Below are 113,309 nucleotides of genomic sequence, written 5' to 3'. Positions count from 1 at the left end.
GAGGACCAGTTCGTCGTGCGGTATCGCGTCGGCTGCGGCTTGCTCATCTCACCTAGCTACCAGAATGGATTCACCCCGTGAATCCCTCGCTACTATTTGCGCAACAAAGCCCATTGCCACCATGCTTTGCGAAAACAGCGAAGCCGCCAGACACGAACTTATTTTTGACCAGACCTATTACGCCCTACGCCAGATTGTTGGCAAAGAAGGGTGGAAATCGCTCAGGCAGGAGGTCATGGCCGATGATGCGGTTTTGGGCGACTGCCTTGATTCCACCCGACTGGTTGGCCCCCAGAACATCCCTCAGGCAGATCCGGCCTGCTACATCGCACATATGGACGCCCTGACCGACAAGTATAAGGCAAGGCTGACCGGGGTTCCTCTGGAGGAAGCCAGCAGGCCCATAGACGACCACATAGCCCTCCAGCAGAATCTGATTGATCTGGGCTTTCTCACACAAGCCCAACGTGCTGATGGCGTTTATGGCGAAGGAACCCGCACCGCCATTGTCAAATGGCAGCAGGCCAACACAAGCTCCCCGGCAGATGGCTTTATCTCTGATACAGATGCCGCGCACATTGCATCCATGGCAGCAGGACTGCCACCGCCTGCGGGCCAACAGCAGGCAGAACCCACCACCCAATCCACCGGCCCCACCTCCCGACCCAACAACCAGAGCAGCAGTTCAATGTGGCTTCTACTTCTTGTTATTTTAGTTTCCTGCGGCATTTTTTATTATAAAAAAACAAAGAACAACAAACGGCTCAGCGAGACACGTTCCCTTGTTTGTGATGAAATATTCAGGCAAAAACTGAATTTACAAATATCGAGAAACCAGAAAATAACACAAGATATCTATGGTACCGTTAAAACAGATTTATGGGTCAGGGAGATCGGGTATTTTATCCAGACCAGAATAGATGGACTTATAAACGCCAGAATTTCGAACGTAAAAGACCGTCAGCAACTGCGGGCATATGCCATAAACCTTGTTGAGCAGGTTTCCTCCGACCCTCTTCCGGTCCATGTTCCCATCAATTCTTATGTGAGCGACCCTACGGTTTTTGATATCCGTATGAACCCGTTTGATTATGAACTGCACTGCGCTTTACTTCTCAAGCAGTCTGGGTGGGATGCACACGCAACACAAAAAAGTGGAGATCAGGGGGCTGACGTTATAGCCCGAAAAGGAAATGTGCGGATTGTTGTCCAATGTAAGCTGTATTCAGGAACAGTTGGGAATGATGCCGTCCAGCAAGCCTTTTCCGCCCAAAAATTTCAGGGTGCCCAAGGTGCAATTGTTGCAACAAACTCCACATTTTCGCAGTCCGCGCGGCAGGCTGCATCCGCAACGGGTGTTCTGTTGGTCCATCACACGCAACTCTGCGGCGCAGCAGAAGAACTCTACCGCCACGCGGTCCAGAGCCACCCTGCCACTCATGACGCAATAGATAGCTCCTCGTGATCATAACACGGGGAGACCCCTGCCCGAACGCCCGCCACAAGCGCGGCGTGGGGGGGGGGACAGAATACTGCCTGAGCAGACTCTGCTGATGGTCTTAGACATCTATTTTTAAAGGAAAGAATGGTGAGCCGGGAGGGACTCGAACCCTCGACCATTCGATTAAAAGTCGAATGCTCTACCAGCTGAGCTACCGGCTCACACATGGGACCACACAGGGTCAGGGACCGTGCGTGATGGGGCTGTTCCTAACTGGATTAGGGGCGTGCGTCAAGCACACAAAGGCATTTTTCAGCACCTTTGTGCGCCATCCCGACCACCAGAGCCCATAAGCCAGCGCCGGGGCGGGCCGTGCATACAAAAACGGCCCGCCGGGTTAGGGCGGGCCGTTTGCGTGGGATCAGGCTTCCGCCTTGTCCGCAGGGACCATCTTGGCAATACGGTCTGGTTCGTTCACCACACCGGAGGAGCCGGAGCCGCGTTTGATCTTGTCCACGTTCTCCATGCCTTCAATCACCTCACCCACAATGGTGTACTGGCCATCCAGATGGGGGGAGGGTTCGAACATGATAAAGAACTGGCTGTTCGCGCTGTTGGGGTCGGACGTGCGGGCCATGCCAATGGTGCCGCGTTCAAACTTGGCTTCGCGCGTGAATTCGGCAGGCAGATCCGGCAGGTCGGAACCGTGCATGCCCGTGCCCGTGGGGTCCCCACCCTGTGCCATAAAGCCGGGAATAACGCGGTGGAAGGCCACGTTGTCATAAAAACCCTGCTCGGCCAGCGTGCGCAGGCGCTCGGCAGCCTTGGGGGCAATATCGGGGCGCAGGCGAATAACAACGCGGCCTGCGGGCACATCCATGTAAATCAGGTCTTTTTTATCTTCTGTGGACATCAGAAACTCTCCTGTTAAGGCAACACCCGAGCAAACACGCGGTTCAGCCCGTGCGTTCGGCCAGACGGGCCAGCAGGCGCGCCTGGGTATAGGGTGTTACAAACTCCGAAATATCGCCATTATAACTGGCAATTTCCTTCACCATACGGGAGGAAATAAACTGCGTGCGCTCCGAGGCCATAAGGAACACGGTCTCTATTCCGCTATCCAGCCTGCGGTTTACGCCCGACATCTGCACTTCGTAATCAAAGTCGGACAGAACGCGCAGGCCACGGAAAATGAGCGTGGCCCCATTGGCCCGCACCGCCTCCACCAACAGCGAATGGAAGGAGACGACCGTCATGTCCCCCCCCGTACGCGCCTTGATGGCGGGCAAGGCTTCGCACACACATTCGATCCGCTCTTCCAGCGGCATGAGCGGGCTTTTGCCGGGGTTGCGGGCAACCCCGATAATCAACCGGTCCACAAGCCTGCTGGCCCGCTCGATCACATCCAGATGGCCGACTGTTACCGGGTCAAACGTGCCAGCATACAGCCCGACACGTTTGGGTGCGGCAGCAGCGCTGCTCATGTGGCAGGACCAGCACCATTGTCGGGGGTCTGCGGGGGAGCGGCATCTTCCGCCTCGCCTGCTTCGTCCTCGCCATCATCCATGACCGGGAACACGCTGGTAATGCGTTCGGCCTCGTTCAGGCGCAGCAATGTTACCCCACTGGCCTGACGGGCCATGATCCGCACCTGATCAACCGGCACACGGATCAGGCGGCCTGCGTCTGTCACCAGCATCACATCCGTGCCCGGCAGCACCGGCAGGGTTGCCGAGACTTCCGTGCCCCGTTTGTTGGCAGAGAAGGTCATGTTGGTAATACCAAGCCCGCCACGCCCGCTTACGCGGTAATCATAGGCGGAGGAGCGGCGGCCAAACCCACCATCGCTCACAATCAGCAGCACTTCTTCCGCTGCTTCAAGCTGGGCAAAGCGTTCGGGGGTCAGGGCCTCGGTGCCGGTTGCACCTTCGTCCTCATCCCCATCAACCACCGTGATTTCGGTATCATCCTCGGTGTCGGCCGCGTTTTCGGCCCTGCGTTTGGCGTTGGCCATACGCAGGTAGGTGGAGCGCTCTTCCACCGTGGCTTCAACATGGTTGAGCACGGCAAGGCTGATCACCCGATCGCCCTCGGCCAGACGAATACCCCGCACACCAGACGACCCGCGCCCGGCAAACACGCGCACCGTGTCATCCGTTATCTGGAAGCGGATGCAGCGCGCCTTGCGGGTAGCAAGGAACACGTCCTGACCATCGCGGCAGGTGGCAACGCCGATCAGGCTGTCGCCGTCATCGAGCTTCATGGCGATCATGCCGGATACGCGAATGTTGCGGAAGTCGCTCAGCCTGTTCCGGCGCACGCCCCCACTGGCGGTGGCGAACACAAGATGCAGGCTTTCCCACAGTTCCTCGTCCTGCGGCAGGGGGAGGACTGCGGTAATGCTGTCTGTTCCAAGGTCGGGCAGCAGGTTGATCAGTGCGCGGCCCTTGGCGGCGGGCCCCGCCTCTGGCAGACGCCACACCTTCTGGCGGTACACCTTGCCACCGGAGGAGAAGAACATGACCCACTGGTGGGTGTGCGCGTTAAAGGAGCGCACCACAATATCGTCCCCACGTGTGCCAGCCCCGGTGCGGCCACGGCCACCACGGTTCTGGGCGCGGAACACATCGAGCGGGGTGCGTTTGATAAAGCCATCACGCGTGATGGTAACAACCATCTGGCCGGGTTCGATCAGGCTTTCATCATCCTGATCCCCATCGTAATCGGCAATGTCGGTTACGCGGGGGGTCACCAGTTCGGCACGGGCAAGGGTCAGTTCCGCGCACAGCACTTCCATACGGCGGGGGCGGCTGCGGATAATTTCGAGCAGTTCGTTAATCCGCACCGCTACTTCGGACAGTTCGTTCTGGATCTTGTCGCGCTCAAGCCCGGTCAGGCGTTGCAGGCGCAGTTCCAGAATACCGCGTGCCTGTGCCTCGGTCAGGCGGACCGTGCCGTCCACTACCACGTTGCCTTCATCGTGGATCAGGGCCAGCAGCGGTTCCACATCCGCGGCGTTCCACTGTGCCGCCATAAGCGATTCACGCGCGGTGGCGGCATCGGGGGCGGCGCGGATCAAGGCGATGACCGCATCAATATTGGCAACCGCAATAACCAGCCCGACCAGAATATGGGCACGGTCGCGCGCCTTGTTCAGGTCATGGCGCGAGCGGCGCATAATGACTTCCTCACGGAAGGCAATAAACGCCTCAAGCACGTCCTTCAGGCCCATAAGGCGGGGTTTGCCTGCATCAAGCGCAAGCATGTTCACGCCAAAGGAGGTCTGGAGCTGGGTAAAGCGGTAAAGCTGGTTCAGCACCACCTCAGGCGTTGCATCACGCTTGATTTCGATAACCACGCGCATGCCCGAACGATCGGATTCGTCGCGGATGTCGGCAATGCCTTCCACCTGCTTGGAGCGCACCAGATCGGCAATACGTTCCTGCAAGGTGGCCTTGTTGACCTGATAGGGGATTTCGGTCACCACAATGGCTTTGCGGTCCTTGCGAATTTCCTCAATATCGGCCTTGGCGCGAATGATCACGGAGCCACGGCCCGTGGCATAGGCGCTGCGAATACCAGAACGGCCCAGAATTGTGCCACCTGTGGGGAAGTCCGGCCCCGGCACAATTTCCATCAACTCTTCAAGCGTAAGCTCGGGGTTGGCGATCAGGGCCAGCGTTGCATCCACCACCTCGCCGGGGTTGTGGGTGGGAATGTTGGTGGCCATACCCACGGCAATGCCGGTAGCGCCATTGATCAGCAGGTTGGGGAAAGCAGCAGGCAGAACCGTGGGTTCGCTCTCGCTCTCATCATAGTTCGGCTGAAAATCAACCGTATCGCGGTCAATGTCACCGAGCAAAAAGGTGGAGGAGCGGGCCAGACGCGCTTCGGTGTAACGCATGGCGGCGGGGCTGTCCCCATCCACCGAGCCAAAGTTGCCCTGCCCGTCAATCAGCTTGACGCGCATGGACCACGACTGGGCCATACGCACCATGGCCTCGTAAATGGAGCTATCGCCATGGGGGTGATATTTACCCATGACCTCACCCACTGCACGGGCAGATTTGCGGTAGGCCTTGTCGTGCGTAAAGCCGCTTTCGTGCATGGCGTAAAGAATACGCCTGTGTACGGGCTTGAGACCATCACGCACATCGGGCAACGCACGGCTGACAATGACCGACATCGCATAGGCAAGGTAGGAGGAGCGCATCTCCTCCTCAATGGTCACGGGCACTAGGTCTGAAGGCTGCGGTGATCCGGTCTGGTCAGAAATCTCGGTCAAGGTTCATCCGTTCTGTCATGCTGCGCGGGGCTGGGCAGTTGCCTGCACTCCGCGCCAAATCCACCTGAACACCGGTTGCCACGGTGCCGCGTATTTTCTAGCACCAAACCCCGCAAACTCCTAGCGCTGGCCGGGGTTGTGGCAGGGATAAAAAGCCCGCAGGGGGTGCTGATTGTCTTGCCCCCAAGGGCCAGCTATGGCCATCATGGCCAATAACATGGGAGTTTACGACTAATGCGCCTTATCCTTGCCCTGCTTGTGCCGTGGTTGCAGTTTTTTACCATCGGTCGCCCCTTTGCGGGGATTATCTGCCTTGTGTTGCAGATCACGCTTATTGGCTGGATTCCGGCCACCATCTGGTCGGTTTACGCGCTGAGCCAATACACAACGGACCAGAAAATTGCCCGCATGAGCCGCGCCTCGCGCAGCTAGGCCAGCAAAGGCCAGCCCGCCATACGTTGCGCTGCCCCACCAGCGCGCAACGCATGCCCCCAACACCACCGGGCGGCACATGGGGCGGGTTGCAACAATGCCCAACAAAAAAGGCGGCCCCCTGTGCGGGAGGCCGCCTTTTTTGTGCTCTCACCCAGACCCAACACCCACCACATGGGCGGGCATTGAGTAAGAGCGGCTTATTTACCGGTCATGATCTGCTCGACCAGTTGTTTGGTCGTGGGCACAAAGCCGTTGGCATAGAACGGGTCCGTGCCAAAGCGCCATGCGTTGGTGCCCCCAAACATCAGATTCTCATCCATCACCTTATCCGCATCCGGGCCGGAGGCATGGGCCGCGGCCTGAAGGGTTTTCTGGATACAGAAGGAGCGTGGGTCCGCCCGATGGCCGTTGCTGTAGCTGGGGCCGCGCTGGCTCCAGTTGGAGAACTTGCACTCGGAAAGGCAGCCCATGCAGTCCGTCTGGTCAGCCACAATCAGGCGTGCCCGGTCGGGGGTGACAAAGACAAGCGTGGAATCGGGGGTGCGCAGGGCTTCAACAAACCCTTCGCTTTCCCACTGCTGCACGCGTGCTACGTCTTGGGGCTTAAGGAACACCTCGCGCTTGCGCGGGCCAACACCGTAGGACGCACTCAGCTCTTCCGTGGCTTCGGTGGCGTAGGGCACCTGATGCTCGGTGCGCTGGCGCAACTCATGCAAAAAGCCGTTATTGACGGCGGAGGAGTAAAACCCGGTGGGGGAGAAGCGGTTAAGGTACACATCGTCCTTTTTCAGGGTGAGCAACCGGCGCTTCCACGCATCGGGGATCGGGCTTTCGGTGGTCAGCAGCGGACGGGTGCCAAACTGGAAGGCGATCGGCCCCAGTTCCTCACTGTCAATCCAGTCCTGCCATTCTTCCAGCCACCATACGCCACCGGCCATGATGATGGGCGTATTGTCCAGCCCAAAGCCACGCATGGCCTGGCGCAGGGCCAGCACACGTGGGTAGGGGTCTTCTGGCGCAAAGGGATTTTCCGTATTGGACAGGCCGTTATGCCCGCCTGCCCGCCACGGGTCCTCGTACACCACGCCGCCCAGCAGGTCGGACGCCTTGCTGTACGAGCGCTTCCACAACGCATTGAAGGCACGGGCGGAAGAAACGATCGGATAGTAATGCACGCCAAACTGGGCGGCAATGTCGGCCAGCCGGTAGGGCATGCCAGCACCACAGGTCAGGCCGTGGATCAGGCCCTTGGCCCCTTCCAGCACCCCGGTAATGACCCGCTCGGAAGCGGCCATTTCCCACAGGATGTTGGCATGGATGCGACCTTTGCCACCAGAAACCTCGTGCGCAATACGCGCCTGCGCAATGCCGCCACGAATGGCGTAGTCCACAAGCTCCTCATGCCGTTCCCGGCGGGTTCGGCCGTGGTACACCTGCGGGACCGGGCGCCCCTGATCGTCATAGCTATCCGCATTAACGATGGAGATCGTACCCGCACCCCCCGCAGCAGCCCATGCTCCGGCCGATGCACCCGTGGAAACAGAAACGCCCTTGCCGCCCTCTACCAGCGGCAGGACATCCGTCCCCCCCATGCGAAGCGTGTTAATCGCCTTCATGACTATCCTGTCGTTTCTCTAAGATACCCGTGTCTGGTCCGCCACGCGGGGGGAGCAAGCCCCCCGCGATTGGATGCCTTATTCGGCATCCCGGCGCGGTGCGCGGGCAGGTTTTTCACCCACGGTTTCCGTAATGTCGGCACCCGTAGCCTGATCAACAACGCGCATGGACAGCTTGACCTTGCCGCGATCGTCAAAGCCGATGACCTTGACCTTAACGGCGTCTCCGTCCTTGACCACATCACTGGTACGGCCAACGCGGCCCTGCGCCAGTTCGGAAATGTGGACCAGACCGTCACGCGCGCCAAGGAAGTTGACGAACGCGCCAAAGTCGGCGGTTTTGACAACCTTACCGTCGTAAATGCGGCCCAGTTCGGGTTCGGCCACAATGCCGTTAATGCGTTCGAGCGCCTTTTTGGTCTGCTCTTCGGCGGTGGCGGCAATGGTAATGGTGCCATCGTCGCCGATGTCCACTTTCGCACCCGAATATTCCACGATTTCGCGGATGACCTTGCCACCCGAACCAATGACATCACGGATTTTTTCGCGCGGCACCTTAATGGTGGTGATACGCGGCGCCGTGGTGGCAACGGTCGTGCGGTTTTCGGTCAGCGCCTTGCTCATTTCGCCCAGAATGTGCAGGCGACCATCACGTGCCTGACCCAGAGCGATCTTCATGATTTCGGGCGTGATGGACGTGATCTTGATGTCCATCTGCAACGCGGTCACGCCTTCTTCGGTTCCCGCAACCTTGAAGTCCATGTCCCCAAGATGATCTTCATCGCCCAGAATGTCGGACAGGACGGCAAACTTGTCGCCTTCCTTGATCAGACCCATGGCAATACCGGCCACAGGGCGCTTGAGGGGCACACCGGCATCCATAAGGGCCAGCGAGCTACCGCAAACGGTCGCCATGGAGGAGGAGCCGTTGCTTTCCGTAATTTCGGACACAACGCGCACCGTGTAGGGGAATTCCTTGCGGTTGGGCATCAGCGGGTGCAGGGCGCGCCATGCCAGCTTGCCATGCCCGATTTCACGACGGCCGGGGGAGCCTACGCGACCGCACTCACCCACGGAGTAGGGAGGGAAGTTGTAGTGCAGCAGGAAGTTGGTGCGGTATTCGCCTTCGAGCGCATCGATCACCTGTTCGTCCTGCCCGGTGCCCAGCGTGGTCACGACCAGCGCCTGTGTTTCACCACGGGTGAACAGGGCGGAGCCATGCACGCGCGGCAGCACGCCAACTTCAGGCACAATCGGACGCACGGTCACAAGGTCACGCCCGTCAATACGCTTGCTGGTCTTGAGCACCGAGGTGCGGACCACATCGGCTTCGAGGTCCTTGATCATGGGCTTGGCTGCGGCCACGTCCAGCTCGGCGGCTGTCAGCTTTTCCACAATGGCGCCACGTGCGGCCTTGAGCTTTTCGTAGCGGACCTGCTTCTGCTTTTCCTTGTAGGCATCGGCAATCAGCTTGCGGCCCAGCTTGTCCACCTGCTTGCGCAGAGCAGCTTCTTCCTTGCTTTCGCTCGGCAGGTCCCAAGGTTCCTTGGCTGCGTGTTCAGCCAGCGAAATAATGGCGTCCAGCACGGGCTGGAAGGCAGCGTGGCCAAAGGTCACGGCATCCAGCATCACATCTTCGGACAGTTCGGACGCTTCGGATTCCACCATCAGCACGCCTTCGGCGGTACCGGCGACCACCAGATCAAGGCTGGTTTCCTTGAGCTGTTCCTGCGTGGGGTTGAGGATGAACGCGCCGTCAATAAAGCCAACGCGGGCTGCACCCACGGGGCCAAAGAACGGAATGCCCGACAGGGTGAGTGCTGCCGAGCAGCCGATCAGGGCGGGAATGCTCGGATCGTTTTCCATGTCGTGGGTCAGCACCGTGGCGATGACCTGCACCTCATTACGGAACCCTTCGGGGAAGAGGGGACGAATGGGGCGGTCGATCAGGCGGGAGACCAGTGTTTCGTTTTCGGAAGGACGACCTTCACGCTTGAAGAACCCACCGGGGATCTTGCCAGCCGCGTAGGCTTTTTCCTGATAGTTGACGGTCAGGGGGAAGAAGTCCTGACCAGCCTTGACGTCACGCGCGCCAACGGCGGTACACAGGACCACGGTTTCGCCATACGTGACCAGCACGGCGCCGTCGGCCTGACGGGCGACCTTGCCGGTTTCGAGCACCAGCGGACGACCTGCCCACTCAATTTCTTTACGGAAGTAGTTAAACATTCTGTCTTCTCATCTTCTGTTGACACAGTCTTTGTTCAAAACCACGGCAAACAGCGGGACAGAACCGAATGGCGGACAGCGCCTCGGACGGCATGGAGACTGGCGGCAGCACCGCCCAGGCGCCATGTGGTCGGAAACGCCGTGGCCTTACCCGGATCGTCAATGCCCGCGTGCCAAAGCCTGTGGCGTACAACGGTATATGGGGGTTTGGCGGGCATATGGCCAGCACAAAAACCCCCACAAACCTTTCCGGCCTGCCCACAGGCCCGGCATACCGCCAGACCTGAGGACAAAAAACCGGATTAGCGGCGCAGACCCAGACGCGCGATCAGCGCTTCGTAGCGGCTCTGGCTTTTACCACGCAGGTAGTCCAGCAGGCGGCGACGACGACCAACCATGATCAGCAGACCACGGCGGGAATGGAAATCCTTCGCGTGGGTCTTGAGGTGGTCGGTCAGGTTGTTAATGCGCACGGTCAGAATTGCGACCTGCACTTCGGGCGAACCCGTATCGCCCGGGGCGGTCTGGTATTCAGCAATAACCTCAGTGCGGCGTTCAGCGGTAATCGACATCACATGTCTCCATCAGAAAAATGTCATAGAATGCGTACTGGCTTAAGCTGCCCTTCCTCCAGGCGGCCAAGGCCAAGCACACGCCCTGCGTCCATGACACGCACGGTCCCTGATGCGTCGGTCTGGGGGATACGTCCCATCAGATCAACAAGGCTCAGAGCCCGCCCGTGGCGTAGAAGAACAGATTCCTCCTCAGTCAGGGCCAGCGCCGGGATGTCGGCCAGCGCGGTCTCGACCGGAAGAAGCAGTTCCGCAGAAGCATGGGCGTTGTCGTCGTTTGGCGTCAGTTTGTCCAGCATAATTGCATCGGCCTCGGTAAAAGGCCCCACGCGCAGGCGGCGCAGCACCGCAATATGGCCAACCGTGCCACAGGCCAGCGCCACATCACGCGCAAGAGCGCGCATGTACACGCCCTTGCCGGATTCGACCTCGAACACCGCCGTGTCCGCATCGGGCCGGGCAATCAGTTCAAAACGGTCCACGCGGGCGGGGCGAGGGGGCAGTTCGGGCGGGCGGCCATCTCGCGCCATGTCATACGCCCGTTCCCCCGCCACCTTGAGGGCGGAATACACAGGGGGCACCTGCATAATGTCGCCCGTCAGGGCGGGCAGGGCCGCGCGTAGCTCATCGTCAGTGGGGCGCACGTCCGATGTGGCGGTGACCGCGCCATCGGCGTCATCACTATCGCGCGCTTCCCCCAGACGCAGGGTAAACTGGTAGACCTTGGTGCCGTCCATAACATAAGGCACGGTTTTGGTGGCCGTGCCAAAGGCCAGCGGCAACAACCCGGTAGCCAGCGGGTCCAGCGTGCCGCCATGCCCTACCTTTTGCGCATCGAGCAGCCGTTTGGCCCGCCCCACTACCTGCGTGGAGGTCATGCCCGAGGGCTTGTCCACTATCAGCCAGCCGTTAAGTGGCCGCCCGCGTTTGCGTCGCATGTCAACTCCCGTATGCGGGGGAGCGCGCGCCATGCCTGCGCCACTCCCGGTTACCGCCCCGGACCTGCCCGGCGCACACCAAGCGCTGCATCTAGCCGAGCACGCGCCCCCCTGCAATGCGCGCCTGCAATGCTGGGCTGACGAAAATGCCTGACCATGGAAATTATTAGCAAACTCAAGACCAACACGCCCCACCCCGCCCCCAACCGGGGCTATGCGGGTCTTTACTCACCATGTCGGGACTAGCCAGCGTGGCATGGCCTGTCTTAATGTTGTCACAAACAATGACCCAGCAAACTGACCCTTCCCCCCCCACCGCCACGGCAGAGCCTGCCGCGCGACCCGCATGGTCCTTACAGGACGGGCCGCACGGCCCCTGCCTGAGCGTGCGCGGCGCGTGGACGGTACCCAACGGCGGGGTCATGCCGTTTACGGGGGCCGATATTGCCGCCCCACCACCGGGGGCTGCCAGCCTGAGCGTGAATACGGCGGGCATTACGGGGTGGGATACGTCCTTCATCTCCTTTTTGTGGGAGGTCAAACAGGCCGCCGCCACAGCCGGGCTGGAATTTGACCAGAGCGGCCTGCCCGCCCCCGCCCAGCGCCTGCTGGCCCTGCTGCCCCCCAACCCGGCCCCACCCGCCCAGCACGACAACCACAGGCAGAACCTGCTGGAAAAAACCGGCGACCTGACCCTGAGTGCCCTGAACGAGACAGGGGTCGTGGCCTCCCTTGCGCTGGACACCACGCGCGGGGCCATGCACGCCCTGCACGGCAAAAGCCGCATGCGCACCAAGGACCTGATAACGGACCTGTGGAACGCGGGACCAAACGCGCTGCTGATCGTGGGTGTGGTCAACTTCCTTATCGGGGCCATTCTGGCCTTTGTGGGGCTGGTGGAACTACGCCGCTTTGCCGCGGAAATTTACGTGACCAACCTTGTAGGCATTGCCTGCGCGCGTGAGATTTCGGCCATTATGACCGCAATCATCATGGCCGGGCGCACGGGTGGGGCGTATGCGGCGCGCATTTCCACCATGCTGGGGAATGAGGAAATAGACGCCCTTCAGGTCTTTGGCATTCCCATTTCCGGCTACATCCTGCTCCCCGCCATTCTCTCCCTCTCGCTCATGATGCCCCTGCTCTACCTGTATGGCACGCTCATTGGCATTCTGGGCGGGTTTGTGGTGAGCATGAGCATGATGGATGTCTCCCCCATTGGGTACTGGATTTCCACCATCAACGGGGTCGAACTCAAGGAGTTCGTGTTCGGGTTCATCAAGGCATTTTTCTTTGGCACCTTCATTGCCCTTGCCGCCTGCCGCGTGGGGCTTAAGGCGGGGCGCAGTGCAGCCGATGTGGGTATTGCCGCCACCCGTGCCGTGGTGATTGGCATTGTCGGCATTATCGCCATGGACGCCGTGTTCGCCGTTATGGCCAACGCGCTGGGGATATAAGCAATGGCCGAGACCGATACCCTTATTTCCGTGCGGGACGTGGAACTGTCCTTTGGCCCCAAGATCATCCAGCAGAATGTGTCGTTCGACCTCAAACGTGGGTCCATTTTTGCTGTCATGGGTGGCTCTGGCTGTGGCAAGAGCACGCTGCTCAAAAGTCTGATCGGCCTGCTCCCCCCCACCACGGGGCAGATTCTGGTGGGGGGGGGAGGATTACTGGGCGCAGAACGAACACCGCCGGACCCAGATCAACCACCGCTTTGGCGTCTTGTTCCAGTCCGGCGCGTTGTGGAGTTCCATGACCGTGGGCGAGAACGTGGCCCTGCCCATGGAAATGTTTACCACCCAGCCGCCCGATGTGGTGCGCAAGCTGGTGGAACTCAAGCTCGGGCTTGTGGGTATGGAACAGGCGATCGACCTGTTCCCGTCCGAAATTTCGGGCGGGATGCGCAAGCGCGCGGGCCTTGCCCGCGCCATAGCCCTGGACCCCGACATTCTGTTTTTTGACGAACCCTCCGCAGGGCTGGACCCCATTACCTCCGCCCGGCTGGATGACCTGATCCTGACCCTACGGGACGGGCTGGGGGCGACCATTGTTATTGTCAGCCACGAACTACCAAGCCTGTTCGCCATTGCTGATGACGGCATTTTTCTGGACGCCAAAACCCACCTGCCCATTGCCCACGGCTCCCCGCGCGACCTGCGCGACCACAGTACCATTCCCGAAGTCATGGCGTTCATGAACCGCTCCTCCACCATCCCCCCGACAGATGAGACAAAGGCAGACCGGCATGTCTGAGAGCACAAACCGCAAAACCGTTATCGGGGCCTTCGTGCTGTTAGGCGGCTTTCTGGCCCTGTTTATTGTCATGGCCTTTGGGCACATGAGCTTTCTGGCTCCCTCGCGCGAGGCGGTGGTGGTGTTCCAGAACTCCATTACCGGCCTGTCCGTTGGCGCCCCCGTCAACTTCCGTGGGGTCAAGGTGGGCACGGTCAAAAGCATTACCCTGCGCTTTGACCCCGCCGACCACAAAGCCTACATTCCCGTAGTCCTCACGCTTGAGCCGGACCAGATCCATGTGGTCAAGGACGTGCCCGGTGGGGACAAGGTGAGCATTCAGGAACTGATCGGCATTGGCCTGCGCGCGGAGCTGAACCTGCTCAGCTTTGTGACCGGGCAGTCCAACATTGAACTGGACTTTGACCGCTCGGTCGAACCCGTGCTGCACCCGCGCATTACCAACCTGCCCGAAATTCCCGTCCGCATGTCGGCGGTGGAAAAGCTGAAGGATTCGCTGGGCCAGATCCCCATAAAGGAGATCAGCCACCATGCGGATGCGGCCCTGCTCTCCGTCACCCAGCTCAGCGACAGCCTGAACAGGGACCTCCCTCCCCTGCTGCTGAGTGCAAAACAGACAGCCGACATGTCGCACGAGACACTGGCCACCGCGACCGACGCCATAAAGAACCTGCAAGCCAAGCTGGACGTAACCCTGAGCAAAATGGACCAGTTGATGGAAACCGGGACCACGCAGTTGAACGCGCGCGGCACGGACCTGCATGCAACACTGGCTTCGGCCACCAAAACGCTGGATTCGTTGCAGGGCATTCTCTCCCCCCGCTCGCTCGACCGCGCCAACCTTGACGCCGCATTGCGCGACATTGCCGCCTCGGCCGCATCGCTGCGCGGCTTTTCGTCCGATATTGAACGCAACCCGCAACTTCTGCTGATGGGACGCCGCCCATGACCTTTACGCCACGCCGCACATTGCTGGCCGTTATGGCCTGCTCCTCGCTCCTCACGCTTGCTGGCTGCGCGTCCCCCCCGCTGCGGGTGTACACGCTGGGCGTGCCATCGGACGCCGATGTGACCGAACCGCACCTTTCCGCCCGTGCGACCACCATTGCCATCAGCCGCATTATCCTGCCCGACTATCTGGACTCGCAGGACATCATTACCCGCAATGGTGAAGAAATCCTGCGCAGTTCACGCTCCCGCTGGGCCTCGCGCCTGTCCCTTGGGGTGACGGACCTGCTGACCAACGTGCTGTCCAACAAGCGGCCATCGGAGCTGATTACCGACCAGCCTCTGGCCGATGTTGCCACCATGCGCGTGCAGATCGACATTTCGCGCTTTGATGTGGATGCAAACGGGCAGGCAACGCTGGACGCCACATGGGCCGTGCTCCCCCATGACCCCAACCTGCCACTCACGCGCGAACGCACGCACCTTGTGGCCACAGGCCCGGTCAGCACGGATGCGGATGTTGCCTCGCTCATGCGCGGACTGGTCATTCGGCTGGCGGACAGGGTGAACGCCACCATACCTGCGGCACGGTAAAAAACCGACACACCCGCTACGGACCGGGCACATACCGCCCGGTCCAGCATGCGGCGGACTTGCGTTACAAAGCTGCGGCCCTACCAGCGCGAGGCAAAAATATCCTCCCCGTAGTTTGTCCACCCAGCCAGGTATCTGCCTGACGGGCCTTCAAACTGCAGGTAGTAGATCTGGGGCACATTATCCCACACAATAACAAGCTGGCCAGCACTGCTCGCAAAAACACGCCCTAAATGCCCCGCGCGTGAAATAACGGTGCCATTGGGCAGGATCTGTATAATAATCTTATGAAACAGACCCCAGTGACCAATAAACGCCCTAAGCGCGGACAGGTCACTTTTTTCAAAATCATAAAACGCCTGAATCCTGTCTCCACCAAACCCTACAAACCGGGCTTCAGCCGCATCACTCCAGTATCGCGCCCGCAATGCGGAATATGCCGCTCCCTCAACCGGGCCTGCCGCTGCTGGCAGAGCATCCCCACCAGAGCCTACTGCGGGCAGGTTAAGGTGGTCCCTGATTTTTAATAGAGCGTCCTGCCATGCCGTTGCGTAGTCCGGCTCATCCCTGTCTGGCACACGGAGTGTGAGAACACCGGGCAGAAAAATAAAGCGGGCCATTGGACCAAACAAGGTCTGCTTTAAAAACTGTTCGCCAACTTCAGCCAAAAACCGCAGCATTCTCTCCTCATCATTCGCGCAGCTTAGGAGTATGCGTGCAATGGGCGGGGTGGCCTGCCCATAATTATGCGAAAGCAGGGTGTTGAGAATACCACACAGACAATCACGGATTGAGCGAATAAAAAACAATGATGAAGACTGCGGAAAACTAAAATCCGTACAGTTCGATCCATTGGATAGTCTGTACGTGCCACCGGGCAGAACAGCCCAAGGCACACTTTCCAGACTGGCCTGCCTTGTCGGGACCAGCCCCGCCGTGTCCAGCAGATGGGTAAGGGTCGGCTCCATCTGACCCGGAAGCATAACAAAGGCAGAAGGAAACGCATATTGCATGCCTGCCGTATTTTCCACCCTACCTTGCAAAACAGGGCCAGCCGGAGCCACACCTACGCCAAGGTCATGGTCAACAATCCGCTCCGTGCCCCACAGACGGATAACATACAGGCGTGATGAGGAATGCCCCAGATAAAACCCGGCAAAGTTGAGCACGGATGGCTCACCTTCAAACGGCTTGTCGCCATAGCTGGTCAGGCGCAGTTGGGCAAAGGTCGTAACCTCGGGGGTAGTCTGATAATTATGAACAATATCCAGCCAGAAATACATGTCCGCTGGGTGTGGTTTAATAATGACCCGCTCATACGTCATTAACAACACACGGATTATTTCCTTGTGTGTTTTAATAACATCGTCCAGAGGCGCTCCATGCTCCGTAAGGGACTGGTGGTGCGGACCAAGCATATATAGGACCGCTCTTTCCAACGGCACTTTGAACATTGGCTCTAGCGGACGTACAATGATATGCAGATTGTCCCTGTAGGACAGAGAGGCCAGTGCCTCTTCATGTGTAATCAGCAGCCCCACAACACGCTGGCAGATATCATGAAACATGTGAAAGCATTCGGTCAGTGACCGAAATACCAGAACGTGCTCATCCGTCGTGCGGCCCAGAATGACCGCAAGATCAATAATATCCTGCTCGTTCAGGTCAAATGTTGTTATATAATCAGGCCATGTCAGGGCGTAATTGTCGGGCTGCTCCACATAGTAAGCGCTGCCCTCTTCCATAAAATACACGCTGTCCACACGTTTGTGGCATAGCAGCATCCGTGTGGGCAAAGCCGCCGCATGGGGCACAAACACCCGTAGGTGGTCCCCCGGGGCGCAAAGCCCGTCCACAAAAGCGGATATGTCGCGCACAAAAGTCAGAAATTCCTGCCGTGTTTCAAACACATCTTTTTGTAGCGTAAACACCGCACGCGACACAGCCGTATTCCGTGCAGCAATAAAAACGTGCCGTTCCGCATCACCCACGGCTTCGGCCTGTTTGAGTGCCAGATGCGCACAGATCGGGCTATGGCAGTAATACAAATTAACGGTGGTCATACTATCCCTTATCAGGTCTGTTGTGAGCAGATTTTCGATCAAGGGAGCACTTTTTACACCCTGCCGACAACCATTGATCCTGACAGGTTAAGCCACAAACCCGCCATCAACCGGCAGCACCACACCCGTAACCCATGATGCCATATCGGACAGTAAAAACACCACGGCATCCGCAACATTATGGGGCTGCCCAAGCCCCATGGGATGAATGGCCTCCAGAGCTTTGCCCTGTTCTTCGGACAGCATAGCAAACTGCTGGTCCGATTTGGAACCTCTGATAAGGGCCGGAGCAATACAGTTCACCCGCATGCGCCGTTTAGCAAACTCCAGCGCCAAGGACTTGGTCAACCCAACCAGTGCCGCCTTGGAAGATGCGTAGAGCGCACGCCCCTTCATGCCGCGCAGTCCGGCGGAAGAACCAATCAGCACCATGGAGGCGTTTTCTGCCGCCACGCCACGCTGGTGCAGGCCCCGGGCCAACGCCATGGGTGCGCCAACATTGAGCAGAAAATAGCCTTCAAAATGCTGCTTCTTGATCGTGTTAACAGGTGAATACCCCTGCACGGAGGCACTGTGCACAACACCGCTCAGTTTCCCATGCGCCACAGCAAGCCGGGCCATCCATGCAGGAATGGCGTCCATATCATACAGATCAAACGGCTCCACACTATGCTTTGCGGGGTTTGCCAGAAGGTCGCGTGTTTTTTCCAGTTCCTCCCGCCGCCGCCCGACCAGAATAAGCCGTGCGCCGCACTGTGCCAGCGCTTGGGCAATACCAAGACCTATGTCACTGTCGCTTGATGCGCCAGTGAGCAGGATGGTTTTACCCTCAAACGCGGTCTGCGTGATCATGCGGTTTCCACCGGGCATAGTGGCAGGGTCGGGCTGTTTGCAGGCAGTTCAACAATGCTGGGCCGGGGGATTGGCCCCACCTCAACAACCATGCCGCCCCACGACCAGCCTACCCCAAACCCGGCCAGCAAAAGCTTTGTTGGTTTGGTAAACTTGTCTGGCAGGGCTTCACAGATCGCAAGAGGAATGGAAGCGGAGCTGGTATTGCCGAAGTTTTCCATGCTGATGATGAACTTGTCTTCGGGAATTTTGATCTTCTTACGCAGGTGCTCCAGAATAAACTTGTTGGCCTGATGGAAGACAACATAGTCCACCTCGTCCAGCGAGGTTTCCGCGTATTCCAAAATATCCTTGATCAGCCGCGGCACACCTCTGAGCGTAAAGGTGAACACCTCTGGCCCATTCATATGCAGGTCGCCCAGTGCGATCTCTTTTTCCGTTACACCTCCCTTTTTCAGGTAAGGTAGCCAGTTGTTGCGCGAGCCACCCATCTCAACGGAAATATGCCGCCCCCCGCTCCCATCCGTGCCCATCACCAAAGGAATGGAAACCGCGTTATCATCTCGCTCAAGGGCGGTCGCACTGCCTGCATCGCCAAAAAGCGGACTTGCTGCGTTGCTGTCATCATGGAACGATTTGGAGCTGACATCCCCGCATAGGAACAGCGCACGTTTGCTATCGCTACCCGCCAGCAATTGCGCTGTCATCCACAACCCATAGACATAACCTGAACAGCCAAGACCAACGTCAAAAGCCGCAGTCGTGGTTGGCAGACCCAGACGGTTCTGGATCAGGCAGGCCGTGGCGGGGAGTGGGTAGTCCACACCCTGCGTCAAAAACACCAGAATATCGACTGTCTCGGGTGCCCAGCCAAGCTGCTTCATAACATTTTCGGCTGCATGGACGGCAAAGTCGGATGTGCAAAAATTGGGGGCTGCAATCCGGCGTTCCTTAACACCAATGGAATCCGTCAGCTTTTCTGCTTCCTGCTTGCTCTCCGCATTGGTGGGCGCATCAAGCACAGAGTGGCGGGTCTCTGGCACGGAAGTAACAATACCTGCGATCCTAACGCCCTTAATGGTTGCTTTCATAACTCAGGTCTCCAACAATATGGCAATGTTATCAGGCGGGATCCGGCCGACCCGGCGGGAAGGCAGAAAGAGTCTGCTCCAGTGAAAACCACCGGGTACGACTTAAAAAATCGTCAACGCTCTGTTCAAAGTAAAAACTTCCATCGGGCTGCTCCTGCATGGGAATGTTACGGCGCCTCATGCTCTCGATCATGCGCTTGTTGCCCGGCAGGATGCATGAGACAATTTTTTCCATTTTCATGACATGAAAGCAGTAATCGGATGCAAACTGTGGAATATACGCGCCCAGATGCCGTTTGTGTTTTTCCAAAACGGTGTAATAGCCCATCTCACATTCGCGCTTCTGCCAGTCTATTTTGTTATACGACAAGTACCCGACAGGCGTTTTTCCCTCTTTGAGCATAATCACAAAATGCACATAATCCTCGCGCGCGTTGCACGCGCTTAGCCAGGCCTTTTGCTTTTCCAGATCATAGGGGACCTGTGTTGTCATTTGGGCGGCAATATCGGGGCTGGTCCTCCAGTCCAGCAACATCTGGGCATCTGCAAGAGTGGGTGTGCGAAAAAGAAACGGCATGCCTTAAATGACCTTACGCCACTCATTATGGAACAGGGCAATCCGCCGCTCATTGGTGCCCAAAACCGCAGGACGGTGCGTCTGATGCTTCCCCTTTTGAACACTTTCAGAAATAATCCTGTCTTCTTCCAAAACAAGATCATTAAATTCCGTCAGCTTCTGCTCTACCGCATGCCCCGCAGCAGAAGCACGCTGGGCAGGTTTGGTCGATGGGGGCAAAAGCATCCAGAACCGCAGATGCGTGGCTTCTGGCCCCATGGGTTCGTAGATCTGTGCGCCAACCACCGTGCCGCCACTGATCAGGACGGTCATGTTCGGAAACAGAAAAAAGTGGTCATACCCTTTATAATGGGTGCTTTTTTGCAAACCAAGCCGACTGACATACCGACCAATAGATGCCCGCCCATCGTCCGATAGTGGCGCAATCCCGTAGGAATGATGGCCAAGCTCTATAAGCCGAGAGTCCTCATCCAGCACCAAATCTGCCTGTTCGGCTGGCTCATCCCCCCCTTCGAGCATGGGAGAAAAGCTGGTCTTGTGCACATAGGGAATGTGGTAGCCCTCCAATGTGCTCTCAACTGCCACTTTCCAGTTTGCGTGCCAGACTGCCTCGTCCCGGTCAAACAGATCAGCAAAAAGCGGGGCCATTTCGTCCAGATGGGGGCCGCACGTACCCAGCCATTCATCCAGCGAGGGACCGCCTTTTTCTACCCTGACAAACACCAGAGGACCGCGCACGGCCACATCCACACTGGTCAATGCCAGACTGGCTTTTTCCTGCCGGTCAAAATTGAAAAAAGGCTTGTTACCCGGAATCCCAACCGGCACACCCTCACTATTGTAAGCCCACCCGTGGTAGGGGCAGCGCAGGGGGTTGTTACCGCAGGACTTTTCATGCAAGCGGGCATGACGATGCGCGCAAACGTTAAGAAAAGCCTTTATTTTTCCATCAAAATTCTGAACAACAATGTCTTTTCCCGCGACCTGCACGGTCAAAAAATCATTGTGCTTCGCCAACTCCGATGCCAACCCCGCCAACTGCCATGTTCTGGCAAAAATAAGCTGAAGTTCCTGATCATAAACAGACTGATCATAATAGGCTTCTGGTTTAAGACCCTGAGTTATCTGCACAGTCATTTTTTTCATCCACCGGCGAGCGTGCCACCATCAAGCAGAAGATTTGTACCTGTTATCCACCGCGCGGTACCTGCCAGCAGGAATGCTATGGCCTGTGCCACATCCTCTGGCTGCCCCACACCAAGGGGGTAGGCGTTCTTGATGGAATCAAACTGCTCTTGCGTAACAACTTCACGGAACCGTTCGCACATTTCGGTTTCGACCAGACCCGGACTAACACAGTTCACACGGATGCCGTCCACCGCCAGTTCAAGCGCAAGCGCCTTGACCGCAGTGACAAGCCCACCTTTGGACGCGCAGTAAACCGCGTTAGTGGCCTGCCCGGCAAGGGATGAAGTAGAGGCAACAAAAACCAGCGCCCCACCTTCCCCATGGCAACCCCGCTGGCGGAAACCGCGTGCCAGCATAATGGCTGCGGAAACATTGACGCGGAGAATGGTGTCAATAAATTTGGCATCAATCACCCTGACCGGGCGCGAGACCTGAAGCCCCGCGCAATGGGCCACGCCGTGCAGCACCCCGCCATCCTGAGCCAGTTGCTTGATCCATTTGGGAATAGCGTCAAGGTCAGCCAGATCAAATGGAGCGGCCTGATGGCCCACTCCATGCAACATACCGATTGTTGCCTGCAACCGCTCCTCATCGCGCCCAGAAACAACAAGTGTTGCTCCAAGCTGCGAGAGAAAAATGGCAGTCCCCCGCCCAATACCTGAAGATGCACCCGTTACCAGAATGCGGCGTCCAGTCAGGTCCAGCGGGTTAATAACTGCCCTGCAGGCCGTGGCTGCAACGCTCATCCGGCAGTGTCAATTTTGGCAAGGCGAACCAGATCATCAATTGTCACAGCCTTTGCAAGGCTGTCGCCGCTCACAACATGATTGAATTTGTCATCCACCAGAGCAATAAAGCTGATAACGGCCAGGCTATCCCACTCGGGCAGTTCCTCCAGCACTTCCGGGCCCTTCAGGCTACCTTCGGGCACATCCAGGACAACCGCCAATTCTTCAAGAAACTCAGCTTTGGTCATTACTTTAAAACCTTTAATTTCCTACAATAATAAACTCGTTCAGGCTAACACACACCGTCAGCCTTTACTAGGGCGCGCCCATGCCCCAAAGGGGGATGACAGGGCGGTTTGCATGGAACGCGCACCTTGGCAGAAGGGTCTAGTCCACCCGCAGTTGCAACACCTTATCGGCCACGCGTAATGCGCCCTGCCCGTCCACCACGGCCTGCCCTGCACGGGCCATGGCATCGCGCGCGGGGGCATCTGCCCACAGGCGGCCTGCTGCGTGCACCAGACACGTAACACTCCCGGGTTGGCGCATGTCTATGGCAGGGTTGTCGCCCTCCGCGCTGGCGGCACCTTCCTGATTGTCCACAACAACAGCCACCACCACGGGCACGCCCAGCGCCACCAGTTCCCCCACCGTGCCACCGCCTGCCGTAATGGCCAGCCCGGCACGGGCCATAATGGGAGCAAGCTGTGGGGGGGCATGGTATGTGCGCAACCGCGCCCCCGCTCCCAACGCCTGCAAATCCGCCATAAGCTGCGCCACACCCGCCACGGCGGGGCCGACCAGCACATCCACCACCACCTGCGGCGGCAAAACAGGCAACAGACCGCGCACCAATGGCAGGGTGAGTGCCAGCGGGTCGCTCCCCCCGAATGTGACCAATACGGATGAACGCTGCGATAAACAGACGCTCCCCCGGGCGATCTGGTCCCTGATCTCCTTACGGATCAGCGAAAAGGCCGGACCAAGCGCCGTATCGGCCCCTTGGGTAAGGGTGGCATACGGCAGGTCAAACGCATGCGGGGCTGAATTAATAATCAAGTCGCACGGTAGGGCGGGCTGGGTCGCCATGTCATCCAGAACAGCCAGTGGCCCGCTTGCCCTCAACTGCACCATGTAGTCCGGCGTAAACTGGTAACCATCCAGCACCAAGGCCCGAACCGCGCGTTCACGCGCAATGGCGCCAACACAGGCCGCGTCTTCCACACTCCCAGCTACAACCCTCGCAGGCAGCACCAGCACATCAAAGCCCGTGCCGTGTAACAGGCGATGCACCACCTCGGCCGGATGCGCCACCACAAACACAGCACCCACTCCACGTTCAACCAGTGCCTCGGCCAGCGCCTTGCAGCGCATGACGTGCCCAACCCCGATAACAGTGGATGCATCCACCCGAAAAAGAACATCTGCCATGCTCTATTCCGCCATGACCAAAATTACGCCCATAATGACCAAACCCCCTGCCAACGCAGGCAAGATTTATATTGCCTGCACACACCCGACACCTATAAAAAATGCCTAACCAACAAAGGCGCCTCCAAAACATGACGTGTCTTTTGGGCCGGACACAGACCCACGCGCAGCCACCACCCGACCCGCACCAGAATTGCGCCTACCCGGCCTGCCCGGTTCGGGCACCAGAGCAAAGGAAAACCGTTGCACAAGACCATGACCATTGCAGAGCGCGTTATTGGCTCTGACCAGCCCCCGTATCTGATTGCAGAACTGTCGGGCAACCATAAAGGCGAGCTGGACCGCGTTTTCAAACTGATTGACATGGCCAAGGCCTCTGGTGCGGATGCGGTAAAAATCCAGACCTACACGGCGGATACCATAACCATTGACCATGATGGTCCGGGGTTTTTTATTGAAGGCGGGCTTTGGAAAGGGCGCACCCTCCACAACCTTTATCAAGAAGCCTATACCCCGTGGGAATGGCATGCTGCCATTTTTGCCCATGCGGCCAAAGTGGGTATTCCCGTCTTTAGCTCCCCGTTTGACCCGACCGCTGTGGACCTGCTGGCGGGTCTGGACGCGCCTGCCTTCAAAATTGCCAGTTTTGAAATTGTGGACCTCCCCCTCATCCGTTACGTGGCGCGGCTGGGCAAGCCCATTATCGTATCCACAGGCATGGCCTCTTTGGGGGAAATAGAGGACGTGGTCACGCTCCTGCGCGACATGAACGCCTCCTTCGCGCTGCTCCACTGCACCAGCGGCTACCCCACCCCCGCCGAGGAGAGCGCACTCCGCACCATTCCGCACATGGCGCAGACCTTCCGCACAGTTGTTGGTCTTTCTGACCATAGCCACGGCATTGCCGTGCCTGTAGCGGCCACGGCGCTGGGGGCGAATATTATTGAAAAACACTTCACCCTCTCCCGCGCGGAAGGGGGCGTGGATGCCGATTTTTCTCTCGAACCCGCCGAATTTGCCGCCATGGCCGATGGATGCCGCACGGCATGGAAGGCACTGGGGCAAATAGACTACGGGCTGAAACCTTCGGAAAAAGGGGCCATTTACGGGCGGCGCTCGCTGTATGTTGTGGCAGACATGCGCGCGGGGGATGTACTAACCCCCCAGACCGTACGCTCCATTCGCCCCGGTTATGGCCTCCCCCCCAAATACCTGCCCGATATTTTAGGCAAGGCGGTCAACCGCGACCTTAAAAAGGGCGAACCGTTCGCGTGGAACATGCTGGCCAACTAGGCGGGGCATTTGCAGGCGGGGCAAGGGTCAGGCTGTTTTTTGCACCACCTGCGCATTCAGTGCCGCCCAGTCGGGGTGGGCGTCCATAAGCCGCACCACGTCCTCCCAGCCAAAATCGGGCTGGTCCGCCAGTTCCGCCAGAACAAGACGGACCAGAGCGAGGTCATCTGGTTCATCCACGCACAGGCGGTACTGCTCGCCTCGGCCGCCACCTAGGGTCATCAGCCTGTAGCGGTCGGGGTGCTGGTATATATAAGGTGTCACGTGCTCGCGCTCGTGCATGGAAACGGCTTTTTCCTGTGCCTCGCGCAGAACACTGGCCGAAAAGACCTCCACATCAAACCCGCGCGGGTACCCACCACCACCGTTACTGGCGTAATCGGCCCCTCCTGCACAAAACAGATCCACCGTGCGATCAACCAGATCGGGGTCTATTAACGGGCAGTCCGATGTAACGCGCACAATAATATCCGCGGGGAACCGCTGTGCCGCCAGTGCAAAGCGACTGAGCACGTCCTCCTCATCCCCCAGCACAACGGGCACACCCATTTTTTGAGCCAGATCGCAGATAGGTCGGGATTCCTCCCCCTGCACGGAGGCCACCACAAGGCGCGAAATCCGGCGGCTGCGCTGCAAACGCCCAAGGTGCCAGCCAAGCACAGTGCTGCCGCCTGCGTGCTCCATAACCTTACCGGGCAACCTGCGGGAGGTCATGCGGGCCTGCGTAATGCACAGCACGGAAGGTTCGGTCATCTGGCGCTCCTTTTTTTCAGGCTTGGGGGCCGGATCAGGCCCACGCCTGATGGTTGGCCCAAGCATATCTTCCACGCAGGTAAAAAGAAATGCACGCCCCCTCCACCCCCACGGACGAATATTGTCCAACAACAAGACTGCCTCTTGCCTTGCGCCAAGGATACAGCCACATTCCTCCCCATTAACGCAGAGGAAGAGCTACCGGAAACACGGTTGTGTCAACGCTTTGCAAGCAAGCAACCTACTCGGAGCCCACAATCAGCGTGGCAAAAAGGACAGTTAGAATATGTTGACCAATTCCGTTATCATGGTCACCGGCGGTACAGGATCTTTTGGCCACGCCTTTGTTCCCATGACACTCAAACATTTCAACCCGCGTAAGATTATCATTTTCTCCCGCGATGAAATGAAACAGTGGGAAATGGCCAAAAAATTTCAGAACGATCCCCGCGTCCGTTTTTTTATAGGCGATGTGCGCGACGCCCAGCGCCTGCACCGCGCTTTGTCCGGGGTTGACTATGTGGTCCATGCCGCCGCTACAAAAATAGTGCCTGTGGCGGAATACAACCCTTTTGAATGTATAAAGACCAACATTAACGGTGCAATTAATGTTATTGAGGCCTGCTTGGATGCAGGGGTCAAACGTATTGTTGCCCTCTCAACCGACAAGGCCTCCAGCCCGATCAACCTTTACGGTGCCAGCAAGCTGGCGTCCGACAAGATGTTCGTAGCCGCCAATGCCTATGCTGGTACGCAGGACACCCGTTTTTCCGTTGTGCGGTATGGCAATGTCATGGGGTCTCGGGGGTCGGTCATTCCGTTCTTTCTTTCCATCCGCGATACGGGCGTCATACCCATAACCGACCCACGCATGACCCGGTTCATGATCACGCTTGAACAGGGGGTCCATCTGGTCTGGCATGCACTGGCCGATATGGTGGGCGGGGAAATTTACGTCAAAAAAATTCCGTCCATGAAGGTGACCGACATTGCCCGCGTTATTGCCCCCAATGCCCGGCAAGAGATCATAGGTATCCGTCCGGGGGAAAAGCTGCACGAGCAGATGGTTGGCACAGAAGATGCACATTATACTTATGAGTATGACCAGCACTTTAAAATTCTGCCCCAGCTCAACCACTGGTTTGAAGACCCGCAGCGCATCAAAAATGGTACCCGCGTGGCAGATAACTTCCTTTATTCCAGCAACACCAATACAGAATGGATGCCAGAGAAAACCCTGCGCGAATGGCTCAATACCCACGCGGATTCCTTACTGAGTGCGGCGCGATGATCCCGTATGGGCGGCAGCATATTACACAGGCCGATATTCAGGCCGTATCCGATGTTCTAAAGTCGGACTTTCTCACTCAGGGTCCAACAATCCCACGCTTTGAACAGGCCATTGCCCAACGGGTTGGAGCCGGGCATGGGGTTGCCCTTAACAGCGCCACCTCCGCCTTGCATGTTGCCTGTCTGGCACTGGGGCTTGGACCGGGCGATGTGCTGTGGACCTCCCCCATTACCTTTGTCGCATCCGCCAACTGCGCCCTGTATTGCGGGGCACAGGTTGATTTTGTGGATATCGAGCCAGACACCTTCACCATGTCCCCACGGCATCTGGAGGAAAAACTACGCCACGCCGCACAGAACAACTGCCTGCCCAAGGTTATTGTGCCCGTGCATATGTGTGGCCAGTCGTGCGATATGGCCGCCATTGGCGCGCTGGCCAAAGCCTACAATATTCGCGTCATAGAGGATGCCTCCCACGCCATAGGCGGGCTTTACCAGAACCAGCCCGTGGGAGCCTGCGCCCATAGCGACATTACAATCTTCAGCTTTCATCCGGTCAAAATCATCACCACGGCGGAAGGGGGCATGGCGCTCACCAACTCCGCCGATCTGGCGCGGCACATGGCGCGGCTGCGCAGCCACGGCATAACACGTGACCCGGCGGAAATGACCCACCAGCCAGATGGCCCGTGGTACTACCAACAGATCGAACTGGGCATGAACTACCGCATGACGGACATGCAGGCAGCTCTTGGCCTGAGCCAGCTTGAACGGCTGGACGAATACGTGACCCGCCGCAACGTACTGGCCGAACGCTATGACCGGCTACTGGCCGACCTGCCGCTGGACTTGCCCGGACGGCTGGCGGATGCGCGCTCGGCTTTTCATCTATATGTCATACGGCTCAGGGACCACACCTTGCACCGCGCGGTGTTTGAAGGGCTGCGGGCGGCTGGCATAGGGGTAAACCTGCATTATATTCCCGTCCACCTTCAACCCTACTACACGCGCATGGGGTTTGCTGCGGGAGACTTTGAAGCCGCTGAACACTATTACCAACGTGCCATCAGCCTGCCCCTGTTTGCGGTCATGACCGAAGCGGAGCAAGATGAAGTGGTGCAGGTACTGCGCCAGCTTTTGCACGGATAGCCCAGAGATGGCCCAAAATCCTGAGGGCCTTGCGCCCTACTCAGGTAAAACTGGCAGTAAACACGCGCGACTGTAACGCCTCATCCACCATTGAGTAGGTGCGCACCAGCGGTTAAACTGGTAACAGAGGTGTTTGATTAACCATTCCGGAGCCCACCAGACATGAGCGAAACTGTAACCGGCGCAAAAGAAGCAGATGCTGCCGCAGCAGTTCCCAGAGCAGACGCCCCCAAGTCCAAGCGGAAACTGATTATGGCGGGTGCTGCCGGTCTCGTTCTCCTTGTCGGCGGTGGGGTGTTCTGGGAAAAAGATAAAATCTTTACCTCCAAGCTCAAGCAGAATGTGGGCAGCAAGGCCGAAGCCGCCATGCATCCACCCATTCTGCTGGGTATTCCGCCCATGGTCTCCAATCTGGACACGTCTGGTGGCCACCCGGTTTACGTCAAGCTGACCGCCAAGGTGGAAGTCAGCGGTGTGCCGAACGAGGCCGCACTACAGGACCGGATTGCGGAAATTCAGGATGTGTTCCAGACCTACCTGCACGAAACCAGACCGCAGGACATCCGGGGGAATGGCATTTACAGGCTGCGCGAATCCATTCTGCGCCGCCTGCGCGCACAGCTTGCTCCCCTACAGGTGACAAACCTGTATCTTGTTGAATTCCTTGTCCAGTAAAGCGCTCCTGCTTCTGACACCCGCGCAAACAGACACCCCTCAGGAACCGTAGCGACAAACCACATGCAGGATGTAGACGACACAGCATCAGGGTCCGGGAACCACGAACCCGGAGCAGACGCGGCACCCGACGCCCCGCATACGGAGCAGGAGCACGCGCCACAGGCCGAGCCCCCCGAGAGCGAACACGCGCCAGCAGAACCGCACCCCGATGCACCGGATGCGGCGTCTGACGCTACGGCAAAGCACGAGGATAACGCGGAGCCAGAGCACCCCGCCACGGCCGACGCAACAGCCCACCCCGATGATGCCGCCGCCCACACCGAGCACGACGCCGCGGGCGCGCAGGCCGAACATGGTGAGCATGGCGAACACGGTGCCACCCCGGAAGAAGACCCGTTTGGCAGCCATCTGCTGGACCAGTCGGAAATCGACAACCTGCTGGGCCATACCTTTGGCGGGTTTGACGAGCCGGAAGAAACCGGCATGGAACGCGTTATCAAGGCCGGATTCGTGGCCTACGAACGCCTGCCCATGCTGGAAATTGTCTTTGACCGGCTTGTGCGCATCCTGTCCGCCACCTTGCGTAACTTCACCAACGATAACGTTGAAATAACGATCGAGGGCATTCGGTCCCTGCGCTTTGGGGACTATATGGGCGCTGTGCCCTCCTCCTCCATGTTCGCGGTGTTCAAGGCCGCGCAGTGGGACAATTACGGGCTGGTCGTTGTGGATTCGGCCATGTCCTATTCCATTATCGACATTCTTATGGGTGGTCCGCGCGGTGTTGGGCATGCGGGGGTGGAAACACGCCCCCACACCGCCATTGAACGCGCGCTGATTGAAAAACTGATCACCCTCACGCTCAACGACCTGTCCATCGCCTTCAACCCGGTCTGCAACGTGGACCTTACGTTTGAGCGGCTGGAAGTCAGTTCCCGCTTTGCCGCCATTGCCCGCGCGTCCAACGCCGTGGTGCTGGCCAAACTCCATATTGATATGGAGGACCGCACCGGCAACATGGACCTGATTATTCCCTATGCAACGCTGGAGCCGGTGCGCGACCAGCTTTCGCAGCAGTTCATGGGCGAAAAATTCGGGCGCGACTCGATCTGGGAAGACCATCTGTTTTCCGAAATTCTGGAAACCGACGCACAGGTCTCCGCCGTGTTTGACGAAAAGGTCGTCCCGCTCTCCGAGGTGCTCAACCTCAAGATCGGCTCCCTCATGACCTTCCCGCACAAAAACGGCGCTCCCTTCCCCATTCGTCTGCAATGTGGGCAGACCCCGCTGTTTGACGGCCGTCTGGGCAAGCTGGGCAACAAAAACGCCGTTAAAATCCAGCGCAGGCTGGTCCCGCCAGAGGAGCACCACCTGCCCCCGCCCCTTGGCGTGCCGCCACAGCCCCCTCACCCGCAGCCACCCGCTGCCAACGCAACCCCGGATCAGACTGGAGGATCACCTGAATGATGTTCACACAGATCCAGATGATCATTGAGATCACGCTCTCCGTCTTTCTGTTCCTCGGCATTATCTACAGCTTTTATCTGGGCCGGGTGCTGGGCAACCTCAAACGCGACCGCACCAGCCTGCTCGACCTGGTGGACAAGCTCGAAAGCAGCGTGAAACAGGCCGAAGAAGGCGTGGACAAGCTGCGCGTGGCCGGGGAAGTCAGCGGTCGCCCGCTCAGCCGCATGATCGAGCAGGCCAAGGTCACCGGCACCGAGCTGGATGATATGGCAACCAAGGCCGATTCGGTAGCGGACAGGCTGGATGCGGCCCTCACACAGGTGCCCTCGCAGGAACGGCGGATGGAAAGCCTGATCGAACAGGCCGAAGCCGCACGACTGGCTATTGAGGAAACACTGGAAAAGCTGCAACAGGCCAGCCAGAGCGCGCAGCAGACGGCCCAGCAGCTTGTGCAGTCCGCGCTGGAGAGTGCAACCGCTGCCAGCAGTGCCGCAGCCCTTGCCGCCGAACACGCGCAGCAGGCACAGGACGCCCCGCCCAAAACCCAGTTTGCCGACACGCTGGACATGCCAATGCCCGCAACACTGACCAAGGAGCGGCCTTACCTGCGCGCTCTGGGCAAAACGCAGGACGCTCCCCCCGACCGCGAAAGTGCTTAACGGTTAACGGCCATATTAACCATATTGGCCAAGGTTCCATTGGATGAAGACCAAAGCCTCCTCCCTTCCGGGTGGAGGCTTTTTTGTGCCCCGCAAAGAGAGGTCACAAAAAACGGCTAAAAACCGCCATTTTTTCTTTTAAAAACACAACGCATAACCCCGCTTTTTTTGCCGCCATGGATTTTTTTATCCGGCAGTCAAAAAAAAATGATCGCGTTAACCTTCTCTTAGCCGTTCGGGGGTTTATTCAGCATTGAACACGGGCATTAGCCCAATCGAAATGGAGATCACAACGTGAGCCTTTCTATTAACACCAACACCTCCGCAATGGTTGCTCTGGAAACCCTGAACGCAACCCAGACTGCACTGAGCGCCACCGAAAACGCCGTTTCCACCGGTAAAAAAGTTGCCAACGCTTCCGACAGCCCGGCTGTTTTCGGCATTGCTTCTCAGATGAATGGCAACATCTCCGGTCAGGGCGCAGTGAACGACGGCCTGTCCTTCGCTTCCTCCGTTGTCAGCTCCACCAACAGTGCAGCCAACCAGATCCTTTCCGTTCTGGCCGAAGTGCAGGCCGCTGTGACCACCATTGGTAACAACACCGGCAGCACCACCTCGCTGAGCCAGATCAACACCGAAATCAACGGCTACCTGAAGCAGATCGACACCATTGCTCAGAACGCCACCACCAACGGCGTGAACCTGCTCGTCGGCGCAACCGCCCGCAGCCTTGCCATTACAGCAACCAGCCTGACCTACGTTACGGGCCTGCAGGGCAGCACGGCAACTGTTGACAACCTGTTCGCCCTGGCAACATCGAGCAGCATGAAAGGCACAGCCAAGCACTCCCTGTCCGAAGTTCTGGGTCTTGCCATTGGCGACAAAAACGGCCTTGCAACGGCTAACGCCTTCCTGTCCGGCGGCGTCAGGATCGGCAGCTACGCTGGCGCAGGCAGCAGCTTCAGCCTGACCACCGCCATTGCATCGGTTCAGGCCGCTATTACGGCTATGACCAACGTCACGTCCTCCCTGGGTCAGAACACCAAGAACATTGCCAACATGAGCACGTTCGGCCTGAGCGTTGCTGACAACCTGACCTCCGGTGTTGGCGCCCTGACCGATGCTGACATGTCCTCAGAAAGCGCAAAGCTGACCTCCCTGCAGACCAAGCAGTCCCTGGCCATCAAGTCCCTCTCGATCGCCAACGGTCAGTCCCAGAACATCCTGTCCCTGTTCCAGTAATCTTACTGATACAGTCGACGAAAAATGCCCTCGGCGAAAGCCGGGGGTATTTTTTTGCGTTGTCGGGACTGGCACAGACCACGGTCTGGCGCACAACAGCAACACATTCCGGCCACTAACCGAGACTACCGAGGCTACCGAGGCTACCGAGGCTACCGAGGCTACCGAGGCTACCGAGGCTACCGAGGCTACCGAGGCTACCGAGGCTACCGAGGCTACCGAGGCTGATGCGCCATATCCGGCGGCCCTCTGCAAGACTGCCACGGCAAACCCCACCCCCAAAATGCGCAGAACCGCCCTCCCCTGCGGGAGGAACGGCACCCTATACGCCAAAATGTTGGTTAATTTTTACCTGCGGCCCCGTCCGGGCTGGGTGGAATACCGGACTGGAACAACCCGCCCCGGCATAAGCGCGTAGCTTACGCCGTCACCTTGCGTTGCAGCATGGTATAAAACGCCGCAAAAATTTTGTGCATCTGGGGAATTTTGTAGGGAAAAACCGCAGCATCATCACAGGCATGGATGATCAGCGCGTTGGACAGTTCAAACACCAGTAGTTTGCCGTCCGTTGTTTCCGCACAGTCAAAGCCAAAGTAATCCAGCTTTACGGCATCATACATCCCGCTCAGGGCGGCGGCGTGCCGCTGGCCAAACTCCTGATCAAAGTGGAGCATGGCGTGGGCCTCTTCCGCCCGGCGGGAGGCAAATTCCTTCATTTCCCGGTAGGGGTAATGCACCATCCAGTGGGAGGAAATGCCCATATGCGCCAGATAGGCCCGGCCCTCCACCAGCACAACGCGGTACTTGCGATAAAGCTGGTCATCGGATGCGTAGTTGATGAAGTTGGCGACAAAAAACAGTTCCGCCCCATTCTGGGCCAGATAGGCCGCAAGGTCTTGGGGCTGGTCTATTTTGCACAGGCCAATGCCGCCATGCAGCCCAAGCGGGCGCACAATAAACGGATAGACCAGATTAAGCCCCAGAGCTTCCAGCGTGCCTTGCCCAGTACTCAGGCGTTCCAGCACGGTACGCTCCACCCGGTAGGTTTGCGCCATTTGCAAGCCCGGCACACCATGCAGCAGGTCAAATGCGGCCAAACGCGACAATTGCGGAATATACTGGGGTTTGTTCAGCACCGGCGTTGTGCTGTGCGCCAGAACCTTTGCCAGTTCCGCCAGCACGGCGTTATGGGTGTCTCCCTCGCCCACGGCCACAAACACAAGATCATGGGGGGGAAGTGTCTGGGGCCATGCAAGGCCGGGGCCAGCATACACCACGTCCATATGTACGGGTGCGTTTTCCAGAATACATTCAATGGGGGTGTTGTCGGTCAGGTCTCCGGGGGTTTTAATCACCAGCAGACGCAGGGCGTCCTTGCCCCCTTGGGCAAGGTTGAAGGTCTGTTGCAGCTTTAACGCTTCAGCCAAAAACCTTTCGGCCTGTTCGGGCTCAAATGTCAGCTGCATGATCAGAGCCAGATCGAGCAGGGTTTGCGCATCCGGGTTTGCGGCCGCCTTTTGCAGCAGTTCCGCCCGGTAATGCGTAATATCACGCCCCTGCAAAGCCTGCCGCAGGAGCGGGGATAAACCAAAAGATGTCATGTTAATACTCGGCTATGGCCGGGGCAGATCAAATACAAAGTGCCACAGACCATAACCGTGCAAAGCACTGGGCTAGACAAAACACTCAAATATTCTGCTGGCCGACTTTATTTCATCAGATTGATGGTGCGCGTCAGCATGGAGCGGGTGATCTGCATGGTGTTCAGATTCGCTTCGTACGAATGCTGGGCGTCATGCGTATCCATAATTTCGACCATGGTGTTCACGTTCGGCACCTTCACATAGCCCTTGGCGTCAGCTGCGGGGTGGGAGGGATCGTAGCGTGTTTCAAACGGCGTGTGGTCCTGTCCAATGGATTTGACCTTAACGCTGGACGCACCCGTAGCCTGATCCAGAGTGGTCTGGAAGGTAATGGTCTTGCGGCGGTAAGGGTCGGCTCCGGGGGTGGAACCGGTTGTATCCTTGTTGGCAAGGTTTTCGGCCGATACGCGCAGGCGTTCGGCCTGCGTGCGCATGCCGTCGGCGGATATGCCAATGGTGTTGGTAAAATCCATCTGCTGCTTCCGTCCTTACGAACTGGTGCCAAGCGCGGTGGAGAACATGCCCATGTAACGGGTGTAAACCGTGGTGGCAAAACGCTGCTGGTCGTTGGTGTCGGCTATTTTGCCCAGTTCATCTTCCAGCCGGACCTCGTTGCCGTCTATGGATGTGGTGCCGCCCGTGGTCTTGCGCGCGCGCGCGGTATTGCCCGGCCCGGCCATGTGCCCCGGTTCGGTCTGCACCATGGCCATGGTCATCTGGTCCTGCAATACGCCCGAAAACGGCGTAACATCCTTGGACACATAACCCGGCGTATTGGCGTTGGCCACGTTGCCCGCCAGAACAGACTGGCGCGACTCCAGCCACTGCATGCGCCGCTCAGCCAATGAAAACAGGTCAGTCCCGCTATGGGTCAGCGCGGTCTGGGATGACAGTGCCTCCAGCATGAAAATGCCAGCTCCCTTGTATTGTATGCGGTGCCGTATGAATGGGTATGGATACCTCTGTTCACGGCAGCTTGACCATGAATAGCGCTCCTTCCCCCCGATTACCACAGATTTGTTAGCCCCACCCCCCCGCCCGCGCGGGATTGCCCATGACACAGCCCCGGCACAGCGCTATGGCAGAACCCGGACATGGCACGGACCATGCCCTTTGCCACAGCGAGCAGAGCATGCGCACACTCAGGATGACGGATACAACCCTCCAGCTCGTAGCAACACTTGCCATGCTGGCGTGGAGCCTGCTGGCCCGCACCACCCCCGCCGCCCTTGCGGGTGTGTGCATTGCCCTGCTGTTCCCTGCCTCTGTCCGGGTCTGTTCGGTGCTGCTGCACTGGCTACCCGTGGCCACCGGGGTGCGCCCCCATAGGGAACACCCACCCACACAACAGCAGCGGCACGAGCTGATGGCTGGCTGCCTGCTGGTTGCGGCCTGTACGCTCACACTGCTGATTTATACCCCGCCCTCAGTCGCACTGGCCGACGGGCTGGCCCTGACCCTTGCCAACGCACTGGTGCAGTTTGACCGGCGCGAAGGCTGGCTCCCCAATGCCCTGCTCATGCCCATGCTGTTTTGCGGCCTGCTGGCGGGTTTTGGGCTGGGCCATGCGGGCAGCGCCATTGCGGGGGCCTGTGGGGGCTGGCTACTGGGTGGGGCGGGCCTGCTTGGCCTGTCCATTACACGGCGGGGCAATTTTATGTCCACGCCCGATGTGCTGCTGCTTTGCGCGTGCGGAGCATGGGTGGGGCTGGGCGGATTATGGGCGTTTATGCTGCTTGCAGGGGGTGGCTTATGGGCTGTGCGCACGGTCCGGCGCACCACCCACACCCCCATGGTGCAGGCCGCCATAGGGGCCAGCACGCGCCCCATCTGGCGCTACCCCACGGCACTGCCCTGTGCTGTTGGGCTGCTGGCGGTGTTTTTGCTCCGCAACAGCCCGGCCCTGCCGCACTGGGTGCAGTTTATACTGGGGGGCTAACAGCCCGCCCGGAGCGGAAGGGGACTAGCCCCGCCGCGCAGGCCAAAACTCAGGGATTGGCGGGGGCTGGTGTTGCGGTCTGGGCCGCTGGCTGGCTGGCTGTGGGTTTTGGCCCCCCCACCTGTGTGAGCAGGCGGAACACACGCCCGCTCTCACCATCCATGCTGCGATCGCCCACAAGCTGGGCCAGCCATGCCAGCGTTTGCGCATCCGACGCCTGAGAGGCATCGGAGGCCAGACGCAGGGCAAGTGTCTGCTGGGCGGCACTCAGCGGGCCTTGGGGGGGAATGTCCGCCTCGGCCATTTTGCGCACATTGGCCACGGCGGCGGGCCATTCGCCCCGGCTTTCATGAATACGGGCGGCCATGTCCAGCGAGTCGGAAAAACTGTCCCCGTTCAGCAGGCCCAGAGCGGCTGTCTGGTCGCCTTTGGCCAGCGTGATCCGGGCTTGCAGGCGGCGGCGGGAGGCCTTCATGTCCTCCGGCAGATCGGGGTCATCGGTGCGCTGGAGGACGTCGGTCGCGCCGGCAAGGTCCTTGAGCGCAATATAGGATTCGGCCAGCCCCTGCCCCGCCAGCGCCTTGAGTTCGGGCGAATCCAGCATGGGCACGGCATCGGAGAACGCCTGCTGCGCCTCATCCGCCAGACCAAGGCCCAACAGCATTTTGCCGTAAGCCATCAGGATTTCGCCCTTTTTGGTGCCCGGTTGCAGGGCAGACAGGTGGGCGCGCAACATGGCCGCGCCATGCAGAATGGCATCGCGGTCCGTATCCTTGACCACTTCTGACGCCACGGCGGCAAGGGTCTGGAACAGCATGGGCGACAGCACAGGCTCGGACACCTGTTCAGGCGTGTCCTTGACCATATCCAGCGTGGCCAGCGCCTCGGGCCATTTGCGGGCGCGCATGTAGGCATCGGCCTGCAACAGCCGCACCGTGGCCTCCCGCCCGGCCAGACGGGCATCGGGCATAAGGCCATTGAACATTTCCGCCGCCGCGACCGGGGTCAGCTTGCCATCGGACATGTCGAGCGAGATTTTCTGCTCCAGCGCCTTTTCCGCCACCACGGGGTCCGGATCGACCGAGAGCGCGTTAAACGCGTCATACGCCTGTGCGCGCTTGCTTGTCCGCAGGTCGCGGAAGGCGGTTGCCAGCTTGTAAGCAGACCCTGCGGGCAGCTTGTCCAGAACGCTCAGGTCTTCTGCCCCGCCGTAACGGCCAATCTGCTCGGCGGCAAACGGCAGCAGCACGCTGCGCACGCTGGTTGGGTAATTGTCCAGCCGGGTGAAGTCACGCGCCAGCAGGTGAGCGGCCTCGGCCTCGTGCCCGCCCTTGGCGGCAAGGTACAGGCCACGCCAGAGCTGGGTAGCCCGCTGCTCGTTATCAGGCCATGGGCCTTCGAGCAGGAACGCGCCATCCATGTTGCCACTCAGCAGTTCGGATGCAGCCAGCAAAAAGCTGACCTCCGGCCGCACGGCCTCCTCGGGGTCATCCTCAAGTGCCACGGTCAGAATACCGCGGGCTTCGAGAAAAGCGCCAACGCCAAAGGCTGCGCGGGCCTCCTCCAGCCGGGCGGCAAAGCGCTGGGCGGGGTCGGAATCGGCTGCGGCCAGCAGGGCCTTGTGCAGCCGGGCCTCCAACTGGTCATCAGGCAGTTTTTGCAGACCCAGCCAGTCCAGATCGACCGTGTTGGCGTACACGGCCACCTTGCTGTCGGGGAGCGGGCTTTCGGCCGAGGTCAGCAACGCGCCCTCGGGGGTTGCGCGTAGCCCCACATCGGGGGAGGTCGCGGCCACCACCACGCCTTCGGTCGTGGGCCAGATGTCATACCCATCACCATGACGGAAGGAGAGAATACCCCCATCATCCGTGGTGGAGGTGCCCACAAACAGCTTTTTGCCCGATGCGGGGTCCGCAATGCTCAGCACACGACCGGGCTTGCGCATGGGGTAGAGAATACCCCCATCCGCCACGATCGGGTTGATCACGCGCCGGTCACCATAAACATTGCCCGGTGGGGGTTTGTCACCCAGCACCCAGCCTTCCGCCTGCTGGGACAGGAAGAATTCGCGCGTGTCGGGCAGTTTGATCTGCAACAAGGTGGCACCGGGCAGCGTTGTGACCGTAAGGGTGGAAAAAATGCCATCCCCGCGCAGGGCGCTGGTGTCCATGGGTTCGGCATTATCCACCACGATCACAAAGCTGTCGCCGCTACGGAACGCGGCCAGCCCCATGCGGGGGGATACGGGAATAAGCACGCGGTTGGGTGATGTCGCGGGCACGTTAATGGGGCCAGAGCCACTCCCGGCTACATTGGCGCCAGAATTGGTGGGCTGTCCCGCCTTCTGCCCCGGTTTGCGCGGTTTGCCTGCCGGTGTTGGGGGGGGAGCTGGCGGGGAGAGCGGCACATCCAGCACGGTAGCTTTCCACGGTGCGGGCAGGCCCTTGAGCAGATCGGCGTCCGCTGCCGTACTGGGGTCAGTTGGCGCGGGAACTGCCGCACTGGCACCGGCGGCGGCAGCACCTGCCGTAGCGGCTGCGGCACCCGCTGCTGCTGCGGTAGCTGCGTTAAGCCCCGTACCCTTGGGGGGGGCGGCCTGGCTGGTGCGGGGCGCATGGGTGCGCCGCGCCGCATCGGCCACGGTTGTCATGGCAGAGCAGGACAGAAGCAGGGCAATGGGAAGAAGGCAGCGTCTCATGCAAACGGATCTGCTGAAATACACGTCTGGTTAATCCTGAACGAACAATGGCCCTGCCCTAAGGCGGGACTCTTCTGCACATACGGTGGCGGGTGCAGAAGAACTGTGGCTGACCGGCCCGCCTGCCAAAGCAGAAAACACGAACCTGTCAGTCATGCAGGACCAGAACGGACACTGCCGCTGCTGCGCACTCATCAATACCCTGAAGCATCATGCGTGAAAAAAGACCCTGTCCCGGCCTGTCCCCCGATCGGACCGGAACAACCCGGCCCGAGGCATGGTCAGGCCAGAAGGTTGATAAAGCTGGCCGAGCCGGAATGCTTGTTGTGCGAATTGCCCGATGGCACGACCTGCCCCGATGCATCAAACTGCATGGAGGAAGAGGAGCCGTCCTGACTGGAGGAGGCGACCCTGAGCGCGCTGGAGGCTACATGCTCGGGCTGGACCGACCGATGCGCTGCCTGAGCCATGTTGGTCGTGGCCGTGCGCATGCTGGAGGCAAGCTGAGCGGCAACCGTGGTATCTGCCATGTGATGGAACCTCTTCAAGGCGTACAGGAAACACTAAAGCCGGTATGCCGCACGGCAGAGCCGCATGCAAACCAGCCGAAAAAAATCTTGCGCTCAGATTATGGGATGGTCATGCCTTAGCCAAGGTGTTTTTTGGAGTCTGGCCTTGCGTGGCCCCCAGCGCACCCCAAATACCCGACCGGCACTATGCATCTGCCTGCCGAATATGGTTGGTGCACCGCAGTTCCTTGCGATATTGACCGTGCAGACACCATGGAACCAATAGACGGAAAAAAATATGCGCCTGTTGTGTATCGGAGACAATTCAACTCATGGCGATATCCGTCCGTGCCATGGTCTGGCTGAAGCCGCGGTCGAGGGTGCGCTCTCCCTGACCATGTCCGGCCCGGAAGGGGTGGTGGAAACCCTGCGCCGCTCGCAGTACGATATTGCGGTCATCCAGCAGGCCCGGGCGGACACACGCCTGCTCCGCCACATCCGCAATTCGCGCATACCCACCCCGGTCATGATGATCGTGCGCACCTCCACCCCGCAGGAAGTAGCCGAGACCCTGTCCATTGGCGCGGATGACTGCGTGAGTGCGGCCATTGAGCCGGTGGAACTGCTTGCCCGCCTGCGTGCCATTGTGCGCCGCACCGGCGGGCATGACAGCCTGAACCTGCATGTCGGCCGCATGGTGGTCAACGTGGACCGCAGGCAGGTCCGCATAGACGACCGCCCCCTGCCCCTGACCCCGCGTGAATACGACGTGGTGGAACTGCTGACCCTGCGCAAAAATCAGGTGCTCAGCAAGGAGGCCCTGCTGGACAACCTGTATGCCGGGCAGGAGGAACCACACGGCAAGATTATTGACGTCATGATCTGCAAAATCCGCAAAAAACTGCGCGATTTTGGTATTGTCGACCCGTTTATCACCCAATGGGGCATTGGCTACAGGCTGAACGAGCAGGCGTTTATCCCCCTTGGCGCACGCACGGCCCACAGCGCAAGCACCACCCCCGCCTCGCGCGAGACCAGTCTGCCGGTCACACGGGGCATTAACGTTATTTCCCCCGCCACCAAAATGGACGTGCTGTAAAACCGCAAAGATTGGCCACGCGGGCACAAAAGCCACTGGCCTTGCACGGACCAAATGGATTAGAGTAACTCCCACGTTCCAGACCACTATCGTGGCGGCAGGGCGGCATTCCGCCCCTCCGCGCCAGACAGGGCCAAAATGACCAGCGATATCACCACACGCAGCCTCGATGCGCTCAACGCCTACGGGCAGACCCAGAAGAGCATGCAGTCCCCAACGGACGAGCAGGGTACGGGTGCCACGGGCGGGGCGGATATTGTCTCGGGCTTTACCTCCGCGCTGGACACCGCGCTCAAAGGCGCAATCCAGACCGGCAAAACAGCGGAAACCCAGACCGCCACGGGCCTGTCGGGCAAAGGCAACATGAGCGACATCGCCACCTCGGTGGAAGAAGCCAAACTGACGTTGCAGACCGTAACCACCGTGCGTGACCGCGTGGTGCAGGCCTATCAGGACGTCATGAAAATGACGATCTAAGACCCGGCCATGCATAACACGGTCGATATCCACGATATTTTGCGCCAGACGCTGTTTGTGGCGGTCAAGCTGGGGGCTCCCTCCCTGCTGGCCTCTCTGGTGGCCGGGGTTATGGTCTCGCTGTTTCAGGCCATGACACAGGTGAGCGAGGCCACGCTGTCCTTCGTGCCAAAATTCGTGGCTGCCATGGCCGCGCTGCTCCTGACCGGCTCCTACATGGCCTCTGTTCTGAACACCTACGCCCGCACCATTTTTGATCAGGTCATCATGGTCGGCGGGTCATGACCCGCCCGCAGCCCAACCGCGCAGCCACGCGGGCATGACCGACTACCTGCTGTTCCCCGGCGGGTCCATTCAGGTCCTGGCCGCCATGTTCCTGCTGGTGCTGTGCCGGGTTAGCGCGCTTGTGCTGTCCTCCCCCGGACTGGGGGAAAGTACCTCCCCCATGGTGGTCCGCGCTGGCATTGCCCTGTGCATTACCGTGGCCATTCTGCCCATTGAGCAAAACGCCCTCAAGGACGTATCGGGGCAGGCGCTGCACATGCCCGCCCGCGCCATTGCCATTATTGTCGGCGAGCTGCTTTACGGTATTTTTATCGGCTGGCTGGCGCGGCTGGTCTCCCTCGCCCTTAGCATTTCCATGCAGTTCGTGGCCATTTTTACCGGCCTTGCCAGTGTGCTCCAGCCCGACCCGGACCTTGGGGCCAGCAGTACGGCCATCAGCCACATGGCGTCTTTTCTGGTCCCGGTTATTTTTCTGTCCACGGGCCTGTACGCCCTGCCTCTGGCGGCGGTGACCGGCTCCTACGCCGTGTTCCCCCCCGGCCACATGCCCCTGACAGGGGATATGGCAAGCAGTGTAACGCAGGTTACGGCCCAGACCTTTACGCTGGCCTTCCAGCTTTCGGCCCCTTTTGTGTTGATCGGCACGCTCTGGCCCGCCATGCTGGGGGTGCTCAACCGGCTTATGCCCTCCATTCAGGTCTATTCCATGGCCATGCCCGCGCAGTTGCTGGGGGGTGTGCTGCTGCTGGCCATTCTGATCCAGGTCATGGCCGGCGTGTGGCAGGAGCGCGCAGGCGACCTGCTGCTCGGCCTGCCCGGCATTGGTGCCGGCACCGCGCACCACTAGGAGCCCGGACGCATGGCGGATGACAGTTCAGGCGAAAAGAGCCAAGCCCCAACCGGCAAACGACTCGAAGACGCGCGTGAGGAAGGCAATATTGCCCAGTCGCGTGAGGTGCAGCTTCTGGTTATCCTAAGCGGCTTCCTGATCGTTTTTACCACGACCACGGGCCTGTCTGCCTACAAGTTTACACAGCACATGCAAGGGCTTATGGCCCATTTTGACAGCATTCCCTTTGACCGCGCCTCCCTCTACCGTGCCTCCGTGCAGGCTATGTTGGAGGGGGCGTGGCTCGCGGCCCCCCTTGTGGGCACGGGTGTGCTGGTCACTCTGACCTTTGGCGTGCTCCAGAGCGGGTTCCTGTTCCGCCCCAACGCTATTATGCCCGACATCATGCGTCTTCCCCCCGCCAAGGGGATGAAGCGCCTGTTCAGCAAGAACAATCTGGTCGAAACCGCCAAAAGTCTGGTCAAACTTGTGGTTTTTGGCTTCGTCCTGCTGGGCGTGGCCAAGGAGACCCTGCGCGTGGCCCCCGTGTCCGAACGGTGGAGCGTGATCCACCTTACGCACGAGCTTATCTCATGGTTTGTGTATGCAACACTGGTGGTGCTGGTGGTGCAGGCCGTGATTGCGGTGCTGGACGATGTGTGGACCCGCTGGAACCGGCTGCAAAAACTGCGCATGAGTTTTCAGGACATTAAAGACGAAACCAAGCAGATGGACGGGGACCCCAAGGTCAAGGCCCGCCAGCGGCAGATTCGCATGCGCCGCCGCCGCCGCATGGTGCAGGCGGTCAAGGAGGCCACGGTGGTTGTTACCAACCCGACCCACTACGCCGTGGCCCTGCAATACGAAAACGGGGTAAACACCGCCCCCAAAATTATTGCCAAAGGCACGGATGAACTGGCTGCACGCATGCGTGAGGCGGCGGAGGAAGCCCGCGTACCCATTGTGCCCAACCCGCCCCTTGCCCGCGCGCTGTACACCTTGCCGATCGATTCTGAAATTCCGGCCGAATACTTCCAGCCCGTAGCCGCCATTATTGCTTATGTGATGAAGCTCAAAACCCCCGGCGCGCGGGCCGTGCCCCCTCCCCCGCAACAACCCCAGTCACGCCCCATAATCCGCAGGCGTTAAGGGCCGGAAACTGGCGGTTTACAGTTCTTTCATGCAGGAAAAACTTGCGTTCCACGCCCTACATGCTACTCAGTTGGGTAACTCAGGCGCAGGTCGCGTAGCAGGGCATTTTCAAGCCTGCGGGGCCTGTTTGCCATAACCCGTGGCTGATGCGCGTGCCCAACCCGGCACAGACAGCCAGCGTAAGATAACTGCGCATCCAAAAGGCAGGGACGATACATGTCTATTTTTAACTCCCTTACCACGGCTGTCAGCGGGATTAACGCTCAGGCCACCGCGTTTACCAACCTCAGCAACAACATCGCCAACAGCCAGACGGTCGGCTACAAGGCCGACACCACCGCGTTTCAGGACTTTGTGGCTGGCGCTGGCTCCACCTCCGGGTCGTTTGCGCAGGGTGTGGCCAACTCGGTCGCCGCTGTTACCGTGCAGCACGTTGACTCGCAGGGCACCGCCGCCTCCAGCACGGACGGGCTGGCCATGTCCATCTCAGGTGACGGGCTGTTCAACGTTTCCAAAAAAACCGGGGCGGTAACGTCCTCCGGCGCGGACTTCTCCTCCGAGCAGTACTACACCCGTAACGGTGAGTTCTATGAGGACAAGGACGGGTATCTGGAAAACACCAGCGGCTATTACCTTGATGGCTACATGGTCAATTCCGATACCGGCCAGTTGGACACGTCGAGCGTAACGCAGATCAACGTTGCCAACGTGACCTTCCGACCGACACAGACCACAACACTGACAACAAGCGGAACCCTGTCATCTGCCGCCGCTGTTAACGACACCGTAACCACCGATGCGACCACCACCTACGATGGCACCTACAGCGTAACCAACCCGGAAAACAATCAGGCTCAGATCAGCCTGACATGGACAAATACCGGCACCAACACATGGACGGTCTCCGCCAGTGCCAGCGCCAACTCTGACGGAACCACGGCAAGCGTTACAAGCAAAACCTATACCGTTACATTCGACAGCGATGGCGCTCTGCAATCTGTGAAAGACGGTACCTCCAATGTCGCCTCCACGCTCAGCGGTGCGGCTGTCTCCCTGCCAATTTCCGTCACATATCCTGATGGGCAGACACAGAGCATCAACCTTGCTCTGGGCACAATTGGTGGCTCAACAGGCATGACCGTTGGCGCAACTGCCGTAACCCCGACCACAACAAGCGACAGCGTGACCTCTGGCACATACCAAGGTGCCAGCATCGAAAGCGATGGCTCCATTATGGCCACGTTCGACAACGGGGATACACAGCTGATCGGCAAGGTCGCACTCAGCAACTTCGCCAACGTCAACGGCCTGCTCTCTCAGGATGGTCAGGCTTACACGGCAACCGCGGCCTCCGGTTCTGCCAAGACCGGTGTTGTGGGTGATAACGGAACCGGCTCGCTGACGGTTGGCTACGTGGAATCTTCCACCACCGATCTGACAAGCGACCTGTCCGCCCTGATCGTGGCGCAGGAAGCCTACACCGCCAACACCAAGATTGTGACCACGGCAGACCAGCTGCTCCAGGCCACCATCGCCATGAAGCAGTAAGCCGCTTTTTAAACCAGCGTGCTTTTGCACCGGCCTGCCGCAAAGCAGGCCGGTTTTTTTGTGCCCGCCTATTCAGCGGCTATGGGGTAGTCATCCTCATAATCCTGTCCGTAATCGGAGAGGACAAAGTTGCTCACCAGATCGACCATTCTGGCCGAACGCTGGCTGAGGTCCTGACAGTCGGCCGAGGCATGTTCACTCATGGCGGATGTTTTTTCCGTCAGGTCTCGCAAGGCGGCGGCCTCGCGGTGGGTGCCTTTAACGCTTTGCTGCTGACCACCCATTTCCTTGTTGATCTTGCAGATGGCGTTGTTCACCACAGTAATGCCTGCCCCTATATCGGACAGGTCGGCCACCATCTGGTTGACCGCATCCGCGCCACTGCGAATAACCGCCTCGTTCTTTTGCGCGCTGGCCGCAATCTGGCGTGCCGCGTGGGATGTTTTGACCGACAGGTCGCGAATAGCCATGGCCACAACCGAAAAACCGCGCCCCATACTGCCCGCCCGCGTGGCCTCCACATTGGCGTTAAGGGCCAGAAAGTTGGTCTGGGCCGCAATGTTCTGAATGGAGCCAACCAGATCGGATATGGTTTTCCATGCGCTCTGAATATCAGCCATGGTGGCGCGCACGTCGTGCATGTTGGTGTTGCCACGTGCGGCTGCCTCCACGCATTTGCGCACCGCATGTTCGGCGGCCACCGTCTGCCCCGAAACATCGTCCAACGAGGCCTCAAGCGTGGCCGTGGCATTGGTCAGGCGATGGATGGAACCGACCTGCGCCTCGTTCTGGCTGAGAATACGGGCATTGCTCTGGCTGATGGAGGATGCCGAGTCCTCCACCTGTGTCGATACCTCGCGGATGTCGGACACCACGGTGTTCAGCCCGGTTTTGAGCTTGGCAAAGGCTGCTGCCAGAACAGGGGAACGCTCGGCGACATCCCGCGCAAGGGTGGCACTCAGGTCGCCCTCGGCCACGCGCTCCAGTGCCTGTGCAATCTGCTCCAGCGCGGAGCGTTCAGAGGCGGCTTTCTGCCGTTCCTCCTCCAGCCGCGCCAGATAGGTGGAGATCACCAGATCCATGTCCAGAAAAGCAGCTTTGAGAATGGCCCCGATCTGGTGGCCCAGCTTTTCGCCCACCTCGGCTTCGGCCGCCGCACGACCGAGGGAAAAACGCCGCCCGCCGCGCACGCCACGGCTGATCAGGCGGCGGCAGATAGCATCAAGCAGGACGGCGTAGCCATCAATGTACCACCGTGGCTCCAGCCCTATGCGGGCATGGGCATGGCCAATCCGGGTAACATCGGCCACATAGTCCGGCCCAAACTTGCCGGACAAAATGGTCTCCCAATGCATCTGCTGGAGCGACCGGGCTTTGGTTGTCGTGGCCTCGGTCGGAAAGAACCGGGCCAGTTCGGGCACATCATGCACACGTTGATAAAATTCGGACAGACTCTCGTCCAAAATGTCGGCCATGTCGGGGCGCATACTGGCAAGCGTATCCCGCTCGCGCCGCTCTATCCCCATAAAAGACAATCTGTCAGCTATTGAGGCAGGCTGCCACTGGCCTGCCCGCGCGTCCGAATTTTCCATAGTCGAGCCACCTTTTATTGGCTCCCCAACCGTTCAGAGCATGGCGTCGGTATCAAAATCCTGTCCGGCACCTGCTGATGTTTCCAAGCCTTCCAGAACGGTTTCTGCAATTCCAATCAAGGGAGCGAGGGACAGATTGTTATCGAGAATGGCACGAATGCCATAACGCTGCGCCTGAGAGGCAAGCCTTACAAACAGTTCCCTGTCTTCATAATTTGTCGCCCCTGCATCCAGCGAATTCGCCTTCATGATCATGGACCACAAACGCTGGTTCTTGGTCAGGGCCTTGAGCCGAACGGAGTGCTCGGAACTGGCAGATGCCGTTTCCAGTTCTTCGATCAGCAGTCTGAAGCAGGTTGCGTCGGCCTGTCGGTCCGTCAGGGAATACCCTGCCACATTCTGGTAGGCGCGCATTGCGGGATGGATCATGATTGCACCATTTTTTATCAGCCATTCCCCGCCCGACGGGCAAAAAACAGCAACGTGTGTGTCATTCATTCTACACCCGGCGTCTGAGCGTGACCAGAGCTACCTAACGGAACCCACGCCAGCAGTGTTGGCAGGAATTTATAAAAATTCTCTATATTTTTGCTGATTATGGGAGCGCAAAATTATATTCCCAACATCCCCGCACCATGTGATCGAACACCACACAATCGGTCATATAAAAATGCCCCTTATGACCTTACTCACCGTATGGTCAATAAACTAGATTTCTAGACACTTTTTGTAAAACGTGGCATGGACACATGTAGAAAAATCCATTAACTTTCTATATGCGCCCAAGACATAGTAGAAAAATCATACAAAATTCAAATTAGGAAACTGACATGCCAGCATTTATTGTAAATGGAAAATTAAAATCAACAAATAAGTTTAGAATAGATGAAAAAAGCAACATTTATATTTATGGCACTGGAAGTATGGCCAAAAGCATACAAGAATCCCTTCTTCATGAAAATATAGAAATATCTGGGTTCATCGATTCATATAAAAACGGAAAGTTAGGTAATATTGATATTATACAAATAGACGAATACATGAAATTCCACATTCCTTCTGATATCATTATAATGGGTTCAAGCTTTGAACGTGAAATAATACAAAATCTTGAGAATAAAAATTATCTTATAAACATTTATAAATTTAACGGGTCTCTGCCACCAGTTGTTTTGTGGAATAAACAAAAATTATATAACCCTGAAACTCAGAGAAAATTTTCTGATTTCTATGCAATAGGATGGAATTTTATAAATAATGGAGAAATGTACGTCTCGGAAAATGATGAAGATTTATATATTTCAAACCTCGTCCGTTACTGTCAGCAGTTAAATCCGGGAGCGTGGATATTTGTTACACACCATGCTGTCGGAGATAATGTTTTTTTACTCACCCTTCTTCGTGCATTCCGCGAGACCTACCGCCCCATATCTGACAAGATCATTATTCTATGCACTCAAAACCAGCAGTCTCTTCTTGAACTTTGGAAAGATGATATTGATACAGTTATAGCCGTTAATCGCTCTCACCTTAACCATATGTCTAATACCTTTAACCATGGCTTGTTTATGCCTGGGGTTCCAATGGTTGGTAGATATTTTAATAACAATATGATCAGTCTATCATACGGACTGACCATGCTGGCCAACCACAAAATCTTTATGCGTCTTCCAAACGCAAGCAAATACTCAGCCCCGACAATACAGTCGCAATGGAGAGAAGAAGCAGAGGCAATACTAGCCGAACATGACTGCCTACCGAACAAAACCGTTTTTTTGTTCCCCGAATCTTTTACCGTTCCATCGCCTCCACGGTCATTTTGGCAGGACATGGCACAAGCCATGCAAGAAAAAGGTTTCAAAATCATATGGAACAGTACTTCAGAATGGAAAAATCTGTGCCCTGGCAGCATTAGCCTGCGGCTACCCTTTACCCAGCTTCTCCCCGCCATTGAAATCGCAGGACACGCCATATTTGCACGTTCTGGTGGGGCAGAACTCTGCTGTGGCACATGGTGCAATGCCAGAAGGTCTCTTGTTGAATACAAATTCCCCCTTTGGGAAAACTCAATAGCCATAATGCAAAACGATGCCGTTCCCAGTATGGAAACATTGGGCTATCCAACAGACGCCGAGCGACATTTAATTGATGATAACTACCAAGACGATATACAAAAGATTGTCTCGTACCATACGGACGGGGCATAAACTCCAAACCGTGGGCAGTCCGTTATTTATTATTGATCATAATATGCACTTGTCTTCATCGCGATAAAAGTAGATCCAACCTTATTTTATAAGGTTGGATCTATAACAACCGAAAGAGTGCGTACCCCTTCATCTCTGGCAATGTTAAAAGCATACGCTGTTTTCAGGCCAGAGGGTTTGGCATCGTTAACAACAATACGCTCCCCCGCTGGCAGTCCAAAAAGTGCATGAGTATACCGCAGTTTGGCATGGTCAAAAAATGCCAGTGTGGAGGGCATATACTCCACGGCCCGCGCACTAAGCAAAATAATGACATCTTCCAGTGGAATAGAGGCCCAGAACTCCCTTACTCCGGGCAGCAGACTATCCCCCCCCATCTTGTAACCGTTGTGTTGCAGAACAGTGCCGTCCACATCAATCAACCATGTGTGTGGTAGAGGGCTTAAAGCAATATCTATCATCTACACCACCTAGAATATCTCCGGGTTCAAATGGACCTGAAAGGCTGCAATTTTCCAAGATTCACAAATTGGTTCTGCATACAGGTCAAAAAGATGTTTGATTTGAAAAACATCTCTCCAAAAATAATCATCTATCAGAAAAATACCATTTTTTATCAACAAATTAATGTACGAACCTACATCTACCAATGGAAACAAAAGCTCATGTCGCCCATCAATATAGATAAGATCAAAACGGTCATCACACCGAATCAAATCTAAAAATGCCGCATTGCTTGTTTTTTCAACAAGCGAAAATTGGACGTTATTTTCTCGCAAAAATGTTAACGTTTGTTCTTTGGTCTTTTTATTGATGGTTCGGGCAACACCCTCAACGTATCCGTCCTCATAATATGGATCGACGCCACGTATCTTACACGCAAGACCTAACTGCTCACACAGAAGATGAACAGCCAGAGAACTCAGTCCCTTGTTAACACCAACTTCCAGGTAATGAATTATTTTAATACCAGATTTTTGAAGCGCCTCAAGCGCCACAGCAAAAACCATAAGGTTTTCTTTTAAATAAGCGTTTGAATAAAAATTGAAATCTTCATCAGCATAAAACTTGCTCGCCAGTACACTGATCTTGAGCGATGTTTTCGTCGCTATTTCTTCAAGATGAGCAAAATTTTTATAGCCATTAAAATAAGCTTTCCTTTTTTTTTGCTCTCTCTCTTCATCAATTTTCAAAAAGAACTCGTGATCTAATTTTTTATCCATGTTTGTTCTCTATTTTTCAAAGGGCTGAAAGCCCATCTTCCAACCAATACAATCCCATATAAAACGATCCCATTACCGAATCGATATCGTCTTTTGCATATCCTGAGAATGACAGCCAAATCAGCCCATGAAGAATTTTAATTCTTGCCAGATCCTTACCAAAATACTCTGCAAAAATTTCTTGCGCAGTTTCATAAAAACTAGATTCTTCCATAAGAACTTCAACTGTCTCATGGTCAATATGTAGCTTAAACTTCCGACGGTTAAAGAAATCATACCCACCGACGGCTGAATAATAAACCTTGGCAAAATCGTACCAAGCATCTCCCATAATGCCTGGCTTATCAAAGTAACCACGCGGGTCAATAAACCACACGCGCAACTTATCATCTATCAATGTATTAGAAAATGTAGCATCTCCATGAATAGGAACAAATTCTTCAACTGCGAGTTCATGCAATATACTTTGCAATATTCCCATATATTTAATAGAAAAAACATTCCTGCATTTCCTACCATTAATTGTCATGGTGTCATTTTCAAATCCGATAATAATATCCGAAACACTCTCAACACGCTGCACTGTTTTATTAAGATAAACTTCTTTTACCGCACCAGCATTTGCTGGAGCACGGTCAAGTTCATGCAGAGCAATAAGGGAATCCAGATAGTCCGCCATAACTGCCCGACGCTCACGTTTTGTAAAATCTTTTATGTCGTAAGCATGCTGTCCACTAATGCGCTCAAGGACTAAAGGATTTTTTGAAAAAATCTTTGGAATGCGCCGAAAACCCAACGCTTGTGCCGCAGAATACCAAGCGATTTCTTTTTCATGCAAAGAGTTGTACTGTGGGTCAACAACAGTTTTTATGACCTGCGTCTCTTTAATTTCCACCTTATTGAAAAAACGACAAAATCCTGCTCTATCATTGCTTTCTTCAATACTGGAAAACTCTCCCAGTTCTTCCATATCCGGACAATTCAGAAGAACACTAAGCTTTACGTTTGCGGCAAACCATTTCATAAACTCGCCCTGAACTGGCGGTTTTGGAAAAGCCGAAGCATGCGAGAAATAAAACATGCCGGGAATGCCGTCTTTGCTACCGACCTGTTCATGAAAAGTCCCATCAGGGGCAACAGTCCATCGGCATGTAAAACTATCTGTTGTGCACACCACTGGCAGATCTGTTTGTGGCCATGGCGGTAAGTTTCCAATAATCAGGTCACTCCATGTTAGCACCAAAGGCGCTTGTGCTGGAATATAGTCCAGTGCCTGACTCACACCCGAAAGGGTGCCTTTTCCACTTGCCTGCACCAGTTTATAGGGCACGTCAGGTGGATTGATCTGGAGATACTTCTTCAACTGCTCATGAAGATAATCCCCGATAATAACAAAATGTGCATCCGGAAATCTATCGAACAAATGATAGAGAATTGGTTTTCCATTTACGGAAACCAAACATTTTGGCTTGTTCCATGTGTGATGACGAAGACGACTACCACGACCACCTGCCTGCACAATAACATGAAGTGGCTGCATACTCTTGGAAACCTTTCCTGACCTTATCTCTCATATTACACCGCCTCCACCAAAATGCCATGTTAAATTGCCACTAGCTTTCTGGCGCATTGATGGCTGACTAAATTGGTCAGAGCCAAGATAAGGACAGAAGAGTAGCATTGCGGCACAAACACAAAGACTATGTGCCCCGCTCCTACGCGCTGTCTGCCTGAGCAATCTGGGATTTTTACATCCTAAAAATCAGCCGTGAATGGCAGTGCATGAACACCACCATAGTCACGGCCAAAATTATTCCTTAGAACTCCGACCAGCCGTCCGCCCCACTGCTTTCCAACTGGCGGGCAGGTGCCGGTTTGCTTGGTGCAATAGCGGCCGGACGGCGCGGCGCGGAGGAACCCGGACCCGCCAGTGCGGCACGCCCCTTGCCACCACTTGGCCCCGCCAGTGCCGGACCTGCGCCGGGCAGCGTAAAGTGGCCAACAACGCTTACCAGATTAGCCGCCTCGGTCTTGAGGTTATGGGCAGCAGCCGCGGTCTGTTCCACCATGGCCGCGTTCTGCTGGGTGGTGGCGTCAATATGGGTGGCGGCGGTGTTGACCTCACCCAGGCTGCCCACCTGCTCACGCGCAACACTGGCTATGTTGGACACATGGCCGGTAATGGCCTCCACCTGCCCGGCCACCAGTCTGAGTTCCTTGTCGGTCTGTTCCACAAGGCGCACGCCCTCGGTCACCTGTTTGGTGGAAATTTCGATCAGGCTGCGAATATCGCGCGAGGATGTGGAGGAACGCTGGGCCAGTGCCCGGATTTCGGTCGCCACCACGGCAAAGCCACGCCCTGCATCGCCCGCGCGGGCAGCTTCCACCCCTGCGTTCAGGGCCAGCAGGTTGGTCTGGAAGGCAATGTCATCAATAATGCCAATAATAGCGGACATTTTGGCCGACGACGTTGCAATTTCCTGAATGGCAGACATGGCAGTCAGCATGACCTTGGTGGAACGCTGCACGGCGGCATGAGCGCTCTGGGCTGCATCGCGCGCTTCCTGCGCGGCTTCGGACTGGTCGTCCACGCCGTTTTTAACACTGGTAATAGAGGCCGCCATCTGGCCCATGGCCGCAGCCTGCCGCTCGGTCCGCTGGGCAAAATCCTGCGAGGCTTCCGCAATTTCCATCGACCCGCCCTGAATAAGGGCGGAGGCCGCAGCCACTTCTTCCATGGCTTCCGCCAAGGAAGATACAGCCTCGTTAAAATCGCGGCGCAGGGCGTCGAACTCCGGCGCAAAAGGAGATGTAAACTGGAATGCCAGATTGCGGTCAGCCAGTGTGCGCAGCCCCTTGCCCAGCTCCGTAATAAGGCCATTCTGCTCCACCGCACGCTCTTGCGTCAGGGTGCTCAGGCGCTGCTGCTCGGCCGCAATGTTCTGTGCGATCTGTTGCAGGTCAAGCTGTTTGACCAGCGCCGTGCGGAACGTGGCCAGCGCCTTGGCAAGACGGCCTGCACAGTCGGACCAGTTGAGATAGGGAATGCTCTCATCCAGCTTGCCATCAGCAATCCGCTCGGTCAGGGTCGTAATGGTCTCAAACGAAACAGCGGCACGGCTGATCAGCAGCCAGCGGGCCAGAAACACCATAAGGGAGCTGACCGCAAAGCCACCCAACCCCAGATAACGCTGCACAGCCAGCGGCAGGTCCAACTCGGAACTGACGAGCTGCATCAGAATCTGTAAAATCATGTAGGCTTGCAGGCAGGCCATAACGATGGAGATTTTCCGCCGTAGCGGTGCTTTTTCGGTAAACCATGCCAACATAATTTTTCCGCCTTACTGCCAGTTATCAGCGTAAGGCATAGCCGGTTTTACCCCGGGTTAGTCAATTTAATGTTAAGACATATGTCAGGTTTATTTTAACGTTGGCAAAAAAAGAGCCATGAATACATGGCCCGCCCCGCCACCATGGGCGCAATTGCTCAACCGTTGAGGAGGGGCATGGCAACGCCACACCCCCCCCATAAATTACGACCCGGTCGAGGAAGACGTATCCGCATCTGTATCCGACGAGGTCGATGTATCCGAGGTTGTGGACGACGTGGAAGACTTGGACACGTTGATAAGGCTGCTCATGGGGATGGTGGCCCCACCCATCTGCACTTCCATATCGTCCGTACCGGTCTGGATGCCGGTAATGGTGCCCGTAACCGTAAAGGAAGCATCGGACGTGTTACCCGACGAATCCATGGTCTTGACCGCAACGCTGTAAGCCCCATCGGACAGCTTGTTGCCACTGTTGTCCGTGCCGTCCCATGTCCAGGTGTTGGTGCCGCTGCTGGCGGTAACCAGATCGTCCTTGACAATGGTGCCAGCGGAATTGGACACGGCAATAGCCACGGTCTGCCCCGATGTGCCCTGATAGTTGAGTGTGGCAGAGCTGTTCTGCAACGGCAGGGTGGTGGTGGTGGCCGTGGCCTGCGAGCCAACAAGCGCACTGTCCGCACTGAGCTGCCCGCTCTCGTTGAGCGAAATAAGCGAGGACAGCTTGGTATTGGTCTGCACCTGCTGTTCCACCCCGGCAAACTCCACCAGTTCGCTGGTGAACGAGTCACTGCTCATGGGGCTGCTGGGGTCCTGATGCTGGAGCTGCGTGGTCAGCAGGGTCAGGAACGTGGTGTAGTTATCAGCAAGCGAGGACAGGGCCGCCGTCGACGAGGTGGACGACGTGGAAGAAGACGTCGAGCTGGACGTAGCCGCGGAGCTTTTGGCCGTCGATTCTGCTGCCGAGAGCAGGGTGTACTCGTTTGTTGTCAGTGATGTCGTGGACATGCGCCCGCTTCCTTCCTGTGTGCCTGTAATACGCCCGGGTCAGGCGGTAATGTTAACCCCACGTCCATCATATGCGCGCGTGGCAGAAGCCGCCGTACTGCTGCCCTGCGCTGCGGCATCCGTCACATCCTGCCCTGCGGATGAGGCACTGGCAGTCCATGCGTTACCGCCTGTCTGCTGGCCACTGCCCTGCCCCGCACTGGTATTTGCCCCCCCAAACGCTCCACCGGAGGCCGCACCACTGCCGGTATCCTGCTGGGAGGTGCTGTTGCCCGTGTCACTCGGGTTCACAACATCAATCTTGATCTGTCCTACGTTTACACCCGCCGCATCCAATGCTGCAACAAGCTCGTGCCGTGTGTTGGCCAAATGGTGCGCGGTTGCGGCGTCCTCGCTTTGCAGAACAACACCTGTGGTCACGCCATCAGCCCCCTGCACGCGCACATGCACGGGTGTGGAATCGGCGGTCATGACGGTCATGGAAACATCCGTATCGCCACTTCCCGTACTGGCGAGGGAGAACAGGCCACCTGTCTGTTCGTCTTCGGTCGTCACAGTATTGGCAGCCGGGGTCTGCGCGGATGCAGTTGTCTGACCACTATTCCCACCCAGCGCCGTACCCAGTGTGGACGCAAAGGAGGAAGCCCCCTGCGCCACGGCATTCTGCGCCAGCGTGCCGGCCTGCGCTGTACCATCGGCCAGCATGGCCTGCCCTTCTTCCCCCCCACCGTTACCGGACTGCCCGGAAAAAGCGGACTGCCCCTGAGCCGTGGATTCCTGCACTGTGCTGCCCAGCGCCACCATGGCGGTTGTGGCATCGGGGGTCAGGCTGGTGGCATTCAGGGGGGTGCCATTCGCTTCGTCCGCGGCCTGCGTTGCCTGCTGCGGGGACTGGGTAACGCTCACATTGCTCATGGACGCGGCAACCTGCTGGAGCGTTAACGCCACCTGCTGCTCCGTGTCCGTAGTGCCGGTGGAAGCCGCCTGCGTGCCCGATACCTGAGCAGCTGCCCCACCTGCGGCGGACACCCCGACCGCACCGCTGGCAGCCTTACTGGTGGCCATACTACCCGCCAGTTGCTCCAAAGGCGTGCTCTGCGCCACGGGCACCGACACAGCCGATGCCACGCCAGCCTGTGCCTGCGTGGTGGCCATATCCTGCAAAACGCTGGCAAGACCTGCCCCTGTGGCACTCGTTGCGGGCTGGGCCAAAGCCGAGGCCAACGCCGTGGCAACCCCGGACAACCCGGCGGTGAGCGAGAGGGAACCACTCTGCCCCGCACCCAGCCCCATGGCCGCAAGCGAATCCACGGTAGTGTTCAACATGTTCTGCAATGTATTGGTCGCGGAGGTTACACCCTGCCCCCCTCCTGCCTGCTCGGCTGCGGCCAACGTGGCGGCAAGTGCTGTTGCAGCCTGCGTGGCGTCCGTTGTGCTGGCCGTGGCGGATGCGCTGTCGCTACTGCCACTGCTCCCGGCTGTATCCCCCGCTGTGCTCTGGGTTTGCACCGGCATGCTGGCGGCACTTTGCAAGAGCATCTGCATCAGGGTTTCGGCCATGCTCAGGGGTGTTGCGTCCTGAACGCTCTGGCTGGCATCGGCCGTGGTGGTGGCATCCGTGGTACTGGCTGTCGTCGGCGTGGTGTCGTCATCACTGGTGTCGGACTGGATTTTCCGGGCTTTGGCGGCACTCTGGGCCTTGTCTGACTGGTCTGTGGCCTTGGCGCCACTAGCGGTTTTACTGGTAGTTTTGTTCGCTGTGGCGTGGGACTTGGTGGACTTTGTATCCGCCGTTGTGCTGGCCCGCGCAGCAGGGGTACTGCCGGACTGGCTGGTCTGGTCGGCGGTATCGGCCGTGTTGTCCGTATCCGTCTGTGTTGCGCTGGAGCTGGATGCGCTGGTGGCGCTCTGCTGCGTGCTGGCGGCACGGGCCTGCGTGGTGGTGGCGGGGGCGGACATGCTTTTGAGCACGGCAGCAAAGCCACTGCTCTGCGTAGTGGGGGAGGAAACCCCCGTGGTGCTGCGTGACGCAATGGCGGCCAACAGGGAGGACAGAGGCGTTTCCTGTGCACTTTCGCTCAGGTTCGAAGCATTTGTAGACTTGATACCCATTACGTCCTCCATCCCGCCAGCGGTGCGGCCGCCAACATTATCCTACGCTCAGGCAGCGGCACCCGCGCCGGGGTTGCTGGCCTCGGACAGGGCAGAATCAAGCTCGGCAAAGGTTGGCATAAACGCATGAGGAATATCCTTACGCCCGATTTCCGCGCAGATCTGCGGCGGGTTGCCTTGCAGATGCGCCACAAACACCGTGCGGATCAGGTCCTGGTACCGTGCGTCCTGCATGACCACATCGCGCATTCTAGACGAAAGTGGGGCCACAACGCCATAAGACAAAAGCACACCAAGGAAGGTCCCTACAAGCGCGCCAGCAATCATCTCACCCAGAATGACCGGCGGCTTGCTGATGGAGGCCATGGTTTTGATAACCCCGAGCACGGCGGCCACAATGCCAAGGGCTGGCAGGGCGTCGGCAATGCTTTGCAGGCTTTCGGATGTATGCAGCTCCTCGCTCAGGTTCTTTTTGAGCTCGCGGCCCATGACCTCATCCAGCTGGTAGGCGTCATCCATGTTCAGGCTGACCAGACGCAGGTAATCGCAGATCAGCGCGCGGGTTGGCACGTCGTCCCGCACATTGGGGGAGAGCGCGAAAATGCTGCTGTCGTTCGGGTTTTCAATGTGCTCTTCAAGCGCCATGTTGCCCTTGGCCTGCGCCAGCCGCATGAAGCGGAACAGCGTGACCAGAAGCTCCGTGTAAGCCGCCTTGTTGTAGCGCGGGCCTTTGATGGTGCGGCGCAGGTAGTGCGGGAACTCCTTGAGCACGTCCTTGGAATTGGACATGACAAAAATACCCACCGCGGCCCCAAGAATGGTCAGCAGCTCGAACGGCATGGACATGATAAGCGGAGCAAGCGCCCCACCCGATGCCACGAACGAACCAAATACGCAGAGCAGCGCAAAAATGAGCCCCCCGATGAACAGCATTTAACGGTCTCCACTTCCATCTACTTGCACCACGCGGTCAGCAACTGCGGGGGGCACAATCATCATCGTGTTACGGGCGGGCTACTGCGGCGCGGGTGTCCACGTATCCTGCGAGGGTTGAAAAGGCTGGTCTGCCGGAGGCTGGGCCTGCTCGGGCTGGGCTGCTCTTGGGCGTGTTGCCGCGCGCACACGCACACCTCTGGTCCGCCGCGCCGCGGGAGCGGGTGCTGCCGGAGCGGGGGCTGGGGGCGTCTGCCCGCCTACGGGGGCAGCGGGCGCGCCATTGGCTGCAGCCGGGGGTGTTGCGGGCTGGCCAGCCGCACCTGTGGGCTGCGTTGCTGGCGCGCCACCGGCGGCAGGGAGTGGCACAATGGCCCCACCCGCCTGATCGGGGTTTACAAAGCGGCGGTGCAGAATAAGCACCACACGTCGGTTGGCAGCCGATCCGGGGTCTGATGGCAAAGCGAGGTCCCGATCCGCACGGCCCGAAACGCTCAGGATATTGCGATCAGGGTAACCGGCCCTGACCAGCACCTCACGCGCGCCGTCGGCCCGCTGGGCGGACAGGGTCCAGTTGGACATGCCATTGCCGCGCTTGGTGGCGCGGTACTGGTCGGCATCCGTATAACCCACAATGGAGAGCTGCTCGGGCATGGGGGCCAGCCACGCGCCAATCTGCTCCAGCATTTTGCGCCCGGCGGCGTTGGGGGTGGCCGAGGCCGTGTCGAACATGGGGGTGTTGTTGGCGTCACGCAGTTCAATACGGATGTCATCCCGCCCGAAGGAGACGGACATGTTCTTGGCCGCCTCCTGCGTATCGGGGTTCTGCGCCACGGACTGCTCAAGCCCCTGCACCATGTTGTCGATCTTGGTCTGTTCGGCAGCAGCGGCCACGGGGTTGTCCACGCCAATGGTGCCAATACTTTTGCCACCACCGCTCTCCGGCCCGCCAACGGGAATAATGGCAGGAGATGCGGGGGTCAGATGCGCCTTGAGCCCACGGGTAATATTATCGGGCGAGCCACCCTCCTCCGAGCGGCGGGCCGCATCCTTGGCACCGGACTGTTCGCCGCCGTCATCATCTGGGGCATCTCCATCCTTGACCTTGCGCAAGGTGGTCCCTGCCGTAAGGGGAGAGGGAGATGTTTCGAGCATGCCGTTGGAGGAACCAAGGCGGGTGTCTTTTTCCGCCATGGGGTTAAAGAACTGCGCAATACCCTTGCGCTGTTCCTCCGTTGTTGCATTGATCAGCCACATGACCAGAAAGAAGGCCATCATGGCCGTCATAAAGTCAGCGTACGCAATTTTCCATGCGCCGCCATGATGACCCGACTCGCCCGAATCACTCACACGTTTGATAATGATGGGGCGTTTTTTGTTATCTGGCATGTGGTGCTATTGCGACCTTAGGCGCCCTTGTGGTGAACCATGCCAACACGGCAGCCCGGCTTGCCGTGGAACGCGGCGCGGCCTGCATGTGTCAGATTGATGGATGTATCCAGCCAGACTTCGCCCCCAATTTCGCGCCAGCGGCGGCAGAAGGTAAAGTCCTCGCTCTGATAGGTTCCGGTTTCGGGGTCAATGCTGCCGTCAAACAGAGCGTGGGCGGTGCTGCCTGTCTCGCCGTTAGCGGCGTCTATGCGGGTATAGGCGGTCTCGGGGTAGGCTTTGACCATACGCTCAAGTGCGGTGCGGCTGATGAGCATGAACCCCGTACCCGCGTAATGGGTTTTGACCATTGGCCCTTTTTCAATCTGCTGGTGCATGGCCTCCGTCTCGCCCACATAACGGAGGGAGGCGGTGTCCTGCGGCTCACCATGCAGCATGTTTTCCTGCGTGGTTTTGTCCCAGAAATATTCGCGGATCGGGTAGGCACCGGCCACCACATCCTTGCCAGCGGCCAGCAGGCGGGCGGGAGCTTCGGCCGGAAAGCCGATATCGGCATCAATGAACAAAAGATGCGTTGCGTCAGACAGCGTGAGGAATTTATGCGTAAGGGTGTTGCGCGCGCGGCTGATCATGGCGTCATCCCCCAACAGGGAGAGGGTCATGGGGACCTGAAGCACTCCGGCGCATGCAATGATGGATTCCATATACTCCTGCGTAACCATCCCACCAAAACAGGGGGTCGCAATAAAAATTTTTGCGGGTTGCTGCGCTGTCTGTTGCATACGTTTTCCTAATCACTCACGAGTGTGGGGAGAAACGGGTCGCATCTCACGATCACTGTCAGCCCCTTATGATCTGTAAGCGATAGCGGGCGCACTCTGCTTTCTCAAGGATCAAACATAAGAAAAGAGCCATTTGCCATCGTTTTTTCACGGCTTTGCCGTTTATTCCGACCAAACGATGGAACTGACCCGGACTTACAAAAAAAACGGGCGGGCGCGCCGGGCCAGATCGTCCAGTTCGGCCTGTTCGCGCCGGGCCTGTAGAACACGCTCCTCCTCCTCGCGCTTGTCAAGCAGGGTCTGCGCGGCCTTGAAGGCGGCGTTGGCCTGTATCAGCTCCTCCCGCACACGCATGGAATCGTTGCGGGTCTTGCGCACCACATCTTCCGCCCGCGCCAGGTTCTCCTGCGCAACAGGCAGCCACAGGCGGAAGGTCTCCCGCCCGGCATCGCCCTCGGCCTCGTCACGCTCCACTTCAATCTGGGTCAGTTGCCGCTCAAGCTCGGTCATGGCCGCGTTTTCGGCCGCCAGCGCGCGGGACATGCCTGCACGGGCCTCGTCCACCTCTTTTTTGCGCACACGGATAAGCGCTTTAAGGGAGCGGATTCGCGCACTGCTCATGGGTGTTCAGCTACGATAGCGCGCCGCGCAGAGCATCAAAACTTTCAGGCAGGGTCGCGCGTTCGCCCTTGCGCTGCTTGAGCATTTCCTCCACCGCGGGAGCCACGCGAATGGCCTCGTCCACGCGCTGGTCGTTGCCGGGGCGGTACGCACCAAGGCGCACCATATCCTGCATCTCATCCCATGTGGACAGGCAGGAGCGCGCTTGCAGCACAAGCTGGTTCTCCTCCTCCGTCAGGCATCCCGGCACGGTGCGCGAGAGCGAGCGCAGGACGTTGACCGCAGGGTAACGCCCGGATTCCGCAATGCGGCGCTCCAGCACCACATGCCCGTCCAGAATACCGCGCACGGCATCGGCCACGGGTTCGTTCTGGTCATCGCCTTCCACAAGTACGGAGAACATGGCCGTCATCTGCCCTGCATGGCCGTGCTCGTCCATCAGGCCCGGGCCTGCGCGTTCGAGCAGGCGGGGGAGTTCAGCAAACACACTGGGCGGATAGCCGCGCGTGGCCGGTGGCTCGCCCGAGGACAGACCGATCTCTCGCAATGCCTGACAGAAGCGGGTCACGCTATCCATCAGCATCAGCACCGATTTGCCCTGATCACGGAAGTGCTCGGCCACGGCCATGGCGGCATAAGCGGCCTCACGCCGCATAAGGGGGGATGTATCGGACGTGGCGACCACCACAACGGACTTGGCCAGCCCCTCCGGCCCCAGATCATCCTCCACAAACTCGCGCACTTCACGCCCACGTTCGCCCACCAGCGCAATGACCGCCACATCGCATGCCGTATCACGCGCAAGCATGCCCATAAGGGTGGATTTACCCACGCCCGAGCCTGCGAACAGGCCAAGGCGCTGGCCCTCGCGGCAGGTGGTAAACAGGTTGAGTGCGCGCACCCCAAGGTCTATGCGCGGGCCAAGGCGGCCACGCATGGCGGCCTCTGGCGGGGAGGCATGGAGCCGCTGGGCCGTGCCTTCGGACGGAAGCGGGCCTTTGCCATCCATCGGGCGGCCCATGGGGTCCACCACCCGGCCCTGCCACCCAGCATTGACAATGAGCGTGCCCCCCGCCCGGCGGCGGCGCTGCTCCTGATCATACAGCCGGAAGGTCGCGCGGCACCCCGAGCCAATGCCCTCCAGCGAGCCAAAGGGCATGGCAATGGCAATATCCTGCGCAAAGGCCACAATTTCGGCCTGCGTCTGCCGCCCATCCAGCCCATAAATGGTCACGCGGTCGCCCACACCCGTAAAATCACGCAGCCCGCTGAGCGAGACCGACAAGCCCGAAAGCCCGGTCACCCGCCCCTCCAGCACACCCACCGGCACGTCATGCCGGGGGCCGGCAATGGCGCCACGCACCGCGTCCAGCACGCCTGATAGGGCGGATACGGAGACCTCAACAGGCGAGGGGGAATGCGGGTCCGAACTCACGTCAACAACAAACCAGATGCGGGGTTATGCTGCCCCACCCCCGTCATGCGGGTGGGGCCACCTTGCCTAGAACAGGCTGGAATAAAGATCGCCCGAGGAATCGTCGCTACTATCCCCAAACAGAGCGAGAATGCCATCGTCACTGTCATCCCCACCAAACAGGTCAAGCAGGCTGGCGGGGGTGTCCGGCGTTTGCGGGTTGATCTGTAACATGGCCAGATACTGCTCCGCGTACTGCTGGATCTGCTTGGGCGTGGACAGCTTGGTCAGGTCCACTTTTTTGGACAACAGACGCACCTGCTGGTCATAGTCCAGCGCGCCAAACTGGTCCGGGTCATAGCCCGACACGGTCTCCGCCACCTTGAGCAGGGTCGGGTCCGACATAAGCTGCGACAGGGACGTAATGCTGCTCATGGTGCGGGTAAAGTACAGCGCGTTACCCACGCCATTATCACTTAGAGCCGAGCTATCCTCGTACTGGCGCAACTGGTAATCTTCCACGATGCTCTGAATTTTTGTGGCCGTGAACGGTGTTGCGCTCACACTCCCGCCGTTTGCTCCCCAGACCTTGAAGTCCGTGGCAAAACTCTGCCAGGACGCATTACTCGAAGCACTCGCCAGCGATGTGGAGGATGCCGGATCCTGCGTCAGCAGGGAACTCAGAAGGGTGAGTTCATTGCTCGATGCATCCATGCCATACGCACCGGTCACAACATTAAGCACGGCTGTATTGGCCAGCAGAGCGGACGCCGTGGTAATGGAACCGGCCGCATTTTCAAAGCTCGTTACGCCCGACTGCACCAGCGCATTGGTGTTGGACTGGAAGGCCGATGTGAGCGACGCCACAAAGGAGGTGGACATAATTGCCCCCTGCCCGTTGTTTTGCCCCCATGCTTTAAATGCCTCGGCAAAAGTCTGCCACGCCGTATTGCCCGATGTCTGAGCGAGTGATGTGGAGGAATCGGGATCCTGCGTCAGCAGGGTCTTGACCACGGCGGGGTCGGACGCAAGCGAGCCAAGACCATAGGCCCCCAGCACAACCTGCAGGGCCGTGCTGTTATTCAGCAGGGCGGACGCGGAGGTAATGCCCGCCGCATCGCTTTTGAACGAGCTAATGGCGCTGGTAGCCCCATCATCAATGGCATCGGAATATTTGCTGGCAATGTCGGCAATGGTTGCAGATGTAAACAGCGTTGAGGTAGCCGTACCGCCATTTTGGCCAAGATTTTTAAACGCCTCGGCAAAGGTCTGCCACGCCGCGTTACCCGACGTCTGGGCCAGCGATGTGGAGGACGTGGGGTCCTGCGTCAGCAGGGAACTCAGAATACTGGCGTTGTCCGTGCTGGAATCCAGCCCATAGGTGGACATAACCATGGACAGGACGGTCTGGTTGTTCAGCAGATCGGAGGCCGAGGTCATGGTGCTCGCCTGCGCCTTGAACGTATTGACGTTCGTATCCACCGCCGAATCAACAGCAATCTGGTACCCCTGCGCTATGGTGGTCATAACGCTGGAGGTAAAGGGCGTGGCTGTGGCCGTACCGCCGTTTTTGCCCATGTCCTGAAAAGCATAGGCGAACATCTGCCACGCGGAGTTACCCGATGTTTGCGCCAGTGATGTGGAGGAGGACGGGTCCTGCGTCAGCAGGGAACTCAGGACCGCGGTGTCTCCCTCCAGCGCATCCATGCCATACGCACTCAGAACAACATTGAGCACAGTTGTATTGGCCAGCAGCGCAGAGGCGGTGGTAATGCCGGGGGCTGCGAGTTTGAACGTCGAAATATCGCTCTGGACCGACGTGTCCGTATCGCTTTCGTATTCGTTGATAATGGAGGAGATGGAAGAGGATGTGAGCGGCGATGTCTGCACGGTGCCCCCGCCTTCCCCCCATGTTTTAAACGCATCGGCAAAGGCCAGCCACGTGGCGTTGCTGGACGACTTGGCCAGCGACGAGGAGGAGGACGGGTCCTGCGTCAACAGCTTTTTGACCAGCGCCGTGGCGGAGGAATACGAATCCATGCCATACGCGCCCAGCACCACGTTCAGAGCCGAATAATTTTTCATCAGCCCATCAACGGTAGTGATGGACGAGGCATCTTCCTCAAACGCGACCGAGGCCTGCTTGGTGGTCACATCCGTTTTAGCAAAGGTGGAGGCTGCGGTATCTTCATTTTTCAGGGCCGTCAGATACTGGCTTACCGGCGAGATACCGCTAATGCTCATCAATCCAATCCTTTACGTGCTTTTGCCAACGTAGCGGTTACTGCCTGCTGGCCCCAAACAAATATGTATTCCACTCCATTATACGATTTTGCACCCAACAAAGCCACAGGAATATACCCCTGCGTGTCTGGTGACAGGTCTAGGCTTTTCATGCGCCCTACTCTGCCGTATCCTTTGCTCAAAATTTGGTTCCGTCATGGTTGTTGTATTCTGCTCATGACCGCGCCTGCCCCCCAATGCGCCCGATCTGTGAGCGCATTTTTTGTACTCGCCACCCGACAGGAACCATAGATGTTCAAGTTTTTCATCAGCAACGATGCAGCACTCAACCAGACAGAGCGGTTCTTGCAACTGAATGCCCATGTGCCAGACCTTGTGCGTTCCATCGGCATGGACGAGCAGGCGCTGGACGTGCAGGCCATGAAGCAGATGAACCTGATCTCGGCCGAATGTCTGTTCTCGCACGCGGCCTTTGCACAGGCCCTGTCGCATGTCTCGCTGTGGGGCAATGTGGCCCAGCACCAGACCGCCGCCCATGTGTTTGAAAGCAACGCCGTGCTGTGCGCCAATTTTGAGGCCGAAAGCACGCGCATTCTGGCCAGCCTGCCGCATGACTGGGACTTTGTGCTGTGGGGCAACACACCCGGCTCCACGTTGCAGTTTGATGTCCTGCCCGAGCTGGCCCTGTTCAACGGCGCGGTGCAGCCCCCCTATTCCGCCCGTGGCGCGGGTGCGCTGAGCGAGATGGAAGTCACCTCCCTTGCCTTCCCGCTGCTGGCCACGCAGAGCGTGAGCGGCTACGCCATCTCCCCCACGGGGGCGGAAAAAATGATCAAGGCCTGCCTGCCGCTGACCAGCACAACCGTACCCGCGGCCAACCCACAGGATGGCGGCACTGCCGCGCAAACGCTCCCGCAGTTGATGAGCCTGCATTATTCAACCATGAAGGCGTTTGTCTGCGTGCCGCCGCTGTGCATGACAGACGCGGCCTGACCCACCCTTAAAAACCACAATACGGAACCCGCCAGATGCACACAGGCAGCCCCTTACAGGCCAAGGCCACACCCCGCCCCGCAAAACGGCTGGCGCAGGCTGCGACCGGCCTGCTGTGCATAGCGCTTGCGGGGTGCTCGTCCCCCGCCGCGCCGTATCTGACGGAAGGCAGAAAGCTGTCCGAAGCCGGGTTTATTGCCCATCAGGCGGACACAACCGCGCGCTACGCCATGATGAACCTTCTCCCCCCCGGGGAGTTGACCTACCGCCCCTCCCCCGATGGCCCGATCTACCTTTACGCAGACCCGATCGGGTGTGGGTGTGTTTATATGGGGTCGGAAACGGCCTTCCACACACTGCACAACATGACATCGACCGAAATACGGAACAAAAAGCAGCAGCCCAAATCGGTTGTGGATGAACTGGCGGGCATGACGGCGGAAAACCGGCGCGACACCTTTTTGTGGGACTGGAGCGCATGGTACGCCGGGGCCGACCCCGCAGGGGACCAGCCACGCAAGGTTATTGGCGGTTACTGGTAAAAGCTGACAGCCCCACCACGGCAAGGGCTTACGCGGGTGCGACTATACGTCGCTCCGCAACGCCAGTGCTCCGGCGTGGGGGTCCAGCGTATAGCCACCCGATGCGCCATAGCCAGTGCGCTGCTCCTGTGCCGCATCATCGAGCACAAGTTTGATCAGCGTACCCTGCGCGGCAATGGCACTTTGCAGCAGTTCCTCGTTGGCGCGCACCAGAGCATTAAACTGCTTGGCGGCTGCTTCCATGTCCGGCTCAACCTTGGCGCTGCGCTGTTCGGCGGTCAGCGGCTTGGTCTGCCCCGGTGGGAGCAGCTTGCGCAACACATCCATAAGCTCACGCTTGCGCGGCAGCAGTTTTTCCACATCCTGCCACTGACCGGTTTTGAGCAGCGTGTTTTCGTGCTCCAGCAGGGCACTTACGGATCCAAATGCCTGCAACAGGCGGCTTTGCAGGTCTTCAGGCTTATCGGTCATGACTCACCTTTTTCCTGCTGGGCTTTTTCCTGCATGGCCAGCATCTGGCGGTAAACGCTGTCGGCCAGACCAATGCCGCCATTATTGGCAATCTGCTTGCCCATTTCCAGCACCTGCAGGGAGCGGAACTGGGACTCGGCGGCACCGCCGCCAAACAGGCCGTGGGCGCTATCCACCGTATCAAACATCGGCTGGAGCATTTCGCCAATGGTCATGCCTTCGAACTCGATGGCAGCCTTGCGGGTTTTTTCCAGCACTTCCTCCTTCAACCCGGACTGGGTGGAGGCGGTGGTCTGCGCGCTGGCAATCTGGGCCGCGCTTACGTTGGCTACCGTGCTCATGCTGTGCCTACCTTACTTCCAGATCGGCCTGAAGGGCGCCATCGGCCTTGATGGCCTGCAAAATACCAATCATGTCACGCGGGCCCATGCCCAGCGCGTTCATGCCCGCCACAAGGCTGGCCAGTGTTGGTCCCTCGCGCAGAATACCCAGCCTGTGCGAGCTATCCGTGCTCACATTGGCTTCTGTCCGTGGCACAACGGCGGTCACGCCGTTAGAGAAGGGCGCTGGCTGGACCACCTGCGGAGTTTCGGTCACCTGAATGGTCAGGTTGCCCTGCGCAATGGCCACAGTGCTGATGCGCACGCTATCACCCATAACAATAGTACCGCTGGCCTCGTCCACCACAACCTTGGCCATGGTATCCGGCTCGATCTGGAGGTCACCAATACGGTACAGGGTGAGCGATGCGTTGCGCCCGGTCAGGTCCACGGCAATGGTGCGCGGGTCATCCACCTGCGCCATATGCGCGCCAATGCTGCGGTTGATCACCTCGGCCACACGGGTCGCGGTGGTAAAATTAGGATTGTGGAGCGAGAGATGGACAACCCCCGTCTCGCCCAGTTTGACCGGCACCTCACGTTCGACCACCCCGCCATTGGCAATATGCCCGCTGGTCGGAATGTTACGCGTGACCGTGGCCGCCTGCCCGCCCGCCGTAAAGGCGTTGGTCACAAGCGATCCCTGCGCCACGGCGTAAACCTCGCCATCGGCTGCCTGTAGGGGGGTGACCAGCAGGGTGCCCCCGGTCAGGTCCTGTGCGTCACCCACGGCGGAAACGGTTACGTCAATCCGCCCGCCCCCATGGGAGAACGGGGGCAGTGTGGCGGTGACCATAACGGCGGCCACGTCATGCGTCTGCAACTGGATTTCGCGGTCACGAATGTTCACGCCCAGACGGTTGAGCATACTGATCAGTGTTTCACGCGTGAATATGATGTTGGTCAGACGGTCGCCCGTGCCATGCAGGCCCACGACCAGCCCGTAACCGACCAGTTGGTTGTCCCGCACGCCTTCGTAATCAACAATATCCTTCACCCGCACCGTAATGGCGTGGGCGGGGGATACCGGCACAAACAGGGAGAGCAGGATAAAGGCGGCCATAACAGCCCGGACCCACCGTGGCGCGCCAAAAACGCGGCCCATTGGGTTCAACAAAGGGGCCGCCCTGCCACCATGCTGGCGGGCCATGCCGGCCTGCCCGTTGCTCGCCTTGAGGCGGTTCCTCATATACCTGTTTACCCCTGATTGATCAGCCCGGCACACAGTGCAGGGTCATCACGTAACCTTGTGCCATAAGAATAGGCGCGCTGGCCATTACATTCAATGCCCATGTAACCTGCCGCAGCCCATGCCCAAAAGCCTTTTTTGCCCAACCTCCACCCCGGTGGCGCACGTGCTTGCACGCGGGTGGAGACATAACCCGCCAAAGATCATGCAAAATCATGACATTAATCAGGCAGCACGCCGGAGGCTGCAAAAAAAACCATGCCCCACCCGCGCCACGCCATACTTTGGCCAGACCAGACATGGCATGATGTTAAGGACATGAATCCTTGCACGATCGGTGCGGCAGGCATACAGCCATGTATAGAACCGACCGGGCAAGCCCGCCATTACTTGCGTGCCGCCCTGTATAGTCGGGCCATGACTGCCATAGAGCCACACCAGCCAAGGAGGTAAGGGACCCGCCGCCCGGAGCCAGCTCCACCCCGGCCCCCCGCCACACCGCGCATGACGCCACACTTCCCCCGTACCCGGCCCGCACGCTGGCTCCTTGGCGTTGCAGCCCTTGCAGGCGCAGCCCATGCGGCCACCAGCGCCACACAGGCCCACGCCCGCTCGGCCGAGGCCGGACTATGCACGGAGGCCACGGCACAGGCCGAACGCAGCCTGCATATTCCCGACGGGTTTTTGTCCGCCATGGGGCGGGTGGAAAGCGGGAAGGTCGAATCCGACGGCACGGTTTCCGCTTGGCCATGGACCATTAACGCGGCAGGCATTGGCTACCATTACAACAGCCGGGCCGAGGCTGTGGCGGCGGTGCAGAACTTCCGCCACCAAGGCATTATGTCCATTGATGTGGGGTGCATGCAGGTCAACCTGCAACAACACCCCGAAGCGTTCCCCTCGCTCGATCAGGCGTTCGACCCGCTGCGCAACGCCATGTATGCGGGCAGCTTTCTGCTCCAGATGTATGAAAAAATGGGAAGCTGGCCACGCGCGGCAGCAGCCTACCACTCGCAGACACCGGGCATAGGCACCCCCTACCAGTGGAAGGTGCTTGAAGCATGGGCCATGCCGCAAGATGGGCGTGAAGGCCCGCAGACTGCGCAAAAATCCCCGTTAATGCCACAGGTATTCCCGCACCCTGTTACCCCGGCCATCCACCATACCCCCATGATGGTGGCGGAAGCCAGCACAGGCATGGGGCCAGACGGCACGCCCCAGATTTCGCACCCCAAGGCGTTCCACCCTTTTCAGGGCATGCGTAATTTTGTGGAACCCGGCCCTGTAGGTAACAGCCGGGGCAGCGCCATGCGTGGGCGCTCGCTTGCCTCCTACCGTTCAGCCCCCGTGGCGCGGGCCAGCACGCAGCGCATCGCTACTCAGGGGAACGAGTAAGCAGGCTGGCCGCGCATGCGCCACACCTGCCAGTCCATGCCAGACCGGAGAACCCGGCCTGCACACCAGCAGCCTTAATCCGCACCCCGGCACGCAACCGTAAGCGCCCAGCAGACAGCCCGACCAATAAATAATCCGACCAACACCCCGCCATGCCACCACAGCAGCAAGGCGGCAGAGCCCGACTGCGGGGCTGACTGAGAGGCTGGTCCCATACGGCAGAAGCGGAGCAAAAAGCCGTTTGGGAGGAGCCGGGTGTTAGTCCAGCTCGCCCTTACCCGGCTGCCATGTGGCAACCCATGTGCGCAGCGCCTGCCCCATCTGCTCCAGCACCGGCGCAAATGAGCGCTCCTGCGCGCGGAATATCCGCATATTGGGGTACCACGGCGATGTCTCGCCACTATCCCCCCACCGCCAGCATCCATCCCACCGGCTGAGCAGCCACGCGGGTTTGCCCAGAGCCCCCGCCAGATGCACGACCGAAGTATCGACCGAAATCACCAGATCCAGATTGTCTATAATCGCGGCGGTATCGGCCATGTCCTGCACATGGTCCATCAGGTCGCACACGGGTTGGCCATTCCATGCGGCAAGGTCCTCCCGGCGGGGGGCAAACTGGAGGTTGACCAGCGCGGCATCCACCGGGGTTATGGCCCCCAGCACCTGCTCCAGAGTTGCGGAACGACGCTGGTCGGTCAGTACATCGGCGGGTTTTGTGCGCCTGCTGCCCGCCCAGACAAGGCCGATCCGGGGGCGCTGGGCACCCAGCAGGGCAGCAAAACGCGCCACATCCGCAGGGGGTGCCAACAGATAGGGAATATTCGCAATAATATCGGCTGGCGTGCGCAGCCCCATAACAAAGGGCAGATCGGGAATGGGCAAGCCCAGATCGTATCCATCCTGCGGAGCAAAATCCTTTTCCGCCACAACCTGCGCCTGAGGAAAAGACAGGGTAAGCAGACGGACAAGCCCGGTCGGCACCACAACCGTAACCAGCGCCCCCCGCGCCTGCACCATGGGCAGATACCGTATGAACTGGAGCGTATCTCCCAACCCCTGATCTTGAAACAGGATAACCTTCCTGCCGTGCAGGGAGGTGTTTTTTTCCATGCGGGGCAAGGCCCGATACCAACTGACCGTGTCCTCCACCAAGCCTTCACGCCCGGCGTAATAGGGCGCGCCCTGTGCATAATGTCCGGCTTTGAACAGGGCCACGGCATACCCCATAATGGTTCCTGCATTGTCCGGCTGGAGTTCCAGAGCCCGCCTGTACCACGGCAAGGCTTCCTCCGAGCGGTTCAGCCGCTGGAGAACACACCCCATGTTGTTGAGCAGCGCGGCGGTAACCGGTTTGTTGTCCCTGAACCATGTGTCCAGCACCGTATGGCCTTCCTGCATGTACCCCACTTCCAGCAGGGCAACGGCAAGGTGCTCGCAGGCAGCAACATGGTGCTCGGGGTGGTTTTGCATAATGTCGGCAAAAACACGCAGGCCCAGAGCAACATCGCCCTTGGCAACCAGTGCTGCGGCCATAAAAACCTTGAGCTCGCTCAGGTGCGGCAACGCAGCCAGCACCTTGGCCAGCACGGCCACCACAACATCATACCGGGTTGTATAATTTGCCAGCAGGTCCGCTCCGGCCAGCAGCAGGGGCAGGTTATCCTGATCTGCGGCCATAACGTCCAGCACCAGACGCTCACCCGCCACGTACTGCTGGACATCAAAAATCTGCCGGGCCAGATGTTTCAGCCCCTCCGGGGTGGGGTTCTGCACAAGGGCCTGCCTTGCCTCCCACAACGCTTCCACGGTCATGCCCTTGGGCAGCCTTATGGCGCGGGCGTCTGCTGGGTCTTCCATCGGTCGGTCCATTGAGTGTTGTGGCGTTGCAAGGCTGTGGATCAGAGGGACGTGGCCTGCGTCCCCTGTGGGTGCGCCGCATGCCACGCGCCCACCCATGCCCGCAGAGCCTGCCCCATCTGCTCCAGCACCGGCTGAAACGAACGTTCCTGCGGCCGAAAAATACGCAAGGAGGGGTACCAAGGCGACGTGTCCCCCGCCTCCCCCCACCGCCAGCATGCATCCCACCGGCTGAGCAGCCACACCGGCTTGCCCAGAGCACCCGCCAGATGCAGGACGGAGGTGTCGACCGAAATGACAAGATCCAGATTTTCTATGATCGCGGCGGTGTCGGCCATATCCTTGACCTCCCCCATGGGGTCGCAAAGCGGCTGACCGTGCCAGTTCTCCATATCTTCCCGCGGTTTGCCGAACTGTAGGCAAACAAGTGCTGCATCCACCGGGGTCAGTGCCGCCCCCATGACCGCCAGCGTGGTGGAACGGAGTTGGTCGGCCATAACGTCCACCGCATTGGTCCGCCTATCTCCCGACCAGACAAGGCCAATACGCGGACCACGCGCAGGCAACCGGCCCGCAAACCGCGCCACATCCTTCGGGTCCGCCCGCAGGTAGGGCACCGTGCCGGGAATATCCGCAATGGTCTGCATGTTGGTAACACACGGCAGGCTGGGAATGGGCAGAACGTAATCAAACGTCTCATCAAGAACCAACTGCGCCACGTCCCGCACGATCAGGTCCGGGCAGGACATACTCAGCAGGCGCACCATTTCCGCCCCGACCGCAACCGTAACCCGCGCGCCCCGCTCCACCAAAATCGCGGCGAAGCGGATGAACTGAAGCGTGTCCCCCAGCCCCTGCTCCTGATACAGGGCAATGGTTTTGTCCGCGACCACATCACCACACTGGAGTTGGGGGAACTGGCCGAACCATTTGGTCACAGCCGTTAACTTGTTGCGCCGTTGGGCAAACAGTTCCCAGCCCTTGCCATAATGCCCGCTTTTGAGCAGGACCATAGTATGGCCGAGCAGAACGCCCTCGTCCTCGGGGGCCATGCGTTGGGCCTGTTCGTACCACGGACGGGCCTCATCCGAACGGTTCAGGCACCCCAGCGCACAGCCAATGGTATTATAGAGCATGGGGTTGGAAGGTTCGAGCTGAACAGCAAACAGAAGAATATCCAGCGCCTCCCTTGGGTAGCCCATGCGTATGAATATCTGGGAGATCTGAAGGGCCGAAAACACACGCTGCTCGGGATAACGCTTGATCACCTCGGCAAAAATCCCCGACCCTCCGGCCAGATCACCATTAACGATCAGAGCCTGCGCCAGCAGGATTTTGACCCCATAATTATCTGGCTCCAGCAGTGCAAGCTTGCGCAGCAGGGCGGCGGCAATATCGTACCGAAAAACATGGTTGGTCAGAACCAGCGCCGCAATTAACAGATAATGCGGGTTATCAGGCTCACGCTGCACCATTTCGAGCGAAAGGGTCACAGCCTCATGCGGCAGGCTACCCGCGCAGAATGCCTCGCACAGCGCCCCAACGCTGGCTGGAGTGGGGGCCAGCATAACGGCTTTTTTGCGCGCCATCAGCTTGTGCATATTGGCCTTTGCTGGTTCCCAGATCTCTTCCATACTGCCTTAAACCCTCAATATCCCGCCAGTGATCTGCCCTGACCTTACCATACCGGCCGGACTTAACCATACCCACCCACGCCCGCACCAGACACGCCAAAGAGCAAAACCCGCCAGAACCATTTTCTGGCCTTGGATTGCACTTGGTGATAACTGTACTTGTGTCGCACGGACATGGGCCTTAAAGGCGCACTCTGTCATGGTTCATAGCAGGATGAACCGTTACGGAATCCGCCATAAACCGTGCCGCCAAAAACACAAAAGGGAACGTAGTTCTTGGATACTGCCGATGGCAACTCGGTCAAAAAAGCCGCTGCTGGCAAACTGGCGGACAGGACCGCGGCCGCACGCACAAGGCTGGCCTCGGGTTCACGCCTGCTGACCCATGCTATGGGCACGCTGCGCAATGGTGGGTGGAAAGCCCTGCCATGGCGCGCCGCCGTGCCGGGCACCGATATCGGGCTGGCTCTGGGCGTGGTGCTTTTGCTGTCCATCCTTATCCTGCCGCTGCCCACCTTTATTCTGGATATGGGGCTGTCCATCTCCATCACCTCCTCGGTGCTGGTGCTGATGGTGGCCCTGTTCCTTGAGCGGCCGCTGGACTTTACCTCTTTCCCCACCCTTTTGCTGCTCACCACCCTGTTGCGCCTGTCGCTCGAAATCGCCACAACCCGGCTGATCCTGAGCCACGGGAGCGAAGGCCCCTATGCCGCTGGCCACGTTGTGGCAGCCTTTGGCGGGTTCCTTATGGGTGGGGATGTGGTCATCGGGGGGATCATCTTCTGTATCCTGCTGGTCGTGAACTTTATGGTCATCACCAAGGGGTCTGGGCGTATTGCCGAGGTCGCGGCCCGCTTCTTCCTGGACTCCATTCCGGGTAAGCAGATGGCCATTGACGCGGATCTGGCCTCCGGCGCGATTAACGAACGCACCGCCCGCACCAAGCGCAAGGAACTGGAAGAGGAAAGTGCCTTTTACGGCTCCATGGATGGTGCGGCCAAGTTTGTGCGTGGCGATGCCATTGCCAGCATCATCATCACCGCCATCAACATCGTGGGGGGGCTGACCATTGGCGTGCTCCGCCACGGCATGCCGCTCAGCGAGGCCGCCAGCACCTTTACCATGCTGACCGTGGGCGATGGTCTTGTCTCGCAAATACCAGCACTGCTGGTCTCCACTGCTGCCGGTATTGTGGTGACCAAGGGCGGAACAGATGGCACGGCCGACGTTATTCTGGCCCGCCAGCTCAGTGGCAACGCCAAGCCGCTGGGGGTGGCTGCTGCCCTGTCCGCTCTGTTCGCACTTATGCCCGGCCTGCCTGCTTTCCCCTTTCTGGCTATTGCCGCAGCCGCGGGCACAGGTGCATGGCTGCGGAGCCGCGCCCCCGCCGCCGACAGCGATGGCGACGTAACCGAAATTACCCCGCAACCCACAGCCTCCCCCATTTCCGAAATTCTCAAACTGGACCTGCTCCGTCTTGAGCTGGGCTTTGGCCTGCTGCCCTTAACAGGTGGAGACACCCCCCAGCTTGCCGAACAGATCAAGGCGCTACGCCGCTCGGTTGCAACAGAAATGGGCTTTGTCACCCCGCCTGTGCGTATTCAGGACAACATCCATCTGCCTTCGGAAAAATACGTCATCAGGCTGAAGGAGATCGAGATTGCATCGGGCGAGGTCAAACCCCACAAGCTGCTGGCCATGACCCCCTCGGGCGGCGTGCCTCCCATACCGGGTGAAAAAACGACCGAGCCCGCCTTTGGCCTGCCTGCGGTGTGGATAGACCCCGCCCAGAAAACCAAAGCCATGGCCCTGAACTGCACCGTGGTGGACCCGGCCAGTGTGATTGTGACCCATCTGAGCGAGATGGTGCGCCAGAACCTGCCCGACCTGCTGACCTACGTGGCAACACAGGCCCTGCTGGACGATATGCCGCGTGAGCAGCAGAAGCTGATCAACGACCTTATTCCCTCGCAGGTGCCGCTCAGCACCGTGCAGCGCGTGTTGCAGGCCCTGTTGGCCGAGCGGGTTTCCATCCGTGACCTGCCCACAATTTTGGAAAGTATTCAGGAAGCCTGCGGCATGGGCCTGCGCGGCATTCAGCCGCTGACCAACCATGTGCGCGTGCGTCTGTCGCGCCAGATCTGCAACACACTGGTGGGGCCGGGTGGGTATATTCCCATTGTCACCCTCTCCTCCAAATGGGAATCGGATTTTATGGCGCATATTACCGGCCCGGCAGAAGACCGTAAGCTGGCCATGCCACCTTCCATGCTCAATGTTTTTGTGGGAAAACTGCGCGATACATTTAACGCCCTTTCCACTAACGGCGAAATTCCGGTTATTGTTGTCGCCTCCCCTGTAAGAGATTCCATGCACGCCATTGTCGAACGGGTCCGTCCTTCCATTTCCGTTCTGTCACAAGCTGAGATATACCCTCGTGCCCGGATCAAGACGGTTGCGACCATATCGTGACAGTCCGCCAGAAGACCGCACCATGGGAGTAGAATATGCAGGATAGTCCCTCCGACACCGCAAGCCAGAAGGCTGCGGAGCGCCGTCAGGGAAACACGCGGGAGGAGTTATCCGTGCCCGAACAGGTGGCGGAGAACTCCACAAACGCGACCAGTGGCGTGGCCCTGCCGGTCAGCCACCTGACGGTAGAGGACATTCTGCGCTGGCACTCCGTGCCCCAGCCGCTTATCCATGCCCTTGCGGGTAAAACTCTGGCGGATGGGCTGAACAATGTTCTGTCCTTTGGCACCCTGCCTGACGCAACGGAGGCTCCCCTTGCCTTTGGTGGGGCGTCTGGCTCTGGCAAAACGCTGGTGCTGGCCAAACTGGCCGCGCGCTACATTCTTGCCGAGGAACACAAAAACAGCCCCCCACCGCTGATTATTGCGTGCGACCATACGGCAGGCAGCTTTGCCAAGCTTTCCGCCCTGCTCCAGCCCTATAACATTCCCATTATTCAGGGCAGCACGTCCGAAATTCTGGCCGACGCCGTGCGCCACAAGGAGCCGGGGCAGCCCATTCTGGTCGATCTGCCCGGTATTTGCGTCTACTCCCCCGTAAGCATGGGCAAAATGATGCAGATGGTCGAACGCGTTGGCGCAACGCTCAGCCTTGTCCTGCCCGCCGGGCTGGATGCCGAGGAATCGGCCGATATTGGCTATGCCTTTGCTCAACGCGGAGCGACCACCATGGTTGCCAGCAAAATGGATCAGGCGGGCCGGGTTGGGGGCATTATTGCCGCCGCCGCCTGTGGTCTGACCCTGACCTATGGCAGTTGCTCGTCCTCCATTGTGGGCGGGCTAGTGCCGCTCAACGCCCCCATTCTGGCAAACCGGCTGCTGACCCTCCCCTCCTGATTGGCGCTGCCCCTGCGCCGCACGCCAGACAAAAGCACCCGACCAGCCTACACCAACGGCAGGTCGGGTGTGCTTCCGCCCAAATACTGCCCCGCCCCCTCCACAGACCGAAGGGCTGCAAGGGCTTGACCATGCACCTGCTGTGGAAAACAACCGGCTGCATCAGACTGTTTTACCTTCTGACACCCGCACCATCTCTGGCATTCCTATAGCCTGAACACCCACAGCGGCGCGCTCAACCCTACATATGCCCAACCAAAATAGCGAGCCATATACACAACAAAATTCAGAAAATACTTACAAAATACTCTTAAAAAATAAGGATATTTCCAAACAGCATACAAAGCTCCACCACAACAGAGCCGGTCTTTGTCCTGAGCATACCCTTAACGCATACCCAGAATGACGCATTATTTAAGAATAGCTTTCCCGCACAGAGTCTTTTAATCTTTGTGTAATTGGAGAGCCTTGGCATGACCGTGAAAAACATTTTTATGTTCTGTGATGCAAATTTAAAAAAACTTGCTTTCGTACTCTGCGTCTTTCTGCCCTTTTTTCAGTTACGGGGCCGTGCCATAGCCGATCTGATTATTCTGTTCATTGGAATAAGTTTTTTACTGCACTCATTTTTTAACAAACGTTATTACTGCCTGCTGCACGGATGGTTCCCATATGCCATGGGTTTGTGGGGGCTTATTGTTGTATCTTCCACACTCAACGGGTCCGCACATACCCTTATGGAATCTATTGCACTCGTGCGGTACTTTGTTTTTGCCAAAGCACTGGAGGAATGGCTGCTTGATAGCAGACAAAAACAGCAGTGGCTTGGCCTGAGTGTAACGCTGGCCGGGGTCTGGCTGATCAGCCAGTGCTGGGAGCAGTATCTGTTCGGGGTCAATATCTGGGGATATGCCCGCTGGAAAGATGGCGCTCTGACCGGCCCTTTTTTTGAACCACGCGCCGGGCCACCGCTTATGGTCATTATGTTCCCCGGATTAATGATCTACCCCATGCGCATGGTGCAGGCTAAGGAACCCGGCAAAAAACTGCTCGCATTGGGCGTTATGTCCTTTTTGCTGCTGACCATGGTCATTATCGGGCAAAGAATGCCCGCACTCCTTGTGCTTTTTGGGTTTTTCCTGTGTGCCTTGCTGGTCAAAACAACCAGAGTGCCGGTTATTCTGGCCACCTTGTCCGGGTTTGTCGGTCTGGCCCTTCTGCCCTTCCTCTCCCCCCCGGCCTATGACAAGCTGGTACTGCATTTTGTGCAGCAGATCGGGCATTTTTCGCAATCTGCCTATGGCCAGATTTATATGCGCGCGCTCAACATGGTCCACGCCCACCCCCTGCTCGGTGTGGGGTATAACGGTTTTCGCGCGCACTGCGCCGAGACAACCTATGTCTATGGCATACCGCAATTTGCCCACCTAGTCGCAGGGCAGGAAATTGCGACAGGGTGCAACATTCACCCACACAACATTTATCTGGAAATCGCCACCACGGCGGGGTTGGCCGGTCTGCTGCTGTTTGTCTGCACCGTTCTGATCTGGTGGAAAACGCTGTTTCTGGCAGCCCTTGCCAGCAAGGAGCTTATGCCGTCCATGCTCTTTATTACGCTGTGCATGCTGTTCTGGCCGCTTGCCTCAACCAGTTCCCTCTTTACCGAGCGCACTGCGGGATGGGTGTTCCTTATGGTCGGGTGGGGGCTGGCGCAGGCCAGAGCAACCAGCGGCACACAGAGCACTGGCACTGGCACTGGCACTGGCACTGGCACTGGCACGCACTAAACAGAAAGGCCCGCCATAACAGCGGGCCAGACATATATTTTATCGGACATTAATAAGGGAGTTAGAACAGGTCCACTTCGCCCGAGTGGCAGGTGCTTTCGGCCTGAGCACCATTACGGAGCACCTGAATAACATGGCAGAGTTTTACGCCATGGCTCAACACGCCAACATCAAGCGGTTGTTCATCGCGTTGCCCATAACAGGCCACCAGATTTTTCAGCACGGTGGACACGGCTTCCACCGTCTGTGTGGCCGAATCCAGCCTTTGCAGAGCCTGCACGTCCGCATCGCTCAAGGGAGCTACGGACATATTCTCGCCCACCACGCGCTGCACCCCCATAAAATCCTGGCAGGTCTCATCCAGCAAACTCACCAGATGCTCCATTACATCGCACACACTGCGTTCGGTCCCGGCCGCACCATGGGGCAAAGGGGGCACCACATCCATGTCTTTAATCCTCTCCGGCCCGGCTTTTTTAAAACAGCTCGACCTCGGAACTGGCTTCCTTAGCCCATTTCCGCTCTGCTTCAGCCTCACGCCGGCTGTAGGCGACTTCCTGCTTGCCAATACCCTGCACGTCCTGCACCAGATTCTGCTGCGCGCGGCCCGTGGTCGGCCAGAACCGAATACGCCGGGCCAACGTGCCGCCCAGACTCTGGGATACACAACGAATGCCTTCATCCACCAGATAGTGGGTTACAAACTTAATATTTTCCTGCCCGATGCGGCCCAGACTGGGCACAACGGCAGCACCACCAAATACCTTGCACGCCAGACGGCTGCGCTGCCCCCCGGCCTTGAGCAGACCATTGACCAGCATTTCCATGGAGTTAACGCCAAACCGCATGGCTGTACCGGAATGACCCTCCCCCCCATCTGGCAGCAAAAAGTGGTTAATGCCACCAACACGCGCAAGCGGGTCAAACATACAGACCGAAACACAGGAGCCAAGCAGTGTTGCAAAAACTACTGACGAATCGCCAGAGATTGCCACTTCCCCCTGAATAACCGTTTTGACCGCAGGGTGATCGTTCACTTTATGGGTCCGAACACCTTTTCCAGAACCTCACGCAGCTTGGCTACGGTGTAAGGTTTGGCAAGGAAGTTATTAACGCCAGCCTTGACCGCTTCCTGCACCAGATCCTTGCTGGCCTCGCCGGTCAGGATAATAAACGCCACTTTCTGAATTTTGGGGTTGCTACGCACCGCGCGCAACAGGGCCAGACCATCCATAACCGGCATGTTAAAATCGGAAATCACCAGATGCGTGGGGTTCTGGTCCAGATATTCCAAAGCCTCCTTGCCATCCTTGCGCTGGGCAATGTTGGTAAAACCGATTTCCGCCATGCTGTTGGCCAGAACCTGACGGATAGAGGCCTGGTCATCAACGATCAGGGCCTTGATTTGTGAAGCGGCAGGCATTTGTCTCCCCCTTATTCCTAGTCTCAATTCCAGCCATCAAAGACCGGCGTCCGATAATCCAAGGCGGTTAAGACCCGCCCTTTTTTTGCAGTCAGCGCGTATGGATGGCCATGGCCGCAGAGCTGATCTGGCGCAACGTAACAACCTGGCAGGCCGCACCAATTTCCGCCGCGACCCGTGGCATTCCATAAACAACTGAAGACGTTTTGTCCTGCGCGATTGTAAAGGCCCCGGCCTGCCGCATGCTCAGCAGTCCTTCCGCCCCATCACGGCCCATGCCGGTCAGGATAATGCCCAGCGCATTGCGCCCCGCATGCTTGGCCACAGACTTGAACAGCACATCCACAGAAGGGCAATGCCCGCTAACTGGCGCGCCACTTATCAGCCGCGTCATGTATTTGCCGCCGCTGTTGTCTATCACAAGGTGCCTGTCTCCACCCGGTGCAATTCTGACCATACCGGGTTGCAGCACTTCGCCGTCGCGCGCTTCGGCAATGGAGAGAGCGGACATGGACTGGTTAAGGCGATTCGCAAAGCTTGCCGTAAATAGCGGTGGCATATGCTGGCAAATAACAACCGGCGGGCTTTTTTGCGGAAAACCGGAGAGCACTTCCTCCAGCGCTTCCACCCCACCGGTGGACGAGCCAATGGCCACCAGATCCACCGAGTTGCCCCATGTTGTCTGCGTCCGGGCAACCGGTGCTGTGGGTGTGCGGCGCTGAATGCGTGAGACAGGCTGCGAGCGCGCCGCCAGCACAACCAGCCGCCCAAGGCCCGCAAACGCGTCTTCCCCCGCACCCACATTGTGTTTGGGGTAGCAGTCAAACGCCCCCATCTGGAGCGCGGTAATGGCGGTATCGGCTCCCTTGGCTGTCAGGCTGGACACCATGACAACAGGGATGGGCCGCATCCGCATGATTTTTTCCAAAAACTGCAAGCCGTTCATGCCCGGCATTTCCACGTCCAGGGTAATGACGTCGGGCTGGTCCTTGATAATCAGGTCACGGGCTTCGAGCGGATTGGCTGCCTCGCCACAGACTTCAATATCGGGGTTCTGGGCAAAGGAGCGTTTAATCAGGGCACGGATCGTACGCGAATCATCAACAATCAGAACTTTTACTGGCTGGGCCATAAATCAGCTCGCTTTCCGGTAAATGGTCGGAGCCACCTGCTCCAGGCCGCATTGGCGGGGGTTGGCTACTTTTTCGGAATGACCAACATACAGGAACCCACCGCTTTCCAGCTTGTCGGCCAGACGGCCCCACAGGCGCTCCCGCGTGGGTTCATCAAAATAAATCACGACGTTCCGGCAGAAAATAACCGAAAACTGCCCCCGCATTGGCCAGTCGGCATTCAGGTTGAGCACCTTGAACACCGGAAGCGAGCGGATATTGCCGACAAAGGTCAGGTTTCCCCGGTCATCGGCCTGCATGAACTGGCTTTTCTGTTTGGTGGAAATACCGTCCGTCTCGCTCTCGACATATGTGCCTGATGCGGCCTGAGCCACAACTTCGGAATTAATATCGGTCGCCAGAATACGCATGTCGTACGATGCCGCTTCGGGGAACGCGGACATAATGGACATGGCTATGCTCCACGGTTCCTGCCCGGTGGAGCAGGCCGCGGACCACATGCGCCCCCGCCCACCACTGCGCAGCTTGGCGGCCAGTCCGGGCAGCACATTCTGTTCCATATGCACAAAATGTGGCCGTTCCCTAAAAAAGCTGGTCACGTTGGTGGTCAACGCACAGACAAGCTTGTTCATTTCCGCCCGGCCGGCTGGGCTTTGCACAAAGCCCAGATACGCCTGAAAGCTGTCCATCCCGCTTTCGCGCACACGGCGGGACACACGGGAGTAAACAAGCGTACTTTTGGAATCAGGAATAAAAATACCGGCTTCATGCTTGGCAATCCGCCGCACCATCTGAAAGTCAGCGTCCGTGTACTCCGGGTCAACAGTGGAACGCGTGTCGACCATCAGGAGATCATCCCGCCTACCAGCTGACCGACCACCACTTCCAGCCGGAGCACGCCAATCATGCGGTCTGCAATCATGACCAGACCGCTCAGGCTGCTATCTTCCTCCGCCACGGCCTGAATGTCGGACAGGTTTACGTTCGCCATGTCAATCACCCGGTCCACCAGCAGACCACACACCGTACCATTGCGCGATTCCACAATAATCACCACCCGGCGCGGGTTATCGGCCTGTGGCTCCACGTTCAGGTACACCGCAAGGTCAATAACGGTCAGGATAATGCCACGTAGGTTGATCGCACCGCACACATAATGCGGCGCAAAAGGCAGTGCCGTAGTTTTTTCAAACCTACGAATTTCGCGCACGCTCAGAATGGGAATGCAATATTCCTGATCACCCACTGCAAACACGATCATTTTTACAAGCTTGGCGTCGGCCCCGGCTTCGTCCGTCATATCCGTTTTCCTACTCAAATACAGATCGTCTGATGTGGTCTGGTATTAGGCCGCAATCCCTGTGCGAACAGCCGAGGGCCTTGTGTCTATCCGGCCAAGGGCATTGGCAACCAGTGCGGGCACATCCAGAATAAGGGACACGCTGCCATCCCCCAGAATGGTCGCGGCAGATACACCGGGCATCTGGCGATAATTCTTTTCAATGCTTTTGATCACCACCTGCGCCTGATCGCGGATATCCTCCACAATCAGTGCCGCCCGTGCTCCGGACTCGTTTTCCACCACCAGAATCACGTCATCCTCGGACAGGCCACGCGATGTGCCGTAGCCCCCCAGCCCCAGTTCGGACGCAAGGGGAATAAGCGGCATACAGACCCCACGGATGGACACCACATTGGCGCCATCGGGCAGCATGTAAATATCCTTGTGGTTGACCATCATGGTTTCCACCACGGAGGAGACAGGCACAACCATTGTGGACCCGGCGGCCACAATCAGCATTCCATCCAGCACGGCCAGTGTTAGCGGCAGGCTCAGGCAGAAGGTCGTACCCTCCCCCTGTACACTGCTGATGGTCACGCGCCCGCCAAGGCCCAGAATGGCCTGCTTGACCACATCCATCCCCACCCCACGGCCAGACAGGTCGGAGACGGTCGTTGCTGTGGAAAAGCCCGGCGCGAAGATAAGGTTATTGATCTCATCATCCGTCAGCACCGCATCGGGGGCGACAATGCCGCGCTTGATGGCAATGGCCAGCACGCGCTCGTGGTTGATCCCGCCCCCATCGTCCTTGATGGTAATCAGGATACGGCCAGACCGATGCCCGGCAGAAAGCAGAATCTGCCCTGTGGGGGACTTGCCCGCAGCAATCCGGTCCTCTGCACTTTCAATGCCGTGGTCAACCGCATTGCGCAGCATGTGGGTCAGCGGGTCGGAGAGTTTTTCCACCAGTGTGCGGTCCACTTCCGTGTCCTCGCCCTCCAGTGTCAGCACCACGTCCTTGCTGGTCATGGAGCAGGCCTCGCGCACAACGCGCTGCATGCGCTGGAACACGCTGCGTACAGGCTGGGCACGCACGGCCATAACCGCGTCCTGAATGTCTCGCGTTAAGGTTTTCATGCTGGCAATGCGCTTGATCATTTCCTGCTGGCCGCCATCTTCACGCTGGTCAATGGATTCAAGGGCTGCCTGTGCAATAACCAATTCGCCCACAAGGTCCATCAGGTCGTCCACGCGGTGCAGGTCCACGCGGATGGTCGCCTGTTCTACCGGGCGGCGCGTTGTGGCGGTATTACCCGCAGCAATCGGGGCTGTGGCTGCTGGTGAGGGGGTTGGCGGCAGTTCCGCCATAATTTTTTCTGCAATGGTTGCGGGGGCTGCGGGGGCCTGTGGGGCCGGGCTGGCAGCAACCGGGGCCGGAGCCGGGGCCGCAACGGGTGGTGCTACAGGCGCAGGCTGCTCCGGGGCTGCCGGGGCTGCTGCCACCTCAGGCACGCTCTCCCCACCACTTGGGCCAGACCCGCCATCGCGCGTGACATTGACGTCACACACATCGCTCACCCAGTCGAAAACCGTGTGTACGCTCTCCTCCGGTACAGCGGCAGGCAGGAGCACACGCCACGACAGGTAGGATTTTTCGGTTTCCATGCTGCCCAGTGCGGGCAGGGCAGCCGTCTCGCACGTAACTGTGCTGGTGCCACCGTGGGCAACCGCCACATCGGCCAGACCGATCAGCAGGTTACGCGCATCATCCCCCCGGCCATACATGGCCGTGTGGGGGGTAAACGTTACGACAAGAGATGCCGATTCAGGGGCGGGTGTTTCTTCTTCAAAGCCAAAATCGCCAAAGTCAAAATCAGCCATGACTGGCTCAAAATCGACCGGCACGGGCGTAAAGTCGGCAAGGACCGTGTCATCCTGCTTTTGGGCACCGCCAGTGCCTTCGCCTATAATGGCCTGTAGCTCAACCCGGCTTTCCTCAATCCGGCCCGGATCAACCGTGGCCTCGCCCTGTGCTTCGGCAACCAGATCGCTCAGAACGTCCATGGCCTTGAGAAAGGTTTTGACGATCTCAGGCGTTGGGGCAACACGACCGGAGCGCAGGCCATCGAGGGAACTTTCGAACACATGCGCGAAGCGGACAAGGTTTTCCAGACCGAACGATGCGGCCCCACCCTTGACCGAATGCACGGCACGAAAAACGGCGTTGATTGTCTCCTTCCCGGATTCACCATCCGAAAGGGCGGACAGCCCACGCTCCAGTTCCTGAAGCTGCTCTTCACACTCCTGGAAAAAAACCAGAAGGATATCGTCCATGTCACCACTCATTCTGGTCTCTCTCCTTCAGGCGGTCACCCGGCGGATAGCCGCCACGAGGCTGTCTGTGCTGAACGGTTTGACAATCCACCCCGTAGCGCCCGCCGCACGGGCACGGGCCTTTTTCTCGGGATCGCTTTCCGTTGTCAGAACGATCATTGGCAGATGTTTGTACTGCTCCAGCGCCCGGACTGCCTCGATAAACTCAAAGCCATCCATGCGCGGCATGTTGATGTCTGTAATAATCGCATTGGGGGTAGGATCAGCAGCCTTAAGGACTTCCAGCCCCTCAACGCCATCCCCACCCTGAATAACATCGTACCCGGCCCCTTCCAGAGCCTTGCGTAGCATACCCTGCATGGTGCGCGAGTCATCAACCGTCAGGACACGAATGCCCACTTTTTCCACCATATTCTTCATTACTCCTTGAATGGCGCCAGCGGCTCGGTCAGACACGCACTTACGCCAAAAAGGCCATAAGCCTCCACAACGGGCTCCGATGGCGCCACAAGAGGGCATCTGCTGGCGAGGAGAACCTGCAAGCACAGACCTCCAAGGTACGTAACGCCAGAGGCATCCAGAGCAACCGGCTCCCCTCCAGCACTTTTAACAGCCTGTTCGATCTCACTCTTCAGGGCAAACGCCGCAGAGGTGTCCAGACGTTCAGGTAAGGTCACACTAGCCAACGGTCCGCTCCCTTGTCAGCCGCACAGACAGGGGCCGACCGACCCCTGACATGCTGGAATAATGGCCATTAAAACTCTTCCCAACCCGCATCGGAAGATGTGGTGGGCATGGACAGCGCAGGCGTTGCCGGGGCCGGAGCCTGCTGTGGTGCGGGGGCCGCCACACGGGCCGGGCTGGACGGCTTGGGCCGGGGGGCCGAAGGACGGGGCGCTGCCAGTGCGGGACGGGCGGCACGGCCTGCGCGCGCACCCGACGCATCCATTTTAAAGCGGCTCAGAGTTGCCGCCAGTGTCCGGGTTTCGGCTGTCAGATTATGGCTGGCGGCTGTGGTTTCTTCCACCATGGCCGCATTCTGCTGCGTAACCTGATCCATACCACCAATGGAGGCGGTCACTTCGGACAGGCGCTGGGCCTGATCCTGTGTGGAGGAGGAAATTTCTTCCACACGGGTCGCAATATTCTGGGTGCTGCCTGCAAAGTCGTTCAGGTAACGGCCGGTCTGCTGCACCAGATCCACACCTTTGGTCACCTGTTCAGCCGCAACGGAAATCAGGCGTTTGATCTCGCTGGCCGACGTGGCGGACTGCTCGGCAAGCGAGCGGACTTCCTGCGCAACCACGGCAAACCCACGCCCGGCCTCACCCGCACGGGCGGCTTCCACCCCTGCGTTCAGGGCCAGCACGTTGGTCTGGAAGGCAATGCCATCAATGACCGAAATAATCTCACCAATCGCATCGGAGGAGCTTTTGATCCCGTCCATGGCCTTGGTGGTTTCGGTCATGACGGTGGTTGCCGCCTTGACCTTTTCCAGCGCCTGCTGGCTTTCGGCATTGGCGTCGGCACAGGCTTTGGCGTTGCTCTGCACACCTTCGGTAATGGTCCGCACGGAGGAGGCGGCCTGCCCAAGGTTGGCGGCCTGCTTTTCCGTCCGCTTGGCCAGATCGTCCGATGCGGTGGAAATTTCGGCGGCACCAGTGGAGATCAGGTCCGAGTTGGAGGCAACCGCACTCAGCGCTTCATTCAGGCGGGATGCGGAATGGTTGAACGCATCACGCAGGGGGGCGAACTCGCCATCAAAAATCGGGTCTTCAATGCGGGCACGCAGGTCACCTTGCGCCATGTCGGCCAGAGCCTGACCCAGACGTTCGATCACCAGATGGGTGTGCTTGTCCCGGTCCTGGCTGCCTTCGAGTGCATCCTGAATATCGGACGCCATTTTTTCCTGCCGCTGGCGGGCCGTCGCCTGCTCGTCCACCATACGGGAGAACCGCGCCATAATCCGGGCAAGGCGGCCAACACAATCTTTGTTTTTGAGGAAGGGAACGTTGTTATGGGTAACGCCGTCACCCAGTTCTTCACCCATCGTGACCAGCTTTTCAACCGGTTCGGTAATCAGGGTTGTGAACCATCTCCATATCTGAAGGACAACAAGCTGCCCGAAAACAAGGGCCGCCATGTTGATGATATACGTGTAATGGACTGGCGCGTGCCAGAAAAAGCCAACCGTCTCCACAATAATCTGGAACATGAAATATGCTTCCAGACACAGCATCACAACCCGGATCTTATCGCGGAACGGAGCGTCCTTGTTCAGCCATTGCAGCATATCAGTGCAACTTCCTTCATATTGTCGGGGTACCTTGCGTGGCAACTACTGGCAGTTCCTCCCTTGATCGGGAAAAAACACCAGCCAGTCGTGGCCTTAATGGCCCCCCTTGCACATTCACAAAAACCAGGAAACGCCAGGCGACGCCCCTTGAGATAAAAAGCAGATAATCTGTTCTCATCCAGACACAGGGACCAGACAAGCAAGCGCCTTCATACCGCGTTCGTGACTAGATGTCTTTACAGAAGATCGTATGATCCAAAGACAATCCGCTTTGCTCTCCCGATAGATAAAATACTGACAAAACAATACTGTAGCAACCAACACCACCTCACATGGTTTTCATGCCAAGTGGAATTGATGGCTGCCCTGCGGGAAATGATAGCTTTTTCGTGGCGATGAGCAAGCCTGTAACCGCACGGCGGTTTCTAAAAACCTTGCAATATACAAGGCTCAAACGCTCTACATGCGACTATTTATTATTATCGGGTAATAAACACGGGCAGACTCCACCATACTTGATGACAAAGGCATGACAAATACCTTCCCCCGCAGCACCGCCAGAGCACCGTGGCGCGCAGGCAACCCTGTGCGCAGCCCCCACGCTCAGCCGCCACGCTCAGCCGCCAAAACTGCGGACAAGCCCCCCCGCCACCATCTGCCAACCATCGACCAGCACAAAGAAAATGAGCTTGAACGGCAAGGAAATGGTCGCCGGTGGCAACATCATCATCCCAAGGCTCATCAACACGCTGGAGGTGACAATGTCGATGACCAGAAACGGCAGGTAAAGCAGGAACCCCATCTCGAACCCACGGCTGAGTTCCCCCACCATAAAAGCGGGCATGAGCACCCGCCACGGCGTATCCGCCGGGGTAGCGGCGGGGGTTACATTGGCCAGACGCTCAAACGTGGCCAGATCGGCCGAACGCACATGTTTGAGCATGAATGTGCGAAATGGCTCCGCCGCGGCCTTGAGCCCCTCCATTTCCTCCACCTGACCATCCATCATGGGGGCAATTCCCTGATCCCACGACTGCTGGAAGGTTGGCTGCATGACAAAAAAGGTCAGGAACAGGGCAAGCCCGATCAGCACCATGTTTGGCGGCGTCCCCTGCGAGCCAATGGCCCCGCGCAGGAGAGAAAGCACAACAATAATCCGGGTAAAAGCCGTGACCATAACCAGCAGACTGGGTGCGAGGGACAGCACGGTCAGCAGAGCGGTCAGCTGGATAATGCGGCTGGTGGTCCCCGGGTCGCCCCCTTTGCCAAGGTCAAGGGCAATGGACTGGGCATGGGCCACAACCGGCAGACCCGCCAGCACACCCACGGCTACAGCACATAGCGCCAGACTCGCAAACCACACGCCACGTCTTGTAAAGGCAGGAAGTCTCAAGGCTCAGGGCTCCGCTTGGGCATCAGGCATGGGGGGCAGTCCGGGGCATGGGCTGTGCGCTGACCGGGGAATGCGCGGCAGCACCGGGTGGGGGAGAGCCGGGGGCTGGGGAAGCCACAGGGGTATCCCCCTCTTCCACCCAGCCCATAAACACGTCGGAGCTGCCCCCGGTCAGGACCAGTCCTTTTTTCTGGCCGTAGCGGATGACGCTCACGCGCCTGCGCTGGTCCACGGCCACACTCTCCATAACCGCCAGATTGGGCGTCTGCCGCCCTTTGGATAAATACGGCTCCATGAGCTTAAGCCCATAGCGGGACAGAAAAATAAGCCCGATAACTGCCGCAAACGCCACAAAGCACGTAATGACCGGCACAACAAACGCACCCGCCCCCAGCCCGGCAACAGGCTGGACGGCAATGGCGGTGGCTGTACCGGTTCCGGGCAAGGCTCTTAACCGTTGGTTGTGGAGGAGGACAGGATTTCCGTCATGGTCACGCCAATATGGTTGTCATCCACCACCACCACTTCGCCACGGGCGATCAGGCGGTTATTGGCGTAAATGTCCACGGCCTCACCCAGCTTGCGGTCCAGCTCGACCACAGCCCCGCGCCCAAGGCGCAGCAACTGGTTGACCGGCATGGTGGCCGTGCCAATAACCGCCGTGATCTTGACCGGAATATCGTAAACGGCCTCTTTCTGGGCGTCGTCCACATCCTTGCCATCGGCGGCGGGGGCAGCACCGGGAGCGGCCGTGGCGGCAGCATCCGGCGGTGCCGCACTGGTGGCAAAATCCTCAAGCCCGATATCGGTGTTGTCTGTTGTCATGGTCGTCTCCGCCTGCTTATGCCTGCCCAGTATTCTGCTGCATGCGCTGGCGCGCAAGGGCTGTTACACTGGCAACTATTTTCTCAGCCATACTTTTGCGCCACTGCACTGGATCAATGACAATGGTGTTGGCTGCTGTGGAAATCCGTATAATGCCCTGTGCGATGTCAGACACAGGTTCGACCTGCACTCCGCCTTCGCTCTGTAGGGCGGCCTGTAGGCGCTGCGCGTCGGTCGGGCTGCACTGGACCGTAACATCACCCTCGCATTCACGGGCAAAACTTGCGGCATCCGCCAGCAGGTCGCGCTGCATGCCCTGCAACACCGTGCCGTCCAGCGCTGTCAGGCTGCGTACGATCTCCACCACCGTGGCCACAAAAACCTGAGACGCCTTGGCCAGCGCCTGATCACGCCGGGCGTTTTCCGCCTTAAAGGCGTTGGTTAGCTCCGCCAGACATCCGGTGTAAAAAGCCTGTAGCTCGGCGTCTTTTTCGGCAGCACCCGCTGCATGCCCTTCCGCGTGGGCCTGCGCCTGCATGGCGGCCAGTTCGTCACGCGTAATGCTGAGCAGATTGGGGTCGGGGGGGGGGGGCTCGGGGGGGGCATCCTCCTCCGCCGGGTCTTCGGGCGGCGTGGGGTCTTCCTCTGGTGCGCCAAAATCCTCCAGATCCATCACCCGTGGGTAGGTGCGCACAGGCGCATCCGACACCCCCCCGGAGGAGGCGCCATCCGCCGCCATGCGGCATGGACCAGACCGGAAGAGTGCGCGTTCCACCATTATGGAATGATCTCGTCGTTACCGCCGTTTTCGGTCAGATCAATCTCACCCGCATTGGCCATATTTTTGATAATGGTCACAATATCGACCTGTGCGGCGTCTGCGTCTTTCACGCGCACAGGGCCAAGGGCCGAAATTTCCTCGAGCAGAATGCTGCCCGCACGTTTGGACATGCACTGCAAGAACATCTTGCGCACGGTCTCGGACGCACCTTTGAGGGCGAGGGGCAGTTTTTCGCGGTCCACCTGCGCCACAATGCGCATAAGGGCTTCGTGCGGCAGACGCTTGATATCTTCGAAGGTGAACATAAGCGCTTTCACCTTTTCCATATCGGCGTGGTTGCGCTTGTCCATGGACGCCATGAGGCGGGTTTCGGTCTTGCGATCGAAGTTGTTGAACACTTCGGCCAGCAGTTCGTAACTGTCGCGCTTGGACGAACGGCCAAGGGAGGAAATGAATTCCGAACGCAAGGTTGCCTCCACACTGTCCAGCACCTCGCGCTGCACTGTTTCCATGTGCAGCACGCGCATCATGACCTCGGTCGCATAGTCCTCGGGCAGCAGGGTCAGCACACGCGCTGCGTGGGCGGGTTGCAGGCGGCTGAGAATAACGGCGGCGGTCTGCGGGTATTCGTTGCGCAGGTAGTTGGCCAGAACCATTTCCTGCACATTGCCCAGCTTGTCCCACATGGTGCGCCCGGCCGGACCACGGATTTCTTCCATGATCTTGTCGACCTGCTCGCCCGACAGCGCCTTGCGCAGCAGTTCCTCGGTGGTTTCGTACGTGCCGACAAGCCCTTCGGACGATTCGAAGTTCTTGCTGAACTGCGCGCACACCTCCTCCACCACGGAGGCGCTGATCAGCCCCAGCCCCGCCATGGCCACGGATACGTCGCGCACCTCATCTTCCTGCAACTGCTTGAGCACCTTGGCCGCGCGCTCGCGCCCTACGGCCAGTAGCAGAACGGCAACGCGCTGTTTGCCGCTTAGGTGCCGGGTCTCATCATGCACAACGGCGGCGTCCTGCCGTGCCTCGGGGCCTACTGCGGTCTCGGACATGGCTTAGGGTCCCTTCTTCGGTTCCGGGGCGGACAGCCAGCTCCGGATAATCAGCACGGTTTCATCCAGGTTGTTTTCAAAGCGATCGGCAACCCTATCCAGCGCTTCCTGCCGCAGCTTGCCCTGAACGCCATCAATATCAACCACGTTGCCGTCCTCACCCACAGTAGCCCCAGCGGGCAGAACCTGCCCATTGGGCCCCATGACAAGGGTGCCGGATTCCGCACCTGCGAGCAGTTTTTCCTGCCCGTGCAGTTCCTTGGAAACAAGGGAGACCAGACCCGTGCGGCGCAGCATGGGACGCAGGCCAATAAACAGCGCACCCAGCACCAGCAGGATGGGAATAACCCACTCCGCCATGTAAATGAGCATTTCGCGGCTGAAGTAGTCCGTGCGGCTGCCTGCAAAGTCAAACCCGCCATCGGGCATGAAGCGCATGGAAACAACACGCACCTCGTCCCCACGGGCCTTGTCAAAACCAACGGCGGTCTGGGCGAGGGTGGTAATCCGCTCCAGCTCGGAATCATCGAGCGGGGTCCAGACTTCCTTGCCACTCTTGTCCTTGACCATGGTGCCATCGACCAGCACCGCCATGCTCACCCGTGCAACGCGGGGCCGCGACTGGTTAACAACCCGCACGCGCTTGCCAATTTCGTAATTATTGGTCTCTTCCTCGCGGTCGTTGGTCGAGCCGGTCTTGTTGTCCTGATTGGCGTTGGCGTTGGGCAGGTTGTTGCCCACCGTGGTGCTGGGGCTGGATTCGGTGTTGACGCTCTTGTCCGAACTTGTCTGCTGCGACCGCAGGACCTGCTGGTTGGGGTCGAAGCTTTCTTCGGTTTCATGCACCTCGTCGGTGTTCATGGTCACAGCGGCACGCGCGCGCACATGGCCCATACCCAGTGTGGGCACCAGCATGTCCTCCACGGCCTGAGCAAGGCGCTGCTCCTCGGCGTGGCGCTGTTTTTCCATCTGCGATTCCTGCCCGGCAAGGCTGTCCGGGTCGCCCGGTTTGACCAGCACATCGCCGCGCGTATCCACGATGGAAATATTCTGCGGGCGCAGGCCCGGCACAGCGGCGGCAACAAGGTTCTGGATCGCCTGAATCCCGTCGGGCGCCATGCTGCCAGCGCGGCCAATATCGAGCACCACACTGGCCTGCGAGGGATTGGTCTCGGTGGAAAACAGGTCGCGGTGCGGCAGAACCAGATGCACACGCACATTACGCACCCCATGCAGCAGGCGGATGGAACGTTCGAGTTCCCCCTCCATTGCGCGGGTTTCGTTGATCGACTGTTCAAACTGCGTACTGGTGAGCGTGCCGCTCTTGTCAAACAGTTCGTACCCGACCGCGCCACCACTGGGCAGGCCGTCCTTGGCAAGCAGCAGGCGCGCGCTGGCAACCTTGTCCTTGGCCACAAAAATGCGGGTGCCGTCCTGGCTGGTGGTGAAGGAGATATGCGCCTTGGCGAGGTCATCGGCCATTTCGGCCGCCTCGGTCAGGTCCAGATCGCCATAGAGCAGAGCGCTCGCGCCAGCACCGGCGTAAAAGGAAAAATAGGCCAGCGTGCCCAAAAGGGCCGCACCAGCAACACCAAGTGCGATCTGCTGGACGCGACCAAGAGCCTTGAGACTTGTGAGAAAATTCTTCATGCGGGAACGGCTACGCTGTCACGATGGAAAAATGGGAAACCACACAACTCTCCAGACGTTTCAGCATCCAAACACTCCGCGGCTCCACCAGACCATGGCCTTGCCATTGCCTTGTTATGCCCGTCAAGGCAAACCGGCTGCTGTATAGCCATAAACACATCATGGGCACGTTGTGCCATAGTAAACGAACAGCCTTGCAACACCAGACCCACTCCAGCTTGTATTGTAACCCCGGTCCGGTGCGCCAAACGAACCCCGCTTATGGATAATAGGCGTTTGTTGGCGGCGCCTTTTTGACCGACATATTCAGCCGCTGCGCGTTCTGGTCCTGCGTCAGCCCTGTTGGGCCTTCGGCCACCTCTCGCGCGACGTTAGGCATCAGATCCGGGCGGGCCCAGCAGTCCACACCGTTCCAGCTCTGTGTGCAGTACGGCTGCGGCGCAGGTGGGCGCTCGGGGGGAGCACACCAGTCCTCCCCTTCCTGAATGTAACCAGCGCTGCACTCACGCCCCGTTATTTTGCTGGCAATATGGTCGGGAGAACACCCCGCGACCGCCACAAGCAGGGCTATCATCATTCCGCGCCTGATCATCATGCCTTTTTGTTCCCGTCCTTCAAGCCCATACGCGCACCCTGCGCCCGACCTGGCTGACGTGGGTGCCAGATGCCGCCAAGCCCGGCAAGCGGGCCTATGGCTGCCAGATGACGTGTTATTTTAAGCCACTTTCCATGCAAATGCGAGACAAGAGCCAGCCTTGCGGCAAAAAACCAGACAGCCCTATGGCTGCTGTGTGGACTGCGCTCCCCCGCGTGCCCCTGCCACGGGGGCGGCCGTGCTGGGCTTGGCCCACCATGTGGCCGTACCCATGTTCTGGGCAACCCGGTCCCCGCCATCACCCCCGTCGGATGCGGCGCGGAAGCTCCTGACCCCTGCCATAAACTGCGAGATAAGGTTCACCCGCTCAGGCGACATATTGCCCATAATGGCCGAAACCTTACGGGTGTTCATTTTGCTGGCCACGGCAATAAGCACGTGAATATCCATGATGTTAAAGACCGCCGCCGCCTCCTTGGGGGGCATGTCCTCATAGATTTTGACCAGTCGGTCCGTCTCGGCGTCCATCACCTCACGGTGGGCGGCCTGCTTCTGCTCCAGTGTTGCCATGGAAGCATCCAGCGTGTTCATTTTCTGGTCCAGCACGGCGCGGGCTGCGTTCAGCACGTGTTTCTGCTGGTCCAGTTGCTGCTGTTCACCCTCAATGGTGGACTGGCGGGCCAGAATGTCCTTGACCAGATCGGCCTCGGCCTTGCTGACCTCGGGGTCCGGGTCCGGGCCAAGCCCGGCAGAGCCGGATTTGACCTGTGCGCACGAAATACCCTTGGCGCAATCATCGGCTGAAACAGCAACTTTCTTTTTGCTCCCACCCGATGTGTCACTCACATCGGGGGACATTTCCGCCGCCTCGTTGGCGTCCAGCACGGAAACCCAGCCCTCCAGCGCATCCTTGTCGCTTTTTGTCGTGCTTGCCGAATCATTGACCAAAGGCGTACTCTCGGCTGCTGCCGCACTGGCGACGGAAACCAGAGGCTGCGCACCCGTATCAGCACTATCGTCCTTCATGTGCCCGGCAATGGTGTGGATATTCATCGCCAGAAGAAGAGTCATCAGGCTTGATGAAATATGCACAAGTTTCCCGAACGACAAACGGGGTATCAGCATCACAACCTACGACATATCTTCATAATAACACTCTGGCGACCGGACATACTGGCAAAACCGGCTCCATATAAGGGTGTGCAGCCAGCCACACACCCTACCGGCGCGCCCTGCCCGGGACCAGACACGGACTTATGGCTGTGTATCGGACATGCCCAGAAGGGAGGCATGGCCATCTTCCGTATCCGCTGAGGAACGGATGACCTGATCCACATCCCCCCAGACCGAACCGTTATCCGCGCTGGCGGATTTGAAGGACTCAGCCGTGGTGGACTTGGAAGAAGAAGATGCCGGAGCCGGGGTGGGCTTGACCTCAACCTTGACCGCCTTGGCGGACGCAGGAGGTGCAGACGGCGCAAAGCTTGCAGGAGCCGGAGCAGGCGTTACAGGGGCGGCCGGTGCCGGTGCCGTGGGCGTTGCCGCCAGAGCCGCCGTGGTGATTTTGAAGTCACCCGTCAGTTCCGCACCCTGATGGATGCTGCACCCGCTCACGCCTTCAAGGAACAGCGTGCAGTTCTGAATTTTGGCTGTGCCGGTCGCAAAAAAGCGTTTGGCGCGGATAATCACATTTTCCGCCGTGCCACGGATGACCACTTCATCGGCCACCAGTTCGCCCGAGACCACACCACTTTCCAGAATATCAACAATCGGGGCCTGCAACTGGGCGCTGCGCACCGTACCACCAATGGCGATGGGGGTATCGGTCTCACACTTCAGGCTGGCAACATTCAGCCCCTGAACAAGTATGGTCTGGTTAGGCTCGGCCAGGGTGCCGAATGCGTTGTCACCGTTATTCATGCTTATCTCCCGTGGTGTTACCTGCCGACTATGCCAGCATCGCCATTCATGCGCGATCCAGTTACCGCCAGTTCCTCTGGCCGCGACGCCCCGCCCCGGCATTAATGGCCATGCAACACACAGAAAACAGGCATTGCACAACTTGTTGAATGGGGTGAATTGAACCCTTATGTCAAGTTATGCGTTAGGGAATGCCCCACCTTTTTGAAACCGTCATCACCGCGCAACATAAACATGGCTCCCCCCGCGTTAGAACGGCAGCACATTGTCCAGAATCTGCTGGCCGTACCGTGGAGTCTGCTGCTTGGTCAACTGACCACGCCCACCGTAGGAAATGCGGGCCTCCGCAATGCGGTCATGGGTCACGGTATTGTCTTCCAGAATATCCTGCGGACGCACAACACCGCTGACCATAAGCTGGCGCAACTCCCCGTTAATCCGCACTTCCTGACGGGCTACAACCACAAAGTTGCCGTTGGGCAGAACCTGCGTAATGGTGCCCGCAAGCGTAAGTGTGACCGCTTCCGTCCGGCGGATGGTGCCGGTCCCTGCATTCGCGCTCGCACTGCTCGTGTTCAGCGCATCAGACTGAGTCAGATGCGACAGCGCCTTGCCCTTGAGGCCGAACAGGCTGGGAATACCAAAATCTTCCGACCCGCTGGACGAGGCGGAGGTGTCGTTCGTGACATCCGCATTATCCGCGATCTCGACCTTGATGGTCAGCAGGTCCCCCACCTGAGATGCGCGCTGATCCTTGAAGAAGGCGCGGCTCCCCTGCCGCCACAGGCTTCCCACCTCCGTTGGCGGCGCCTGCAAAGGCGGCATGGGCATGGTAACCGGCCGGTAGTCGGGGGTTTGCGTGGGGTCGGACGTGCGGGTCATGCGCGGGGGGTGCCCCATTTCGCTCATATCCGCCAGCCCGGAGCAGGAGGCAAGGCCCAGCAATCCGACCATAAAGGCGCCAGACAGACGGTGTTGGGTCAATAAGTCTCTCCAAGTCATTGGCTACTACCGGTATGTGCCGACCTGCCCACCGGAGCGGGAGGACGAGCTAAGGCGACGCAAGGCATTACCATCCGACGGCATGGCACCCGATGTGGTGTCCACCTCCACCTCGGACGCATTGATGACCCGCCCGGTCAGAATCATTTTACTGGCAAGGTTGAGCGCATGCACATACTGACCCGTGCCCCCATCCTCCAGCGCGCGGCCCGTGGCCGACAGGCGCAGACCCGGCGAGATGTAGGAAAGCATGATGGGGTCCCCCTTGTGCATGACAATTGTCCGCCGCAGGTCCCGCTCCAGAACAGGCTCATCCACCACAACACTGTGCAGGAGGGTCATGCCCTCCACATCCGTATCACTCGTATAGGCCTTTGACCCGGTCCGCCCGGTATAGGCATCATCCACCCGCACATCTGCCGCCGAAACAACCGTCCCGGCCGAGAGCGAATGTGTGTAAACCAGCACACGCTGCGCCGCATGGACCACACCGGTCAGCAGGAACGAATCCTGCGTAATATCCCCTAGCGGGTGACTGCGGTACACGGTGGCGGAAAAGCGCCCGCTCTTCTGGTCCCAGTCCACATCAGACATCACAACCGGCTTGGCGTCGTCCGCGGCCACGGTCATGGGGTGGAAGTCCCCCAGTTCAACTGTAACCGGGCCTTCGTTCAGATCAGGCAGGCTCCGCTTGACCAGATTGATAAAAAAATCGCGGTCCAGCACGCGCCCTGCCCGTGTAATGGTGGCCTGAGCGGAGGCGGACTGGTCCATCCAGTCCACGCCGTACTGGTCGGCAATGGCAAGGAGCTGCCGCCCGCCAACCACAAAACTGTTGCCCGGCAGGGGCGCTGGCCCCAGCACACGGTCCTGCCCCGCCTCCAGATCCATGAACAGGTCCGACAGCTTGACCGAATCCGAGGTCACCGTCGTTGCCGTGCGCAGTGTGGCGGCAAGGCAGACCACGGGTGGCAACACCGCAAGAACCGCAGCCAGCAGCGGCAGTATGGCTGCCCGCAGGGACATGTTATTTCAGGTTCGTGAGCGTCTGAAGCATTTCGTCGGAAGACGTGATGACCTTACTGTTCATTTCATACGCACGCTGCGCGGTAATGAGGTCGGTAATTTCGGTCACGACGTTCACGGCCGATTCTTCCACAAAGCCCTGCCGGATATCCCCAAACCCCGTGCTCTGCGGCGTGCCCGTAATGGGATCGCCCGAGGAGGTCGTGGAGGTGAACAGGTTCTGCCCCATGGCGGCCAGACCGTTTTCGTTCTGGAAGGTTACGAGCTGAATCTGCCCGGCAACCTGCGCCGTGGTCTGGCCGGACAGGGTGTACTGCACCTGCCCGCTCTGATCGACGGTAATGTTTTCGGCGTTGTTGGGCAGCGAAATATCGGGGCTGAGCGGGTAACCATCCGCGGTCACGATCGTCCCGTCGTTGGAGAGGGAGAACGTGCCATCACGCGTGTAGGCGTATTCGCCCGATGGCAGAGTGACACGGAAGTAACCGCGCCCTTCAATGGCCATATCCAGCGCATTGCCCGTCTGCTCAAGCGTGCCCTGCTCGTTAATACGGTAAATACCAGCCGTACGCACACCAAGACCAACCTGCGCGCCAGAAGGGACAAGATCGCCCGTGTCCGAGCTCATGGTCCCCGCGCGCCGCATGTCCTGATAGATAAGATCCTGAAACTCCGCCCGACGCCGCTTGTAGCCAGTGGTCGTCATGTTGGCGATGTTGTGGGAAATTGTCTCGACGTTCGTCGTCTGGGCCTGCATGCCCGTAGCGGCGATATCAAGGGAACGCATCATAGGATGACAAGCCTCCGGGTGTGCCTTGCACCACGATCACCCCAGCAACAGCACGATGATGGGGGCATGGGCGGGAACTTACATGGCCATACGCACAGCGGGTAGCTGCCACACCATGTATTGCCAGCAACAGGTAAGACGACAGCATGGCCATTGCAAGAGGTTTTGTCTGGCTGATTCCTTACCACTTCTACATAAGCCATTTTTTGTTGTACAGGATACACATCCACTGTTGCTGTATTATGGGTAATCCAATAGCTTTATGGTACGCAAAACCATACTATAATGGTCTGTATGATTCGGGGCGCTCCACGTAAAGCCTGCCCCTTTTGCCATCATCCCGCCGGAGTGAGACGTCATGGACAACACGACCTACATCGCCTTGTCCCGCATTAATGCGCTTACGCATGACCTTGAAGTTACGTCCAACAATCTGGCCAACGCCAATACAACGGGCTTCAAATCCTCCCGCGAGCTGTTTTCGGACTATATCGTCAAGCAAAAAGACATTCACGGCATCCCCGGCGCGCGCACGGAAGCCTATACGCAGGACCGCGCCACCTATCAGGACCACGGGCAGGGCCAGCTACGCCAGACCGGCAACCCGACCGACTTTGCCATTAATGGGGAAGGGTTTTTTGCCGTACAGACCACGCAGGGCGTGCGGCTGACGCGCAACGGCCAGTTCCAGCGCCGCTCCGACGGCACCATTGTAGACATTAACGGCAACCCGATCCTTAACCGTTTCCAGCGCCCCATTGTTATCCCGCGTGAGGACGACGTTCTGTCCGTCTCCTCCGATGGCACCATTTCCACGCAGGACGGGGCCGTTGGCACCATAGACCTGATGACGGTGGACAACCTGAACACCCTCCAGCCCGAGGGCAATTACCTGCTCAAGCCCACAACCCGCACACGGGTTCTGGCCCACAAGGAAATCCGGCAGGGCATGCTGGAGAGCAGCAACGTCAACGCCATTACGGAAACCACCCGCATGGTGGAAATCCAGCGTGATTATGACCTGAACTTCCAGCTTGTGCAGACCGAATCCACCCGCCGGAGCAACGCGATCGACAAGATCACGCAGGATTCCAGCAACTAACAGCCCCATACGCATACACCGCCCACGCAGGCGGCCAAAAGGCCCACAGGCCAGACCATACCGGCGCATATTTTGCGGATTGCGTTAACCTTCTGAAAACCATTGGACCGTAAGACTTCTTTAACTGCCGCCCAATGGCTGCTATTCGTTATCAGATTTTCAAAATACGTCGGGACGGACGAGGGATACAATGGATCTAGGATCAGCTCTATCAATAGCCTCGAGCGGGCTGAACGGGATCGAATACCAGTACTCCGTCATCTCCCAGAACGTCGCCAACTCCAGCACTGCGGGTTATGCCTCCGAATCGGCCAGCGTGACCTCGGCTGTTGCGGGCAATCAGGGCACGGGCGTGCGTATTGGCCAGACCGTGGTCAATGTCAGCCCTTACCTGCAATCCTCGCTCCATACCCAGAACGCCAAGGTCTCGGCACTGACGGCCTCCTCCAACTCGCTCGCAGCCGTTGAGTCCGTTCAGGGGTCCACCTCTGCGGTTTCCGGCTCCACCGAGACCCTGTCCGACGAACTGGGTAATGTGCAGACCGCGCTGACCTCCCTGACCTCCACCCCGCAGGAAAGCTCGGCGCAGACGGCGGTCATTACCGCCGCCACATCCCTGACCGACACAATCCACACGCTGGCCTCCACCTACACGCAGCAGCGCCAGACGGCGGAGGATGGCATTGTTGCCACGGTCTCCACCATCAATCAGGACCTCACACAGATCGGCCAACTGTCCAAGCAGATCATGGGGTTGCAGGCTGTCGGCTCGGATACATCCAGCCTTGAGAACAGCCGCCTTCAGGTCATGAACGACCTGTCCACCCAGGTGGGCGTCACGTTTACCGAGACCTCCAAGGGCGACATGGTTGTCACCACCGAGGACGGCACCAAGCTGCCGACCCGCCCGGACCAGATCGGCCTGAGCGACAACACACAGACCCTGCCCAGCAATACATGGCCGCTCTCGGCCACAGATGGCGGCACGGCCAGCACCACCATTACCGACTCCATGTATTACAAGGCGGGGGACACCGACTCCGCCATTGCGGGCATTACGGTGGCGGACGGCAAGACCAGCACCTCCACCACGGACATTACGTCCCACCTGACCAGCGGCACGCTGGGTGCCAACATCACCCTGCGTGACACGACCTACCCCACCATGCAGGCGCAGCTTAATTCGTTCTCCGCCACCGTGATCAACCGCTTTACAGCGGCTGGCATGTCCCTGTTCACGGATGGCTCGGGCGACACCTCTGTCGCTGTTTCCACCACGGGATCGAACAGTTCGCTCACAAATCTGGCGAACGGCATTACCGTTAACTCCACCTATTCCGATACACCTTCCGATCTGGCGCCCAGCGGGAGTATCACCACCATCACCAACGTGCTAAGCGACACCTTTGGCACCTCCAGCGCCAATGTGAGCGGCACCACCACCCTCTCAGACGGAACCGTTGTCAGTCTGGATTCCCCGACCTCCAGTCTGGGGCCAGACGGCACGCAGACCACCGGGTATAGCGGCGCGCAGGGACTGGTCGCACTGGCCTCTTCCCTGACCTCCAATCAGGGGGCCACCATTAGCACGGCCACCACCAACCTGACTTACGCCACAGCGGTACAGACCACCATTAGCGGCAAGGTCACCAATGTTTCGGGCGTGAACGTGAATAACGAAATGGCCAAGATCGTGGCGCTGCAAAACGCCTACACGGCTAACGCCAAGATTATTTCGTCCGTTCAGACCATGTTCAGCGCTCTGCTTGACGCCATCAACTAAGCCCTGAAAGAAGGAGTTATTTTGATATGAGTACTTCTATCGGGCAGTATGGCGCCAGCGCCGCAAGCCTCGTTCTTTCCGCCGGTGTGGAAAACCTGACCAACGCCCAGACCAATCTGGCGTGGCAGACCTCCAACAAAGGTATTATCTCGGAGACCTATGCGGGCCTTGGCACCTCACGCTCCAGCGTGTTTGAACTGACACCCAAAATTACGCAGGTCGCGGCCTGGCAGAGCAACATTACCAACGCCCAGAACAGCCTGACCGTTACCTCCACCGCCCTTACGCAGATTGTCTCGCTGGCACAGAGTATGGCCACGGATCTGCTGAGCATTGGGGGTTCAACCGAATCCTCCACGGTCAGCACGGTCTCCACCGAGGCGTCCAGCACCCTAAGCCAGCTCGCCACGATCCTGAACACCTCCACAGGTACGGGCTATGCGTTTGCGGGGCAGACCTCGACCGAAGCACCGGTCAATGACCCGACCAGCGTGGCCACAAGCAGCATCAGCACCCAGATTGCAAACACCATTAGCGCCCTTGCGTCGGGGTCTAGCGTGGATGACGTGCTACAGCAGGCCACAACGCTGATGAACGGCGACAGCTCCATTTTCTCAAGCACCATTTCCGACCCGACCAGCGCGACCGCTTCCCTCAGTCTGGCCAAGAGCCAGCAGACCAGCACGGTTACGGGGGACAGCACGACCAGCACCTACGGTGTTGTTGCCACTCAGGGTAGCGCAACGGATGCGAGCAGCACCTCTACAGGCTCCCCCATCAAGGACCTGCTGCGGGACATGATGCTGATTTCGGGCATGAGCGGCATGTCTTCCACCAGCACTGGGTATTCCGACCTTGTGACCCAGCTCCATACATCGCTGGTCAATACAACCAACCAGATCATCAACATGGAAACAACCGTGGGTGCGCAGCAGAACGCGCTGACCTCGCGCTCCACCCTGCTGACCAACACGACCACAGCCCTGACGACCCAGCTCGACGATGCCCGCACGACCGATATTGCTCAGGTGGCCATCCAGACCACCAACGTGCAGACAAGCCTGAAAGCCTCTTTCATGCTGATCGCGGACATGAAGGACATGACGCTGGCTAGCTACCTGTAAGCCACAGTCCCTTTTACCGACGGTTTGTAAACAGCCTGCTGGCCCACGCCATCAGGCTGTTTTTTTAAGGTTGCAGCGCGTAAAAAGCAGACAGAAAAATAGAAGTTTTAAGCTGGGTTTTATAAGCCCCCACCAGTTCGGGCGCGCACACCACCACCATAACCTCCAGCGGATCGCCCACCCCACGCACCCGGCTCTGCGCCTGCGTGAGCAAAAACTGGTCCAGCCCACCCCGCCCCACACAGCACAGGCAATGCCTGTCGTGCATACCCCCCTCCGGCGTGGCTCCGCTCCATTCCAGCACACAGGCCCACCCGTGCGTTTGCGCAGGCGTGGGCGGCGCGCTGGCAAACACAACTCCTCCTCTTTGCCGCCATGCTGCGCCTTGGGGTGCGTCCTCCAGCACAAAAAGAGGTATCCGCCCCCCACGCATTTGCGGCGGGGCATGTATGGCGGTGGACAGGGTTGCCTCTGTCTGGAATAAGGATGTGGCCTTGGCCCGATCCTGCGGCTGAGGCTTGTCCCCCCCACTGTTTCGGTCTTGTGCTGTCATGTCTTCTCGTCTGCCGCTTCTTGATGCCCTGCGTGATCAGGTTCTGCTCTGTGATGGAGGGATGGGTTCGCGTATCCAGATGCTCGACCTTGATGTCCAGCGTGACTACTGGGGACAGGAAAACTGCACCGAAGTCCTGACCCTGTCACGCCCTGAACTGATCCGCGAGATCCATCGCGGGTATTTTGAGGCCGGGGCCGACATGGTGGAGACCAACACCTTTGGCGCCTCCCCCATTACGTTGGGCGAGTTCGGGCTGACTGAGCGCACGCGTGAGATCAATCGTGCCTCCGCCATTCTGGCGCGTGAGGCCGCAGACAGCTTTGCCGATGGCCGCCACCGCTACGTGCTGGGGTCCATGGGGCCGGGCACCAAGCTGCCCTCCCTTGGCAATATTGATTATGACAGTCTGGAGGCAGCCCTTGCCGAACAGACCCGTGGCCTGATTGAAGGCGGCGTGGACGCGGTGCTGATCGAAACCTGTCAGGACACGCTCCAGATCAAGGCCGCGGTCAACGGTGTTAAAATCGCCCGGGCCGAGGCTGGCATACAGCTTCCCATTTTTGTGCAGGTCACGGTGGAAACCACCGGCACCTTGCTGGTTGGGCCAGACATTGCCGCCGCAGCCACGGTCATTAACGCGCTGGACGTGGACCTGATCGGCCTGAACTGCGCTACCGGCCCGCAGGAAATGGCCGAGCATGTGCGCTGGCTAGCCGAAAACTGGCCCCGCATGATTTCCGTCCTGCCCAATGCGGGCCTGCCCGAACTGGTGGACGGTGCGACCCACTACCCACTCAGCCCCGAGGACATGGCCACATGGGTCGAGCGCTTTGTGCAAGAAGACGGCATTAACATGACCGGCGGGTGCTGTGGCACCTCCACCCCCCATATTGCCGCACTGGACGCCATGTTGCGCCGCCGGGCGCAGGCCACGGGCCGCCACCGCCCTGCACCCGTTGCGCGCACCGCCGTATGGGTGCCCTCCGTTGCCAGCCTGTATTCGCAGGTGCCGCTACGGCAGGAAAACGCGTATTTTTCCATTGGCGAACGCTGCAACGCCAACGGCTCCAAAAAATGGCGCGAACTGCAAGAAGCACACGACTGGGACGGCTGCGTGGCCATAGGGCGCGAGCAACTGCGCGAAGGCTCGAACGCGCTGGACATCTGCACTGCCTTTGTCGGCCGCAACGAGCGGGAGGAAATGGACGAGGTCATTACGCGCTTCACCTCCTCCGTTAACGCGCCGCTGGTCATCGACTCGACCGAAACACCGGTGATCGAGGCCGCACTCAAGCTGCATGGCGGCAAGCCGATCATCAACTCCATCAACTTTGAAGATGGCGAAGGCCCCGCCGCCGACCGGCTGACCCTTGCGCGCAAGTTTGGCGCGGCCGTTGTGGCCCTGACCATTGATGAAGTGGGCATGGCCCGCAAACCCGAGGACAAGCTGCGCATTGCCGCCCGTCTGGTGGATTTTGCATGCAACAAATACGGTCTGCCCCAGTCGGACCTGATGATCGACCCGCTGACCTTCACCATCGCCACCGGGGCGGAGGACGACCGCAAGCTCGGCCAGTGGACGCTGGAAGGTATTCGCATGATCCGCGACGCCTTCCCCGATATCCAGATCGTGCTGGGCCTGTCCAACATCTCCTTCGGGCTGAACCCCGCCGCCCGCGCGGTGCTGAACTCGGTGTACCTCGACCTCGCGGTCAAGGCGGGCATGACGGCGGCCATTGTGCATGTCTCCAAAATTCGCCCGCTGCACCTGATCGCCCCAGAAGAGGTCAAGGTTGCCGAAGACCTGATCTTTGACCGCCGGACCGAGGACTACGATCCCCTGCAAGCCCTGCTGGCCCTGTTCGCAGACCGCAAGGCGTCTGAGGCGGTCAAGCGTAAGCAGGCCGAAACAGCGGAAGAACGCCTGAAGGACCGCATTGTCGATGGTGACCGCAAGGGGCTGGAGGCCGACCTTGCCGAAGCCATGCAGACCATGGCCCCGCTGGACATCATCAACACCGTGCTGCTCGACGGCATGAAGGTGGTGGGCGAACTGTTTGGCGCGGGCAAAATGCAGCTCCCCTTTGTGCTGCAATCCGCCGAGACCATGAAGACCGCCGTGGCGTGGCTGGAACCCCACATGGAACGGGCCGAGGGCCAGCAGCGCGGCACAATCGTACTGGCCACGGTCAAGGGCGATGTGCACGACATTGGCAAAAACCTTGTGGACATCATTCTGACCAACAACGGTTACCGCGTGGTCAACCTTGGCATCAAGGTGCCGGTAGCAGACATGATCGACGCTGCCCGTAAGGAAAAAGCGGACGCCATTGGCATGTCCGGCCTTCTGGTCAAGTCCACCGTGATCATGCGCGAAAATCTGGAAGAGATCGCCCGTGCGGGGCTGGATACCCCGGTCCTGCTCGGTGGTGCCGCCCTGACCCGCAACTACGTGGAAGAAGACTGCGTAGCCGCCTACAACCCCACCGGCCGCGTGGCCTATGCGCGCGATGCGTTTGATGGTCTGACCCTGATGGACCAGATCGCCCAGAACGGATTTGACGGGTATCTGGCAGCCATTCAGAAGCGGCGCGAGGGCAAGGCCACCCGCAAGAACGCCCGCACGCCAGAGGCAGCGGAAACACGCGGCTACGGCCCTGTGGACAAGGCCGAGGTCGCCACCCGCCGCGCGCGCATGAACGCGGATGAACCCCGCCTTGTGCCCCCGTTCTGGGGTGCCAAGGTGCTGGAGGCCACGCCAGAGGCTGTTCTGCCGTTCCTGAACGAACGCGCTTTGTACCAGTTCCAGTGGGGCTTCCGTAAGCAGGGCCGCTCCTTGGACGAGTTTCTGGTCTGGGCACGGCAGGAGCTGCGGCCCATTCTGCAACGCATGCTTAAACTGGCCGCGGATGAGCATATCCTCAAGCCACAAGCCTGCTACGGCTACTGGAAAGCCGCGGGCGATGGCAACGACCTTGTTCTGTTTGAACAGGACGGCACAACCGAGGCCGCCCGCTTTGCCCTGCCCCGCCAGCCCCGCGCGGATGGCGACTGCATTGCCGACTTTGTGCGCGACATAAACGACCCCGAGCGCGACGTGGTAGGCCTACAGGTTGTGACCGTAGGGCAGAAAGCCTCCGACATTGCCCGCGACTGGTTTGAGGAAAACCGGTATCAGGATTACCTCTACCTGCACGGGCTTTCGGTTGAGATGGCCGAGGCCATGGCCGAATACACCCACAAGCGCATCCGGGCCGAGCTGGGCTTTGCCGCCGAAGACCCGCGTAACATGGAAGACCTGCTCCAGCAGGGCTACCGTGGGTCGCGCTATTCGTTCGGTTACCCCGCCTGCCCCCGGCTGGAGGAACAGAGCAGTATTCTCACCCTGCTCGATGCCGGGCGTATTGGCGTATCCCTGACCGATGGGGACCAGCTCCACCCCGAGCAGTCCACCTCGGCACTGATAATCATGAACAAACACGCCAAATATTTTACCATCTGATTAGCCGGGCATTGACCAGCGGGGATGGTGCTGTGCATCATCCCACAATGGTCTATTCCCGCCCGCATCAGGTCCCCCCGCTTACTCAGGAACGCAAAGACCTGTATATGCAGGTGGGCCAGCACGCGACCGGCTGCACAGCCGCTTTTATTGATGCGCGGCGTGCGGACCTTGTGCGCGAGAGTGCCCTGTTCTTGCAAACCCTGAGCCATATGTGGGTGCAGGACGGCGTGGACGAGGCCGATGTCTGGACCGAACTGCTGCGCCGGGTAGAAGTGTCCGACCTGCTGCACAAGCTCAACCAGCCCCCCCACCGCAAAAAGAAAAACGGTAGCCCCAGCAGGCCATGGCGCGTTACCACCAGCAAGCTGCCCTAGGCTACATGGCCTTTATGCTTTTTTCCCTCTTTCCTCCGCCCCGTGGGGGCCTGTAAACCTGCTCCCATGGCAGCCATTGATGCAATATCCCTGACAATTGTGGCCCTTTCCACCCTGCATGGGCTGTGGCGGGGATTTACGCAGCTTGCGCTGGGCCTACTCAGCTGGGCCGTGGCGTTTGTGCTGGCTTTTCGCTTCCATTCCGTGCCCGTGCTCTGGCTTGCGCGGTTCATCCACTCCCCCACGGGGTTGCAACTGGCCAGCTTTGCGCTGGTGCTGCTGTTTTTTCTGGTCGCGGGGTATCTGCTGGCGGCATTGGTGGTGCGTCTGGTGCGCGCAACACCGCTGGACGGGCTGGACCGCACGCTGGGCGGGCTGTTCGGGCTGGTGCGCGGGGCGTGCGTGGTGGTGCTGCTGTTTATGGCCGGGCAATGGCTTTTGGAGCCCGAGGACATGGCAGCCATAGAGGCACATGGGCGACTGACCCCTTATATTCGCGCCGCAACAACCTATATCCACCCTTATCTGGCTGAATTTGACGCAAAAGGGGTTGCGCCAAAGCGTCCAACAGGTCATGACGCCACCTTGTAATCCCCATACGGCCAGTACCAGCCATTTGCGGAGGCCCTGCGCGCTTATGCACCCCCATTCCACGCCGTCCGTTTCCCTCCCCGATCCTGTCCGTGCGGACGAGGACCACCTGCAAGAGGAATGTGCCGTCTTTGGCATATGGAACGCCAAGGACGCAGCAACACTCACAACCCTTGGGCTGCATGCCCTCCAGCACCGCGGGCAGGAAGCGGCTGGCATTGTCTCCTTCGACCCTGCCCATGACCGCTTTAACTCCCACCGTGGGCTGGGCCTTGTGGGCGACGTGTTCAGTGACTCGCGCGTTATGGCCACACTGACTGGCACCCGCGCCATTGGCCACAACCGCTACGCCACCACAGGGGCCACCCTGCTGCGCAACGTGCAGCCTTTGTTTGCCGAATTCGCCTTTGGCGGTCTGGCCGTGGCCCATAACGGCAACCTGACCAACGCGGACACCCTGCGCCGCGAGTTGATCCGCCGTGGCTGCCTGTTCCAGTCCACCACGGATACGGAAGTGTTCGTGCACCTGATCGCCATATCGCTCTACGCCACGGTGGAAGACCGGCTGATTGATGCGCTCAAGCGGGTTACGGGAGCGTATTCGCTTGTCGTTCTCTCGCAGGATGCGCTGATCGGTGTGCGGGACCCCATGGGCGTGCGCCCGCTTGTGCTTGGCAAGCTGCCAAGCGAAGGCGGCAAGGACGGTGCCTGGGTTCTGGCGTCTGAAACCTGTGGGCTGGACATTATTGGCGCGGAATTCGTGCGCGATGTGGAACCGGGCGAACTGGTTGTGATCAACGACGACGGTGTGCGCTCCCTGCGCCCGTTTGGAGATACGCAGCCGCATTTCTGCGTATTTGAATACATCTACTTCGCCCGTCCCGATTCCGTGCTCGAAGGTCTGCCGGTTTACAACGTGCGCAAGGAAATCGGGCGTAAACTGGCCCATGAGAGCGGGGTAGAGGCCGATGTGGTCGTGCCTGTGCCCGACTCTGGCGTGCCTTCGGCCATTGGCTATGCAGAGGCCAGCGGCATTCCGTTCGAGCTGGGCATTATCCGCAACCACTATGTGGGCCGCACCTTTATTGAGCCCACAGACCAGATCCGTCATCTGGGGGTTAAAATGAAGCACTCGCCCAACCGCCCCATTCTGGACGGCAAGCGGGTTATTCTGGTGGACGACTCCATTGTGCGTGGCACCACCTCGCGCAAGATCGTGGACATGGTGCGCGCGGCCGGGGCAAGTGAGGTGCATATGCGCATCTCCTCCCCCCCGACCAAGCACTCCTGCTTTTACGGGATTGATACGCCTGAACGCAGCAAGCTGCTGGCTGCGCAGAACGACCTGCAAAAAATGGCCGAACTGATTGGCGTGGATAGTCTGGCCTTTATCTCGCTCGACGGCCTGTACCGCGCCATGGGGCATGAAAGCCGCAAGGCCAGCCGCTCCACTTACTGCGATGCCTGCTTTACCGGCGAATACCCCATTGCGCTGGTGGACCATGATGCGGAATACGGCCCCGGCTCCGCCTGAGCCACGCGACCTACCCTGGCGGCCTTGGGCCTTGCCTGCGGCCACATGATAAAAAAACCCCCGCCAGAGACCTGCTCTGGCGGGGGTTTTTGTGACCGGGTGTTCTGGGCCCGCGCGTTAGCGGTACACCATACCCCCATCAATCAGGATCGACTGGCCGGTCACGTAATCGGAATCGGGGCCAGCAAACCACGAGACAAGACCCGCTACATCATCGGGTGTTTCCGCACGGCCAAGGGCAATGCCGTCCACGAACTTTTTGTAGGTCTCGCCCACGGGGGCACCGGTCAGGCTGGCGAATTCCTTGTCAATTTCCACCCACATATCCGTGCCCACAACGCCGGGGCAGTAGGCGTTTACGTTAATGCCGTGGCAGGCATATTCCTTGGCGGCAGCCTGCGTAAGCCCACGCACCGCAAACTTGGTGGAGGAATAAACCCCCAGCAGGGCGTAGCCCTCGTGCCCGGCAATGGAGCAGGCGTTAATGATCTTGCCTTTACTCTTGCGCGCAATAAACTTGGCGGCGGCAAGCTGAATGCCCCACAGCGTGCCTTCCACGTTAATGCGGTAAATACGCTGGATTTCCTCTGGTGTGACATCGGCCAGCGGCTTGATCTGGGCAATACCGGCGTTGTTGACCATAATGTCAAAACTGCCCAGCGTGCTTTCCGCATGGTCAATAGCGGCCGCCACCTGCGCACGGTCGCCAATATCGGCAACAAAGCTGGTTGCCTTACGGCCCAGTGCCTCAATCTCCTTAACCACACCTTCCAGACGATCCTCGCGGATGTCCACCAGAGCAATGTCTGCGCCATCCTTGGCCAGCCGCAGGGCAATGCCACGGCCAATACCCTGACCGCCACCCGTAACCAGCGCCACTTTTCCTGTAATATCCGCCATGAGGACCTCTCGCATGTGATGAGAAACGAGGCGAGCGTAGTGCAATAACAAAAAAAAGCCATCACCAAAAAAAGAGCCCACGCACGACTGGTGCGAAGGCTGGCTTTTATTCGGATCTATGCTGCCCGCACCAGATTTGACGGACCGTAAACCGCCGGACTGGCCGGGTAGAGGCACTTTGCATGTGCAGCGGGTATGGCGCAGGCAACGCCCCTCCCATGCACCATGAAAACAGACCTGCGGGGAGCCGTGCAGGCTTTATTTTTTGTACTTTGGCGCACCAAAATTCAAATACAGAAGAAAAACCAAAGGCACAAACCCAATACCTCCAGCAAAGCACAGAACAACCGAGGCTGTATAGAGCAGTATTTTTTGCGCTTTTGTCAGGTTTTGATACCATTGCTGCATTTTGCAATCCTTTATTGACTTAATCATAAGCCCAATAGAGTCCGATTTATGCATATGCTGCGTGGTATTGTCGATTTAAATGCTAAAATTTTCTATGTTTTTCTTCAAATACCGTCCCATAACCGCCATAGGCCAGGCTGGCCATCCCCCATGCCCGCAGAGTGTGGTCCTGTCCGACCCCATCCTGCGCGCATGGGCGCACCCTTTATTTGGAGTGCGCCTGCGTAGCGGACTGGGCGGCATCCTGCGCTGCGGCAGCGGCCGTGGCGTTGGGTGCATCGGGCGGGAGCAGCCGAATCTGCCCGGCGGCCACATCCGCCAGTTGCCCCAGAAGCTGGCTGAGCCCCTGTACCATGGTCATGGTGCTGCCACCGGGGGCACCACTCAGGCTGATACGCTGGAGCGTACCCTGCCCATAGGGCGCACCCGCTGCCGCAGGCTGGACGGAGAGCATGGCGTCCAGTTCCACATTGCCCGATGGCCCGGTGGAAAAGCGGCTGACCGAGAGGTCCACATACACCTGCGGGTCTGCGGCGGCAGCATCGTTTTCCACAAACACGCCGGTGCCGGGCAGGCGCTGGGCCAGATCACCCGCCAGTGCGTGGCCGATCTGGCTTGCAAGGGAATCGCTCCATGCATCGGAGGTGGAAACACTCAGCCTGTAACCACTATCAGCCGTGACAATGCGGTCCCGGTCCAGACCGGAGGCAATGGTGGGCCGGCGCACCTCCACATAACGCGGGCCACCTGCAAGGGGCTGCCCGGGCACTACCGCCAGCGTGTAAAGTGCGGCCCCACTGCTGGCGCAGCCCGTAAGGGTAAGCGCCATAAGCCCCAAAGAGGCCCCACCAGCCAGAACATTACGGCGGGAAAGACCAGCCCCAGCCAGTCCATAAGGTTTAACGCGAGCCATGATCTTATCGTCCCGATATCAGCGCGGAGGGGTGGTTGGTCAGGAAGTCGGACAAAAAGCGCAGTGAGCGCGCGGTCTGCCCAAGCTGGATAACCATGGCCTGAAGGCTGCGCTTGAAGTCGCTGTTGCCACCGTAGCTTGCCAGCAGGCGGTTGGCGTTGTGGAGCATCTGGTCCAGTTGCTCGGCCATGGCGGGCAGGCGCTGACTGAGCGGGGCCAGCCCTTTTTGCAGGTCCTGCGTAAGCGCCTGAAAATGCTGCATGGACACACGCAGGCTGGCCAGGGACTGTTTGACATCCGGACTGGTCAGCGTTTCGTCCGCATGGGCCAGCAGGTTGTTGGCGTTGGTGCCAATCTGCTCGAACGGCATGGCCGCCAGACGGTCTGTCAGGGTGGAAACGGATTCCATAATCCCGCCCATGCCCCCCGGCTGACCGGGGATGACAAGTGTTGTCCCCTCCATGCTGGTGGTCGCTTTGCCCGCGTTCTTGACAAAGTTGAGCGAGATCAGGCCCTCCCCCGTCAGCAGGCTGGCGCTGTCGGTGGAGGCGCGCAGGCCATTGGCCACCAGTGTGCGCAGCATGTCCGTCACTTCCTCATGCGACAGCTCCTTGGAGGTCATCACACGTTCGGGCTGGATTTCCATGCCAATGCGCACGCGCGGGTGGCCGGGGGTGGAGGTCATGTCCAGTTTCACACTGGTCACGTTGCCCACCTGAATGCCAAACATGCTGACCTCGGCCCCCGGAGCCAGCCCCTTGACGGAGGATGTCAGGTACGTGGCCAGTGGCACGCGCTCATGGTACCCGGCATTCTGGGCATCTTCCTCGCTCTCATAGAGCTTGAACACCGTGTTGGCCGCGGCCATGGGCAGGTCGCGCTGGGGCTTGCCCTCCTCCAACGGGGGCAGGCCAAAGGCCACCCCACCAGAGAACAGTGCCTGCAACGACTGCAACTGCACCTTAAGCCCGCCTGCACCAAAACCCACCTTAACGCCAGAGACGTTCCAAAAGCGTGTGGTCCCGTTCAGGTAATGATCGTAGGGTTCTTTGACAAAAATCTGGATCAGCACCGGCCCACGCCCGCCCGGCGGCATGGTGTAGCCCAGCACTTCCCCCACATCCACATCGCGGAAAAAGACCGGAGCGCCCTGCCCGATGGAGCCAATATTATTGGCCACCAACGTATAGGTCTGGCCCGGCTGGTCCGAGCGCATGCCCGGTGGCGCCTCCAGCCCTTCAAACTGGTCCATATGCTGGCCAGATGTGTGGCCATTTTCGTCCAGTCCGGGGTCAAAGGCTATGTAGGCCCCCGACATAAGCGTTTCCAGCCCGGTAATGCTGGCCCCGTTAATGCGCGGGCGCACAACCCAGAACCGGGCCTTGTCGGTCAGCATGTCGTTGGTGCCCTTGTTCATGCGGATCAGCACACGAACATGGCGCAGGTCGGTGGTGAGGGAGATGTTCTGCACCGTTCCCAGCACCACGGACTTGTTTTTGACCTGTGTCTGCCCACTGGTCAGGCCGTCGGCTGTGTCAAAAATAACGGTAATTTCCGGCCCGTTATCCATAAAGCTGCGCCAGACCAGAAAGCCCGCAATCAGCACCGAAACAATGGGAATGACCCAGATGATGGAAAACCGGATCCTGCGCACCAGCGCATCCTGATTGTCACTTTCACCATGTTTTGGAGAATTGTGCCTGTCGTTCACGCCCTGTCCGGCTCCATATTGTTCAAATACGCGGCAGTTGTCTGCGGCGCGGGGGCGGATGCTCCCCGACCGGCAAGGCCGCAATCCTCTTGTGCGTCATTATCGCCCACAACATCCCACATAACGCGGGGGTCAAATGCATGCACCGCAAAAATGGTCAGCACCACAACGGCGGCAAAGCAGACCATGCCCCCGTTGGCCGTAATGCTGGCCATGCTGTTAAAACGGACCATGGCCACCAGAATGGAGACCATGAACACATCGATCATGGACCACCGGCCGATCACGTCGATCACACGGTACAGTCTGGTCCGCACCACCAGCCAGCGGCCCGAGCGCCGCCATGTGGTAAAGAGCATGAACAGCAGACCAAAAATCTTGAGCACGGGCACGGTCACACTGGCAAACAGCACCAGCAGCGAGAGCGGGATCATCCCGTCCTCCCACAGTTCCACCGCCCCTTCTATAATGGTGTGCCCCGTGCCCCCACCCAGCCGGATAACGGTCATGACCGGGTAGATATTGGCAGGCAGGTAGAACACCACGGCGGAAATAAGCAGGGCCAGTGCGCGCATGCGGCCATTGGGCTTGCGGCGGTGCAGCACATGGCCACAACGCGGGCAAAAGCCCAGGGCCTCGGTCGTGGGCATGGCCTCCTCAAACGCCAGCACCGCCCCGCAGGACAGGCACGATGCCATATGCGATGGCGGCGGCAGGGGCGTGGTGCGCTCCACGCTCTCACACGTCAGGCGGATGCGTTTGTTGTCCATGCGGCGCAGGCTGCGGTCGGTCTGCCTGCGCTCCCAGATCAACTCCGTATCCAGCGTGGCATCGGTGGCGGACATGGTGAGCATCAGCCCCGAGACCAGAAACACCGCCGCCCCGATCTGCACATACGCCAGATCGGACAGTTTGGTGTAGGCCACGAACACGCCCAGAATATACACTTCCACCATGGACCACGGGCGCAGGCGTTCGTACCATTTGAGCAGATGCGGCACCCAGAAGGGCAGCTTGGGCTGCAACGCCCCCACCAGAATGGACAGCATCATGCCAATGACCAGACCGGGCACAACAATGGTGGCAATGGCCACCAGCACGCCCACCTCGCCCCAGCCTTCATGCAGCAGTTCAATCGGGCCGGTCAGAATATTGACCGTGCGCTGGCGGCCATACAGGTCCAGCATCATGAGTGTTGAGGCCAGCATGGCAAGGTAAAGAGCTGCCGAACTAATGCAAAAGGCCAGCGGTGTGGCTATGGGGGATGTGCGGTTGCGCCGGTCCAGCAACTGGTTGCACCGGCAGCAGCGCGCCTGTGTGCCCGGGGCAAGCTCTGGCAGAATCTGGTAATGCCCGCAGCACGGGCATTCCACCACCCCGCGCAAAAGCCGGGCGTGCCGTTCCTCATCAACTGGCACATCCTGCCCCGGAAACAGGGCCTCCCGCAGCAGGGCCATGACTTGCGTTGCGTTCATCACTTTTATTCTTAATACCAACCGCCCCCCCTGTAACTGAAAAAACAGTATGGCACCCCTGCCATACAGACCTGCGCCCAGCGCTTTTGTGCTCCGCCCCCCCCAAAGCAAAGAATAAAAAACCGGCCCACACCGGAATATGGGGGAGAAAAGCCCCCTTTACTGCCGTAATGGATGTTGCATGCTCTGAATGATCATGATAGTCAGCCTACCGCACACACTGCTGTGCCCGCTTAGCTCAGTTGGTAGAGCACATCATTCGTAATGATGGGGCCGATGGTTCGAATCCGTCAGCGGGCACCACCTTTTTCCCTAAATTGTCATATGCTTTGCTGCACGCCACTGGCGCGTTTACAGCGTTACGCAAGCATGCCCGCATGACCAAAGCACCAGACGACGCACATCCCGCGTGCTCCGCAGGTGGAGGGATCGACGCGGATTTCTTCTGTGGTTGCCGTCCGTTATGCAAGAGTTTTCTGACCCATATTGACGTGTGATCGTGTGCGGTCTTCTGTAAGGCCTGTTGATGTGGCCTTTCAGAAGCCACTGGCCAGTATGGTGATCAGCGGATCAGATCCAAATCTCACAGGCGTGCTTTAAAGCACAGAGAAATCCACTGGTTTTTCCGATCCGGATCAGACGATCATGCGCCCATTCAGGTCATCGCCCTCTCACACCCCTACCGGTTCCATCCGCGGGAGCCGAGCCATCGCTCAGGCTGCCACGGACAGGGCCGGATCCCGATAATCCTCCTGTTTTGTTGCCATGGCCCAGATGGCTCGTGCCATCCTGTTGGCCAGCGCAATGGCTACCAGCATACGGGGCTTGCGGGCCAGCATCCGTGCCAGCCAGCTTCCCGGTGCAGGGGCCTTACGGCTGGCCCAGTTCACCTGGGTCATGGCGCCCATGATGAGAAGCCTGCGGATATCAGCCTGCCCGGCTTTTGATATCTTCCCCAGCCTTTCCTTTCCGCCAGATGAGAACTGACGGGGCACCAGCCCCAGCCACGCAGCAAAGTCGCGCCCGCGCCGGAAGCTCTGCAGGTCAGGCGCAAAAGCTTCAATCGCAAGAGCGGTCAGAGGACCCACTCCAGGCATGCTCTGCAATCTGCAGGTGTTTTCACTTTCCTGGGCAAGCATCCTGATCTTCTTTGTTCTGACATCAATCCGCACACTCTGCTCCGAAATCTGTCGCAGCAGATCAAGGCATTCCTGCTTCACAGCCTCTGGCAGAACCGCCTCATCCAGCATGGCTTCAATGTGTCTGATATGCGCAATCCCCTGTGGCACGACGAGACCGAATTCATACAGAACGGCACGCAGGGCATTCACCAGTTCCGTGCGCTGGTGCACCAGACGCTGCCGGGCCCGGAAAAGAACGCCACGCGCCTGCTGCGCTTCAGTG

General features: G+C 58.9%; 104 protein-coding genes, 2 tRNA genes and 1 pseudogene. 38 read left to right on the top strand and 69 right to left on the bottom strand.

Features of this window, described 5'->3' with window-relative positions; all coding sequences use genetic code 11:
* Nucleotides 1-64: 64 nt before the first annotated feature.
* The gene (locus GOB86_RS15880) at nt 65-1,465 is read left to right on the top strand and encodes a restriction endonuclease (RefSeq protein WP_242012519.1); all 1,401 of its coding nucleotides are present in this window, start codon (nt 65-67) and stop codon (nt 1,463-1,465) included.
* A gap of 121 nt (nt 1,466-1,586) precedes the next feature.
* Here the strand turns inward: GOB86_RS15880 and GOB86_RS05785 are convergent.
* The 4 genes from GOB86_RS05785 to gyrA all read right to left on the bottom strand — a co-directional run bounded on the left by GOB86_RS05785 (nt 1,587) and on the right by gyrA (nt 5,726).
* Nucleotides 1,587-1,662: transfer RNA gene (locus GOB86_RS05785), tRNA-Lys, on the bottom strand.
* Nucleotides 1,663-1,862: 200 nt separating this feature from the next.
* Complete coding sequence (locus GOB86_RS05780; RefSeq protein WP_165991413.1) at nt 1,863-2,354, bottom strand: peptidylprolyl isomerase; 492 nt, start codon at nt 2,352-2,354, stop codon at nt 1,863-1,865.
* 43 nt (nt 2,355-2,397) lie between these two features.
* Complete coding sequence (coaD, locus tag GOB86_RS05775) at nt 2,398-2,925, bottom strand: pantetheine-phosphate adenylyltransferase (RefSeq protein WP_165991412.1); 528 nt, start codon at nt 2,923-2,925, stop codon at nt 2,398-2,400.
* A complete protein-coding gene (gene gyrA, locus GOB86_RS05770) occupies nt 2,922-5,726 on the bottom strand; it encodes a DNA gyrase subunit A (RefSeq protein WP_165991411.1) in 2,805 nt (934 codons plus the stop codon). Before gyrA ends, coaD begins: the two co-directional genes overlap by 4 nt.
* Nucleotides 5,727-5,960: 234 nt before the next feature.
* On the opposite strand from gyrA, the gene GOB86_RS05765 reads away from it, so the two are divergent.
* Entirely contained in the window at nt 5,961-6,158 is a 198-nt protein-coding gene (locus GOB86_RS05765; protein WP_165991410.1) for a YqaE/Pmp3 family membrane protein, read from the top strand.
* 200 nt (nt 6,159-6,358) lie between these two features.
* Here GOB86_RS05765 and GOB86_RS05760 read toward each other — a convergent pair whose 3' ends face one another.
* Together GOB86_RS05760 and pnp are read right to left on the bottom strand one after the other, a co-directional pair.
* A complete protein-coding gene (locus tag GOB86_RS05760) occupies nt 6,359-7,777 on the bottom strand; it encodes an NAD(P)H-dependent flavin oxidoreductase (protein WP_165991409.1) in 1,419 nt (472 codons plus the stop codon).
* Between the two features lie 78 nt (nt 7,778-7,855).
* Nucleotides 7,856-10,006 carry a polyribonucleotide nucleotidyltransferase gene (pnp, locus tag GOB86_RS05755; RefSeq protein ID WP_165991408.1) on the bottom strand — a complete coding sequence of 717 codons (2,151 nt, stop codon included), beginning with the start codon at nt 10,004-10,006 and terminating at the stop codon, nt 7,856-7,858.
* A gap of 68 nt (nt 10,007-10,074) precedes the next feature.
* Here pnp and GOB86_RS05750 point away from each other — a divergent pair, with 68 nt between their 5' ends.
* A complete protein-coding gene (locus tag GOB86_RS05750; RefSeq protein WP_165991407.1) occupies nt 10,075-10,293 on the top strand; it encodes a hypothetical protein in 219 nt (72 codons plus the stop codon).
* 15 nt (nt 10,294-10,308) lie between these two features.
* Here the strand turns inward: GOB86_RS05750 and rpsO are convergent, their stop codons facing one another.
* Nucleotides 10,309-10,578 carry a 30S ribosomal protein S15 gene (rpsO, locus tag GOB86_RS05745; RefSeq protein WP_165991406.1) on the bottom strand — a complete coding sequence of 90 codons (270 nt, stop codon included), beginning with the start codon at nt 10,576-10,578 and terminating at the stop codon, nt 10,309-10,311.
* 23 nt (nt 10,579-10,601) lie between these two features.
* Nucleotides 10,602-11,516, bottom strand: coding sequence for a tRNA pseudouridine(55) synthase TruB (truB, locus tag GOB86_RS05740; protein WP_165991405.1), 915 nt, complete (start codon nt 11,514-11,516; stop codon nt 10,602-10,604).
* 31 nt (nt 11,517-11,547) lie between these two features.
* Here truB and GOB86_RS16350 point away from each other — a divergent pair, with 31 nt between their 5' ends.
* The 5 genes and pseudogenes from GOB86_RS16350 (at nt 11,548) to GOB86_RS05720 (ending at nt 15,314) form a co-directional block, all read left to right on the top strand.
* Nucleotides 11,548-11,670, top strand: a complete 123-nt coding sequence (locus GOB86_RS16350; protein WP_277875455.1) for a hypothetical protein — start codon at nt 11,548-11,550, stop codon at nt 11,668-11,670.
* Between the two features lie 130 nt (nt 11,671-11,800).
* Nucleotides 11,801-12,973, top strand: coding sequence for an MlaE family ABC transporter permease (locus GOB86_RS05735; RefSeq protein ID WP_165991404.1), 1,173 nt, complete (start codon nt 11,801-11,803; stop codon nt 12,971-12,973).
* A 3-nt stretch (nt 12,974-12,976) separates the two neighbouring features.
* Nucleotides 12,977-13,772 (top strand): annotated as a pseudogene (locus tag GOB86_RS05730) (ABC transporter ATP-binding protein).
* Nucleotides 13,765-14,721: an MlaD family protein gene (locus tag GOB86_RS05725; RefSeq protein WP_165991403.1), complete on the top strand. Its 957-nt coding sequence runs from the start codon at nt 13,765-13,767 to the stop codon at nt 14,719-14,721. The pseudogene GOB86_RS05730 and the gene GOB86_RS05725 overlap by 8 nt, the downstream one beginning before the upstream one ends.
* The gene (locus GOB86_RS05720; RefSeq protein ID WP_165991402.1) at nt 14,718-15,314 is read left to right on the top strand and encodes a PqiC family protein; all 597 of its coding nucleotides are present in this window, start codon (nt 14,718-14,720) and stop codon (nt 15,312-15,314) included. The genes GOB86_RS05725 and GOB86_RS05720 overlap by 4 nt, the downstream gene beginning before the upstream one ends.
* An 80-nt stretch (nt 15,315-15,394) precedes the next feature.
* Here GOB86_RS05720 and GOB86_RS05715 read toward each other — a convergent pair whose 3' ends face one another.
* From GOB86_RS05715 to pseG, 8 genes are all read right to left on the bottom strand, one after another.
* Nucleotides 15,395-17,377 carry a hypothetical protein gene (locus tag GOB86_RS05715; RefSeq protein ID WP_165991401.1) on the bottom strand — a complete coding sequence of 661 codons (1,983 nt, stop codon included), beginning with the start codon at nt 17,375-17,377 and terminating at the stop codon, nt 15,395-15,397.
* 87 nt (nt 17,378-17,464) lie between these two features.
* Nucleotides 17,465-18,229: an SDR family NAD(P)-dependent oxidoreductase gene (locus GOB86_RS05710; RefSeq protein WP_165991400.1), complete on the bottom strand. Its 765-nt coding sequence runs from the start codon at nt 18,227-18,229 to the stop codon at nt 17,465-17,467.
* Complete coding sequence (locus GOB86_RS05705; RefSeq protein WP_165991399.1) at nt 18,226-19,320, bottom strand: 3-oxoacyl-ACP synthase III family protein; 1,095 nt, start codon at nt 19,318-19,320, stop codon at nt 18,226-18,228. Before GOB86_RS05705 ends, GOB86_RS05710 begins: the two co-directional genes overlap by 4 nt.
* Before the next feature lie 31 nt (nt 19,321-19,351).
* A complete protein-coding gene (locus tag GOB86_RS05700; protein WP_165991398.1) occupies nt 19,352-19,897 on the bottom strand; it encodes a GNAT family N-acetyltransferase in 546 nt (181 codons plus the stop codon).
* A gap of 3 nt (nt 19,898-19,900) precedes the next feature.
* Nucleotides 19,901-21,034, bottom strand: coding sequence for an aromatic ring-hydroxylating oxygenase subunit alpha (locus GOB86_RS05695; RefSeq protein WP_165991397.1), 1,134 nt, complete (start codon nt 21,032-21,034; stop codon nt 19,901-19,903).
* A gap of 5 nt (nt 21,035-21,039) precedes the next feature.
* Nucleotides 21,040-21,831, bottom strand: a complete 792-nt coding sequence (locus GOB86_RS05690; protein WP_165991396.1) for an SDR family NAD(P)-dependent oxidoreductase — start codon at nt 21,829-21,831, stop codon at nt 21,040-21,042.
* Nucleotides 21,828-22,061 carry an acyl carrier protein gene (locus GOB86_RS05685; protein ID WP_165991395.1) on the bottom strand — a complete coding sequence of 78 codons (234 nt, stop codon included), beginning with the start codon at nt 22,059-22,061 and terminating at the stop codon, nt 21,828-21,830. The genes GOB86_RS05690 and GOB86_RS05685 overlap by 4 nt, the downstream gene beginning before the upstream one ends.
* Nucleotides 22,062-22,200: 139 nt before the next feature.
* A complete protein-coding gene (pseG, locus tag GOB86_RS05680; protein WP_165991394.1) occupies nt 22,201-23,244 on the bottom strand; it encodes a UDP-2,4-diacetamido-2,4,6-trideoxy-beta-L-altropyranose hydrolase in 1,044 nt (347 codons plus the stop codon).
* Nucleotides 23,245-23,487: 243 nt separating this feature from the next.
* Here pseG and pseI point away from each other — a divergent pair, with 243 nt between their 5' ends.
* Nucleotides 23,488-24,537, top strand: coding sequence for a pseudaminic acid synthase (gene pseI, locus GOB86_RS05675; protein WP_338421515.1), 1,050 nt, complete (start codon nt 23,488-23,490; stop codon nt 24,535-24,537).
* 27 nt (nt 24,538-24,564) lie between these two features.
* Here pseI and GOB86_RS05670 read toward each other — a convergent pair whose 3' ends face one another.
* On the bottom strand, nt 24,565-25,290 hold the full coding sequence (locus tag GOB86_RS05670; RefSeq protein WP_165991393.1) for a cytidylyltransferase domain-containing protein: 726 nt from the start codon (nt 25,288-25,290) through the stop codon (nt 24,565-24,567).
* A 286-nt stretch (nt 25,291-25,576) separates the two neighbouring features.
* On the opposite strand from GOB86_RS05670, the gene pseB reads away from it, so the two are divergent.
* The 6 genes from pseB to GOB86_RS16510 all read left to right on the top strand — a co-directional run bounded on the left by pseB (nt 25,577) and on the right by GOB86_RS16510 (nt 31,775).
* On the top strand, nt 25,577-26,581 hold the full coding sequence (gene pseB, locus GOB86_RS05665) for a UDP-N-acetylglucosamine 4,6-dehydratase (inverting) (protein WP_165991392.1): 1,005 nt from the start codon (nt 25,577-25,579) through the stop codon (nt 26,579-26,581).
* On the top strand, nt 26,578-27,729 hold the full coding sequence (pseC, locus tag GOB86_RS05660; protein WP_165991391.1) for a UDP-4-amino-4,6-dideoxy-N-acetyl-beta-L-altrosamine transaminase: 1,152 nt from the start codon (nt 26,578-26,580) through the stop codon (nt 27,727-27,729). Before pseB ends, pseC begins: the two co-directional genes overlap by 4 nt.
* A gap of 162 nt (nt 27,730-27,891) precedes the next feature.
* Nucleotides 27,892-28,404 carry a flagellar basal body-associated FliL family protein gene (locus GOB86_RS05655; RefSeq protein ID WP_165991390.1) on the top strand — a complete coding sequence of 171 codons (513 nt, stop codon included), beginning with the start codon at nt 27,892-27,894 and terminating at the stop codon, nt 28,402-28,404.
* A 63-nt stretch (nt 28,405-28,467) separates the two neighbouring features.
* Nucleotides 28,468-29,874, top strand: a complete 1,407-nt coding sequence (gene fliM / locus GOB86_RS05650; protein ID WP_242012518.1) for a flagellar motor switch protein FliM — start codon at nt 28,468-28,470, stop codon at nt 29,872-29,874.
* Nucleotides 29,871-30,533, top strand: coding sequence for a DUF6468 domain-containing protein (locus GOB86_RS15840; protein ID WP_194301098.1), 663 nt, complete (start codon nt 29,871-29,873; stop codon nt 30,531-30,533). Before fliM ends, GOB86_RS15840 begins: the two co-directional genes overlap by 4 nt.
* A 294-nt stretch (nt 30,534-30,827) precedes the next feature.
* Nucleotides 30,828-31,775, top strand: a complete 948-nt coding sequence (locus tag GOB86_RS16510) for a flagellin N-terminal helical domain-containing protein (protein ID WP_165991389.1) — start codon at nt 30,828-30,830, stop codon at nt 31,773-31,775.
* A gap of 419 nt (nt 31,776-32,194) precedes the next feature.
* On the opposite strand, the gene GOB86_RS05635 is transcribed toward GOB86_RS16510, so the two are convergent.
* From GOB86_RS05635 to GOB86_RS05625, 3 genes are all read right to left on the bottom strand, one after another.
* Nucleotides 32,195-33,376, bottom strand: coding sequence for an ATP-grasp domain-containing protein (locus tag GOB86_RS05635; protein WP_165991388.1), 1,182 nt, complete (start codon nt 33,374-33,376; stop codon nt 32,195-32,197).
* Nucleotides 33,377-33,483: 107 nt separating this feature from the next.
* Entirely contained in the window at nt 33,484-33,891 is a 408-nt protein-coding gene (gene flgC, locus GOB86_RS05630) for a flagellar basal body rod protein FlgC (RefSeq protein WP_086647008.1), read from the bottom strand.
* A gap of 15 nt (nt 33,892-33,906) precedes the next feature.
* Nucleotides 33,907-34,323: a flagellar basal body rod protein FlgB gene (locus GOB86_RS05625; RefSeq protein WP_165991387.1), complete on the bottom strand. Its 417-nt coding sequence runs from the start codon at nt 34,321-34,323 to the stop codon at nt 33,907-33,909.
* Nucleotides 34,324-34,472: 149 nt separating this feature from the next.
* Between GOB86_RS05625 and GOB86_RS05620 the strand changes: the two genes are divergently transcribed.
* Complete coding sequence (locus tag GOB86_RS05620; protein WP_165991386.1) at nt 34,473-35,357, top strand: A24 family peptidase; 885 nt, start codon at nt 34,473-34,475, stop codon at nt 35,355-35,357.
* A gap of 49 nt (nt 35,358-35,406) precedes the next feature.
* Here the strand turns inward: GOB86_RS05620 and GOB86_RS05615 are convergent, their stop codons facing one another.
* Together GOB86_RS05615 and GOB86_RS05610 are read right to left on the bottom strand one after the other, a co-directional pair.
* Nucleotides 35,407-38,055 (bottom strand): tetratricopeptide repeat protein, encoded by a 2,649-nt coding sequence (locus GOB86_RS05615; protein ID WP_165991385.1) that lies wholly within the window; start codon nt 38,053-38,055, stop codon nt 35,407-35,409.
* A gap of 281 nt (nt 38,056-38,336) precedes the next feature.
* Complete coding sequence (locus GOB86_RS05610; protein WP_165991384.1) at nt 38,337-38,585, bottom strand: hypothetical protein; 249 nt, start codon at nt 38,583-38,585, stop codon at nt 38,337-38,339.
* 277 nt (nt 38,586-38,862) lie between these two features.
* On the opposite strand from GOB86_RS05610, the gene GOB86_RS05605 reads away from it, so the two are divergent.
* The 6 genes from GOB86_RS05605 (at nt 38,863) to GOB86_RS05580 (ending at nt 43,954) form a co-directional block, all read left to right on the top strand.
* Nucleotides 38,863-39,663, top strand: coding sequence for a response regulator transcription factor (locus GOB86_RS05605; protein WP_165991383.1), 801 nt, complete (start codon nt 38,863-38,865; stop codon nt 39,661-39,663).
* A 138-nt stretch (nt 39,664-39,801) separates the two neighbouring features.
* Nucleotides 39,802-40,140 carry a flagellar hook-basal body complex protein FliE gene (locus tag GOB86_RS05600; protein ID WP_165991382.1) on the top strand — a complete coding sequence of 113 codons (339 nt, stop codon included), beginning with the start codon at nt 39,802-39,804 and terminating at the stop codon, nt 40,138-40,140.
* Nucleotides 40,141-40,149: 9 nt separating this feature from the next.
* The gene (locus GOB86_RS05595) at nt 40,150-40,425 is read left to right on the top strand and encodes a flagellar biosynthetic protein FliQ (protein ID WP_165991381.1); all 276 of its coding nucleotides are present in this window, start codon (nt 40,150-40,152) and stop codon (nt 40,423-40,425) included.
* Between the two features lie 34 nt (nt 40,426-40,459).
* Nucleotides 40,460-41,272: a flagellar biosynthetic protein FliR gene (locus GOB86_RS05590; RefSeq protein ID WP_242012517.1), complete on the top strand. Its 813-nt coding sequence runs from the start codon at nt 40,460-40,462 to the stop codon at nt 41,270-41,272.
* Nucleotides 41,273-41,284: 12 nt separating this feature from the next.
* Complete coding sequence (locus GOB86_RS05585; RefSeq protein WP_165991380.1) at nt 41,285-42,403, top strand: EscU/YscU/HrcU family type III secretion system export apparatus switch protein; 1,119 nt, start codon at nt 41,285-41,287, stop codon at nt 42,401-42,403.
* Nucleotides 42,404-42,622: 219 nt separating this feature from the next.
* Nucleotides 42,623-43,954, top strand: a complete 1,332-nt coding sequence (locus tag GOB86_RS05580; protein ID WP_165991379.1) for a flagellar hook-basal body complex protein — start codon at nt 42,623-42,625, stop codon at nt 43,952-43,954.
* Nucleotides 43,955-44,022: 68 nt separating this feature from the next.
* Here the strand turns inward: GOB86_RS05580 and GOB86_RS05575 are convergent, their stop codons facing one another.
* Together GOB86_RS05575 and GOB86_RS05570 are read right to left on the bottom strand one after the other, a co-directional pair.
* Entirely contained in the window at nt 44,023-45,546 is a 1,524-nt protein-coding gene (locus tag GOB86_RS05575; protein ID WP_165991378.1) for a protoglobin domain-containing protein, read from the bottom strand.
* Nucleotides 45,547-45,579: 33 nt separating this feature from the next.
* Nucleotides 45,580-45,975: a flagellar biosynthesis regulator FlaF gene (locus tag GOB86_RS05570; protein ID WP_165991377.1), complete on the bottom strand. Its 396-nt coding sequence runs from the start codon at nt 45,973-45,975 to the stop codon at nt 45,580-45,582.
* Between the two features lie 401 nt (nt 45,976-46,376).
* Between GOB86_RS05570 and GOB86_RS05565 the strand changes: the two genes are divergently transcribed.
* Complete coding sequence (locus GOB86_RS05565) at nt 46,377-47,753, top strand: hypothetical protein (protein ID WP_165991376.1); 1,377 nt, start codon at nt 46,377-46,379, stop codon at nt 47,751-47,753.
* A gap of 86 nt (nt 47,754-47,839) precedes the next feature.
* Here GOB86_RS05565 and GOB86_RS05560 read toward each other — a convergent pair whose 3' ends face one another.
* The 12 genes from GOB86_RS05560 to GOB86_RS05505 form a co-directional block, all read right to left on the bottom strand.
* Complete coding sequence (locus tag GOB86_RS05560) at nt 47,840-48,214, bottom strand: hypothetical protein (protein WP_165991375.1); 375 nt, start codon at nt 48,212-48,214, stop codon at nt 47,840-47,842.
* Nucleotides 48,215-48,223: 9 nt separating this feature from the next.
* A complete protein-coding gene (locus GOB86_RS05555; protein WP_165991374.1) occupies nt 48,224-48,976 on the bottom strand; it encodes a class I SAM-dependent methyltransferase in 753 nt (250 codons plus the stop codon).
* A gap of 16 nt (nt 48,977-48,992) precedes the next feature.
* On the bottom strand, nt 48,993-50,516 hold the full coding sequence (locus GOB86_RS05550) for an NTP transferase domain-containing protein (RefSeq protein WP_165991373.1): 1,524 nt from the start codon (nt 50,514-50,516) through the stop codon (nt 48,993-48,995).
* A gap of 277 nt (nt 50,517-50,793) precedes the next feature.
* Nucleotides 50,794-52,305, bottom strand: coding sequence for a methyl-accepting chemotaxis protein (locus GOB86_RS05545; RefSeq protein WP_165991372.1), 1,512 nt, complete (start codon nt 52,303-52,305; stop codon nt 50,794-50,796).
* A 204-nt stretch (nt 52,306-52,509) separates the two neighbouring features.
* Nucleotides 52,510-53,313, bottom strand: a complete 804-nt coding sequence (locus GOB86_RS05540; protein ID WP_165991371.1) for a flagellar hook assembly protein FlgD — start codon at nt 53,311-53,313, stop codon at nt 52,510-52,512.
* A gap of 39 nt (nt 53,314-53,352) precedes the next feature.
* Nucleotides 53,353-55,425 carry a hypothetical protein gene (locus tag GOB86_RS05535; RefSeq protein ID WP_165991370.1) on the bottom strand — a complete coding sequence of 691 codons (2,073 nt, stop codon included), beginning with the start codon at nt 55,423-55,425 and terminating at the stop codon, nt 53,353-53,355.
* Between the two features lie 48 nt (nt 55,426-55,473).
* Nucleotides 55,474-56,358, bottom strand: coding sequence for a flagellar motor stator protein MotA (gene motA, locus GOB86_RS05530; RefSeq protein WP_165991369.1), 885 nt, complete (start codon nt 56,356-56,358; stop codon nt 55,474-55,476).
* 81 nt (nt 56,359-56,439) lie between these two features.
* Nucleotides 56,440-57,747, bottom strand: a complete 1,308-nt coding sequence (locus GOB86_RS05525; protein WP_194301097.1) for a flagellar motor protein MotB — start codon at nt 57,745-57,747, stop codon at nt 56,440-56,442.
* A gap of 17 nt (nt 57,748-57,764) precedes the next feature.
* Nucleotides 57,765-58,529, bottom strand: a complete 765-nt coding sequence (locus GOB86_RS05520; protein ID WP_165991368.1) for a hypothetical protein — start codon at nt 58,527-58,529, stop codon at nt 57,765-57,767.
* A 195-nt stretch (nt 58,530-58,724) separates the two neighbouring features.
* Complete coding sequence (locus tag GOB86_RS05515) at nt 58,725-59,150, bottom strand: flagellar export protein FliJ (protein ID WP_165991367.1); 426 nt, start codon at nt 59,148-59,150, stop codon at nt 58,725-58,727.
* A 10-nt stretch (nt 59,151-59,160) separates the two neighbouring features.
* Entirely contained in the window at nt 59,161-60,513 is a 1,353-nt protein-coding gene (gene fliI / locus GOB86_RS05510; RefSeq protein ID WP_165991420.1) for a flagellar protein export ATPase FliI, read from the bottom strand.
* 138 nt (nt 60,514-60,651) lie between these two features.
* The gene (locus GOB86_RS05505; protein ID WP_165991366.1) at nt 60,652-62,808 is read right to left on the bottom strand and encodes a DUF1217 domain-containing protein; all 2,157 of its coding nucleotides are present in this window, start codon (nt 62,806-62,808) and stop codon (nt 60,652-60,654) included.
* A 291-nt stretch (nt 62,809-63,099) separates the two neighbouring features.
* Here GOB86_RS05505 and GOB86_RS05500 point away from each other — a divergent pair, with 291 nt between their 5' ends.
* Nucleotides 63,100-63,801 (top strand): glycosyl transferase, encoded by a 702-nt coding sequence (locus GOB86_RS05500; RefSeq protein ID WP_165991365.1) that lies wholly within the window; start codon nt 63,100-63,102, stop codon nt 63,799-63,801.
* A gap of 35 nt (nt 63,802-63,836) precedes the next feature.
* On the top strand, nt 63,837-64,343 hold the full coding sequence (locus GOB86_RS05495; RefSeq protein ID WP_165991364.1) for a hypothetical protein: 507 nt from the start codon (nt 63,837-63,839) through the stop codon (nt 64,341-64,343).
* 42 nt (nt 64,344-64,385) lie between these two features.
* Here the strand turns inward: GOB86_RS05495 and GOB86_RS05490 are convergent, their stop codons facing one another.
* From GOB86_RS05490 to GOB86_RS05480, 3 genes are read right to left on the bottom strand one after another with little or no spacing between them, the layout of a single operon-like run.
* Nucleotides 64,386-64,814 carry a hypothetical protein gene (locus GOB86_RS05490; RefSeq protein WP_165991363.1) on the bottom strand — a complete coding sequence of 143 codons (429 nt, stop codon included), beginning with the start codon at nt 64,812-64,814 and terminating at the stop codon, nt 64,386-64,388.
* Entirely contained in the window at nt 64,811-65,155 is a 345-nt protein-coding gene (locus tag GOB86_RS05485) for a rod-binding protein (RefSeq protein ID WP_165991362.1), read from the bottom strand. Before GOB86_RS05485 ends, GOB86_RS05490 begins: the two co-directional genes overlap by 4 nt.
* Before the next feature lie 7 nt (nt 65,156-65,162).
* The gene (locus GOB86_RS05480) at nt 65,163-66,257 is read right to left on the bottom strand and encodes a flagellar basal body P-ring protein FlgI (RefSeq protein ID WP_242012525.1); all 1,095 of its coding nucleotides are present in this window, start codon (nt 66,255-66,257) and stop codon (nt 65,163-65,165) included.
* A gap of 630 nt (nt 66,258-66,887) precedes the next feature.
* Here GOB86_RS05480 and GOB86_RS05475 point away from each other — a divergent pair.
* On the top strand, nt 66,888-67,778 hold the full coding sequence (locus tag GOB86_RS05475; RefSeq protein WP_165991361.1) for a transglycosylase SLT domain-containing protein: 891 nt from the start codon (nt 66,888-66,890) through the stop codon (nt 67,776-67,778).
* 258 nt (nt 67,779-68,036) lie between these two features.
* On the opposite strand, the gene GOB86_RS05470 is transcribed toward GOB86_RS05475, so the two are convergent.
* Nucleotides 68,037-69,635 carry a glycosyltransferase family 9 protein gene (locus GOB86_RS05470; protein ID WP_242012516.1) on the bottom strand — a complete coding sequence of 533 codons (1,599 nt, stop codon included), beginning with the start codon at nt 69,633-69,635 and terminating at the stop codon, nt 68,037-68,039.
* A gap of 41 nt (nt 69,636-69,676) precedes the next feature.
* Nucleotides 69,677-71,269, bottom strand: coding sequence for a tetratricopeptide repeat protein (locus tag GOB86_RS05465; protein ID WP_165991360.1), 1,593 nt, complete (start codon nt 71,267-71,269; stop codon nt 69,677-69,679).
* 390 nt (nt 71,270-71,659) lie between these two features.
* Here GOB86_RS05465 and flhA point away from each other — a divergent pair, with 390 nt between their 5' ends.
* The 3 genes from flhA (at nt 71,660) to GOB86_RS05450 (ending at nt 76,424) form a co-directional block, all read left to right on the top strand.
* Nucleotides 71,660-73,741, top strand: a complete 2,082-nt coding sequence (gene flhA / locus GOB86_RS05460; protein WP_165991417.1) for a flagellar biosynthesis protein FlhA — start codon at nt 71,660-71,662, stop codon at nt 73,739-73,741.
* A gap of 35 nt (nt 73,742-73,776) precedes the next feature.
* A complete protein-coding gene (locus GOB86_RS05455) occupies nt 73,777-74,637 on the top strand; it encodes a hypothetical protein (protein WP_165991359.1) in 861 nt (286 codons plus the stop codon).
* 473 nt (nt 74,638-75,110) lie between these two features.
* Nucleotides 75,111-76,424: an O-antigen ligase family protein gene (locus GOB86_RS05450; protein ID WP_165991358.1), complete on the top strand. Its 1,314-nt coding sequence runs from the start codon at nt 75,111-75,113 to the stop codon at nt 76,422-76,424.
* 61 nt (nt 76,425-76,485) lie between these two features.
* Here GOB86_RS05450 and GOB86_RS05445 read toward each other — a convergent pair whose 3' ends face one another.
* The 22 genes from GOB86_RS05445 to flgG all read right to left on the bottom strand — a co-directional run bounded on the left by GOB86_RS05445 (nt 76,486) and on the right by flgG (nt 95,929).
* Nucleotides 76,486-76,872, bottom strand: coding sequence for a hypothetical protein (locus GOB86_RS05445; protein WP_165991357.1), 387 nt, complete (start codon nt 76,870-76,872; stop codon nt 76,486-76,488).
* 28 nt (nt 76,873-76,900) lie between these two features.
* Entirely contained in the window at nt 76,901-77,461 is a 561-nt protein-coding gene (locus GOB86_RS05440; RefSeq protein ID WP_253543715.1) for a chemotaxis protein CheD, read from the bottom strand.
* A complete protein-coding gene (locus tag GOB86_RS05435; RefSeq protein ID WP_025828767.1) occupies nt 77,458-77,847 on the bottom strand; it encodes a response regulator in 390 nt (129 codons plus the stop codon). The genes GOB86_RS05440 and GOB86_RS05435 overlap by 4 nt, the downstream gene beginning before the upstream one ends.
* 91 nt (nt 77,848-77,938) lie before the next feature.
* Complete coding sequence (locus GOB86_RS05430; protein WP_165991356.1) at nt 77,939-78,979, bottom strand: protein-glutamate methylesterase/protein-glutamine glutaminase; 1,041 nt, start codon at nt 78,977-78,979, stop codon at nt 77,939-77,941.
* A 3-nt stretch (nt 78,980-78,982) separates the two neighbouring features.
* Nucleotides 78,983-79,825, bottom strand: a complete 843-nt coding sequence (locus tag GOB86_RS05425; RefSeq protein WP_165991355.1) for a CheR family methyltransferase — start codon at nt 79,823-79,825, stop codon at nt 78,983-78,985.
* Nucleotides 79,825-80,280, bottom strand: coding sequence for a chemotaxis protein CheW (locus tag GOB86_RS05420; RefSeq protein ID WP_061491339.1), 456 nt, complete (start codon nt 80,278-80,280; stop codon nt 79,825-79,827). Before GOB86_RS05420 ends, GOB86_RS05425 begins: the two co-directional genes overlap by 1 nt.
* Before the next feature lie 45 nt (nt 80,281-80,325).
* On the bottom strand, nt 80,326-82,608 hold the full coding sequence (locus GOB86_RS05415; protein WP_165991354.1) for a chemotaxis protein CheA: 2,283 nt from the start codon (nt 82,606-82,608) through the stop codon (nt 80,326-80,328).
* A 15-nt stretch (nt 82,609-82,623) separates the two neighbouring features.
* The gene (locus GOB86_RS05410; RefSeq protein ID WP_165991353.1) at nt 82,624-83,007 is read right to left on the bottom strand and encodes a response regulator; all 384 of its coding nucleotides are present in this window, start codon (nt 83,005-83,007) and stop codon (nt 82,624-82,626) included.
* A gap of 8 nt (nt 83,008-83,015) precedes the next feature.
* The gene (locus tag GOB86_RS05405; RefSeq protein ID WP_253543712.1) at nt 83,016-83,273 is read right to left on the bottom strand and encodes an STAS domain-containing protein; all 258 of its coding nucleotides are present in this window, start codon (nt 83,271-83,273) and stop codon (nt 83,016-83,018) included.
* A gap of 77 nt (nt 83,274-83,350) precedes the next feature.
* Complete coding sequence (locus GOB86_RS05400; protein ID WP_165991351.1) at nt 83,351-84,889, bottom strand: methyl-accepting chemotaxis protein; 1,539 nt, start codon at nt 84,887-84,889, stop codon at nt 83,351-83,353.
* 619 nt (nt 84,890-85,508) lie between these two features.
* Nucleotides 85,509-86,255 (bottom strand): flagellar type III secretion system pore protein FliP, encoded by a 747-nt coding sequence (fliP, locus tag GOB86_RS05395; RefSeq protein ID WP_408737322.1) that lies wholly within the window; start codon nt 86,253-86,255, stop codon nt 85,509-85,511.
* Between the two features lie 52 nt (nt 86,256-86,307).
* Nucleotides 86,308-86,730 (bottom strand): flagellar biosynthetic protein FliO, encoded by a 423-nt coding sequence (locus GOB86_RS16020; RefSeq protein ID WP_242012515.1) that lies wholly within the window; start codon nt 86,728-86,730, stop codon nt 86,308-86,310.
* A 5-nt stretch (nt 86,731-86,735) separates the two neighbouring features.
* Nucleotides 86,736-87,110: a flagellar motor switch protein FliN gene (fliN, locus tag GOB86_RS05385; RefSeq protein WP_165991350.1), complete on the bottom strand. Its 375-nt coding sequence runs from the start codon at nt 87,108-87,110 to the stop codon at nt 86,736-86,738.
* Between the two features lie 16 nt (nt 87,111-87,126).
* On the bottom strand, nt 87,127-87,888 hold the full coding sequence (locus tag GOB86_RS05380) for a hypothetical protein (RefSeq protein WP_165991349.1): 762 nt from the start codon (nt 87,886-87,888) through the stop codon (nt 87,127-87,129).
* Nucleotides 87,888-88,946, bottom strand: a complete 1,059-nt coding sequence (fliG, locus tag GOB86_RS05375; protein ID WP_165991348.1) for a flagellar motor switch protein FliG — start codon at nt 88,944-88,946, stop codon at nt 87,888-87,890. Before fliG ends, GOB86_RS05380 begins: the two co-directional genes overlap by 1 nt.
* A 3-nt stretch (nt 88,947-88,949) precedes the next feature.
* Nucleotides 88,950-90,596, bottom strand: a complete 1,647-nt coding sequence (fliF, locus tag GOB86_RS05370; protein ID WP_165991347.1) for a flagellar basal-body MS-ring/collar protein FliF — start codon at nt 90,594-90,596, stop codon at nt 88,950-88,952.
* A 259-nt stretch (nt 90,597-90,855) separates the two neighbouring features.
* Nucleotides 90,856-91,191 carry a hypothetical protein gene (locus tag GOB86_RS05365; RefSeq protein WP_165991346.1) on the bottom strand — a complete coding sequence of 112 codons (336 nt, stop codon included), beginning with the start codon at nt 91,189-91,191 and terminating at the stop codon, nt 90,856-90,858.
* A gap of 183 nt (nt 91,192-91,374) precedes the next feature.
* A complete protein-coding gene (locus GOB86_RS05360; RefSeq protein WP_165991345.1) occupies nt 91,375-92,262 on the bottom strand; it encodes a MotE family protein in 888 nt (295 codons plus the stop codon).
* A 183-nt stretch (nt 92,263-92,445) separates the two neighbouring features.
* A complete protein-coding gene (locus GOB86_RS05355; RefSeq protein WP_165991328.1) occupies nt 92,446-93,111 on the bottom strand; it encodes a hypothetical protein in 666 nt (221 codons plus the stop codon).
* A 249-nt stretch (nt 93,112-93,360) separates the two neighbouring features.
* Nucleotides 93,361-94,065, bottom strand: a complete 705-nt coding sequence (gene flgH / locus GOB86_RS05350) for a flagellar basal body L-ring protein FlgH (RefSeq protein WP_242012522.1) — start codon at nt 94,063-94,065, stop codon at nt 93,361-93,363.
* Nucleotides 94,066-94,119: 54 nt separating this feature from the next.
* The gene (gene flgA, locus GOB86_RS05345) at nt 94,120-95,139 is read right to left on the bottom strand and encodes a flagellar basal body P-ring formation chaperone FlgA (RefSeq protein ID WP_165991343.1); all 1,020 of its coding nucleotides are present in this window, start codon (nt 95,137-95,139) and stop codon (nt 94,120-94,122) included.
* Nucleotide 95,140: 1 nt separating this feature from the next.
* Nucleotides 95,141-95,929 (bottom strand): flagellar basal-body rod protein FlgG, encoded by a 789-nt coding sequence (gene flgG / locus GOB86_RS05340; RefSeq protein WP_165991342.1) that lies wholly within the window; start codon nt 95,927-95,929, stop codon nt 95,141-95,143.
* A gap of 358 nt (nt 95,930-96,287) precedes the next feature.
* Between flgG and flgF the strand changes: the two genes are divergently transcribed.
* The 3 genes from flgF (at nt 96,288) to GOB86_RS05325 (ending at nt 99,938) form a co-directional block, all read left to right on the top strand.
* Complete coding sequence (gene flgF / locus GOB86_RS05335) at nt 96,288-97,031, top strand: flagellar basal-body rod protein FlgF (RefSeq protein WP_165991341.1); 744 nt, start codon at nt 96,288-96,290, stop codon at nt 97,029-97,031.
* Nucleotides 97,032-97,221: 190 nt separating this feature from the next.
* Nucleotides 97,222-98,814: a flagellar hook-associated protein FlgK gene (gene flgK / locus GOB86_RS05330; protein WP_165991340.1), complete on the top strand. Its 1,593-nt coding sequence runs from the start codon at nt 97,222-97,224 to the stop codon at nt 98,812-98,814.
* Nucleotides 98,815-98,840: 26 nt separating this feature from the next.
* On the top strand, nt 98,841-99,938 hold the full coding sequence (locus GOB86_RS05325; RefSeq protein WP_165991339.1) for a flagellin: 1,098 nt from the start codon (nt 98,841-98,843) through the stop codon (nt 99,936-99,938).
* Between the two features lie 64 nt (nt 99,939-100,002).
* Here the strand turns inward: GOB86_RS05325 and GOB86_RS05320 are convergent, their stop codons facing one another.
* Nucleotides 100,003-100,491 carry a hypothetical protein gene (locus GOB86_RS05320; protein ID WP_165991338.1) on the bottom strand — a complete coding sequence of 163 codons (489 nt, stop codon included), beginning with the start codon at nt 100,489-100,491 and terminating at the stop codon, nt 100,003-100,005.
* Here GOB86_RS05320 and metH point away from each other — a divergent pair.
* The 4 genes from metH (at nt 100,490) to purF (ending at nt 106,498) form a co-directional block, all read left to right on the top strand.
* Nucleotides 100,490-103,996, top strand: coding sequence for a methionine synthase (metH, locus tag GOB86_RS05315; RefSeq protein ID WP_165991337.1), 3,507 nt, complete (start codon nt 100,490-100,492; stop codon nt 103,994-103,996). The two genes, GOB86_RS05320 and metH, sit on opposite strands and share 2 nt — an antisense overlap.
* Before the next feature lie 32 nt (nt 103,997-104,028).
* The gene (locus GOB86_RS05310) at nt 104,029-104,373 is read left to right on the top strand and encodes a phosphoribosyl-ATP pyrophosphatase (RefSeq protein ID WP_253543711.1); all 345 of its coding nucleotides are present in this window, start codon (nt 104,029-104,031) and stop codon (nt 104,371-104,373) included.
* Nucleotides 104,374-104,439: 66 nt separating this feature from the next.
* Entirely contained in the window at nt 104,440-104,964 is a 525-nt protein-coding gene (locus GOB86_RS05305) for a CvpA family protein (protein ID WP_165991336.1), read from the top strand.
* 46 nt (nt 104,965-105,010) lie between these two features.
* Nucleotides 105,011-106,498, top strand: a complete 1,488-nt coding sequence (gene purF / locus GOB86_RS05300) for an amidophosphoribosyltransferase (RefSeq protein WP_165991335.1) — start codon at nt 105,011-105,013, stop codon at nt 106,496-106,498.
* Nucleotides 106,499-106,615: 117 nt separating this feature from the next.
* Here purF and GOB86_RS05295 read toward each other — a convergent pair whose 3' ends face one another.
* Nucleotides 106,616-107,398, bottom strand: a complete 783-nt coding sequence (locus tag GOB86_RS05295) for an acetoin reductase (protein ID WP_165991334.1) — start codon at nt 107,396-107,398, stop codon at nt 106,616-106,618.
* 218 nt (nt 107,399-107,616) lie between these two features.
* Between GOB86_RS05295 and GOB86_RS05290 the strand changes: the two genes are divergently transcribed.
* Nucleotides 107,617-107,829: a hypothetical protein gene (locus tag GOB86_RS05290; RefSeq protein WP_165991333.1), complete on the top strand. Its 213-nt coding sequence runs from the start codon at nt 107,617-107,619 to the stop codon at nt 107,827-107,829.
* Nucleotides 107,830-108,011: 182 nt separating this feature from the next.
* On the opposite strand, the gene GOB86_RS05285 is transcribed toward GOB86_RS05290, so the two are convergent.
* The 3 genes from GOB86_RS05285 to GOB86_RS05275 are packed head-to-tail and all read right to left on the bottom strand — an operon-like array spanning nt 108,012 to nt 111,905.
* Nucleotides 108,012-108,719 carry a PqiC family protein gene (locus tag GOB86_RS05285; RefSeq protein ID WP_165991332.1) on the bottom strand — a complete coding sequence of 236 codons (708 nt, stop codon included), beginning with the start codon at nt 108,717-108,719 and terminating at the stop codon, nt 108,012-108,014.
* 4 nt (nt 108,720-108,723) lie between these two features.
* Nucleotides 108,724-110,430 carry an MlaD family protein gene (locus GOB86_RS05280; protein WP_165991331.1) on the bottom strand — a complete coding sequence of 569 codons (1,707 nt, stop codon included), beginning with the start codon at nt 110,428-110,430 and terminating at the stop codon, nt 108,724-108,726.
* Entirely contained in the window at nt 110,427-111,905 is a 1,479-nt protein-coding gene (locus GOB86_RS05275) for a paraquat-inducible protein A (RefSeq protein WP_165991330.1), read from the bottom strand. Before GOB86_RS05275 ends, GOB86_RS05280 begins: the two co-directional genes overlap by 4 nt.
* Before the next feature lie 227 nt (nt 111,906-112,132).
* On the opposite strand from GOB86_RS05275, the gene GOB86_RS05270 reads away from it, so the two are divergent.
* Nucleotides 112,133-112,208: transfer RNA gene (locus GOB86_RS05270), tRNA-Thr, on the top strand.
* Nucleotides 112,209-112,618: 410 nt separating this feature from the next.
* Here GOB86_RS05270 and GOB86_RS05265 read toward each other — a convergent pair.
* The coding region (locus GOB86_RS05265; protein ID WP_165991329.1) for an IS110 family RNA-guided transposase at nt 112,619-113,309 on the bottom strand (691 nt) is incomplete at its 5' end.

The sequence above is a fragment of the Acetobacter lambici genome (assembly GCF_011516885.1).
Taxonomy (GTDB): domain Bacteria; phylum Pseudomonadota; class Alphaproteobacteria; order Acetobacterales; family Acetobacteraceae; genus Acetobacter; species Acetobacter lambici.
The sequence above is the reverse complement of the archived record's forward strand: the minus strand, read 5'-3'. Positions and strand labels throughout refer to the sequence as shown.

Excerpts from the sequence above, each read along its gene's own strand:
- GOB86_RS05445 (WP_165991357.1), bottom strand. The coding sequence starts at position 76,872 with ATGGATGTGGTGCCCCCTTTGCCCCATGGTGCGGCCGGGACCGAACGC.
- flgG (WP_165991342.1), bottom strand. The coding sequence starts at position 95,929 with ATGATGCGTTCCCTTGATATCGCCGCTACGGGCATGCAGGCCCAGACG.
- GOB86_RS05470 (WP_242012516.1), bottom strand. The coding sequence starts at position 69,635 with ATGGAAGACCCAGCAGACGCCCGCGCCATAAGGCTGCCCAAGGGCATG.
- GOB86_RS05475 (WP_165991361.1), top strand. The coding sequence starts at position 66,888 with ATGACGCCACACTTCCCCCGTACCCGGCCCGCACGCTGGCTCCTTGGC.
- GOB86_RS05450 (WP_165991358.1), top strand. The coding sequence starts at position 75,111 with ATGACCGTGAAAAACATTTTTATGTTCTGTGATGCAAATTTAAAAAAA.
- GOB86_RS05500 (WP_165991365.1), top strand. The coding sequence starts at position 63,100 with ATGTTCAAGTTTTTCATCAGCAACGATGCAGCACTCAACCAGACAGAG.
- GOB86_RS05490 (WP_165991363.1), bottom strand. The coding sequence starts at position 64,814 with ATGACCGATAAGCCTGAAGACCTGCAAAGCCGCCTGTTGCAGGCATTT.
- pseB (WP_165991392.1), top strand. The coding sequence starts at position 25,577 with ATGTTGACCAATTCCGTTATCATGGTCACCGGCGGTACAGGATCTTTT.
- GOB86_RS05590 (WP_242012517.1), top strand. The coding sequence starts at position 40,460 with ATGACCGACTACCTGCTGTTCCCCGGCGGGTCCATTCAGGTCCTGGCC.
- pnp (WP_165991408.1), bottom strand. The coding sequence starts at position 10,006 with ATGTTTAACTACTTCCGTAAAGAAATTGAGTGGGCAGGTCGTCCGCTG.
- rpsO (WP_165991406.1), bottom strand. The coding sequence starts at position 10,578 with ATGTCGATTACCGCTGAACGCCGCACTGAGGTTATTGCTGAATACCAG.
- flgH (WP_242012522.1), bottom strand. The coding sequence starts at position 94,065 with ATGGTCGGATTGCTGGGCCTTGCCTCCTGCTCCGGGCTGGCGGATATG.
- GOB86_RS05545 (WP_165991372.1), bottom strand. The coding sequence starts at position 52,305 with ATGTTGGCATGGTTTACCGAAAAAGCACCGCTACGGCGGAAAATCTCC.
- GOB86_RS05570 (WP_165991377.1), bottom strand. The coding sequence starts at position 45,975 with ATGATCCATCCCGCAATGCGCGCCTACCAGAATGTGGCAGGGTATTCC.
- GOB86_RS05295 (WP_165991334.1), bottom strand. The coding sequence starts at position 107,398 with ATGGCGGATATTACAGGAAAAGTGGCGCTGGTTACGGGTGGCGGTCAG.
- GOB86_RS05415 (WP_165991354.1), bottom strand. The coding sequence starts at position 82,608 with ATGAGTGGTGACATGGACGATATCCTTCTGGTTTTTTTCCAGGAGTGT.
- flgK (WP_165991340.1), top strand. The coding sequence starts at position 97,222 with ATGGATCTAGGATCAGCTCTATCAATAGCCTCGAGCGGGCTGAACGGG.
- GOB86_RS05430 (WP_165991356.1), bottom strand. The coding sequence starts at position 78,979 with ATGGCCCAGCCAGTAAAAGTTCTGATTGTTGATGATTCGCGTACGATC.
- GOB86_RS05380 (WP_165991349.1), bottom strand. The coding sequence starts at position 87,888 with ATGGTGGAACGCGCACTCTTCCGGTCTGGTCCATGCCGCATGGCGGCG.
- GOB86_RS05690 (WP_165991396.1), bottom strand. The coding sequence starts at position 21,831 with ATGAGCGTTGCAGCCACGGCCTGCAGGGCAGTTATTAACCCGCTGGAC.
- GOB86_RS05735 (WP_165991404.1), top strand. The coding sequence starts at position 11,801 with ATGACCCAGCAAACTGACCCTTCCCCCCCCACCGCCACGGCAGAGCCT.
- GOB86_RS05600 (WP_165991382.1), top strand. The coding sequence starts at position 39,802 with ATGACCAGCGATATCACCACACGCAGCCTCGATGCGCTCAACGCCTAC.
- GOB86_RS05560 (WP_165991375.1), bottom strand. The coding sequence starts at position 48,214 with ATGATAGATATTGCTTTAAGCCCTCTACCACACACATGGTTGATTGAT.
- GOB86_RS05305 (WP_165991336.1), top strand. The coding sequence starts at position 104,440 with ATGGCAGCCATTGATGCAATATCCCTGACAATTGTGGCCCTTTCCACC.
- fliG (WP_165991348.1), bottom strand. The coding sequence starts at position 88,946 with ATGTCCGAGACCGCAGTAGGCCCCGAGGCACGGCAGGACGCCGCCGTT.
- fliF (WP_165991347.1), bottom strand. The coding sequence starts at position 90,596 with ATGAAGAATTTTCTCACAAGTCTCAAGGCTCTTGGTCGCGTCCAGCAG.
- GOB86_RS05625 (WP_165991387.1), bottom strand. The coding sequence starts at position 34,323 with ATGCTGGAGGCACTGTCATCCCAGACCGCGCTGACCCATAGCGGGACT.
- fliN (WP_165991350.1), bottom strand. The coding sequence starts at position 87,110 with ATGACAACAGACAACACCGATATCGGGCTTGAGGATTTTGCCACCAGT.
- GOB86_RS05425 (WP_165991355.1), bottom strand. The coding sequence starts at position 79,825 with ATGGTCGACACGCGTTCCACTGTTGACCCGGAGTACACGGACGCTGAC.
- GOB86_RS05420 (WP_061491339.1), bottom strand. The coding sequence starts at position 80,280 with ATGACGGACGAAGCCGGGGCCGACGCCAAGCTTGTAAAAATGATCGTG.
- GOB86_RS05635 (WP_165991388.1), bottom strand. The coding sequence starts at position 33,376 with ATGACATCTTTTGGTTTATCCCCGCTCCTGCGGCAGGCTTTGCAGGGG.
- GOB86_RS05365 (WP_165991346.1), bottom strand. The coding sequence starts at position 91,191 with ATGATGATCAGGCGCGGAATGATGATAGCCCTGCTTGTGGCGGTCGCG.
- GOB86_RS05760 (WP_165991409.1), bottom strand. The coding sequence starts at position 7,777 with ATGAAGGCGATTAACACGCTTCGCATGGGGGGGACGGATGTCCTGCCG.
- GOB86_RS05595 (WP_165991381.1), top strand. The coding sequence starts at position 40,150 with ATGCATAACACGGTCGATATCCACGATATTTTGCGCCAGACGCTGTTT.
- GOB86_RS05435 (WP_025828767.1), bottom strand. The coding sequence starts at position 77,847 with ATGCCTGCCGCTTCACAAATCAAGGCCCTGATCGTTGATGACCAGGCC.
- GOB86_RS05525 (WP_194301097.1), bottom strand. The coding sequence starts at position 57,747 with ATGCCAGATAACAAAAAACGCCCCATCATTATCAAACGTGTGAGTGAT.
- GOB86_RS05455 (WP_165991359.1), top strand. The coding sequence starts at position 73,777 with ATGCAGGATAGTCCCTCCGACACCGCAAGCCAGAAGGCTGCGGAGCGC.
- purF (WP_165991335.1), top strand. The coding sequence starts at position 105,011 with ATGCACCCCCATTCCACGCCGTCCGTTTCCCTCCCCGATCCTGTCCGT.
- GOB86_RS05585 (WP_165991380.1), top strand. The coding sequence starts at position 41,285 with ATGGCGGATGACAGTTCAGGCGAAAAGAGCCAAGCCCCAACCGGCAAA.
- GOB86_RS05670 (WP_165991393.1), bottom strand. The coding sequence starts at position 25,290 with ATGACCGAACCTTCCGTGCTGTGCATTACGCAGGCCCGCATGACCTCC.
- flhA (WP_165991417.1), top strand. The coding sequence starts at position 71,660 with ATGGGCACGCTGCGCAATGGTGGGTGGAAAGCCCTGCCATGGCGCGCC.
- GOB86_RS05695 (WP_165991397.1), bottom strand. The coding sequence starts at position 21,034 with ATGACTGTGCAGATAACTCAGGGTCTTAAACCAGAAGCCTATTATGAT.
- GOB86_RS05725 (WP_165991403.1), top strand. The coding sequence starts at position 13,765 with ATGTCTGAGAGCACAAACCGCAAAACCGTTATCGGGGCCTTCGTGCTG.
- pseC (WP_165991391.1), top strand. The coding sequence starts at position 26,578 with ATGATCCCGTATGGGCGGCAGCATATTACACAGGCCGATATTCAGGCC.
- GOB86_RS05550 (WP_165991373.1), bottom strand. The coding sequence starts at position 50,516 with ATGCAGCCACTTCATGTTATTGTGCAGGCAGGTGGTCGTGGTAGTCGT.
- GOB86_RS05710 (WP_165991400.1), bottom strand. The coding sequence starts at position 18,229 with ATGATCACGCAGACCGCGTTTGAGGGTAAAACCATCCTGCTCACTGGC.
- GOB86_RS15840 (WP_194301098.1), top strand. The coding sequence starts at position 29,871 with ATGATGTTCACACAGATCCAGATGATCATTGAGATCACGCTCTCCGTC.
- GOB86_RS15880 (WP_242012519.1), top strand. The coding sequence starts at position 65 with ATGGATTCACCCCGTGAATCCCTCGCTACTATTTGCGCAACAAAGCCC.
- truB (WP_165991405.1), bottom strand. The coding sequence starts at position 11,516 with ATGCGACGCAAACGCGGGCGGCCACTTAACGGCTGGCTGATAGTGGAC.
- GOB86_RS05465 (WP_165991360.1), bottom strand. The coding sequence starts at position 71,269 with ATGGAAGAGATCTGGGAACCAGCAAAGGCCAATATGCACAAGCTGATG.
- flgA (WP_165991343.1), bottom strand. The coding sequence starts at position 95,139 with ATGTCCCTGCGGGCAGCCATACTGCCGCTGCTGGCTGCGGTTCTTGCG.
- GOB86_RS05275 (WP_165991330.1), bottom strand. The coding sequence starts at position 111,905 with ATGAACGCAACGCAAGTCATGGCCCTGCTGCGGGAGGCCCTGTTTCCG.
- GOB86_RS05555 (WP_165991374.1), bottom strand. The coding sequence starts at position 48,976 with ATGGATAAAAAATTAGATCACGAGTTCTTTTTGAAAATTGATGAAGAG.
- GOB86_RS05765 (WP_165991410.1), top strand. The coding sequence starts at position 5,961 with ATGCGCCTTATCCTTGCCCTGCTTGTGCCGTGGTTGCAGTTTTTTACC.
- GOB86_RS16350 (WP_277875455.1), top strand. The coding sequence starts at position 11,548 with ATGCCTGCGCCACTCCCGGTTACCGCCCCGGACCTGCCCGGCGCACAC.
- GOB86_RS05290 (WP_165991333.1), top strand. The coding sequence starts at position 107,617 with ATGCACCATGAAAACAGACCTGCGGGGAGCCGTGCAGGCTTTATTTTT.
- metH (WP_165991337.1), top strand. The coding sequence starts at position 100,490 with ATGTCTTCTCGTCTGCCGCTTCTTGATGCCCTGCGTGATCAGGTTCTG.
- GOB86_RS05580 (WP_165991379.1), top strand. The coding sequence starts at position 42,623 with ATGTCTATTTTTAACTCCCTTACCACGGCTGTCAGCGGGATTAACGCT.
- GOB86_RS05750 (WP_165991407.1), top strand. The coding sequence starts at position 10,075 with ATGGCGGACAGCGCCTCGGACGGCATGGAGACTGGCGGCAGCACCGCC.
- GOB86_RS05575 (WP_165991378.1), bottom strand. The coding sequence starts at position 45,546 with ATGGAAAATTCGGACGCGCGGGCAGGCCAGTGGCAGCCTGCCTCAATA.
- GOB86_RS05615 (WP_165991385.1), bottom strand. The coding sequence starts at position 38,055 with ATGAGACGCTGCCTTCTTCCCATTGCCCTGCTTCTGTCCTGCTCTGCC.
- GOB86_RS05355 (WP_165991328.1), bottom strand. The coding sequence starts at position 93,111 with ATGAATAACGGTGACAACGCATTCGGCACCCTGGCCGAGCCTAACCAG.
- GOB86_RS05685 (WP_165991395.1), bottom strand. The coding sequence starts at position 22,061 with ATGACCAAAGCTGAGTTTCTTGAAGAATTGGCGGTTGTCCTGGATGTG.
- GOB86_RS05610 (WP_165991384.1), bottom strand. The coding sequence starts at position 38,585 with ATGGCAGATACCACGGTTGCCGCTCAGCTTGCCTCCAGCATGCGCACG.
- GOB86_RS05700 (WP_165991398.1), bottom strand. The coding sequence starts at position 19,897 with ATGCCGTTTCTTTTTCGCACACCCACTCTTGCAGATGCCCAGATGTTG.
- GOB86_RS05620 (WP_165991386.1), top strand. The coding sequence starts at position 34,473 with ATGACACAGCCCCGGCACAGCGCTATGGCAGAACCCGGACATGGCACG.
- GOB86_RS05705 (WP_165991399.1), bottom strand. The coding sequence starts at position 19,320 with ATGAAAGCAACCATTAAGGGCGTTAGGATCGCAGGTATTGTTACTTCC.
- GOB86_RS05505 (WP_165991366.1), bottom strand. The coding sequence starts at position 62,808 with ATGAGCATTAGCGGTATCTCGCCGGTAAGCCAGTATCTGACGGCCCTG.
- GOB86_RS05285 (WP_165991332.1), bottom strand. The coding sequence starts at position 108,719 with ATGGCTCGCGTTAAACCTTATGGACTGGCTGGGGCTGGTCTTTCCCGC.
- GOB86_RS05715 (WP_165991401.1), bottom strand. The coding sequence starts at position 17,377 with ATGACCACCGTTAATTTGTATTACTGCCATAGCCCGATCTGTGCGCAT.
- GOB86_RS05540 (WP_165991371.1), bottom strand. The coding sequence starts at position 53,313 with ATGTCCACGACATCACTGACAACAAACGAGTACACCCTGCTCTCGGCA.
- GOB86_RS05520 (WP_165991368.1), bottom strand. The coding sequence starts at position 58,529 with ATGCAACAGACAGCGCAGCAACCCGCAAAAATTTTTATTGCGACCCCC.
- GOB86_RS05400 (WP_165991351.1), bottom strand. The coding sequence starts at position 84,889 with ATGCTGCAATGGCTGAACAAGGACGCTCCGTTCCGCGATAAGATCCGG.
- coaD (WP_165991412.1), bottom strand. The coding sequence starts at position 2,925 with ATGAGCAGCGCTGCTGCCGCACCCAAACGTGTCGGGCTGTATGCTGGC.
- GOB86_RS05320 (WP_165991338.1), bottom strand. The coding sequence starts at position 100,491 with ATGACAGCACAAGACCGAAACAGTGGGGGGGACAAGCCTCAGCCGCAG.
- GOB86_RS05410 (WP_165991353.1), bottom strand. The coding sequence starts at position 83,007 with ATGGTGGAAAAAGTGGGCATTCGTGTCCTGACGGTTGATGACTCGCGC.
- fliM (WP_242012518.1), top strand. The coding sequence starts at position 28,468 with ATGCAGGATGTAGACGACACAGCATCAGGGTCCGGGAACCACGAACCC.
- pseG (WP_165991394.1), bottom strand. The coding sequence starts at position 23,244 with ATGGCAGATGTTCTTTTTCGGGTGGATGCATCCACTGTTATCGGGGTT.
- GOB86_RS05720 (WP_165991402.1), top strand. The coding sequence starts at position 14,718 with ATGACCTTTACGCCACGCCGCACATTGCTGGCCGTTATGGCCTGCTCC.
- GOB86_RS05535 (WP_165991370.1), bottom strand. The coding sequence starts at position 55,425 with ATGGGTATCAAGTCTACAAATGCTTCGAACCTGAGCGAAAGTGCACAG.
- GOB86_RS05495 (WP_165991364.1), top strand. The coding sequence starts at position 63,837 with ATGCACACAGGCAGCCCCTTACAGGCCAAGGCCACACCCCGCCCCGCA.
- GOB86_RS05325 (WP_165991339.1), top strand. The coding sequence starts at position 98,841 with ATGAGTACTTCTATCGGGCAGTATGGCGCCAGCGCCGCAAGCCTCGTT.
- GOB86_RS05565 (WP_165991376.1), top strand. The coding sequence starts at position 46,377 with ATGCCAGCATTTATTGTAAATGGAAAATTAAAATCAACAAATAAGTTT.
- motA (WP_165991369.1), bottom strand. The coding sequence starts at position 56,358 with ATGCTGTTCATCGGGGGGCTCATTTTTGCGCTGCTCTGCGTATTTGGT.
- GOB86_RS05780 (WP_165991413.1), bottom strand. The coding sequence starts at position 2,354 with ATGTCCACAGAAGATAAAAAAGACCTGATTTACATGGATGTGCCCGCA.
- GOB86_RS05655 (WP_165991390.1), top strand. The coding sequence starts at position 27,892 with ATGAGCGAAACTGTAACCGGCGCAAAAGAAGCAGATGCTGCCGCAGCA.
- flgF (WP_165991341.1), top strand. The coding sequence starts at position 96,288 with ATGGACAACACGACCTACATCGCCTTGTCCCGCATTAATGCGCTTACG.
- GOB86_RS05515 (WP_165991367.1), bottom strand. The coding sequence starts at position 59,150 with ATGAGCAGTGCGCGAATCCGCTCCCTTAAAGCGCTTATCCGTGTGCGC.
- GOB86_RS05480 (WP_242012525.1), bottom strand. The coding sequence starts at position 66,257 with ATGGCCGCCTTTATCCTGCTCTCCCTGTTTGTGCCGGTATCCCCCGCC.
- flgC (WP_086647008.1), bottom strand. The coding sequence starts at position 33,891 with ATGGATTTTACCAACACCATTGGCATATCCGCCGACGGCATGCGCACG.
- GOB86_RS05360 (WP_165991345.1), bottom strand. The coding sequence starts at position 92,262 with ATGACTCTTCTTCTGGCGATGAATATCCACACCATTGCCGGGCACATG.
- GOB86_RS05485 (WP_165991362.1), bottom strand. The coding sequence starts at position 65,155 with ATGAGCACGGTAGCCAACGTAAGCGCGGCCCAGATTGCCAGCGCGCAG.
- GOB86_RS05605 (WP_165991383.1), top strand. The coding sequence starts at position 38,863 with ATGCGCCTGTTGTGTATCGGAGACAATTCAACTCATGGCGATATCCGT.